Source organism: Pukyongiella litopenaei (assembly GCF_003008555.2).
Classification (GTDB): domain Bacteria; phylum Pseudomonadota; class Alphaproteobacteria; order Rhodobacterales; family Rhodobacteraceae; genus Pukyongiella; species Pukyongiella litopenaei.
In genome coordinates this window covers 1952395-2067737 of the sequence record NZ_CP027665.1, presented here as the reverse complement: position 1 = coordinate 2067737, position 115343 = coordinate 1952395, and the positions used below count along the sequence as shown (strand labels likewise).

Genomic DNA, 115343 nt, shown 5'->3' with positions numbered 1-115343 from the left:
GCTGGCTGCTGCCGATCTGCCTGCTGATGCCGCAGGTGATCGTCACCGCCGTGTTCTTCTTCTATCCGGCCGGACAGGCGGTCTGGCAATCGCTGTTCATTCCCGACCCGTTCGGGCTGTCGTCGCAATTCGTCGGGCTGGGCAATTTCGAGTTTCTGCTCAGCGACCCCTATTACCGCGCCTCGTTCTGGACCACGGCGGTCTTTTCCGGGCTGGTCACGCTGGTGTCGATGGGGGCGGCGCTGTTCCTCGCCGTGCTGGCGGACCGGTTGATCAGGGGCTCGGGCACCTACCGCACCCTGCTGATCTGGCCCTACGCGGTCGCCCCCGCGATCGCCGGGGTGCTGTGGATGTTCATGTTCAGCACCCGCGTCGGCGTGGTGTCGTGGTATCTGGGCCTGCTGGGCTATGACTGGAACCATGTGCTGAACGACACCCAGGCGATGGGGCTGGTGGTGGTCGCGTCGAGCTGGGGCCGGATCAGCTACAATTTCCTGTTCTTCCTCGCCGGGCTGCAGGCGATCCCGCGTTCGGTGATCGAGGCCGCCGCGATCGACGGCGCCCGGTTCTGGACCCGGTTCCGCACCATCGTCTTTCCGCTGCTGTCGCCGACCACCTTTTTCCTGCTGGTGGTCAATATCGTCTATGCCTTCTTCGAGACCTTCGGCGTAATCCACACCATCACCTCGGGCGGGCCGCAGCAGGCGACGACGATCCTGGTCTACAAGGTCTATTCCGACGGGTTCGTCGGCCAGGACCTGGGATCATCGGCGGCGCAATCGGTGATCCTGCTGGTGGTGGTCGGTCTGCTGACCATCATCCAGTTCCGGTTCATCGAACGCAGGGTGCATTACTGATGGCGGCGCGGGACGGCATGGTCGAACGGCGCGGCGCGGGGCACTTGCTGTCGCATCTGGGGCTGATCATCGGCGTGCTGGTGATCTTCTTTCCGATCTGGCTGGCCTTTGTCGCCTCGACCGTGACCCAGCCCGAGATCGTCCAGCCGCCGATGCCGCTGCTGCCCGGAGACCGGTTCTGGGAGAACTACTCGCGCGCGCTGCTGTCGGGCGTCAACGCGCCGGTGGCGCAGATGCTGCTCAATTCGCTGATCATGGCGCTGGGCATCGCGCTGGGCAAGATCGCGATTTCGCTGCTGTCGGCCTTTGCCATCGTCTATTTCCGCTTTCCGGGCCGCAAGCTGTTCTTCTGGCTGATCTTCCTGACGCTGATGCTGCCGGTCGAGGTGCGCATCGTACCCACCTACGAGGTGGTCGCCGGCTTCGGCATGCTGAACAGCTATTCCGGGCTGATCTTTCCGCTGATCGCTTCGGCCACCGCGACATTCCTGTTCCGGCAGTTCTTCATGACGGTGCCGGACGAACTGGCCGAGGCCGCCCGCGTCGACGGCGCCCGTCCGATGCGGTTCTTCGTCGACATCCTGCTGCCGATGAGCCGCACCAACATCGCGGCCCTATTCGTGATCCTGTTCATCTATGGCTGGAACCAGTATCTCTGGCCGCTGCTGATCACCACCGATCCCTCGATGAACACCATCGTGATGGGTATCAACCAGATGATCCCCACCGGCGACGATTTCGGCGAATGGCCGATCATCATGGCCACCGCGATCCTGGCGATGCTGCCGCCGGTGGTGGTGGTGATCTCGATGCAGAAACTTTTCATCCGCGGCCTCGTGGACAGCGAGAAATAGAAAATGGCGACCCTGACCCTCGACAAGATCAAGAAATCATTCGGCGGAACCCAGGTCATCCACGGCGTCAGCATCGACGTGGCGGATGGTGAATTCATCGTCATCGTCGGTCCGTCCGGCTGCGGGAAATCGACGCTGCTGCGGATGGTGGCCGGGCTGGAAACGGTGTCGGCGGGCGATATCCGCATCGGCGGCAACCGCGTGAACGAAACCGAGCCGATGGATCGCGACATCGCGATGGTGTTCCAGAACTACGCGCTCTACCCGCATATGAGCGTGTTCGACAACATGGCCTACGGGCTGAAGATCGCCCGCGTGCCCAAGGCCGAGATCGCCGACCGCGTGGCCACGGCGGCAAAAATGCTGCAACTGTCGGACTATCTCGACCGGAAACCGCGCGCGCTGTCCGGCGGGCAGCGGCAGCGGGTCGCGATGGGCCGCGCCATCGTGCGCAAGCCCAGCGTTTTCCTGTTCGACGAACCGCTGTCCAATCTCGACGCCAAGCTGCGGGTGCAGATGCGGGTCGAGATCCGCGAATTGCAGCGGCAACTGGGTGTGACCGCGCTCTATGTGACCCACGACCAGGTCGAAGCGATGACCATGGCCGACCGGATGATCGTGATGAACGCGGGCGTGGCCGACCAGATCGGCGCCCCGGTCGAGGTCTATTCACGGCCCCGGACACGGTTCGTGGCCGGGTTCATCGGATCACCGGCGATGAATTTCATCCCCGCGGGGGTGCTGGGCCAGGGCGGCGGCGCGGCCGACAGTATCGGCATCCGCCCCGAACATGCCCGGCTGACCGGCGACGGCGACAGCGCGATGCTGGACGGCACGCTGACGCTGGCCGAACAACTGGGCGCGGAAACGCTGCTCTACCTGCGCCTGCCAACGGGCGATCTGTTCACCCTGCGCCAGGACGGCACCCTGCCGATCCCGGCCGAAGGCACCGGCTGCGGCGTGACCTGGGACGCGGCCAAGGCCCATGCGTTCGACACCGCGGGCCAGCGGGTCGACCCGGCCTGATACCGCTCTGGCCCGAAATCGACCCGGGCCGGTCCCCGTGCCGTGGTCAGTCGCGGATCGCGACCGCCGGTGCAATCACGTCGATCCCCAGCGCCTTGCCGACCGCGTAGTAGGTCAGCTTGCCGGCATGGACGTTCAACCCGGCCAGCAGGTGTTCGTCATCGGCACAGGCCTGTTTCCAGCCCTTGTCGGCCAGGGCCAGCAGGAACGGAAGCGTGGCGTTGCCCAGCGCGATGGTCGAGGTGCGCGCCACCGCGCCCGGCATGTTCGCCACGCAGTAATGCATGATCCCGTCGACATCGTAGATCGGATCCTGGTGGGTGGTGGGCCGCGAGGTTTCGAAACAGCCCCCCTGGTCGATGGCGACATCGACGAGCACCGATCCCGGCTTCATCGTCGCAAGCTGCGCGCGGGAAACCAGTTTCGGCGCCGCGGCGCCGGGGATCAGCACCGCGCCGATCACCATGTCCATCCTCGGCAACAGGTCCTCGACCGCGCCCTTGTCGGAGTATTGCGTCGTCAGCCGGCCCATGAACACGTCGTCGAGATAGGACAGGCGTGGCACGGACCGGTCCAGCACGGTGACATTGGCGCCCATGCCCACGGCGACGCGCGCAGCGGCGGTGCCGACCACGCCGCCGCCGATGATCGCCACGTTGGCAGGGCGCACGCCGGGCACGCCGCCCAGCAGCACTCCGCTGCCGCCATTCGCCTTCTGCAGCGCCCATGCCCCGCTCTGCGGGGCCAGGCGGCCGGCGACCTCGGACATCGGCGCCAGCAGCGGCAGCGTGCCGTTGCGGTCGGTTACCGTTTCATAGGCGATCGCGGTGCAGCCCGAGGCGAGCAGGTCGCGGGTCTGCTCCGGGTCGGGGGCCAGGTGCAGGTAGGTGAACAGCACCTGCCCCTCGCGCAGCATCTTGCGTTCCGGGGCCTGCGGTTCCTTCACCTTCACAATCATATCGGCGGCGGCAAAGATCTCGGCCGCCGTGTCGAGAATGGTGGCGCCGGCGGCGACGTAATCGGCATCGGCAAAGCCCGAGCCTGCCCCCGCGCCCGTCTGGATCAGCACCTCGTGGCCGCGGGCGGCGGCTTCCTGCGCGGCGGCGGGCGTCATGCCGACCCGGAACTCCTGCGGCTTGACTTCTGTGGGGCATCCGATCTTCATTGGCAGTCCTCCGGCTGTCTGGTGTTTTTCTGCTTACGTCAGGTCAGGCGGGAAATCCGACAAATTTTTTCTCGCACGGCCATGGGCGTTTGCGATAATCATCGAAAAATCGGCGTTTTTACGCAAGGGATTACCAATCGTGGATCTGGATGCGACGGATCGCAGGATATTGGCCGCATTGCAGCGGTCGGGGCGGATGTCGAACGCGGACCTGTCGGACAAGGTGAACTTGTCGCCTTCGGCCTGCCACCGGCGGGTGCAGCGGCTGGAGAAGGACGGCTATATCCGCGACTATGTGGCGTTGCTGGATGCGCGCAAGCTGGGCGTCCCGACCACGGTGTTTGTCGAGATCACGTTGCAGGGGCAGACCGACGAGGTTCTCGACGCCTTTGAAAAGGCGGTGTCGCGGATCCCCGACGTGCTGGAATGCCACCTGATGGCGGGGTCCGCGGATTACATTCTCAAGGTGGTGGCCGAGAACACCGACGATTTCGCCCGTATCCATCGCCAGTATCTCGCACGGCTGCCGGGGGTGGCGCAGATGCAGTCGAGCTTTGCCCTGCGCACGGTGTTCAGGACGACGGCGCTGCCGGTCTGACCCGCGCCCGGTTGCGGGACGGATCGAAATGCGCGATCCCTGTGGCCGGGGCGGAGAGGACCGGGCATGGATTGGGATCACATCATCGTCGGGGCGGGCAGCGCGGGCTGCGTGCTGGCCAAGCGGCTGGCCGATGCGGGCCGCAGGGTGCTGCTGCTGGAGGCGGGCGGGCGCGACAATTACCACTGGGTGCATATCCCGATCGGGTATCTCTATTGCATCGGCAACCCGCGCACCGACTGGATGTTCCGCACCGCGCCCGAAGCCGGGCTGAACGGGCGGTCGCTGATCTATCCGCGGGGCAAGGTGCTGGGCGGCTGTTCGTCGATCAACGGGATGCTCTACCTGCGCGGACAGGCCGCCGATTATGACGGCTGGCGGCAGATGGGGCTGACCGGCTGGGGCTGGGACGACGTGCTGCCCTGTTTCAAACGCTCCGAGGATTATGTCGACGGCGCGTCGGAGCTGCATGGCGCGGGGGGCGAATGGCGGGTCGAGAACCAGCGGCTGCGCTGGGAGGTGCTGGACCGCTGGGCCGAGGCGGCGCAGGCCTGGGGGCTGCCCGCGACCACCGATTTCAACACCGGCGACAACGAAGGCGTGGGCTATTTCCGGGTCAATCAGCGGCGCGGATGGCGCATGAACACGGCCCGGGCGTTCCTGCGCACCGTCACCGGCAAGGGGCTGAAGGTCGAGACCCGGGCCCATACCCGCCGGGTGCTGATCGAGGCCGGGCGCGCGGTTGGCGTCGAATATGAACAGGGCGGCAGGGTGCGGACCGCGCGCGCGGCGGGTGACGTGATCCTGTCGGCGGGCGCGATCGGCAGCCCGCAGATCCTGCAACTGTCGGGGCTGGGGCCGGGGGCGCTGCTGCAACGCCACGGGATCGAGGTCTTGCGCGACATCCCCGGCGTGGGCGCGAACCTGCAGGACCACCTGCAGCTGCGCTGCGCCTGGCGCCTGACCGGGGCAAAAACGCTGAACACGCTGGCCGCGTCGATCTGGGGCAAGGCGCGGATCGGGCTGGAATACGCGGTGAACCGTTCCGGCCCGATGTCGATGGCGCCCAGCCAGATGGGGGCGTTTTCGAAATCGCGGCCCGATCTCGAAACCCCGGACCTGGAATACCATGTGCAGCCGCTGTCGCTGGAGGCCTTCGGCCAGCCGCTGCATGATTTCCCCGCGATCACCGCCAGCGTCTGCAACCTGCGCCCCGAAAGCCGCGGCGTGGTCGAGATCACCTCGCCCGATCCGGGCGCGGCGCCGCGGATCGCGCCGAACTACCTGTCGACGCCGGGCGACCGCGCGGTGGCGGTGGCGGCGATCCGGCAGGCGCGCGCGATCATGGCGCAGGCGCCGATGCAGGGTTACGCCCCCGAGGAGATCAAGCCCGGCCCCGAGGCCGATGACGCCGGGAGCCTCGCCCGCGCGGCGGGCGATATCGGCACCACCATCTTCCATCCCACCTGCACGGTGCGGATGGGACCGGGAGACGACGCGCCGCTGGACGCGGCGCTGCGGCTGCGCGGCGTCGCCGGGCTGCGGGTGGCGGATGCCAGCGCGATGCCCGCGATCACCAGCGGCAACACCAATTCCCCCACGATCATGATCGCCGAAAAGGCCGCCGGGATGATCCTGAGCGAAAGCCGTTGATTATGTGCTAGACTGGCCGCGCGTCTCTTCGAGGGAGGACGAGATGACCGAGATCGGGCAAAGCCATCCCAACGCGGCGCAGCGGGATTACTGGAACTCGGACGAGGGTCTGAAATGGGTCGAGTTCGAGGGCGAGCTCGACCAACTGCTGCAACGGGTCAATGACAGGCTGCTGCGCCTGTCCGACCCGGCGCCGGACGAACAGGTTCTCGATATCGGCTGCGGCACCGGCGCCACGGCGCGGGATCTTGCCGAGCGGCTGAACGGTGGCGGCGCGGTGCTGGCCGCGGATATCTCGGCGCAGCTGCTGAAACGGGCCCGCAAGCGCGGCGGCGGCGTGACCTATGTGCTGGCGGATGCCCAGTGCCATGATTTCGGGGCGGATCGTTTCGATCTGGCGGTGTCGCGATTCGGCACCATGTTCTTCAACGAACCGATCCTGGCGTTCCGCAACATCCATCGGTCGCTGAAGAGCGGCGGGCGGCTGCACATGGCCTGCTGGGGCGGGATGGCCGAAAACCCGTGGTTCGCGGTTCCGGGCAAGCAGGCGTCGAAGCTGCTCGGCGTGGCCCGGTCCGCCTGGGACGGGGCCGAACCGGGGCCGGTCGCCTTTGCCGATGCGGACCGGGTGGTGGCGATGCTCGAACAGGCCGGGTTCGACGATGTGTCGGCGACGCGCGAAACCGTGGGGCTGGTGCATCCCGGTCCGCCGCAGGCGCTGGCCCGGCTGGCGGCCCGGCTCGGCCCGGTGGACCGCATCCTGCGCATGGCCGGCGGCGGCGATGCCGAGCTGACGGTGATCGAGGCACGCATCGCCAATGCCTTCCGCCGCTATGCCACGCCGCACGGGGTGCACCTGCCGGCACGCCTGAATTTCTTTGCCGCGACCCGGCGCTGACGGGTCGGCGGGCGGTTTCATTCACGGTTTCATTCAGCGGGCGCCTTCGGCGCGCCGGATGTCTCGCCGCCCGGCCTGCGGCCGGGTGGCTCGGGATGCCTCCGGCGGGGATATTTGAAGCAAGAGGAAGGGGGGCCGAAAATGACAAACCCCCGAAGCGGGAGCCCGGGGGTCGTCGAACCTGTCGTGTCGCAATGACGACGGCCGTGGTGGAAGCGGAGGTTAAAGCAGACCTTCGCGCTGTGCCTTTTTCCGCGCCAGTTTGCGGGCACGGCGGATCGCCTCGGCCTTTTCACGCGCCTTTTTCTCGGACGGTTTCTCGAAATGTTGCCGGAGCTTCATCTCGCGGAACACGCCTTCGCGTTGCAGTTTCTTCTTCAACGCGCGCAGCGCCTGATCGACATTGTTGTCGCGAACACTCACCTGCATGTGGTTGTCACCACCTTTCTGGTCTAGAGTTGCAAGGAATTGCAGGAAATGGCCGTATAGCAAGCCGCTGCCGCCCTGTCCAGTGTTCCGTTCCACCGCGAGGAGGCCCCGAGAATGACCGCCGATCCGACCGATCCGAAGGAAAAGCTGCTGGATGCGGCGCTGTGTCATGTGCCGATCGACGGCTGGACCGAGGCCGCGTTCCGGGCCGCGATCGCCGATCTGGGCATGGAGCCGGGACTGGCCCGCGCGCTGTGCCCGCGCGGTGCGGTGGATCTCGCGTTGGCGGCCCATGCGCGCGGCGATGCGGCCATGCTGAAGCGGATCGGCGAGGCCGATCTGAAAGCGATGCGGTTTCGCGACCGGATCGCTGCCGCGGTGCGGTTCCGGCTGGAGGAGGCGGGCGACGTGGAGGTGGTGCGCCGGGCGGTCACGCTGTTCGCGTTGCCGCAACATGCCGCCGATGGCGCGCGGGCGATCTGGACCACCTGCGACGCGATCTGGACCGCGCTGGGCGATAGCTCGCAGGACGGCAACTGGTATTCCAAACGGGCGATCCTGTCCGGGGTCTATTCCTCGACCCTGCTCTACTGGCTGGGTGACGGGTCGCCCGGGCGCCAGGCGACCTGGGCGTTTCTCGACCGGCGGATCGACAACGTGATGCAGTTCGAGAAGCTCAAGGGGTTCATGCGCGGCAACCCGTTGCTGAAGCCGCTGGCGGCGGGACCGGACTGGATGATGGGCCAGATCAAGGCGCCATCGGCCCGGCGCGGACGGGGATTGCCGGGCACGACCATGCCGCGGCGCTGATCCGCGCGGCGCGGGGGCGGCGGCCGTGATCGACCAAATCGCCGCTCGGGTTGCGGAGGTCCTGCCGCGCTATGGCGCGACGCTCTGGGCGCTGGCCCGGCATCCCGTGATCGAGGTCGTGCCGCGCAGCCGCGCGGGCACCGGCGTCTGGGACGCGGTCCTGTTCTGGTCGGTGTCGGTGGCGATTTTCCTGATGACCCGCTACATCGCCTTCAGTTCCGGCAGCGATTTCGCCCTGTTCTTCGTCGCGCGCGGGATCGCCAGCATCGTGCAGCTCCTGTTGGTGTCGCTGGTCTTTTTCCAGGTCTGGCGGCTGTTTGGCACCCGTCGCCCGCTGGGCAGTTTCATCATCGCCACCGCCTGCATCCACGGGGTGGTGCTGCCGATCGAGGCGGTGGTGTCGCTGGGTTCGGTCGGGATCGCGCGGATCATCGACGAGGACCTGTTCCGGATGATGGTAAACTCGTTCAACGGCTGCGGACAGGTCATGTCTTTGGGCAAGATGCAGGGCAGCCTGCAGGCCGCGTTCGACGACGATATGTCCCGGCAGCTGTGGCTGAGCCTGGCCTACATGCTGGCGACCTTGCCGTTGCTGGCTGTGCTGGCCGTCTATGGCGTGGCCTATCTGCGGGTGCTGCTGCGGCTGGCGGCTGCCGGGTGGTGGCGGCGGGCGGCGATGATCCTGCTGGGATGCGCGGTAACGCTGGCCGGGCTGAGCTATGTCGCGATCATTGACCTGACGCTGTTTCACGATCAAAGCCTGTGCCTCGGCCCCGCTGACGACTGATCGCGTCCGGGCAATCGGGGGTGGCGGGCGGCGGCCATTCCGCTAGGGTGCGGCGCAGGTCAGGAACGCAGCGGGAGCATACCGGCGATGGGCAAGATGATGCGGGCGGTGGAAATATCGAAACCCGGCGGGCCGGAGGTGTTGACGCCGGTCGAGCGGCCGATGCCCGAGCCGGGTCACGGCCAGGTGGTGATCCGGGTGGCCTGGGCCGGGGTCAACCGTCCCGACGCGCTGCAACGGGCCGGCGCCTACGACCCGCCGCCCGGGGCCAGCGACCTGCCGGGGCTGGAGGCTTCGGGCGAGATCGCGGCGCTGGGCGACGGGGTCGAGGGGTTCGCAATCGGCGATCGGGTCTGCGCCCTGCTGCCCGGCGGCGGCTATGCGGAACATGTGGCGACCCCCGCCGCCCATTGCCTGCCGGTGCCGCGGGGAATGGGGCTGCGCGAGGCGGCCTGCCTGCCCGAGACATTTTTCACGGTCTGGTCCAACGTGTTCATGCGCGGCGGCCTGAAGGCCGGTGAACGGTTCCTGGTGCATGGCGGCTCGAGCGGGATCGGGACCACCGCGATCCAGCTGGCCAATGCCTTTGGCGCCCGGGTATTCGCCACCGCCGGATCGGCCGGGAAATGCGCCGCCTGCTCGCGGCTCGGGGCCGAACGGGCGATCAACTACCGCGACGAGGATTTCGTCGAGATCCTGCGCGCCGAGGGCGGGGCGGACCTGATCCTGGACATGGTCGGCGGCGATTACATCCCGCGCAACATCCGGGCGCTGGCCGATGACGGGCGGCTGGTGCAGATCGCGTTCCTGACCGGGCCCAAGGTCGAGTTGAACTTTGCCCAGATCATGGTGCGGCGGCTGACCGTGACCGGCAGCACCCTGCGGCCGCAGAGCGACCTGGCCAAGGCGCGTATCGCCGATGACCTGCGCGAGCGGGTCTGGCCGCTGCTCGAGGCCGGGCGGGTGGCGCCGGTGATGGACAGCGAATTTGACCTGGCCGATGCAGCGGCGGCCCATGCGCGCATGGAAGGGTCGGGCCATATCGGCAAGATCGTTCTCAGGGTCGCGGGCGGCTGACGCTCAGCTGATCGCGCGGCGGTAGAAATGCCAGCTGGCATGGCCCAGGACCGGCAGCGCCACGATCAGCCCCAGCAGCAGCGGCAACGTGCCGATCACCAGCGCGGCGGCGACGATCGCCCCCCAGGCCAGCACCTCGCGCGGGTTCTGCCGGGTGACCCGGATCGAGGTGATCACCGCCACGGGCACCCCCACATGGCGGTCCAGCAGCAGCGGGAAGGACACCACGCTCATCGCCAGCGCCACCAGCGCAAAGACGAACCCGACCGCCACGCCGAGGATGATCATCGTCCAGCCGGCGCCGGTGGTGAGCACGTCCGAGAGAAAGGCGGGCAGCGACACCGGCGGCTCCGGCCCCAGCGTGACCGCATAGACCGCGTTGGCGCAGAGCATCCAGCCGATGAACAGCGCGGCCAGGTATATGCCCAGAACCACGACCGCCCCGAAGGAGGGCGACCTGATCACGTCGAAGGCGGCCAGCCAGTTCACGTCTTCGCCGGCTTCGCGGCGGCGGCTGATCTCGTAGAGCCCCACCGCGGCCACGGGGCCGAGAATGGCAAAGCCCGCCATCAGCGGGAACAGCAGCGGCAGCAGGTTCATGTGCAGGCCGAAACCCATCAGCACCAGCCCGGCGATCGGATAGATCAGGATCGCGGTGACCGCGTCGGCGCGACAGGCCAGGAAATCGCTCCAGCCGGCACGCAGCGCGGCGCGGATATCCCCCATCGTCAGGTCGTTGATGACCGGATCGGCTGCGGTTCCGTCGCCGCCGATCTCGGCGGTGGTCGCCGCGATATGATCGCCGGTCGCGCCCAGTTGCTGCGCGGTCCAGGTCAGCGGGTTTCCGATTGTCTTGGCCATGTTCCCTTCTCCTCTGGCGTTGGCGCGCCACGGGGACAGGTCCGGCCCGCGCCGCCAGAGGGCCGGACCGGCCGGCAACGCAGGGGCAGTCTAGCAGAAAAAAACCCGCCTGTCCGTCACGGATTCGGGAGCCGCGCTATGGACTTGCGCCCGCAGCCGGGCATGATCGGCGCGACGGGCGGAAGGGCGGCCCAAAAGGAGATCGACGATGAAAACACTTGTCAATCTGGCGGCGGCGCTGGTCCTGGGGGCCGGCGCGGCGGGGGCGCAGGAACTGATCGACCGCGGCATGGTCCACGGCTGGAACGTGATGGTGGACCCGGCCTATGGCAATGGCTGCCTGATCCAGGCGCCGTTCGAGGAAAATGCCGTCGTCCGCATCGGCTATGACGTGACCGGCAATCGCGGATACCTGGTGATCTTCGATCCCGACTGGGGCGACATCAGGGAAGGCGAGACCCGGAACGTCACCTTCGAACTGGACGGTGACAGGTTCGACGCGGTGGCGACCGGATTGCGGCTGCACCATGTGCCCGGCGCGGGGCTGTTCTTCAACGACCGCAACTTCATCCACGATATCGCGGCGCGGTCCTCGATGGTGGTCTATGACGGCGCGGGCAAGCCTGTGATCGGGTTCAGCCTGGACGGCACCGCCAAGGCGCTGGATTATGCGCGCAAATGCCAGGATGAAATGGGCTGGGGCGGCTGATCCGCTCAGCGCACCGGCGGCAGCAGCGCATCCTTGCGGGTGCAGTCCCGCGCCACGTCGCGGCCGCAGGGAACCGGGTCGAGATCGCGTGACAGGCAGAGCCGCGCCTCGTGGATATAGCCATCGCGGCAGGTGATCGTGATCATGTCCGGCTCCCATCCGGGATTGGCCTGCAGGAACGCCTCTTCGACCACCGAGGCCGGCAGCCTGACGGTCCGGTCCAGCCTGCGCAGCACCTCGGGCCGGTTGACCTGTCCATAGGCCCGGCGCGCCAGCGCGTAATAGTCGGTGGCGGACAGCCCGGCACAGGTGCCGTGTTTCTTCCACTGGTGCCAGGCCAGCCCGGCGGTGCCCATGATATCGGCCATCGCGGCGGTCATGGCCCGCGACGGCGGCGCCTTGGCGGTCCGGCAGAAGGACGGGTAGCCGCGATGATATTGCGGCCACAGCCCGTGCAGAACCCAGCCGTGATCGTGGCGCGGGTCGCATTGATCCGACCGGCGCGCATCGCCTTCGCGGGCACACCAGCCGGGTGACCAGCTCAGCGACAGCACATAATAGTCGAATTCCCCGGCCCGTTCGCCATCGGCGAAAACCGGCGCGGCGGCGACCGCCAAGGCTGCAAACAGGGCTGCAAACAGGGCGGCAAGCAGGGCGGTGATATGCTGCATTGGCTCTTTCCTTATTCCGTGGCCGCGACTATATAGGCGCCAAGTTCCCCGACAACGGAAACCCGCCCGGAGACGTTTCCGGGCCGCCTGTCCCGGCAGGCGACGGGGAAGATACGCGCAAGGAGAAGACAAAATGGCCAAACTGCTCCATCCCAAGGCAACCGCCGTCTGGCTGGTGGACAACACCACGATCAGCTTCAAGCAGATCGCCGATTTCGTGGACATGCACGAGCTCGAGGTGCAGGGTATCGCGGATGGCGATGTGGCCCAGGGGGTCAAGGGGTTCGACCCGGTCGCCAACAACCAGCTGACGCAGGACGACATCGACGCCGCGCAGTCCGATCCGCTGTATCGGCTGAAGCTCAAGTTCAACCCCGCCGCGCGCGACGAGGAAAAACGCCGCGGACCGCGCTATACGCCGCTGTCGAAACGCCAGGACCGCCCGAATTCGATCCTGTGGCTGGTCAAGTTCCACCCGGAACTGGCGGATGCCCAGATCGCGCGGCTGGTCGGCACCACCAAGCCGACGATCCAGTCGATCCGCGAACGCACCCACTGGAACATCGCCAACATGCAGCCGATCGACCCGGTGGCGCTGGGCCTGTGCAAGCAGTCCGAACTGGATGCCGCCGTGCAGAAGGCCGCCGCCAAGAAGGCCGCCGAGGGCGAAGTGATGAGCGACGACGAACGCCGCAAGCTGGTCAGCACCGAACAGTCGCTGGACATGCCGGCCGAACCCAAGATCCCCACCGCGATCGAGGGGCTCGAGACCTTTTCGCTGTCCGACCCGCGGGGCGACGAGGATGATGACGACGGCGACAGCGATCCGATCGTCGATGCGGACAGTTTCTTCAACCTGCCGGCGGGCGGCGGCGACGATGAGGACGAGGACGACCAGCCCCGCGGCTGATCGCCTGTCCGGTTCCGTTGCAATGCCCGGCCCCGTGCCGGGCATGTCTTTTTCGGCCCCGGCGCTGCGCGGTGTTTCCCGCCGGGCCGTCAGTGGAAATCGCGGCTGGGAAACAGTTTCTTGGCCTGTTCGCGGGGGTGGCGGGCACGGGACGGAGTGCTGGACGGGGTGCTGGGCGGGCGCGGGGCATCGTCCGCCGCGGGCCGGGTGATGCCGACCATTTCGTCCATCGGGTGGCCAAGTTCGCCGAGGCGGTGGGACAGGTCCTCGACCCGCTCCGCGATCAGGTGGACGACGATGCCCTCGCGCTGCAACGGGCCGGTCACGCGCAAGAGCCGCCCGCCCATGACCGCGCGGCGAAAACGTTCATAGACCCCGCGCCAGACCACCACGTTGCTGACCCCGGTTTCATCCTCCAGCGTCAGAAAGATCACGCCCGAGGCGGTGCCGGGCCGCTGCCGGGTGATCACCAGCCCGCAGACGCTGGTGCGGCGCAGCGGCACGTCGGGCAGGTTCGCATGTGGCGTCAGCCCGGGGATCGCCGGGCGCAGCAGTTCCATCGGATGCGCGCGCAGGCTGAGCCGCATGGAGACATAATCCTCGACCACCTCTTCGCCGAGATGCATGGCCGGCAGTTGCGGTTCGGGTTCGCGGATGCTCTCGCCGTCGATCGGATCGCTGAACAGGGGCAACGGCATCTGCCCGCGGATCGCCTTGACCTGCCACAGCGCGTCCCGGCGGGTCAGCCCCATATCGGCAAACGCATCCGCCTCGGCCAGCCGTTCCAGGACCGGCGGCGCCACGCCGGCCCGATGCCACAGCGCCTCGGGGTCGCGATACCCGTTGCCGCGCGCCGCGGCGATCCACTCCGCATCCTCCTGTTTGAACCCCTTGATCTGGCGGAACCCGAGCCGCAGCGCCAGCGCCCCGTCGGCACGGCGCTCCAGCGTGTTGTCCCACAGGCTGTGATTGACACAGATCGGGCGCAGCTCGACCTGGTGTTCGCGGGCATCGCGGACAATCTGGGCCGGCGCATAGAACCCCATCGGCTGGGAATTCAGCAGCGCGCAGGCAAAGATCGCCGGGTGGTGGCATTTCAGCCAGGCCGAAACATAGGCCAGCATGGCAAAGGCGGCGGCGTGGCTTTCGGGGAAACCGTAATCGGCAAAGCCCGAGATCTGGGAAAAGCACCGCTCGGCGATGTCCCGGGAATAGCCGTTTTCCAACATGCCGGCGATGAACCGGTCGCGATGCGCGTCGATGGTGCCCATGCGGCGGAACGCGGTCAGCGACCGCCGCAACCGGTCCGCTTCCTCGGCGGTATAGCCCGCCCCGACCACGGCGATCTGCATCGCCTGTTCCTGGAACAGCGGCACGCCGAGGGTCTTGCGCGTCACCTCGGCGAGCGCGGGACCGAAGGGTTCGGGAGCCTCGAGTTTCTGCCGCCGCCGTATATAGGGTTTCACGATGCCGCCCTGGATCGGGCCGGGCCGGACGATGGCGACCTCGATCACCAGATCGTAGAATGTCTGCGGCTTCATCCGGGGCAGGAAATTCATCTGCGCCCGGCTTTCGACCTGGAACACCCCGATGGCGTCGGCGCGCTGGAGCATGGCATAGGTCGCCCGGTCTTCCTGCGGGACCGATGCGATCGTGAGAACCTGCCGTTCATGGTCGCGCAGCAGGTCAAAGGCCTTGCGGATGCAGGTCAGCATGCCCAGCCCCAGCACATCGACCTTCAGGATGCCCAGCGTGTCGATATCGTCCTTGTCCCATTCGATCACGGTGCGGTTTTCCATCGCCGCATTCTCGATCGGGCACAGTTCGTCGAGCCGCCCCCTGGTGATGACGAAGCCGCCCACATGCTGTGACAGGTGGCGCGGAAAGCCGATGATCTCGCCGATCAGGCGGATGGTCTGGGCCAGCCGCCTGTCGGCAGGGTCGAGCCCCAGTTCGCGGATACGGTCGGGATCGGCGCCGCCATCCGACATGCCCCAGATCTGCCCCGAGAGGCTCGCCGTCACATCCTGGGACAGCCCCATCACCTTGCCCACCTCACGGATCGCCGCGCGCGACCGGAAATGGATCACCGTGGCGCAGAGCCCCGCGCGGTGGCGGCCGTATGTCTCATAGATATGCTGGATCACCTCCTCGCGGCGTTCATGTTCGAAATCCACGTCTATGTCCGGCGGTTCGCCCCGGTATTCGGATACGAACCGTTCGAAAACCATCGTGATGGTTTCGGGGCCGACATCGGTGATGCCCAGAAGATAGCACAGGATCGAATTCGCGGCAGACCCCCGGCCCTGGCACAGGATTCCCCTGGATTTCGCGAATGTCACGATGTCGTGGACGGTCAGGAAATAGGCCGGGAAACCGAGCTTTTTCACCAGCGCCAGTTCCTTGTCGATGGTGGCCAGCACCGTGTCGGGCGGCCCGTCCGGATAGCGCCGTTTCAACCCTTCCCGGGCCAGCCGCTCCAGCCGGGCCTGCGGCGCCTCGCCATCGGCGATCTCGTCGGGATATTCGTAGCTGAGTTCGCTCAGGCAGAAGCTGCACCTGGCGGCGATCTCCAGGCTGCGGCGGATGGCGGCGGGATGGTCGCGGAACAGGCGGGCCATGTCCGCCGCCCCCTTCAGGCGGCGTTCGGCATTGGGCAGGGCGCGGGTGCCAATGTCGTCGATGGTGACATGGTCGCGGATGCAGGTCAGCACATCGGCCAGCTGGCGGCGGCTGCCGCGATGCATCAGCACGTCGCCCACCGCCACCAGCGGCGCGGCCACCCGCTGGGCCAGTAGCGCGGCGCGCCGGAGCCGGGCCTGATCCGCGCCGTCATATCGCGGCGCGGCGCCCAGGAACACATGGCCGGGAAACCGCTGCACCGCCTGCCGCAGATGCGCCGCGACCGCCTGCGCGGGCGCGGCCCGTTGCGGCAGGGCAATCAGGATCATGCCCGCGCAACCGTTCAGCATGTCGGCCAGGTCGAGATGGCAGTCGCCCTTTTCCGCCCGCCGCTTGCCACGCGTCAGCAGCCGGACGAGGCGGGCATAGGCAGGGCGGCCCCGCGGCAGCGCGACCCAGTCGAGCGGGCTGTCACGCAACGCCAGCCGGCAGCCCACGATCAGCCGCGGCAGCCGGACCGCATCGGGGCGCGCAGCCGGGTGCGGATGACCGGCCCGGTGCCGCGCGCCATTGCCCATGCCGTCCCCGGACCGGGGGCTGGCGGCATCCTGAACGGCCTCTCGGGCGGCGTCCTTGAGCGTCTGCAGGGCCTTGTAGGCCCGCACCACCCCGGCCAGCGAATTCCGGTCGGTGACCGCAATCGCGTCGAGCCCCAGTTCGGCCGCCCGCATCATCATCTCTTCGGGATGCGAGGCGCCGGTCAGGAAGGTGAAATTGGTCGTCACGCACAGTTCGGCATAGCCGGGATCAGCGGGGGAACCCGCCTGCCGCTCAGCGGGCAACGCATCGGCCTGCCGGTGATCCCGGCCGCCCCCGGTCATGCGAATTCCCCCTGCACGAACCAGCCCGGATCCTGCGGCGTGTGGAACAGCCACAGCCGCCGGCCCTGCCGGGTCTCGACCTGCCAATAGTCGCGCAGCCCCCTGCGCCAGTTCTCGTCCTCCAGCCACCATTCGGGCGCGATGCGCTCCGGCCCGGTGGCCGCGGCGGCGGTCAGCGCCATGCCCCGCCAGCGGAACCGGTCCGGCGGGCGCGGGCCGGTTCCGGCGATGGGTTCGGGCGGGAACAGGCGCAGGGGACGGGGATGCCGGCCCACCCATCCCGTTTCCGCGCTGGTCCACGCCGCCGGGGCGATCAGGAAACTGCGCTCGGGGATATGGCTGTCGGCGGGCAGGAAACGGATGACGTTTTCCAGCCCGATCCGGGTGCCGATCCGGGTGATCAGGTCATCGAGACCATCGCTGCGCGCGGCCCCGGCATGGGTGGCCTGCCGGGCCGGCAGCGGCTCGACCCGCGTTGCCTCGAGCCGCAGCTGGTCGATGCCGTATCCGGCATCGACCTCGGCCACGCCGCGTTCGAACAGCGGCAGGATGCGGTGCGCATCCCGCAACGGGCGGGCCAGCCGCAGCTCGACCTGCTGGCTGGCCTGATCGACCCGGCGCAGGGTCAGCAGCAATTCGCGTGCGCCCGCCTCGCGATCCTCGAGCCGGGCGCAGAGCCGGGCCAGCAGCCGTTCGGTCCCGGCCATCACATCGGCGCTGTGCCCGATCGGTTCCGGCAGCGTCATCCGCACCGCGTGGCGCGGCGGGTCGGACCGGGGCGAGACCTGTTCCGGCCGGGCCCCCAGCGCCTGGTCCAGCCGCAGCAGCACCTCCGGGCCGACCCGGCGGGCAAGGGGCGCGCGCGGCGCGGCGGCCAGATCGGCGATGCTGCGCAGGCCGAGCCGCCCGAGGGTGGTGCAGGCATTGTCGCCGAGCCGCAGGGCCGCCACGGGCAGGGCCCCGATCCGTGCCGCCGCATCGCCCGGCGCGGCGATACCCTCGCCGAACCGCGCCAGCGCCCAGGCCGCGCCGCGGGTGTCGGCCAGCCCGGCGCGCACGGTCAGCCCCGACCGCGTCAGCCGCGCGCGCATGTCACCCAGCATCTCTGGCTCGCCGCCGAACAGATGCGCCGACCCGGTGATGTCCAGCACCAGCCCATCGGCGCCTTCGGGGCCGACCCAGGGGCAATAGCGTGTCGCCCAGCGCCGCAGGATACGCAGGAACCGCCGGTCGCCGCGCGGGTCGGCCGGGCGGCTTTGCAGCTCGGGGCAGAAGGCCCGCGCATCGGCATAGCCCATTCCCCGATGCAGCCCCGCCGCCTCGGCGACCGGGTTCAGACAATACAGCCGCTCGGTGTTGTTGTCGCGCAGGGTCAGCGCAAAGGGCGCCTCGACGGGCCGACCGCGCAACGCCCGTTCGCTGGCCAGCCTGGGAAACCACAATGAAACGATGCGCCGCCGCATACCGGTATCGCCACCCCAAATGTTCGCTATTTGTTCATGATACGACCCCGCCCCGGCAGAGTCGAGTCGGGACGCGGGACGACACCGCAAAGCGACGCTGCGGACCGGGTGGAAAATCGCTTTGAGTTCGCCGGCATTCGCCACTAGAAACAGGGGCGCCGGGGTCGCCGACCCCTGCCAGCGCGGCCCCGTAGCTCAACTGGATAGAGCAATTGACTTCTAATCAATAGGTTGAGGGTTCAAGTCCTTCCGGGGTCGCCAGTGAAATCAAAGACTTAGACGTGAACCATGGGTTTCCCGTTGTTGCCGAAGCCAGACAGATCGCGCTCGTAGATTCGTCCAAACATGCCTGTTGATTCACACCGAAACGTCAGCGTAGCGTGTGACTGGCGCCTTGGTACGCGCTGATTTTCGATGATGTAGTCACCGAAGAAAAGGCAGACCTTGCATGCGGCTATCTCGATGTGTCGGATCGATTTATGGCACGCGTCGTCCACCGTGATTGCAAGGCACGCTGCAATATTCTTGTCGTCAACAACAAAATGCTTAACGAAGCGGATATCCAGTATAGCTGCTCACATCACGCGGGTAAGATTCGTGACTAAATTTAATTCAGATCGTGTTGACCAGATAGTGCGCTCAGATACTATTGCAGCACTGAACCTGTCGATGTTCACAAATCACGACATCATCAATACAGTCTTGCAACGATCAGAAGTACTATTTGACCTGCATCGGCCAGGCACTCTAATCCGAAAATGGTCAAATGGTGATCCCAGCGCACTGGAAGCCGAAGTGGATGCGCGCGGTCAACTGTTACTGAAGAGAGCAATCTCGGTGCTCTATCTCGAGTACCTCGCGCTGAAGCCGACGTTGGACCAAATATTACCGAAACGGGTTGCCGATATCGGGTGTGGCTACGGGTTCATCGATCTGTTTATTGCAAAAGAGTATGGCTGCGATATCACATTGATAGACATAGAAACGAATGACAAGGCACATTTTGGTTTTCAGGACGAAGGTGCCGCATACACCAGCCTGGAAACGGCAAAAAGATTTTTAACTCAAAACTCCGTAAGCGATGAAAAAGTTGTGACCAAAAATCCAGGTAAGGACGATCTAAATGGTATCAAAAAGGTTGATTTGGCTTTATCGCTTCTAAGTTGCGGCTTTCACTACCCGACCAGTAGATACGCCAACTTTTGGGAGAATAATGTTTCTGAAAATGGATCGATCATTCTGGATCTGCGAAACGCCAGGACTGAAACGCAGTTACTTGAATTAATCCAGATAGGGTCTATTCGTACACTCTGGAAAGAAAGTAAGTGGAATCGCATCTTGGTTCAGAAATCTTCTTAGTGGGTTCACCAATTCCCATACCAAAACCGCTTAGGCATCCAGAAAGGGGATCGATCACACTTCGCCCGCTATCGGAAGACGCTGATCGATGCAAAAAATCCGACTGACACCCGTCACCCCGATTCAGAAGATAGCGTGGCAGAAAAAGGACCTCTTGAGGCTGCCAACATAGATGGGAAGTCTCTTGCACTACACAAAGGCGTCCCCTTGACCAATTATGGTCTCCCCCTGGGGACTCTGAAAAGGGATTCGCAGCGCCTCTTGGAACGCGAGGCATTGGTGCCTGACCCCAATCAATATTGGCCACTTATGAAACGAAGTATGATCATCAATGGCTATTACACAGTTGGCTTTCAAATACCCGATAAAATTCAGCCTTGGGAATGGCCGGTCAGGGGGAAGGACGAACCCCGGCCAGCTGCCGATCATGCAACCGGGTCTCTCGGCAACAACATTCTGCTGATACCAGACAGGAACAGCCCGCGCGTCAACAAGTTAACCAAGCTCTTCCAAGATCGCCTGACCTAGGGTAAGCTGCCCCAAGTAGCGCCCGAATCCGGGCGTGTCGGTTACCATTTGCCATTTTGGAGGCACCCATGAAAAATGCTGTAAAGTCAGCAATAATAGCTTCGGTCATAGCAGTATCCACGGCAGTCGGCGCATCCGCGGCTGTCATCAGCTATGGCACCGGCCCTAGTTCCAAGATCGTAGACATCACCTGCACGGGATCTTGCGAGTTCTGGGATATCGGAACGTCGCTCGACGGCTTCAGCGCCACCGAGGGTGACTGGCTGAGCCGGGCCTATGGCGGTATCGGCAACGGCAATGGCAGCTCGAACCGTGTCGCATTCGTAAACAACGTTGTGGGCACCGGTTACACGTCGCAGTCGGAATCCTACGAGAGCATTTCGGGCGTGTCGCTGATCAGCGACTATACCGGAGGAGAAAATGCCTCGTGGACCGGTTCCTCGCAATATTATCTTGCCTGGTCCGGTTTCGATCCGCGGTATATCCTGATCAAGAACAACACCGCCGACAACGTGTTTTCCTGGACGGGCAAAGGGCTGAGCGGGGTCGATGGTTTCGGCATGGCGCCGGTTCCGTTGCCGGCAACGGGCCTGCTGTTGATGTCGGGCCTTGTCGGTCTGGTTGCCTTCCGGCGTCGCAGGGACGCCGGCGCGCCCCTCGCGTAAGAGACACCGGAACTCTCACATTCGCACGCAGCCGGTTTCCGGTGCGCCGCCCCTGATCCGGGCGGCGTGAAAGACCCGGCCGCCGATCGACCATGAAAAACCGCCACATCGCGCCGGGATCATTGCCCGCGCGGTGTGTCTGCACGTCCGGTTCGATCCGGGCACCGGCGGCGGCGAGGATATGCCGCCGGGTTGATCCGGCGGGACCATCCGTTGCGGACCGCGCACAACCCGCGCCACCCCCGGAACCGGCCGGAATCATCGGTGATCCGATAGTCCGGATGCCGGGATCGAAAGTCCCGAAATCAATAAACTTGCATCTGAAACTTTATTTTTAGCCCCCGTCATGTTATCAATTTGTTAACCTCTCGATGAGCTTTGGCTTCACGCGCATGTCTCGAAAGACCCCAGGACGCTCCTTCATGACGCTCCTTCATGATGTCGAGCCATACTGCATGGCGAGACCAGCGTCACCGGACTGCGCCCCGTATCCCGCTTACAACGCCACCCACCCGAACGGGCTGATGGAGAATTATAGAAATGCCGACAGGAACGGATTTCAGCGTCATCTATCTGGGTCAGCTCCCGATTATTGACCCGATTGAGCGCAACTCGCACGCCGAAGATGCCCAAAAACTGGTCGGGAAAACCTTTGATAGCTTTACCAAAAGTGACGGCCAAACCTTGCGTCCGAGTTCAACACGGCCAACTTACGACAGTCATAGAGATAGCGGCGGGCACTGGGATACTTACAATCAGGATGATGCGTTTGGCATTGAGTATTTTGAGATCGTGCACGCCGACGGCACGGTAACCACCCATCATTTCGATGCAATTGTCGGCTACCATGCCCGGATCACCTATCTGGACGATACGACGGGTCAGCCAGTCACCGAAAATGTCGTCATCGAAGTTGCTCAGGATGCGGATGGCAATACTTGGGTTGTTCCGCCTTCGGCCTATACACCGGACGCGGCTGCTCTTGATAACAGGATAACATCCATAACCATCACGGGTGTCAAAACCAGCGGAAGCTCCGGGATGGCCGCGGAGCGCGAGCAAATTCCGGATATTGAACCGGTGCCCTGTTTCGCGTCGGGCACCCGGATCGAAACGGAACGCGGGGCGGTGGCCATCGAAAACCTGTCTGCGGGCGATCTGGTGATGACCCGAGACAACGGCTTGCAGCCGGTGCGCTGGATCGGGATGCGCGCGCTTTCGGCCGATATCCTGGCCGGGCACGACAACCTGCGGCCGATCCGGATCCGGCGCCATGCGCTGGGCGTCAACATCCCGTCAACCGATCTGCTTGTCTCACCGCAACACCGCATTCTCGTGCGGTCGGCCATCGCGCAGAGAATGTTCGGCACCGACGAAGTTCTCGTCGCCGCCAAGCAGCTCTGTCAGATCGACGGCATCGACATTGCCGAGGACGTGGCGCGGGTCATCTATTTCCACATGCTGTTTGACCGCCACGAGGTGGTGATCGCGAACGGGGCGGAGACGGAATCGCTCTACACCGGCCCCGAGGCGCTGAAATCCGTGGGCCGGCAGGCGGCAACCGAGATTTTCACCCTCTTTCCCGAGTTGAAAGAGCGGGACCACACCCCGCTCGCGGCCCGCACCCTCGCCACCGGCTGCATGGCCCGAAAACTGGCAGGGCGCCATATGCAGAACGGCAAAGCCCTGGTCAGTTGACGGGGCAGAATATCCGCCATCGCACGGAGCTGCCATTCTTCCGGCGACGATCAGATGCCACGCCGGGCGCCGATTTGATCGAGTGTGAGTGGTGAGCCGTGCAGGACTGTGCGGGGTGAGGGAAAACAACGGCTTGCGTTGACGAACCCGAAAAACCCGCCCTTTGATTTGATTGGGCTTTTCGGGCCTCTGGCGAACCTTTCTGGTCAACCAAGAAACCGAAAGGCCGCTGACTGGGCTGGCACCCGCGTCAACGGCCAATTCGAAAAGTTTGCTCGGATTGGATACCAGATCGCGCCTGTGATCGCAATCGCGGGAGGGGCCGATGTCTGAGCTTCTCCCCTTCTGCAAGATCAAGCTGCAATACCTGCTGGAAATGGTCACCGACCATGATCTGGACGACAATGCTCTGCGCGTTGCGCTCTACCTGGCCCTTGCCCATGCCGACCATGAAACCGGCGAGAGCCGCCCGTCTTTCGAGACCATAGGCGCGGCCATCGGCAAGCATGCCAAGTCGGTCAAACGCGCGCTGAACAAGGTCGAGGCGGCGGGTTACATGACCGTGGAGCGCGGGACCAACAAGGGGAAATCCTCGCGCTACCGCCCGACCGAGGCGGCCATGAAACGGGCAACCGAGCGCCGCCGGGAGGGGGACAAGATTGTCCCGCTTGGCCGCGCCAAAGGGGGACAATCCTGTCCGCAAAGCGGGACAGACCTGTCCGGCAAAGGGGGACAGGATCGCCCCCCGAACAGAGAACAAGAACTTAGAAAAGAACAGCGGCGCGCGTCCGCGCCGGACCTGGTGTTTGTCCCGAGGGGCATCTGCTTTGTCCGGGACTGGGACGCGCGGCTTGCCCGGGAAGGGATGACGACGCTGGAGCGCAGCCTGCCTCTGTCACCGCATGAGCATCACCTGGGCTTCTGGCTACCCGCACGGACACCGGCCCCGGTGGACAGCGCGGAATGGCAGGCGCAGTTGCGTCATTTGCGGGATGTCATCCGTCAGGCGCAGGATGGCGCATGCGCCACGTCAGCCGCACCCCGTATCGCGTCCTTTGCACCACGTCAGATGCAGCGTGCATCGCGTCTTCGGCAGGATGTTGCCCCGACCGTGGGGGAGAACCGCCATGCGGTCTGAGGAAACAGCAAGGCGACCCATGTCATACGCTGGCGCGGATGACACGGGACCTTGCGAGGGGCGGCAAGCCTCCCCTTCGAACCCCACCGGCGCGGGAAAAGCCCGCGCAAAGGAGCCGCTGACGGAGACCTTCGTCTTCCGTTGCACGGCCACCGAGAAGGCCGAGCTGCGCGCCAAGGCCGAGGCTGCAGGCCTGCCCGCCGCAACGCTCCTACGCGAGGCGCTTGGCCTGACCGAGGCGCGCCGCCGCAAGCCCGTGCCACGCGTCGATCCGGCCCTGGTGCTGGCCGTGGGGCGCATTGGTGGCAACCTCAACCAGATCGCGCGCTGGCTGAACCGCGCGATGCTGGTGGGCCGCACCGACCTCGACAGCTTGACCGTCGCGCGCCGCCTGTTGGTGATCGAACGTCAGCTTGCCCAGATCGTTGAGGCGGCGCGGCGGTGCTGATCAAGTTCTTCCCCAACGGCAAGGGCGCGGGTGCGGGGCCGGTCGGCTATCTCGTGGCCGAGCGCGTGCTGGCCTATGACGGCAATCGTGACCTGATCCGCGACGCCGGTGGCCAGCCCTTGATGGTGACGCGCGAGCCCTTGCCCGAGGTGCTGCGCGGCGATCCGGCCCGCACCGAGGCGCTGATCAACGCCAGCCGCCACCAATGGACCTACCGCGCGGGCGTGATCAGCTTTGCCGCCGAGGACGCGCCCAGCGAGGCGCAGCAGGCCGAGGTGATGGTCGCCTTCGAGCAACTGGCCTTTGCCGGTCTGGACGGCGAGCAATACGACATGCTCTGGGTTCGTCACAGCCACGAAGGCCGCGTCGAGCTGCATTTCTGCAGCCCGCGCCTCGAGCTGACCACAGGGCGCAGCCTCAACATCGCGCCACCCGGCTATCAGGACGCCTTTGACAGCCTGCGCGACCTGATGAACCAGCGCCACGGCTGGGCCGATCCGATGGAGCTGGAGCGCGCCCAAGAGGTGCGCGACACCATCGAGGCCCCGACCCGCGCTCATGGCCGCGACGAGCTGCATGCGTGGATCCTCGATCAGATATCGATGGGTCTGATCGAGGATCGCGCCAGCATGGTCGATGCCCTGGCCGATGCGGGCTTCGACCTGCCCCGCGTCGGCAAGGCCTACCTCACAGCCCAGGACCCCGAGACCGGCGAACGCTGGCGCCTGAAAGGAGAGATTTTCCATGAAGACTGGCAAGCCGACCCGGCTGAGCGAGAAACTGAACGCGGAACTCGACACGATACGCCAGGACTACGCCGCCTCGATGGCATCCCAGCTAGAGAGCTTCAGGACCGATTTGACGGGTATTGCGAACGACGCGCGGCGTACCATCGAGAGCGATACGCGCCGCTTCCTGAACGAGAACAGGAGCTTGTTCGAGACGCGGACCGAGCAGATCAGGCGCTGGCTGACGATCTCGCCCTGGGTGATCTCGGGGCTGATCGTGACGGGGATCGCCTCGATGATGGCCGCGAGCTGGTTCTGGACGTCGCTGCTGATGAGCTCGGAGCTGACGGAACTGGGCCTGACACGGATCGACCAGGGAGAGCAGAGCTGGCTGACGCTGGACCCCGCCAGGACCGAATTGAAGACCTGCACACTGGCTGGGACGCCGGTCATCTGCATCAAGATAGAGGAGAAGTGAATGACGACGCCCCTGACAGCCTTGGAGCGCGACTTGCTCGCCTGCGTCGAGCGGTTGGTGACGGCCTGCGAAACCTCAGCGCAGGAATTGAGCGGGTTAGAAGCGCGCTCGACGAAGAGGCTGCAAGCCCAGTTGGATGGTATCGCGGGCTGCGCGACGCTGCTCATACGCTCGCAGATCGCGTCAATGCAGGCGTTGCGTGGCTTGCTGAGCGAAGAGGCCACCTACAACGCGCTGGACGCGAAGTTGAACGAGAGCTTGACCTTAGCGAGGGACGCCGAAGAGTGGCTGAGACAGAGCTAGAGGCGCGGGATCGGGACATGGATCGGGGGCTGACGCATTGAGTGTGTTGCCAAGTTTTGGGTTGGCAGTTGCGCGCCCTTTGCCATGCTGAGGTGTGGCAAACAGGTACTTTCCTGGCATTAGAAGTAAGGACCGATCGGTGGTCCATTACCTCGTAAACCGGGCCGAGCCGCTACAACCCTGATGTTGGAAACGATATGCCCCCAAACAAGAAAGGGGCCGTTACGGCCCCTCCTCAACATCATCGCGTACGATGCGCTACCGCTACCGCAGAGCTCACCCAGCTAGCGTTAGTGAATTCTGATAGCTGCTCCTGAGCTTGCCAAGAAGTTGTTCTTGGCCGCCATGAGCGGCTGCGGCGTCGGGATTAACGCGCAGCATATTTTGCATGGTTTGCTTGGCCATCCAATCAGCAGTACGCGTTAGAGCTTCAGCAGCTTCACGAGATGTCTCTTCGATCATCTCTTTCGAATAGAAGCTAGACATTTTCTTAGCCTTTTCATTTGGTCAACCGACTGTGGCAACTCGAGCCACGGTTAGTCAACCACAATCATTCACATCGGGTTCCATGTCAGTCTTGCAATCCAAGATTGACATGTGGTTACTGTTGCGCGCTGCTCTAGCGAGCTTTTGCGGCGTTTTCAAGGCGGAGTTTTAAGTGCAGGATATGGAATTCGAACTAGAACAAGCCATTCAGTACCGTTCTGTGTTCGACGAACTCCGCAACGTGATGCCGCACGGCACCTTTCCGCAGCCACAGCTTGGCGACAGTCCTCCCGCCCCACCTACATGGGAAGTCCTGCCTGCTTTGCCAACCGATGTGTTCGGCGCGGTCGCGCATTTGTTACGGGTAAGCGGCACAATCGGCTGGTTTGAGCCGTCTAGCACATGCCCCGAGCCCGAAGCCTCCATTTTCCTGTCTCAAGCGGAGCGGAGCGAACTCAAAGAACTGGCCAGAGCTTGGCGCACGGAGGGGAAATCGGCAGGAATTCAAGATATTTGGACCCGCCTTCTATCACAAAAAGACTCCTGTCTTCGACCTAGGCTGTTGTCTCAGGAAGAGAAAGGACCAGGAACTCTCGAGTGGTGCAAAACTGCGTTCCAGCTCCTTTTGATTGCAGACATGGCGGCGGAAGGTCTGGGGCGCCCGTTAGACGATAACGAGGAGGTAGCCAATGTAATGCGTGACCTCCTCGCCGCTAAGAACCAGCCTGACAAAGGTGCACAAGATGAAAAAACCATCGCTGGAAGCTCGCTGACGAGGCGGCACCGTCACCCGGCATCCATGACAGAAAGAATCGACACTGATGTTGTCTGCGTCTTGCCGAAAAGCAGGATTGCTCAGGTTGGGTGCACGCTTCGGAGTTTGTCGGCCAACCTAGCATTGTTGCCGCCACGGGCAGCGGTTCGATGTCAGTGGGCCGAACCAGTGGGAGCATTGCGCCATGACGACCGTGCGACGCTCGACATCCTTCTGATACCGTCACCGTTCGAGATACAAGGTATCGACTTTGAAGAGGTGCCGCCGCACGATGGAAAGCACGGACAACGCCCTTGGGGCAATTTTTCGCTCCGGCAAAGCTGGCTTGAAGACCCGTCCAAACTCGAAGGCATCACACGGGACTTGATCAAGCAGGCCAAGAAACAAACGAAATCCTTAAATGCGGTCATGTTCCCGGAATATGCCCTTAACTGGGATAGTTTTGACCGAATCTGCAAAGCCGCGTGGGAAGTTGAGCCCGAACTGGAATTCATAATCTCTGGGGCCTCCAAGAACTGCGACCAGCATGAGGGGAACCATGTTCTTACAGCCCTACGTCATGAGAAAAAGGGCGCCAATGGCAAACCTTGGATATCAGCTGTAAGTCGCCGAAAGCACCACAGATGGCGGCTGGATGCGCGTCAGGTGACAGACTACGCTTTGGCTAGTGCTCTGAATCCAGCCGTGGCCTGTTGGTGGGAAAGCCACAAGATCATGACACCCGAACTCTATTTTCACCGGTTTCGCCAGTCTTCGACATTTGTGACAATGATTTGTGAAGATTTGGCTAGAAGCGATCCTTGCCACGAAATCATCCGTTCTGTTGGTCCCAATCTAGTGTTCGCGCTGTTGATGGATGGTCCGCAGCTTCCTGGGCGTTGGGGTGCGCGTTATGCATCAAGCCTCGCTGATGACCCGGGATGTAGCGTAATGACCTTCACGTCATGGGGGTTGATCAGGAGAATGAACCAAAGCGGCAAGTATCCTCCCTCTCGTGCCATCGCTCTCTGGAAGGACGAAACCGGAAACGTGGAGCAAATAATGATGCCGTCTGGTGATGGACCGGCTGGCGTACTTGTTTCTTTAGCCGGAAAAGACACGACGGATTACACAATTGATGGGCGAAGCGTTTCGAATTGGTCTTGGCGGTTTCATGGGCAGCAACCCATATTAATGCCTTAGCACGGCGTTGCGCCTACAATTCGCTATAAGTCACCACCGGTGGGCCCTTTGCAATGTGTGCAGCACGAAGGAGCCAGCCCATCTGAACCCCATTCGGAAATAGCAAACTCGATTTGAACCAACAACAAATGCGACGGATATCGCATTTGTCAGTAGACAAAGTAGTCTTCGTCATCGTCTTCGTCGGCATCAAGCCCATCAAAATCAAGCCAGTTTTCTGTATCTTCGTGGGTCGGATAAAAGTCGTCTTCGCCAAGGCTCCAAGGGAACGCAGACACTCCGAACGCAGTTATGTCATAGAAGTGAACGTCATTTTTTTTCATCAGTTTGAAGAACTTCTTTGGATCCTCTGACTGACCGATTTTTGTGGTGCCAGCGGCTGCCTTCCATCCTCGCACCTCTGTTTCATAAAGGAACAACCATGCCGAGGAACCAAGACTTGCGTTCTGGTATCGACCCGGTGCCTCTGCGAATCCCCCTTTCACAAGCCCGTTGTGATCAGCGTGCGCCAAGACCAAGTCTACCAACACGGATTCAACCTCGAAACAAAGTTTCTTGAGCGCCTTAGACAGCTTTAGGTCAAATTGAAGGTGAAGGTACAAAAACCACAAGAGCGAAACGATATCATGCCTACGGGAACACTCTTCCACGCCCCAACGGAGCAACCGTTTTTGAGCGCGATCAAGGTCATCACCCCCTTTCAGACCAACAAACAAAGGCGCCACCCAGCTTACAAAGCGCGGAGAGGAATAAAGTAGAGTTTGAAGATGGCGAAGAGACAGCTCTTTGTCAGAGCAAGATGCTATCTTTTTCGCAAAGCGGCTCAATCCGTAGCCAACGATATTCGAGCCAGGGTAGGCGCCGCGCTCACTGGCCAACAGTGCAAAAAAACCATCCAGGAACTCCTCATCTTCAAGCCCTTTCAGTAGGTTGAATTTTGGTTCCCAACGTAGGTTCTCCGGCAGTTCACCGGAAATCACACCAGTCTTGCCGTCGTGGCTCCTCAACTCGAACTTTCTGATTTCCTTTTCAAATCTGGCGATCACCCGTTCTGCTTCCGTCGTGTTTTCGACGCCGATCTCGTAGTCATCGATGTTATGGAACACCTGCCGCTTTCGGAGGCCTGCCCCATTCTTCTTCAATTCATGATCGATACGCGACAATACGAGCTCAGAAACCACACGCGAGGTGTCAGGGCCAATAGGGATGCCAATCGTCTGATTTCGGTTGCAGGCCCTGATCAGACGATCAAGTTCCGCGCTCCAATGTGTGTCTAGGGTCTTGGCTTTGTGCTGCTTCAAAGCCTCGGGTTTCCCCAAGACAGCCCAAGGTATCGAGTGTGAGTAAATGGAACCATAAAACCTGTTGATGTCCAGATGCACCACAGATGGGTACGCGCTCGACAGATATGCTTGTTTCTTGAGCTTCCCTGAGAACGATGATCTCTGAAACGCTCGACCGCCTACCGCAATGTTGTCCGGAAACACGACCTTGAACGCGGAAAACTGGCTGATTGCCATAACCTTTTCAACATCGGGCCAATTCTCGGCCAAGAACTCAGAAAGCAGTGCGTAATTGATTGGATTAATGACGCCAAAGGTTCTGTGGTTGCCTTGGAAGGTTGCTCCATCCAAAAAAACAGTCTCACCAGAGAAGTCTTTTTGCGGTTTCAAATACGCCGGCTTCGAGGCAAGTAACGATCCGAAGTTGACGGTTCTGAAGGTAGGAGGCAGCTCGCGGGGATAAAATCCTCGCTCAAGAAGCCGTTGAAAAATCACACCTTTGCTTGCCACAACTCAACCATCCATCATATCGTCCGTATTCGAAATTGTTCTAGTCATTGCGCCGAACTATGTCTTCTATCTCGCTAGGATCAAAAGCTACGTCGCAAGACCATTGCCCAAACCCACCAACCTCGTTCACGGCCTTGACCCATTCGGCCAGCGCATCACGTTTCGCCTTGTTTTGAGGGCTATCAGTGCCCTTGATCTCCAAAGCTAGCATTTTTCCGTTTGTGTATTTCACCAGGAAATCAGGGATATAGCGCCTGCGAGAACCTGACCATAGATATTGAATCTGAAATCCTAAATGGTCGTTCTTGGCGTAGGCCAGTACATCGCTCGATCTCTCGAACACGTTGGCTGCATGTCCTTCCCAGGAGGAATCCCCCACCAAATGGCTGATATGTGACTTAACGGCAGGGAAATTGGGCTTGGTCGTGTACCAGGTGCGCATCTGTCCCGTGGAACCGATTGGGTTTTCTTCGTCGAAGATCGGCGTCAACTGGGTCCTGTTCTGCTCAAACACACTTTGCATAAGGTGCTGAACAACCAGATCGATGTTGAGAGCGATCAGAATGCGACGCCTTAGCGGATCGGAGTGAAAGAGCGACGGGATTTGCAACGCCCCAGAGTCGATGAATTCTTCGACGATCCGGACAAGCTGCGCTGCAAGCAGGTCTTCCGACCCTTTGAAGCTATGATTCAGGCCTGCGAACCCCTTTCGGGCTGCTTGAAACACGAGGCGTTGAAGCCTGAAGCCGTCCGGAAGCTTTTCCAAGTCAATCGAGGAAACTTTGCCCATGTCGGTTGCACCGCCCAGAGCAGGGGCTAGGTCCGCACTGATGGGCGTGGAGGCAGGATCAAGCGTAAGCGTCTCAACGTCCGACCATTCGACGGACAATTCGCGACGGACAACCGACTCGACACGAACCACGTTCGGCCATTTGATCTCCAAATTGGCGCGTTCAGGAATGACTTCAATCTGTGTTGTTGGCTTAGGCGGAGGTGGCGCTTCACCGGGTTCCCCAGCTTCGGAGATCGAAAGGGGAACGCCAAAGACATTCACGTATTCCGGCAAAAACAGACCATTCTCGTCGGTGTCATAGGAAACCCGCCGAAGGCCTCGCCCAACGACCTGTTCGCACAACAACTGCGACGTGAATGCGCGCAAGCCCATGATGTGGGTGACGTTCTTTGCATCCCACCCCTCGGATAGCATCGCCACGGAAATCACGTTCTGAAGGTCTTGCCCGGCCTGGCCTCGTTTGCCGACATTGTCGATGATCTCGCGGAGCAGCTCTTCCTTCTTCAGGCCGCCCAACTGCCGCTTTCGGGTTTCCGGTATATCAGATGCTTCGACGATATCCTGAAGCCGCTGATCATAAGCTTTGTCGGACGTCGCCGCCTCACCGATTTCCGCCTTGTCCAGAACCTTCGAGTCCACGCGTAAGGTCTTATTCGGGGCCTGCAATTCGGGCCAATGGGCATCGCCTTGGTTAAAGTAGTGCTCAATCCGGGCGGCAGTTTCTGTCCGATTGCAGACCGTTAGCATGACCGGCGGTGAATGATGCCCCGCTTCAGCCCAGTCCTTGGCCGTTTCACGCCAGTCTGCCCCAAGCAGCGTGTAGGCATCCTGCACAAGCTTGGGCAACGCTTCATGCGGTTCGGCCTTGGCCCGGTTCAGGTCCTCAGAAACCGACTTGTCACGATAAATGTGGTAAAGCTTCGATTGCAGCGTTCGGGAGTCCGGGAGCGCGTCATCCCGGACGACAACGCGCGGTGTCTTCACCAACCCGGCCTCAATCGCGTCGTTCAGGCCGAAATCCGAGATGATCCAGTCGAACAGCGCGGTGTCGGTGCTGGCCTTGCCGGTGGGCGCGAAAGGCGTGGCGGAGAGGTCGAAACAGCGCTGAATGCGGCGGGTCTTGTGGATGCGGTCCAGACCTTCGATCCAGCGTGTGGCCTCGTCGAGGTCGATGCCCTGTTCCTCGGCCCGCTTCTTCGAAATCTTGACTTCGGGCGGTTTGCGATAGGCGTGATGCGCCTCGTCGTTGATGACGATGATGTCCTTGTGCCCGGCCAGTTTGCCCAGGACACGGCGCGTGAAGGCCTCGTCGGATTCCTTGCCCTTCTGAACGACCGACCTCTGCACCTCTTTCAACGGCATCAGCGTATGCCAGTTCTCGATCAAAACCTCAGCTTGGTTCAGCTTCTGGCGCATCGACTCCGACGGGCATAGATTGAATTCGTCGTAATAGCTGCCCTCAGACGGCAGCAGCACCTGTAACCGGCCCTTCACCGTCAGGCCAGGGGCCACAATGAACACCGCGCGGCTGAAATCCTTGTTCCGCTTCGGATAGGTCAGCGCGTTCAGTACCTGCCAGGTGATGATCATAGCCATCACCGTCGTCTTGCCCGCGCCGGTGGCCATCTTGTTGCACAGCCGTTCCCAGGCACCGCCATCGCCGGGAACATGGATGCCCTGTTTGTAGGCCTCCGCGCCCTCGACCCGCCAGATCAGCGTCTCAATCGCTTCCAATTGGCAGAAATAGAATGGATGCTGGCGCGCATCCTCATCGTGCCAGTGCTCCAACAGCTTGCGCGTCACGATGGTCACCCCCGGATAGCCATCCTCACGCCATTGATCCACACGGTCGCGGATCGTGTTGACCATGGCCAGAACTTCGGTCCGCTTGGTGTTGTTGCGCGCGTCAAAGACCTCGTAACTGGCAGGCCGCCGCTCTGGCTTGATCTCCAGCGTACCGCCTTTGCCCTCAACCCAATGCTGCTCTGGCCGCTCCCACGGGCGGTTGATGATCAGGGACATGGCTTATCCCTCCAGCGCGACGATCTTGAGGCTTTCGATGCCCCGATCATCCACGATCTTCACCGCGATCCGCTTATTGTCCCCCGCCTCGAACGGCAACGACACCGTGCCGTGGAACTGCTCCAGCAGGTCCTCGTCCAGCTCTGCACGGATCGTCTTTTTCAGCCGGTTCCAACCGCCCTTGGCGTCGGCCATGGGAAAGAACACCTGATGCGGCATCAGCGACCGCTGATCGTAATCCGTATCCAGCGACCACATGGCAATCTGCTTGGTGCCGCCGCCCTCGATCTCGCCGGTCTTGGGGTTGAAGTAGTCAAAGCCATGCACCTCGACCTCCCACATCCCGTCGTCGCGCTTGCGCAGCTCGATCTCGGGCTGGCCCATGAGCCAGAAGGACTGGTTCGAGGATCGTGCCTTTTTCAGATCCTCGGTCAGCAGGTCCGTGTTCATCTGCACCTTGAGGAAGGTCATGCCCGGCACGTTCATCTCGTCAATGTCCTTGGCCGCTTCGGGGTCAAAGGTGAAGGCGCAGAACAGCAGGAACTTGGGCTTGGGCATCAACGTGTAGGCTTCGTTCATCGCCTCTTCGACCTGGCGCTGCTCAAGGGCGGCATGTTCGGGGCCGAAGCTGACCACCACACGCTCGCCCGTATCGGCGACCGAGCCGCTGGCATGCAGGAACTTCGTGCCGGGGATCACCTCGAACTCGGCAAAGCGCATCATGTTGCCGCCCTTGCCGCGCACGCCGGTTTTCAGCAGTTCATCACGCCAAAGCGATTGGCGCGAAGTCTCACCAGAGCGGGCGACGGTGCTGTCGGCCTCTTCGGCTGGCAGGCTTTCGTCCAGTGACAGAACGGTGGGCGCGGGCACGGCCTCGACGCTGAACGGGCCGGTGATGCGCAGCTTGTTCTTGTCGATGCGGGGCTTGTCGTAGAGCGTTTCCTGATCGGCGTGATCGGCGATGGATTGATCCATGCGGCGCTGCATGGACTGACGGGCTTTGTGGAAGGCCTCGAACGGGGCCTTGGCCGCCTGGGGCCAATCGTAGGGGAGGTCAAAGGGCACCTCCCATTCTTCCAGCACGTCGCCATCGCGGAAGGAGACCTGTTTGCCCTTGCGATAGCCTTGGGTGGGCTTGATCGGCAGCGGGGGCGCGGATGTGAGCGCGGCGTTCAGATCGTCCAGCGCTGCCGCGATCTTGGGATGATCCTCGTCATAGATCGTGTCGATGTCGGGGTTGTTGGCGATCTTTCCAAGCATGACACGCGGGGTGGTATCGTAGTCGAAGCCGCCCCTTAGCCCATCATGGGGATAGCGTAGGGCGTAATAGTCGAAACTGGCTGTCATCAGCCGCTGCTTGGCCAACGAGATTGACACGCGGGACGTGTCACAGGTGATCCAGCGCCGCCCCCATTTCTCCGCCACATAAGCAGAGGTTCCAGAGCCGCAAGTCGGATCGAGTACCAGATCGCCGGGATCGGTTGTCATAAGGAGGCAGCGTTCAATGATCTTGTTACTGGTTTGGACGACATAGACCTTTGGGTCTGCGCGATCTTGAACAGCCCCGGCAATGTCGAACCAGTTGTCAGTAATCGGAACTTGGTCGAAGTCCGTGAAAAACCGGACGTACCTAATCTTGCCCCGTGGTGTAATCAGAAAGCGATTCGCCCTTGTTAGGCGACGCATCCCATGCGGCACTGGGGCCTTCCAGTGGTTCCCGCTACCGGGGTGAAACGTCATCCCACACCATTCCCAGTCAACCGTGGCAGCACCTTCGCCCTGCGAGCTTGGGTTATCATCGGTGAATATCTTGGTCGTTTTCGGGATCGTTTCAGGCCTTTGCCGTTGGTCTTTTGGCAATGGCCCGCGACTGCCGTTTGCAAAAACAGCTTGGTCATAATCACCACGCGCCGCCTCGGCCCTGTCTTTAGGAAGATACAGCCGATTGAATTTGACCTTCTCCTTGTTCTTGGCAAACCAAAGGATGTAGTCGCCAGTCCGGCTCAAACCGGATGAGGCAAAGCCACCAGTCGTCGAATAGCTGATCAATGACATCGTGTTCTGAGAACCGAAGACCTCGGACAGCAATTGTCTAACATGGTGCAAATTCTCATCTGAAATCTGCACAAACACCGACCCGCTCTCGGTCAGCAGTTCCCGCGCCAGCATCAGCCGATCACGCAGATAGGTGAGGTAGGAATGGATGCCCAGTTCCCAGGTATCCCGGAACGCCTTGATCATCTCGGGCTCTTGCGTCAGGTCGGCGTCTGACCGATCCTTCACGTCGCGCTTGTTGGTAAAGGGCTGAAAGTTCGACCCATATTTGATGCCATAGGGCGGGTCGATATAGATCATCTGCACCTTGCCGCCCATGCTCTCTTTGGTCAGGAGCGAGTTCATGACCAGCAGGCTGTCGCCCGCCACCAGTCGGTTCGACCAGCCCTTTTCGTGGTGGTAGAAATCCAGCGCCTGGCGCAGCGGCAGGTTCTCGAACGGGGCCGCGAACAGGTCCGCCTGCCGCCACTGCGCGCTTGCGTCCTGCCCCTTCAGCCGCTTGGCCGCATTGGCCAGGATCGTCGCCGGGTCCACCCGTTCGTGGACATGAAGGCTGACGGTATCGACCTCGAACGATGTCTTCTCCGCCTTGCCCGTCCAGTTCAGGTAAGGCGCCTGCAAGCGTTTGAGTTCCGTCAGCGCGTCTTTCATCCGCTCCGGATCGTCACTGGCCAGCGCATCGTCGATCAGCGTCTCAATCGCCCCGCGTGCGCTGTCAAAGTTCAGCACCGGGTCCAGATGCGGGTCATATTGCCAGGCGGTCTTGTCCCCATCCGGGTCGGTGTCCGCATGCACCATCCCCACCTCGGGGTTGTTCACGCGTGTCTCGCCATGGCGATAGGACAGCACCTCGGTCGGTTCATCCGACTTGCGGCTGGCTTTTTTGCGCGTGCCGGTGGCGGCCTTGGGTTCCTTGGCCACGGGCGCGGTCAGCTCCAGATCAGCCACATCCGCCCGATAGATCGACCCACCACGCCCCTTGCCCCGGCCCAGCGTGCCATCGTCAATCAGCGCATCCCGCGCCGCGGCATAGGCTTCCTCAGTCAGCGTAGGGATATGGTCCCGCAGCCGCGCGAGCATTGCGCCGTTGCCGATGGAGGAGCCATCCTCAGGCGTCAGAGACAGGATCAGGTCAGAAAGATCGGATGACATGTGCGTCCCTTACCCTTGAAATCACTTATGTTCTTTTTGACGAACCATAGCGGGATCACCCACCGGTTGCATCATGGAAATGCGATGCACCGGCCCGCGATGCCCGGGCGATGCGACGTGAGAAATAGACCTCCACAGTCGCCGCCAAGGCGAAGGCCGGAGAGACCAGCACAAGCGCGACGGCGGAGAGGGCCAGCAGCACCATCATCGGGTCAAGCGCGCCGGGAGCAGAGAACAGCATCAGCTTGGCATAGCATGGCAGATAGATCGCCGCCGCGATGGTGACGAATTGAAAGACCGGCCCTGTAAAACGGGCGATGTCGTGGTGGACACGCTCAAGCGTGACCAAATTCTGACGATGCCACTGGGGCGACTGAGAAACCTGCACTTCTATTCCCTTAATAATTCGATCCACGTGTGGACATTTTCCATTTCGATCTCTTTGCCGTCGAGGAGCGACCGATACCAGCGCGCGACAATCGCCCCGCGCTTTTCGCTTTTGATCCGAATGCCCTGTTCTGTAAGAAACCGGTCCAGCGAGGTTTCAAACTCTTCCAAAGCGTCGATGTCATGTTCGACGCGGGCAGATTTGGTGCCGAGGAGAATCCAGTTCACATCCGACCCGAACTTGTCATGGATCGCGACCAGAGCCTCGATCGGCAGTCCGCGTTCGCCCTTTTCGTAGCTGTGATATGCTCGCAGCGAGACGCCGATTTCCTTGGCCATGTCGGTTTGCGAAAGCCCGATGTCACTGCGCGTAATCGCGAGCCTGGCCCCGACCCCAACAAACAAATCAGACGTTTCTCGCGCCATAGGCAGATTCCAATTGACGTTCGTGTCGTATTTAGCAAATATGCACAAAATGACACTTTTTCGCTTCTTTCGCCATCTGACCATGCCAGTTGGTGCAAAACAAGCGATTCCCTTCAACTGCATGCGAAGGAGGCGATTTTGGAACAAGAGCGATTGCTTTCACCCAAACAGCTTGGCGAGATCGTCGGGCTCAGCCCTGCGCAAATTCGCGCGCTCATGAACGACGGACGGCTGGAGTTTGTGGAGATTTCTTCAAAGACCAAGATGCTTACCATGAGCGGTTGGGAGCGGTTTCAGCGCAATGCAACCAAGGTAAAGCGCCCCGAAAGCGACCAGCCGCGCTTGCCCTTGGGCGAGCCACAGCACCACAGCCTCTGACGGAGAAGGACACACCATGGCCATGCCCCGCGCGACGCTGACGCAGACCGAGTTGACACGATACCTCAAGGCGTACCGGGACGCGGGCATTCCGGTCGTACGGTCCGAGATCAGCCGTGATGGCAAGGTCGTGATCTACAGCACCGAGAAGCAAACGGACGAGGTCAACAATCCGTGGGATCGCCTATGAAACGCCGCAAGCAGTTTCCCGGCGCGACGGCCTATTTCGACCGGCACGGGAAGCGGCGTTGGCGGTTTCGGAAGGGTGGGTTTTCGGCGGAGTTGGGGAGCGACTACGGTTCGGAGGAGTTCGTTCGACGGTATGAGGATGCGGTGAACGGGCACAAGACGCGCGGGCTGATTGGGGCGGACCGGACCAAGCCCTACAGTGTCAGCCAGCTTGTGGCGCTCTGGTATCGGTCGCCCGAATTCCTTGATCTCGCACCAAGTACGCAGAAGGTCTATCGCGGGATTGTCGAGAAGTTTCGAGAGGAGCATGGCGACAAGCCGGTGCGATTGATGCAACGGCGGCATGTGCAGACGATCCTGGCCGAAAAGGCCGATACCCCGACGGCAGCGAACAATCTGCGCAAACGGCTGATCCAGTTGATGGATTTCGCAATCACGCTGGACTGGCGCGGCGACAACCCCGCGCGAGCGACGAAGCCGTTTCGCGTGGGCGGAGACGGCTTCCATACCTGGGACGAGGACGAGCTGGCGCAGTTCTTCAAGGCCCACAAGCCCGGCACGCTGGCGCATACGGCGGTGACGCTGATGCTCTACACTGGCGCTGCGCGTGTCGATGCTGTGAAGCTGGGGCCGAAGAACGTTCGCAATGGCAAGATCGAGTACCGGCGGCAGAAGACGCAGCGCTCAGGCGGGGTGCTGGTTTCGGTGCCGATCCATCCGGACCTTGCCGAGGTCCTGGACAAGTTGCCGAAGGATCGCCCCTTCCTGGCCACCCAGAAAGGCACGATGCGCTCCGCCGGTGGCTTGGGCAATCTCATGCAGCGTTGGACCGAAGAGGCCAAACTACCTCAATGCTCCGCCCATGGCCTTCGCAAGGCCTGCGCGCGCCGTTTGGCCGAGGCCGGAGCCACGGCGCATGAGATCGGCGCAGTCACAGGGCACAAAACGCTCGCCCTCGTGCAGCGCTACACCGAGGCCGCAGGCCGCGAAGGCATGGCCGATTCCGCGATTGAGAAACTTGTCGCCCGCCCGAATGGCGAGCGCAATTTGGCGAACCTTCCCAAGAGGTTCGTCAAATCCGACACCAAACCCAAGCAGGGAAAGGATAATCTATGAGAAGTGGTGAGCCGTGCAGGATTCGAACCTGCGACCCACTGATTAAAAGTCAGTTGCTCTACCAACTGAGCTAACGGCCCACTCCTGCAGATCCGGCTGCACCGAATCCGTGACGCTCTCTAAGACAATTCGCCCGTGGGGATCAACCACTTTTCTTCCGCGAACATGGACTTGTGCGGCAGAGGATTGCTGCGGGTCGGGGCAGGGTGCGCAGGGTGGCCGGGATACCGATGTGCCGCGTGCGCTTGATCATTCGCCCGTTGCCGGTCAGGCTTGGAGCAACGCGGAACAGGCGGGACAGGACGACATGAACATTCTCTACATCATGTTCGATCAGCTCAGGTTCGACTATCTCGGTTGCGCCGGCCACCCGACGCTGAAAACCCCGCATCTCGACCGGCTCGCGGCGCGGAGCATCCGGTTCACCAATGCCTATACCCAGTCCCCGATCTGCGGGGCCGCCCGGATGAGCGCCTATACCGGCCGCTATGTCAGCAGCCACGGTGCGCATTGGAACGGGTTTCCGCTGCGGGTGGGAGAACTGACGCTGGGCGACCACCTGCGCGCGGGCGGCGTCGATTGCTGGCTCGTCGGCAAGACCCACATGAAGGCGGATGCAAAGGGCATGGCGCGGCTCGGCCTGTCCCCGGACAGTATCATCGGCGCGCGCCAGGCCGATTGCGGGTTCGATGTCTGGTGCCGTGACGACGGGCTGTGGGCCGAGGGCCCCGCCGGCCGCTATGACGAGAAACGCAGCCCCTACAACGAATACCTGAAACAGAAAGGCTATGCCGGCGACAACCCCTGGGCGGATTTCGCGAATGCCGGCCGCGATGGCGACGACATCGCAAGCGGCTGGTTCATGCGCCATGCGGACAAGCCCGCCAATATCGACGAGGCCGACAGCGAAACCCCGTGGCTGACCACGCAGGCGATCGAATTCATGACGGCCACGCAGGGGCCATGGTGCGCCCATGTCAGCTATATCAAGCCGCACTGGCCCTATATCGTTCCCGCCCCTTACAACGACATGTACGGCGTCGATGACATCATCCCGGTTAACCGGGACGACCGCGAACGGGACGATCCGCACCCGGTCCATGCCAGTTTCATGAATGGCAGGATCGGCACCACCTTTTCCCGCGACGAGGTGCGCGAAAAGGTGATCCCGGTCTATATGGGCCTGATCACCCAATGCGACGACCAGATGGGGCGGCTGTTCCGCCATCTCGACGAAACGGGCCAGGCGGAGGACACGATGATCATCGTGACCTCGGATCACGGCGACTACCTGGGCGATCACTGGATGGGCGAAAAGGACCTGTTCCACGATCCGTCGGTCAAGGTGCCGCTGCTCGTCCACGACCCCCGCGCCAGCGCCGACGCGACCCGGGGCACGACAAGCGACGCGCTGGTCGAGGCCATCGACGTGACCGCCACCATCATCGACGCCGCCGGTTGCGAGGTGCCATCGCATATCGTCGAGGGGCGGTCGCTGATGCCCTATGTCAACGGCGTGGATCACCCCGCGCCGCGGGATTACGCGATCAGCGAATACGACTATTCCAGCCATGGGGCCTGCCAGGGCCTCGGCGTCGCCCCCAGGGATGCGCGGCTGTTCATGGTGGCGACGCGGGACTGGAAGATGATCCATTGCGAAGGCGGGTTCCGGCCGATGCTGTTCGACCTGCGCAACGACCCGCGGGAACGGATCGACCTGGGCGCCGATCCCGCCCATGCCGATACCCGGCGGCGGCTCTACGGCATGCTGCATGACTGGTCGCTGCGGATGTCCCAGCGGGTGACGGTCTCGGACGCGGACATCGCCGCCAGGCTCGCGCGGGGCGGCGGCACCGGCGTGGTGCTGGGGATCTACGACGAAACCGAGATCGACGCCGCGCTGACGGCACGCTATCGGGGCAAGGTGCCGACCGCGCCCGGCGACTGATGCCCCACCGGGCGCGGCCATCCCGCATGCAGGCTGGATTCGCCGCCCGGCGCGGACTATATGCCCGCCATGAACACCCGGACCGATACCGCCCTGCCCTTCATGAAGATGCACGGGCTCGGCAACGACTTTGTCGTTGTCGATGCGCGCGCGCATCCGTTCGCGGTGACGCCGACCTTGGCGCGGGCGCTGGCCGACCGGCGGCGCGGGGTCGGCTTCGACCAGCTGGCGGTCATCCATGACGGCGCGGGCGACGCGGAGCTGCGGTTCTACAATGCCGACGGCTCCGAATCGGCGGCCTGCGGCAACGCGACCCGCTGCATCGCGCGCCACCTGATGGACGCAACCGGCCGGACCGACCTGACCCTGACCACCGCGCGCGGCCCGCTGCGGGCGCGTGACGCGGGCGGGGGGCTGACCGCGGTCAACATGGGGCCGCCGCAGCTGCGCTGGGACGAGATCCCGCTGGCCGGGGACATGGACACGCTGGAACTGCCGATCGAGGGCGGCCCGGTCGCAACCGGCATGGGCAATCCCCACTGCACCTTCTTTGTCGACGATGCCGAGGTGATCGCGCTGGCGGAATTCGGGGCGCGGCATGAACACCATCCGCTCTATCCCGAACGCACCAACGTGCAGGTGGCGCAGATCACCGGCCCCGACCGGATCAGGATGCGGGTCTGGGAACGCGGGGTCGGGATCACGCTGGCGTCGGGGTCGTCCTCCTGCGCGACGGCCGTGGCGGCGGCGCGGCGGGGGCTGACCGGGCGGCATGTCACCATCGACCTCGATGGCGGCACGCTGGTGATCGACTGGCGCGATGACGGCGTCTGGATGACCGGCCCGACCACGCATGTGTTCGACGGTGTCCTCACCTCCGCCTTCCTGGCGGCACCGGCATGAGCGCGCCGAAATTCACCACGCTGGGATGCCGGCTCAACGCCTATGAAACCGAGGCGATGAAGGAACTGACGGCGCGGGCCGGGCTGACCGATACGGTCGTGGTCAACACCTGCGCGGTCACCTCCGAAGCGGTGCGCAAGGCGCGGCAGGAAATCCGCCGGCTGCGGCGCGACAACCCGGATGCCCGGCTGATCGTGACCGGCTGCGCGGCCCAGACCGAACCCGAGACCTTTGCCGCGATGGCCGAGGTGGACGCGGTGATCGGCAATGCCGAAAAGATGCGCCCCGAAACCTGGACCGGCATCGCCGCCGATTTCATCGGCGACACCGAAGCCGTGCAGGTCGATGACATCATGTCGGTGACCGAAACGGCGGGGCATCTGATCGACGGGTTCGGCACCCGGTCGCGGGCCTATGTGCAGGTGCAGAACGGCTGCGACCATCGCTGCACCTTCTGCATCATCCCCTATGGCCGGGGCAATTCGCGCAGCGTGCCCGCCGGGGTGGTGGTCGAACAGGTCAGGCGGCTAGTGGATCGCGGCTACAACGAAGTGGTTCTGACCGGTGTCGACCTGACCAGCTGGGGCGCCGACCTGCCCGCGCAGCCACGCCTGGGCGATCTGGTGCTGCGCATCCTGAAACTGGTGCCGGACCTGCCGCGCCTGCGGATCAGTTCGATCGATTCGATCGAGGTGGACGAGGCGCTGATGCAGGCCATCGCCTCGGAACCCCGGCTGATGCCGCATCTGCATCTGAGCCTGCAGCATGGCGACGACCTGATCCTGAAACGGATGAAGCGGCGGCATCTGCGCGACGATGCCATCCGGTTCTCGGAAGAGGCCCGCAGGCTGCGCCCCGACATGACCTTCGGCGCCGACATCATCGCCGGTTTCCCGACCGAAACCGAGGCGCATTTCGAAAACTCGCTGAAACTGGTCGAGGAGTGCGGCCTGACCTGGCTGCATGTCTTTCCCTATTCGCCCCGCCCCGGCACCCCGGCGGCGCGGATGCCGCAGGTGGATGGCCGGGCGATCAGGGACCGCGCCGCGCGGCTGCGCGCGGCCGGCGCGGCGCGGGTGCGGGCCCATCTCGACGCCCAGGTCGGCAAGACCCACCAGGTCCTGATGGAAAACCCGCATATGGGGCGCACGGCGCAGTTTGCCGAAGTGCGGTTCGACGCGCCGCAGCCCGAGGGGCGGATCGTGACCGCGGCGATCACCGGCGCGTCGGACGACACGCTGATCGCCTGAGCGCCTGAGCGTCGATCAATCCGGGCCGGTCAGGACGGCCCGAGCGTTTCGCAGGAAATGTTGCGGGCCTGCAGGCGGCGACAGGCCAGATCGGCGGTTTCCTGCGTCATGCCCAGGAAGTTGGCGTTGAACCCGCGCTTGCCCTGCGTGACCTTGCGCAGGCTGCCATCCAGCGTGGTCATTTCCGCCAGCGCCGTGCGCAGCAGCACCTTTTCGGCCTCGAACCGGCTCGGGTAGCGGCCCACGGTGATCCCCCAGTTCAGCCCACCGGAGGTGGACAGGCGGGTAACGATCTCGGGTTCGTCCGGGCTGTCCTGAACGACGGCGGCGGTGTGCAGATCGTATTCCGGTGCCGGGCGGGCCACGGCCTGCTGCACAAGGGCGGCCTCGGCCACCGCGATATCCGGCTCCGGCGCGGCCGCCTCGGGCGTTTCGGCGATGCGGGCGGGTTCGGGCTCGGGAACGCTGAGCGGCGCGGAGACCGCATCAGCCGGTGCCGGTTCGGCATCGGCCAGCTCGACCGGACGCACCGCCGGCGGCGTGGCGGCGGCCACGGCAATCGTTTCGGCCGGTGCTTCGCCGGGTGTGGCCTCGACCGCCGCGGCATTGGCCGCATGGGGGCGGGCGACGGGGCGCGGGCTGGTGGCGGTGGCCTGTGCCGTCGCCTCTTGCAGCGCGTCGTCGATGCTCGCCTGCAGCAACGCCGCCTCGACGGCGTTTCCGGCCGGTTCGACCTGCGGCGGGTTCGTGGCGCCAGCCTGCGTGTCGGGTGCGACGGCTGCCACGGCAACCGGGGCTGCGCGGCGTGCCAGCGGGCGCAGGCTCGATGTCGGGGCGCGGGCCACCCGTTGCGATTGGGCGGCGGCAGGCGCGGCCTCGGCCCGGGTGGCGGTGGCATAATCGGGGCGCGCCGGCTTGCGGATCGGCGCCCGCGACGGCGCGCGGCGGAACCCCATGTCCAGCAGCTCGGCGACACGCGCGTTGCGCGCCGCGCCCGACGTGCCGCCGAACACGGTGGCGATGATCCGTTCGCGTCCGCGTTCCGCCGACGCGACGAGGTTGAAACCGGCCGCGCGGGTATAGCCGGTCTTGATCCCGTCGGCCCCGCGATAGGCGGCCAGCAGACGGCGGTTGGTATTGTTCACCGTGCGCACGCCCGCATTCGTCGACTGGCGCGAGAACAGGTTGTAATATTGCGGAAAATCATAGAGCAGATGCCGGCCCAGCGTGGTCATGTCGCGGGCGGTGGACAGGTGGCCGCTGGCGGTCAGCCCATGGGCGTTCTTGAACGTGGTCCTGGACATGCCCAGCGCGCGGGCGGTCCGGTTCATGCGCCGCGCGAACGCGGCCTCGGACCCGGAAATCGCCTCGCCGATCGCGGTGGCGGCATCATTGGCGGATTTCACCGCCGCGGCCCGGATCAGATAGCGGAACGCGATCCTCTGGCCCGCCTTCAGGCCCAGTTTCGACGGCGGTTCGGCGGCTGCGTTGCTCGAGATGCGGACCTTCGTGTCCAGCGAGATTTCGCCGTTTCGCACCGCTTCGAACGCGATGTAAAGCGTCATCATCTTAGTCAGCGATGCGGGGTGCAATCGCGTATCGGCGTTTCGCGAATGCAGAACCTCACCGGTTCTCGCATCTATCACCATCGCCGCGTAGGGTGCCGCAACCGCGGACGGCACCAGCGCTACGATCCATAGTGCGGAGAGAATCATCAAGCCCCAACGGGCCGGTCCCAATAGCCGAGCCTGCACGATACTTGCCTCTGTCTGCCTCGTGGCCGCCGGTTTTTCCGACTGACCCAATTCTGCCTGTCAAAAGGCTAACATATCGTGGATTCAAAAGAAACCCGCCGCATTCGTCGAAATTTCAGTGCTGTTGCCCAGCCGGCAACCAACATCTTGTGTTCCCGCGTCACGCGATCCCAACACCGGCGATGCGTGAAAAAATCGTGAATGCCGGCGGCTGGCTCAGCCGATCCGCGCGACCAGCCATGCAAGCCCGCCCAGATCGTCCAGCGCGTGGAATCGCGTCTCGCCCCGGGGTGGCGGCGCCTGTTCGATTTCCCATTCCAGCCCGTGCGGCACATGGACACCCCAGCCGCCGGCGCCGATCATCGCCACCACGTCCGAGCGCATCGAGTTGCCGACCATCATGCCACGCCCGGCCCCGTCTCCGTGACGCTCGAAGATCCCGGCATAGACCTCGGGCGTCTTCTCGGACACGATTTCGACCTGGTCGAACAGATCGCCCAGCCCCGACTGGGCCAGCTTGCGTTCCTGGTCCAGCAGATCGCCCTTGGTGATCAGCAACACCCGGTGGGTTTCCGCGATGGACTGCACCGTTTCGCGTGCATGGGGCAGCAATTCGATCGGATGCGCCAGCATGTCATGGCCTGCCTCGATCAGATCGGCGATCACCCCGGCCGGCACCTTGCGGTCGGTGACCTCGATCGCGGTTTCGATCATCGACAGCAGGAATCCCTTGATGCCATAGCCGTAGCGGCCGAGATTGCGCCGCTCGGCCTCGAGCAGCCGCGTGGCCAGATGGCCGGGTTCGGCATAATCGGCCAGCAGCGCGGCGAACCGGTCCTGCGTCAGGCGAAAGAAACGCTCGTTGTGCCACAGCGTGTCATCCGCATCGAACCCGACCGTGGTTAGCTGCATCCCCGACCTCCTCAACCTTTCCGGCCGCTTTCCCTTTCGCATTTTCCCCCGAAGGCTATATTAGCGGCAAGACCAACCGCCAACCCGGACCCGCAATGCTGCCAACGCCCCTCATGATGTCCGATCAGCGCCAGGACGACGACGGCGACACCTCGGTCGTCGTCGAAACCCGTCCCAGGACCAAGCGCCCGCCGCTCTACAAGGTCCTGCTGCTGAATGACGACTATACACCGATGGAATTCGTCGTGCATGTGCTGGAACGCTTCTTTGGCATGACCCATGCGCAGGCTTTTGAAATCATGCTGACCGTGCACAAGAAAGGCGTTGCGGTGGTCGGCGTGTTCAGCCATGAAATCGCCGAAACCAAGGTCGGGCAGGTCATGGATTTCGCCCGCCGCCATCAGCACCCGTTGCAGTGCACGATGGAAAAGGAAGACTAGGACAGATCCCGGTGTCCCGACGCCTGACTCTCGCGCTCGACCAGGGCGGGCTGACCCTGCCCGGTGATGGCCCTGTCGTCATCATGCGCCCCGCGCCCGATTTCGACCTGTCGGCGCTGCCCGACGACCGGGTCCGCATCGAACAGCCGTTCAAGCCCTATTTCGACCAGTTCGAGGCGCGGGGGCTGACCTGTGCCACCGGCGGCACGCAGGATTGCGCCGCCGCGATCGTCTGCCTGCCCCGGTCACGCACGCTGGCCCGCGCGATGGTCCTGCAGGCCTGCCAGCGCAGCGGCGGCGGGCCGGTCATCGTGGATGGCGCGCGCACCGATGGCGTCGACGGCCTGCTGCGCGAGATCCGCAGCCGGGCGCCGATCCTGGGCCAGATGTCCAAGGCGCATGGCCGCATCTTCTGGTTCGACGCCCTGCCCGGCCTCTTTGCCGACTGGCAGCCACCCGAAACGCTGAACGACAGCGGGTTTGTCACCACGCCCGGCGTGTTCTCGGCCGATGGCATCGATCCCGGGTCGAAACTGCTCGCCGACACGCTGCCGAACCTGTCCGGGCGCCATGTCGCCGACCTGGGGGCGGGCTGGGGCTATCTCGGCCACCGGTTGCTGGCGGACAAGGGGATCGAGACGCTCGACCTGGTCGAGGCCGGTTCCGATGCGCTGGACTGCGCCCGGCGCAATGTCACCGATCCGCGCGCCCGGTTCCACTGGGCCGATGCCACGGCCTGGAAACCGGATCACCGCATCGACGCGGTGGTGACGAACCCGCCCTTTCATACCGGCCGCGCCGCCGACCCCGCGCTGGGCCAGGCCTTCGTGGCCGCGGCGGCGCGCATTCTGGCCCCTTCCGGCCACCTGTGGCTGGTAGCCAATCGCCACCTGCCCTACGAGGCCACGCTTGCCGAACGGTTTACCATGGTGTCCGAAGTGGCCGGGGACAATCGCTTCAAGGTGTTGCAAGGCTCTCGCCCGCGGCGCTGATCCCGGTTAACCTGAGACCACAGCAGGAGGTCGCAATGTCCTTTTCCATCGCCGGCAAGACCGCCATCGTCACCGGCAGCGCCAGCGGCATCGGTCTCGCGGTCGGGCGGCAGTTCATCGAAAAGGGCGCAAGGGTGATGTTCGCCGATATCGACGAAAACCGCCTCAAGGCGGAGCTTGGCGACGAGGCCGACGGCGACAACCTGCGCTATTTCGCCGGTGACCTGCGCCACAAGCTGACCATCGCCAACCTGATCTCGGCCACGCTGGACGAATTTGACCGGATCGACGTGCTGGTGAACGGCGCGCGGCAGGTGATGACCTCGGACCCGCTCGACCCCGATGACCAGTCGGTCACCGCGCTGCTGGAACAGAACCTGATGCCGTCGCTGCGCCTGTCGCAGCATGTGGCCCGCCGCATGATCAAACAGGGCAAGGACAACAGCGACGACGAGGCGCCGACCGGGTCGATCATCAATCTCAGCTCGATCGCCGCGCGCCGCACCCACCCCGAACTGATGGCCTATTCGGTGGCCTCGGCGGCACTGGACCAGATGACGCGGTCGCTGGCGGTGGCGCTGGCGCCGCAGCGGATCCGGGTCAACGCCATCGCCTTCGGATCGGTCATGAGCCGGTCGCTGCAGACCACCCTGCGCGACAACCGCGAATACCGGCAGGACATCGAGGAACACACGCCGCTGGCGCGCATCGCCGCCCCCGGCGAACTGGCGGACACGGTGCAGTTCCTGGCCTCGGACGCATCCGGGTTCATGACCGGGCAGATCCTGACCGTCGATGGCGGGCGCACGCTGCTCGACCCGGTCGCGGCCCCGGCCCACTGACCGGCAACAGACTGACCGGCAAAATCAGGACAGATCATGACCGACACCCTTGTCACCGAAAAGGCCACCGCGGCCGCGTGGTTCAAACAGCTGCGCGACGAGATCGTGGCCGCCTTCGAGACCCTCGAGGACACCCATGACACCGGGCCGCTGGCGGATGCCGGGCCGGGCCGGTTCGAGGTCCGGGAAACCCGGCGCAGCGCACCCGATGGCGGTGATGCCGGCGGCGGGCTGATGAGCGTCATGCGCGGCGGCCGGGTGTTCGAAAAGGTGGGCGTGAACGTCTCTACCGTCCATGGCGAACTGGGCGAACAGGCGCAGGCCGCAATGGCGGCGCGCAAGGGCATTCCCGGCATGGCGGAAGACCCCCGGTTCTGGGCCTCGGGCATTTCGCTGGTGGCGCATATGCAGAACCCGCATGTGCCCGCCGTGCACATGAACACGCGCATGTTCTGGACCCCGCACGCCTGGTGGTTCGGCGGCGGGTCCGACCTGAACCCCTGTATCGAGTATGACGCGGATACCGAACATTTCCACGCCACCCAGAAAAGCCATCTCGACCCGCATGGCACCGCCCATTACCCGCGGCTCAGAGACTGGGCGGACGACTATTTCCACATCCCGCACCGGGGCCGCGCACGGGGCGTCGGCGGTATCTTCATGGACGATTATTGCACCGGCGACTGGCAGGCGGATTTCGCGCTGACGCGCGATATCGGCCGCGCCTTCCTGCCCGCCTTCGTCCCGCTGGTCGAGCGCCGCCGGACGCAGCCCTGGACCGACGCGGACAAGGACACGCAGCTAATCCACCGCGGGCTCTATGCCGAATACAACCTGGTCTATGACCGCGGGACGAAGTTCGGGCTGGCGACGGGCCACGACCCCGACGCCGTGCTGATGAGCCTGCCGCCGATGGCCAAGTGGCGCTGAACGCCCCGGCCTAGCCCAGCGCGTAGCCCGCGCCGCGCACCGTGCGCAGCGGATCGTCGCCGCCATGGCGGCACAACGCCTTGCGCAGCCGCCCCACATGCACGTCCACGGTGCGGGTATCCACATAGATGTCGCGGCCCCAGACCCGATCCAGCAGCTGGTCGCGGCTGAACACCCGGCCCGGTTTCTCCATCAGCGTGGACAGCAGGCGGAACTCGGTCGGCCCGAGCTTGATCTCGTTGCCGTCCCGGCTGACCCGGTGGGTTTCCGAATCGAGCACGATATCGCCGAATTCGAGCCGAACCCCCACCGATGACGGTCGGCTGCGGCGCAGCTGGGTGCGGACCCGCGCGATCAGTTCGGCAACCGAATAGGGTTTGACCACATAATCGTCGGCGCCGGTTTCCAGCCCGCGCACGCGGTCGGCCTCTTCCGAACGGGCCGACAGCATGATGACCGGTATCCCGCGCATCTCGGGGCGGATCTTCAGCCGCCGGCAGATCTCGATCCCCGAAACCCCCGGCAGCATCCAGTCCAGCACGATCACGTCGGGCGGCGATTCCTCGACCTGCAGCAACGCCTCGTCGCCATCGGCGGCACGGTTGACCGCGAAGCCTTCGGCCTCGAGGTTGTAGGCCAGCACCTCGCGCTGCGCCGGTTCGTCCTCGACCACCAGAACTGTCGGACGGCCCGCCGCCATCAGCCGTCCGCCTGTGCTGTGCCGGCCTCGGTCAGGTCCCGCTTGGGCCGGTCCTCGTCGGGCAGGTTGCCGGTGACCAGATACATTGTCTGTTCGGCGATCGCGGTGGCGTGGTCGCCGATGCGCTCGATGTTCTTGGCGATGAAATGCAGGTGCATCCCGGCGGTGATGTTGCGCGGATCCTCCATCATGTGGGTCAGCAGCGACCGGAAGATCACGTTGTACATGTGATCGGCATCCTCGTCGCGCAGCACGATGTCATTGGCGCGGTCCACGTCGCGGTGGATGTAGGAATCGAGCGAATCCGACAGCATTTCCCCCACATGCCGCGCCATCCGGCGCAACGAGGAGCGATTGTCCTCGACCATGCCCGAATCGACCAGGATCGGAACCCGCTTGGCGATGTTCTTGGCCAGGTCGCCGCAGCGTTCGAGGCTGTTGGAGATGCTGATGACCGTCAGCACCGTGCGCAGGTCGGTCGCCGAGGGCGAACGCAGCGCCAGCACCTTGGCGGTGTCGGTCTTGACCAGCTCGTCCAGCTCGTCGATGGCGTGATCGCCCTGCCGGACCCGTTCGGCGAGCTCGGCATCGCGGGTTTCCAGCGCCATGCTGGCATCGCGCAGCGCCTCTTCGACCAGCCCGCCCATGCGCATGACCAGCGCCTGGATCGTTTCCAGGTCGTTGTCGAAGGAGGACACGATATGTTTGGTTTCGATCATGGCTCTCTCCCTTACCCGATGCGGCCGGTGATGTAGGATTCGGTGCGCGGATCATCGGGATTGGTGAAAATCGCCGATGTATTGCCGTATTCCACCAGGGTTCCGAGGTGGAAGAAGGCGGTTCGCTGGCTCACCCGCGCAGCCTGCTGCATCGAGTGGGTGACGATCACCACCGAGAAATTCTCGCGCAGCTCGTCGATCAGTTCCTCGACCTGCGCGGTGGCGATCGGATCGAGCGCGGAACAGGGTTCGTCCATCAGCAGCACCTCGGGTTCCGTGGCGATCGCGCGCGCGATGCACAGCCGCTGCTGCTGGCCGCCCGACAGGCCGGTGCCCGGTTCGTCGAGCCGGTCCTTGACCTCGTCCCAGATCGCGCCGCGGCGCAGGCTCTTCTCGACGATCTCGTCGAGATCGGCCTTGCCGCGCGCCAGCCCGTGGATGCGCGGGCCATAGGCGATATTGTCATAGATCGACTTGGGGAACGGGTTCGGTTTCTGGAACACCATGCCGACGCGGGCGCGCAGCTGCACCGGGTCGATGTTCGGATCATAGATGTCCTGGCCATCGAGCCGGATCTCGCCGGAGACCCGGCAGATGTCGATGGTATCGTTCATCCGGTTCAGGCAGCGCAGGAAGGTGGATTTGCCGCAGCCCGACGGGCCGATGAAGCTGGTCACGGTGCGGTCGCGGATTTCGATGTCCACGCCCTTGATGGCTTCGGTTTCGCCGTAGAAGACCCGGACCCCCCTGGCCGAGATCTTGGTTTCCCTGGCATCCGCCTTGGTGTCGATCGTGCGCATGTCGTTCATGTTACTGATCCTTGTCCGGGCTTACCACTTCCGCTCGAAGCGGTTGCGCAGGAAGATGGCGATTGCGTTCATGGTGACGAGAAAGGTGAGCAGCACCAGAATGGCTGCCGAGGTGCGCGAAACGAACCCGCGTTCGGGGCTGTCCGCCCAGATGAAGATCTGCGTCGGCAACGCGGTGGCGCTGTCCAGCGGTGTCGAGGGCGCCGAGGTGATGAAGGCGTTCATCCCGATCAGCAGCAGCGGCGCGGTTTCCCCCAGCGCCTGCGCCAGGCCGATGATGGTGCCGGTCATGATGCCCGGCATCGCCAGCGGCAGGACATGGCCGAACACCACCTGCTGCTGCGACGCGCCGATGCCCAGCGCCGCCTCGCGAATCGAGGGCGGCACCGATTTCAGCGCCGCGCGGGTGGCGATGATGATCGTCGGCATCGTCATCAGCGCCAGCGTCATGCCGCCGACCAGCGGCGCCGACCGGGGCAGGCCGAACCAGCCGATGAACACCGCCAGCGCCAGCAGGCCGAACACCACCGACGGCACCGCGGCCAGGTTGTTGATGTTCACCTCGATGAAATCGCTGATCCTGTTCCTGGGCGCGAATTCCTCGAGATAGATCGCCGCGCCGATGCCCAGCGGAAACGAGATCAGGAAACAGACCAGCAGCGCCCAGGCCGACCCGATCAGCGCGCCGCGCAGGCCGGCCAGTTCGGGGAACCGGCTGTCGGCATTGGTGATCAGCCCGGTATTCAGCGGCGTCGAGATCAGCCCCTCGACCTCGAGCGTGTCGAACCACGAGATCTCGTCGTTCTTCAGCCGCCGGTTGGCCTCGTCGGTGTCGCGGTCGATCAGATCCTTGTTGAGCTGGTCATAGGGGTCCGACAGGGGCACCGTCATGATGACGGTCTGCCCGATCAGGCCGGGATCGGCGACCACCATGTCGCGCAGCTGGAACTGGGCGCCTTTCGACAGGATGCCCTCGGCCTTGCGCCGGGTCGCGCGGTCACTGGCGTCGACCTCGGGCAGGTGCACCAGCAGCGCCGCGGTCAACACGTCGTCGAACCCGCCGCGGGGCAGCTTTTCGGCGCTGATCTCTTCGGAATCCACGAACACGTCGAGCGTGATATGGGTCTGGGTGAAGGCCTTGTATCCGCTGCTGGCAAGCGAGATCACGAGGATCGACAGCATCAGGAAGGCAAAGCTGATCGCCCCGAGGCCCAGCGCCTTGACATAGACCTGTTTGCGGTGACGCCGGCCGATCGAGGCACGGACGGCCTCGGTGGTGGCGTGGCGCCGGGGCGCGCCGGTCATCTCGGTCGTCGAATCGGTCATCTCGGGGCCTCAGTCATATGCTTCGCGGTATTTGCGCACGATGCGCAGCGCAAAGACGTTGATCGCCAGCGTCACCAGGAACAGCATCATGCCCAGCGCGAAGGCGGCCAGCGTCTTGGGGTTGTCAAAGGACGTGTCGCCGATCAGCAGGGTGACGATCTGCACCGTCACCGTGGTCACGCTATCGAGCGGGTTGACGGTCATCTTGGCGATCAGGCCCGCCGCCATCACCACGATCATGGTCTCGCCGATCGCGCGGCTCACCGCCAGCAGCACCCCGCCGACGATCCCCGGCAGCGCAGCCGGAAACAGCACGTTCAGGACCGTTTCCGCCCGCGTCGCGCCCAGCGCCAGCGCCCCGTCACGCAGCGACCGCGGCACCGCCGACAGCGCATCGTCGGAAAAGGACGAGATGAACGGGATCAGCATCACCCCCATCACGCTGCCCGCGGCAAGCGCGGTATTGGGAGACACCGGAAGGCCGATCGCGGCGCCGAAGTCGCGGATCGCCGGGGCGACGACGAGGATGGCGAAGAAGCCATAGACCACGGTCGGCACGCCGGCCAGGATTTCCAGCACCGGCTTGGCCACGGCCCGCAGGCGCGCAGGCGCGAATTCATGCAGGTAGATCGCCGACAGAAGCCCGACCGGCACCGCCAGCAACAGCGCCACGACGGTGATCACCAGCGTCCCCAGGATCACCGGCAGCCAGCCGAACGCGCCCTCGGCGGCGACCTGGCCTTCGCGGATCGGGATCTGCGGTTCCCAGTTGGTGCCGAACAGGAACTCGGTCAGCGGCACCATTTCAAGGAACCGCAGGGTTTCGAACAGCAGCGCCGCGACGATGCCCACGGTGGTGAAGATCGCCGCAACCGAACAGAAGATCATCAGGCCCGACACGATCCCTTCGACCCGCTGGCGGGCACGGAACCCGGCGCCGACGCGGCTGCGGGCGAAAAACAGGATGATCGCCGAGAGCCCCGCGACGACCGCCAGCAGCATCTGGCCCGACAGCAGCCGCAACGATGCGTATCTTTCGGCGGCAACCTGTTTCCACGGCTCCGGATCGCCAAAGACGCGGCCGCCGGCCAGCGACTTGATCTCGGCCAGCACCAGCTGGGCACCGCCGCCGTCAAGCGCCTCCAGCGTGCCCTCGGGCAGCCCGGCCATGGTCAGCCGGTCGATGACCGGCCCCTGCAGCGCCAGCCAGGCCAGGATCAGCACCAGAACCGGCACCAGGACCAGCAGCAGGGCATAGAGCCCGTGGTGGTTGGACAGGGAATGCAACCGGGTCCCGCCTGCATGGATCGCGGATGCCGCCTGCCGGTTCAGCGCGTATCCCAGCAGGGATGCGCCGAGCAGGACGGCAAAGGCCAGTGTCGTCATCTCGGGTTCCACCTCGAATGGATGTGCCCGGACCCCGTGCAGGGACCGGGCGGGTATTTGCGTCGCGCGGGCGCGATCAGTTCAGCGCGTCCATCGACTTGCCGTTCAGGACGGTGTCCTGAAGCGTGGTGCGGGCATCGTCGGACAGCGCCACCAGACCGCGTTCGGCCAGGTAGCCATCAACAGCCAGCGCGTCATCGGACATGTATTCGGCGATGAACTCTTCAAGGTTCGGGATCACGCCGCGATGGGTGTTCTTGACGTAGAAATAGAGCGGACGCGACACCGGGTAGGATTTGTCGGCAATGGTGTCGGTGGTCGGCTCGACGCCCTCGATCTTCACGCCCTTCAGCTTGTCCAGGTTCTCATACAGGAACGAATAGCCGAAGATGCCCATGCTGTTGGCGTCGGCCTCGAGCCGCTGGACGATCAGGTTGTCGTTTTCACCGGCTTCGACGAAGGGGCCGTCCTGGCGCATGCGCGAGCAGTTTTCGGCAACCCATGCCTTGTCGAAACCGCCGTTCTTGACAAAATCGAGTTCCTTGCAGCCCTCATGCATCGCCAGTTCGACGAACGCGTCGCGGGTCCCCGAGGTCGGCGGGGGGCCATAGGCCAGGATCTCGACCTCCGGCAGGTCGGCATTGATCTCGTTCCAGGTCTTGTATGGGTTGTCGGCCCATTCGCCGTCAACCGGCACCTGCGCGGCCAGCGCCAGGAAGATTTCGCCCAGGCTCAGGTCCCAGTCGGTTTCGTTGCTGCGCGAGATCGCGATCGACAGGCCGTCGAAACCGATCAGGGCCTCGGTGACATCGGTGACGCCGTTTTCCTGGCACAGCTTGTATTCCGACGCCTTCATCGCGCGCGACGCGCCGGTGATGTCGGGATGGGCTTCGCCGATGCCGCCACAGAAGATCTTCATGCCGCCGCCGGTGCCGGTGGATTCGACGATGGGTGACGGTGCGCCGGTCATGTTGGCGAACTGTTCAGCCACGGCCTGGGTATAGGGGAACACGGTGGACGATCCGACGATGCGGATTTCGTCACGGGCGGCGGCGGTGGTTGCCATCAGGGCGGAAAGCGCAACGCCAGATGCGGCCAGTTTCAGGTAGGACATGATCACTCCGAATAGTTCTGCGGCCGCAGAAGCACGGCCATGGACCAGCGGGTAAGAGGATTCCGTGTCGTGTTTGTAACGGCAACGTAACAGTTTCATGAAACCCGGCGAATTTACGTTGCGAAAGGCCGTCGATCTGCGCGGCGCCGATCATGTTGCCCCGGCAATTCTCTGATCGCGACCGAAACCGGCCCATGGCCGCCGGGGGACCGGCACGGGGCCGAAACAGGTGGCGCGGGGCTGATCAGCGCCAGTCGAAGAAGCCTTTGCCGGCGCGGGCCAGCAGCCCGGCCCCCATCGCGCGGCCCATCTCGGCACCGTCTTCGACCGCGCCGGTGACATCGTCCGACAGGGCTTCGGACCCGTCCGGGCGCAGCACCTGGCCCCGCAGGCGCAGCGCCCCGCCATCGAGCTCCGCGAGCGCGGCAATCGGGGTTTCGCACGACCCGTCCAGCGCCGCGAGGAAACTCCGCTCGGCGGCCAGCCGCCGCGCGGTTCCGGTGTCGTGGATCGCCTCCAGCAGCATCGCCGCGGCACGGTCATCGGCGCGCCGTTCGATCCCGATTGCCCCCTGCGCGACCGCCGGCAGCATGTCGTCGGGTTCGATCGGCGTGGCCGGTACGTCGCGTCGGCCCAGCCGGCTCAGGCCCGCCATCGCCAGAAAGGTGCAATCCGCCACGCCGTCGTCCAGCTTGCGCAGCCGTGTCTGCACGTTGCCGCGGAACTCGACCACTTTGAGGTCGGGGCGGCGGTTCAGCAGCTGGGCCCGGCGGCGCAGGCTGGACGTGCCCACCACGGCGCCCGGCGGCAGATCGGCCAGCCCGGTTTTCGTGGGCGATATGAACGCGTCGCGCACGTCCTCGCGCGGCAGGAACGTGCCCAGGACCAGCCCGCCGGGCTGTTCGACCGGCATGTCCTTGGTGCTGTGAACGGCGATGTCGATGCCGCCGCTCAGCAGCGCCTCTTCGATTTCCTTGGTGAACAGCCCCTTGTTGCCGATCTCTTTCAGCGGCCGGTCGGCATCGATCAGGCTGCGATTGTCGCCGGTCGTGTGGATCACGACGATGTCGAACGCCTCTGGCGGCAGGTCATGCGCCGCGGACAGGCGGTCGCGGGTCTCATGCGCCTGCGCGAGCGCCAGCGGCGAACCGCGCGTGCCGATCTTGAGCGGTCGGTCGGGGGATGGAAACGGAACGGTCATGTATCCTCCTTAGTCGCGTCACTTTGCCCTGACAACCAGCCGCGCCCTTGACAAATTGCCGCTTTGGCCCGACCGGTTCCGGAACGGAAACGGAGGCGGCCATGACCGGGCAGTTCGGGCAGAACAGGCAGAAAACCATCCTGCGGGCGCTGGCGGGCGAAACCCTTGCGACACCGCCGGTCTGGATGATGCGGCAGGCCGGGCGATACCTGCCCGAATATCGCGCCACGCGGGCGCAGGCGGGCGACTTCCTGCGGCTGTGTTATACGCCCGACCTGGCCGCCGAGGTGACGCTGCAACCGATCCGCCGCTACGGCTTTGACGCCGCGATCCTGTTTGCAGACATCCTGCTGGTGCCGCAGGCGCTGGGGGCGGATCTGTGGTTTGTCACCGGCGAGGGGCCGCGCCTGTCCACCGTGACCGCGCAACGCGATTTCGACGTGCTGAAACCGGCCGACGCGATCCACGACACGCTGGCCCCCGTCTATGAAACCCTGCGCATCCTGACCCGCGAACTGCCGCGCGACACCACGTTGATCGGCTTTGCCGGGGCGCCCTGGACCGTGGCCACCTACATGATCGCCGGGCGCGGCACCCCGGACCAGGCTCCGGCGCATGTGCTGCGCGAGACCGATCCGGCCCTGTTCGACGCGCTGATCGACCGCATCACGCAGGCCACCATCGACTACCTGTCCGCCCAGATCGACGCCGGTGCCGAGGTCGTCAAGCTTTTCGACAGCTGGGCCGGGTCGCTGAAGGGCGCGGCCTTTGACCGCTATGCGGTGGCCCCCTGCCGCACCATCACCGCTGCGCTCAAGGCGAAATACCCGCATATCCCGGTGATCGGCTTCCCGCGCGAAGCCGGCCCCGCCTATGAGGGCTTCGCCCGCGCCACCGGGGTTGATTGCGTGGCGCTCGACAACTCGGTCGATCCGCTCTGGGCGGCGGCCCATGTGCAGGTCGACGGCTGCGTTCAGGGCAACCTGGCCGCGTCGCATATGGTGACCGGCGGACCGGCACTGGTCGAGGAAACCCGCGCCATCCTGCGGGCCTTTTCGGGCGGGCCGCATATCTTCAACCTGGGCCACGGCATCACCCCCGACGCCGATCCGGACAACGTCCGGCTGATGATCGAAACGGTGCGCGAAACCGCCCAAGATTCCGCTTGACGCACCGCCCGCGCTGGCCTAGGACGCGCGAACCTGTGGCGGAGTAGCTCAGTTGGTTAGAGCAGCGGAATCATAATCCGCGTGTCGGGGGTTCAAGTCCCTCCTCCGCTACCAGGATTTCTCCATATTTTTCAATGCGTCGGGCGAAGTTATCTCCTAATTTCAGTAACAACGCAAAATCTTCGCCGCTTCTGCTGCGTCTCAGTCATATCGAGGCGCCGGCGGTCAGGCACAGGTAGCTGGCCGGAGATGTCGTCGCCACCTTCGCCATTGGCAGGTAGGGATAGACATCGAGATCGAGCCTCGGAGGTCGACGTTCGATCCGGCACAGCACCCGGTGTTTCACGGCGTCGAAGCTGATCGTGCCCATCTGAAGGGCGGCCCGGATTGCCGCATGGACTTCTTCCATCTCGTAGCTTTCGAACAGCCGAAGGACCTGGACGTGTTCATGCCGGCCGTGCTCCCGCAGATAGTCCTTAATGATGGTGTATCCGCCCGCCAAACCGAGCTCGCCGCGCAGCCGTTCGAAGATCCGTTTGGCTGTATGTCGCTGCTTGCGTGGTTGCTCCCGATCCTCAGACAGCCATTGATCGATGTTCCCGGTGAACCCAACCAGCTTCGGACGCCGGATCGGCGCCGACCGCTGGTAATCGGGTGGAATCGAAATCGCCAAGACCATCCGTACGCTGTCACGAGATATCCCGAAATGCCGGGCCGCTTCTCGCTGGCTCATACCCTCGGCACAGGCCAGATGAACCTTGCGATACAAATCCACGGTGAAGATCCTCCCGCCTTCCCTCCTTTAAACCAGCAAGGGCAAAGGTGGACGACTTTTACGCCGCCTGCAGCAGGCTCATCCCGCCGCTACCGTGGCCGACTTTCTCACCGCCGCTCTCAACAAATCGTTCCTTGAGTATGACAAGCGGGGGCTGGACAACCAGTGGGACTATACATCGGTGGGGCGTCCGGAAACCGGCGGCATCGAGGACCGCGACGAGGGTGACACGTTCTTTACGCTGGATGGCGAAGGGCTGTTCGGCAACGACCCCGACACGATCTACAAGGTCGGTGGAGACAAGATCGGAAATTACGAAGGCCATTTTCTGGATGACGAGGGCAATTACTATGTGATCGTTCGTGACGGGGGTGAGCTTTTCATCTTTTCGACCGCGCCCTATGAAAAGTCTTCGGCCTATCTGTCCGAACATGTGTCAACGGTCGATTTCAACAGGGGCGAACCCGAACTTGAAGGCACGGACCCTCCGCCACTGGGTGGGGATCTGGACACCTCTCTGGTCTGTTTTGCCGCCGGTACGCTGATCGCGACCCCCGCCGGAGAAGTTCCCGTCGAGACGCTTGCAGTTGGTGACATGGTCCTGACCAAGGATCACGGCGCAAAGCCCATTCTCTGGATCGGTTCGAAACGGGTGACGGCGGCAATGCTCGCGCGCAATCCGAAACTGCGCCCGATCCGCATTCGTGCCGGCGCTTTGGGCAAGGGGACCCCGACCCGCGATCTGCTGGTCTCGCCGCAGCATCGCATCCTGGTGCGGTCAAAGATCGCGCGAAACATGTTCGGCACGATCGAGGTTCTGGTCGCCGCCAGGCAGTTGCTTGCAATGGGCGGCATCGACCCCGCCACCGATGTCACCGAAATCGAGTATTTCCACTTCCTGCTCAACCAGCATGAGATTGTCGTCTCGGACGGTGCGGAAACCGAATCCCTGTTCACCGGCCCCGAAGCAATGAAGGCCGTCGGCCCCGCGGCGCGTGCGGAAATCCTGACGCTGTTCCCCGACCTCGCTGAGCAGGGCAAAGTCCTCGAAGCGGCGCGATCGTTGCAAAAGGGCAGGATGGGCCGGAAACTGGCCGAACAGCACCATCTGCATGGCCGCGCTCTGGTGGGCTAGGTCTGCCGAGGGCAAGGGGACGCCCGCTCAGCCCCCGATTTGCGCAATCGAGCCGGATCAATGCCGTGGCCGGCCCGCGGGCGTCATTGGGCAGGGCGTTGGCCTTGTCGTCAGAGTGCGCCGTTCCCGCTCTGGCGTTTGGCGACACGGGTCTCCGGTCGGTTCGGGATCGGGACCGATCCGCTCTGTATCCGCGGGTCCGCAAATGATCCCCGAGGCTCATTGCGCTGCCTCCGGGGCGGTCAACCCGCGCAGGATCGCCGCGATCTCCGAGCGGCAGGACCCGCAATTCGTGCCCGCGCCCAAGGCCTCGCCGATGGCTTCGACCGATACCAGGCCCCGGGTTTCCACGGCCTCGACAATGGTGTTCACCCCCACCCCCAGGCAGGAACACAGAACCGGGCCGGGGTTCGGCACGTCCGCCGCCGGGCGGCCCAGCAGGATGCCCTCTGCCGCCTGCCCCGGCAAGGTCACCAGATAGTCGCGCATCACCGCAACGGGACGGGGGGCGACGAACAGCGCGCCGATCAACGCTCGCCCCATGTAGAGCGCCACCCGGGCCACGCCGCGCCCGGCATCGCTGATCGACACGGCGCTGGAACCGGGGGACCGGAACAGGCGCCGGGCCTCGGCCTCCCAGTCCGCGCGGGGATCCCGGCCTGCCAGCTCGGCCCGATACCCATGTTCGGTGCGTGCCATGGCCCAGTAATCCGCGTTCGGCAACATCGCGTCGCGTGATACGGCAAAGCCATACCAGGCCGCGTCAAAACGGGTCAGCGCCACCACGCTGGCCTTGCTTTCCGGCTGGCCCGAGACCGGGTCGGTCATGGCCGCCACCAGCGCATCGATCCGGGCCGAGGGGGCGGTTTCGCCGGTCCAGTGCATCGGCGCAAAGACCTGGCCGGGCTGGACCGCATCGGTGATCCGGGCGCGCAGGATGGCCTGGCCATGCCGGTTTTGCACCTGCACGAGATCGGCCGCATGGATACCCAGGGATTGGGCGTCGTCGGGATGCAGGTCGATGAAGGGCTCGGGCAGATGGGCCGACAGGCGGGGGCTGAGCGCCGTGCGTGTCATCGTATGCCACTGGTCGCGCAGCCGCCCGGTATTGAGACGAAACGGGTAGCGCGGCCCGGTCTTCGCCGCCGGCGGACGGCAGGTGACCGGGACGATACGGGCGTTTCCGCCTGCATGGAAGAACCGGCCGTCGGCAAAGAAACGCCCGCCCGCGCGCGTTCGGGTCACGGGCCAGCGGACCGGGGCCAGCCCGGCATAGGCGCGGTCGTCCAGATCGGCGAACCCCGAGATGTCGAAATCCCGTCCGAACTGACCCGCGATGCGCGACAGCGCCGCGTGTTCGCGAAAGATCTCGGCGGGGCTGTCATAGTCGAACGCCCGGTCATGGCCCATGCGCCGCCCGACCTCGGCCAGGATCGCCCAATCGGGACGGGCGGCGCCGGGGGCGGCGAGAACAGCGCGCTGGCGGCTGATCGTGCGGTCGGAATTGGTGACGGTGCCGTCCTTTTCGCCCCAGGCGGTGGCGGGCAGCAGCACATCGGCCAGCCGCGCGGTGTCGGTCGTGGCGCTGATGTCGCTGACCACGGTGAACTCGCACCCCGCGATGGCATCTCGCACCGCGTCCGCCTCGGGCATCGTGACAGCCGGGTTCGTGTGGATGATCCAGAGCGCCTTGATCCGGCCGTCGCCAACCGCGCGGAACATGTCCACCGCCTTCAGGCCCGGCGCATCGGGCATCCGCGGCGCATCCCAGAAGGTGCGCACCGCGCCGCGATGATCGGGATTTTCCAGGTCGAGGTGACAGGCCAGCGTATTGGCCAGCCCGCCGACCTCGCGCCCGCCCATGGCGTTGGGCTGGCCGGTGACCGACAGCGGCCCCATTCCCGGCCTGCCGATCCGGCCGGTGGCAAGGTGGCAATTGAGAATGGCGTTGACCTTGTCGGTGCCGGATGTGGACTGGTTCACGCCCTGCGAATAGATCGTCACCACCTTTTCGGTTCGTATCCACAGGGCGCAGAACGCCTCGATCTGCCGGCTGGACAGGCCGGTGACCGCGGCATCGTCGGCCAGCGCCGCCGCGACCGCATCGTCATAGCCGTCCGTGTGGGACAGGAAACCGGCGTCAGCGGCGCCGCGTTCATGGATGGTCCCGAGCAGCCGGTTGAACAGCGCCACATCGCTGCCCGGCTGCAAGGCCAGGTGCATGTCCGCCCCGTCACAGCTTGCCGTGCGGCGCGGGTCGATCACGACGATCCGCGTGCCGCGGGATTTCCGCGCCGACAGAAGGCGCTGATACAGCACCGGGTGGCACCACGCGAGATTGGAGCCGACCAGCACCACCAGATCGGCCTCGTCGATATCCTCATAGGTGCCGGGCACGGTGTCGGCGCCAAAGGCGCGTTTGTGCCCCGCCACGCTGGAGGCCATGCAAAGCCGGGAATTCGTGTCGATATTGGCCGAACCGATGAAGCCTTTCATCAGCTTGTTGGCGACATAATAGTCCTCGGTCAGCAGCTGGCCAGAAACGTAGAAGGCCACGCTGTCGGGGCCGTGCCGGCCGATGGTGGCGGAAAACCGGTCCGCCACCTGTTGCAGCGCCGTGTCCCAATCGGTCTGCCTGCCGTCAACCCGCGGCGCCAGAAGACGGTGCGCCTGCCCGACGGTTTCGGCCAGTGCCGCACCCTTGGAACAGAGCCGTCCGAAATTCGCCGGATGGTCGGGATCGCCGCGCACGTCCAGCCCGCCGCGGCCATCGGGGCGCAACAGGACCCCGCACCCGACGCCGCAATAGGGGCAGGTCGACCGTGTTTCCGGCAGGCCCGAACCGTCCATCATGCGGCGCATCTCTTGCCGACCGCGTCGCCATCCAGCAGGATGCGGCCGCCGGTCAATCGCAGCGGATAGGTTGCGATGCGGCCATCCTCGCCCCGTGCCGCGCCGGTATTGAGATCAAAGACCCAGTTGTGCAGCGGGCAGGTCACCGATTGCCCATGCACGATCCCGTCGGCCAGCGGCCCGCCCTTGTGCGGGCAGGTGTTGGACGCGGCAAAGATCTCGGTCTCCGCCGTGCGGAACAGCGCCACGCAGCCGACCGGAGTCTTGACCACCCGTGCGCCGCGCAGGGGGATGTCGTCGATGTGGCCGATGTCGATCCAGCTCATTCTGCTGCCTCCAGTGTCAGGTCCGCCAGCGGTGCATAGCTTGCCGCGCGGGTTTGGGCCTGCTCGGCCCAGGGATCCTTGCGATAGATGGATTGCGACAGCTCGAAGGCCCCGATCAGCCGGGCGCGTTCATCCGCATTCATGATGCGCTCTTTCACCCAGTCCAGCCCCACCTTGCCCAGCCATTTGTAGGGCCGGTCGAGATACCTGGCGTTTTCGCGGTAGAGCTGGACAAAGGCCACGGTGACCTCGATGGCCTCGGCTTCGGTGGCAACGTCGATCAGGCGTTCGGTCTCCTTCACGTCCATGCCCGCCGCGCCACCGACGCCGACCTGATAGCCGCTGTCGACGCAGATGATGCCGATATCCTTGCAGGTCGCTTCGGCGCAGTTGCGCGGGCAGCCCGAAACGCCCAGCTTGACCTTGTGCGGGGTCCAGGACCCCCAGAGCAGCTGTTCCAGCCTGATGCCGAGGCCGGTGGAATCCTGCGTGCCGAACCTGCAGTGATCGGTGCCGACACAGGTTTTCACCGTGCGCAGACCCTTGGAATAGGCATGGCCGGAAACCAGCCCGGCCTTGTTCAGATCGGCCCAGATATGGGGCAGATCCTCGCCCCTGACCCCCAGCAGGTCGATGCGCTGCCCGCCGGTGACCTTGACCGTTGGCACGTTGTATTTGTCGGCGGCATCCGCGATCGCGCGCAGTTCGCCGGCGTTGGTGATGCCGCCCCACATGCGCGGCACCACCGAAAACGTGCCGTCCTTCTGGATGTTGGCGTGTTTGCGTTCGTTGACGAAACGGCTCTGCGGGTCGTCGCGGTAATCCAGCGGCCAATCGGCCAGCAGGTAGAAATTCACCGCCGGACGGCAGACATGGCAGCCGTTGGGAGTCTTCCAGCCCAGTTCCTGCCAGACGGCGGCCTGCGATTTCAGTTTCTGCGCCTTGATCAGCCGGCGCACGTCCTCGTGGGTGAGGTCGCAACAGCCGCAGATGGGCTGCGCCGCGGGCATTTCGAAACCCTCGCCCATCGTCATCTGCAGCAGCTGTTCCACCAGGCCGGTGCAGGTGCCGCAGGAGGCGCTGGCCCTGGTCTGCGCCCGGATCGCCCCCAGGTCAGTGGCGCCGCCCTCGATCGCGTCCACGATGGTGCCCTTGCAGATGCCGTTGCAGCCGCAGATTTCCGCGTCACGCGGCAAGGCTGCAACGGCTGAGAGAGGGTCCGCCCGGGTCCCCCCCTGATATGCGGGGCCAAAGATCAGCGTGTCGCGCATCTCGTCGATCTCGGTGCCGTCCTTGATCAGGCCAAAGAACCAGTTGCCGTCGGCGGTGTCGCCATACATCACCGCGCCGACCAGCCGGTCGCCTTCGATGACCAGCCGCTTGTAGATGCCCCGGGCCGGGTCGCGAAACACGATGTCCTCCCGGCCGGGCCCGTCGGCGAAATCCCCGGCGGAAAACAGATCGCATCCGGTGACCTTGAGCTTGGTGGCGATATCCCTGACGACAAAGGCATCGGGCGCGCCGGTCAGCGTCCGGGCCAGCACCCCGGCCTGATCATATAGCGGCGCGACGAGGCCAAAGAGATGGCCGTCATATTCGACGCATTCGCCCACGGCGTAGATGTCCGGGTCCGAGGTCTGCATATGCGCATCCACCTCGATCCCCCGCGCCACGGCCAGCCCCGCATCGGTGGCGAGGCGGGTTTCGGGCCGGATGCCCACCGCCATGACGACAAGATCTGCGCCCAGCGTCACGCCGTCCTCCAGCAGCACCGCCTCGGCCCTGTCCTCGCCGAGGATCGCCTTGGTCGAGGCGCCTGTGCGGATGGTGATGCCGCGCCGTTCCAGATCGCCGCGCAAGAGATAGCCCGCGGCTTCGTCCAGCTGGCGTTCCATGAGATGGCCCATCAGGTGAACCACCGTCACCTTAATCCCGCGTTCGGCCAGACCGGCGGCGGCCTCGAGCCCCAGGAGCCCGCCGCCGATGACAACCGCCTTTCCCCCCTGCCGCGCGGCGTCGATCATCGCGTTGGTATCGTCCAGATCGCGATAGGTGATGACGCCGGGCAGATCCCGGCCCGGAACAGGGATGATGAACGGGGCCGAACCGGTCGCGACGATCAGCTTGTCATAGGGCGCTTCGCCGTTCTGACCGACAACCACCTTGCGGCCCCGGTCGATGCCGATCACATGCTCGCCGAACCGGCAGGTCACGTCATGCCGTGCATACCAGTCATCGTCATGGGTGACGATTTCCTCATAGGTCTTTTCCCCGGACAGCACCGGCGACAGCATGATGCGGTTGTAGTTGCCGCGCGGTTCCGCGTTGAACAACGTGATGTCATAGGCGCCGGGGTCGGTATCGACGAGCGTTTCGATCACCCGGCCCGAGGCCATGCCCGCCCCGATGATCACAAGTTTCTGGGTCATGGGGTCACTCCGCTGCAATGGGTTTGGGGGCCGGGGCCGGCGTCGGTTTTCCGGGCGCGTTGCCGTGTTCGTATTCCTCGAGGAAATCGAGCACCTCTTGCCGGTAGGCGTAATAGTCCGGATGCTGCGCCAGCGCCTTGCGCGTGCGCGGGCGGGGCAGGTCGACGCTCGTGATCCTGCCGATCGTGGCCCGCGGGCCGTTGGTCATCATCACCACCCGGTCGGCCAGGAGGATCGCCTCGTCCACGTCATGGGTGACGCAGATTGCGGTCACCTTGGTGCGCGACCAGACCTCCATCAGAACTTCCTGCAATTCCCAGCGCGTCAGGCTGTCGAGCATGCCAAAGGGTTCATCGAGCAACAGCAGCTTGGGCGACAGCGCAAAGGCGCGGGCGATGCCAACCCGCTGCTGCATGCCGTTCGACATCTCGCAGGCGGGCTTGTCCATCGCATCGGCCAGTCCGACGCGCTCCAGGTAGTATTCCACCACGTCCTGACGCTCGGACCGCAACGCGTTGGGATAGACCTTGTCGACCCCGATGGCGCAGTTTTCCCGCGCGCTCAGCCACGGGAACAGGTTCGGCGACTGGAACACCACGGCGCGTTCGGGATCGGCACCTTCCACATGGCGGCCGTCCAGCTTGATCGCGCCCCGCGAGATCGGGTTCAGGCCGGCGGCCATGGTCAGCACGGTCGATTTGCCACATCCGGAATGGCCGATCAGCGAGATGAATTCGCCCCTGTCGATCCTGAGGTCGAAATCCTCGACCACGGTCAGCGGGCCTTCGGGTGTCGGGTAGATCTTGTGCAGTTGCGAGAAATCGAGGAACCGGTTGTCGATCAGCCCTTTCCGGGCCTCCCTGACCGCCGCGGGCAGGTTGTGGACCGGCGTCACGTCCGGCAGACGCCGTGTGCCTTCGACCCTGGCCTCGATGCCTACATCCATCAGGTATCCGGTGACATCGGCCCGGAGCGCCTTGAACCGGTCGCTGGCGTTCATTTCGATCCGGTCGCGCGGGCGCGGGATGTCGACCTCGAATTCATCTCCCAGCGTGCCATCCGGGTTCAGCGCGATGATCCGGTCGGCAAGGATGATGGCCTCGTCCACGTCATTGGTGATCAGGACGCAGGTCTTCCGGTCCGCCTCCCAGATGCGTTCGATCTCGTCGGCCAGGTTGGCCCGCGTCAGCGCGTCCAGCGCCGAAAGCGGCTCGTCCAGCAGCAGCATTTCCGGGTTCATCGCCAGCGCGCGCGCCACGTTCACCCGTTGGCGCATCCCACCCGAGAGCTCTCCCGGGCGACGGGTGGCGGCGTGGCTCAGCCCCACCATCCGCACATACCGGGCGACTTTCGCGGCCCGTTCCGCCCTGCTCAGGCCGGGAAAGACGGTGTCGACGGCCAGCCCGACATTTCCGTTGACCGTCAGCCAGGGCATCAGTGAATAGTTCTGAAAGATCACCCCGCGTTCGGGGCCGGGTTCGGTAACCGGCCGGCCCCGATAGGTCACGGTGCCGCTGGTGGGGTGTTCCAGCCCCGCCATCAGATTGATCAGCGTCGTCTTGCCAGAGCCCGAGAACCCCAGAAGGACGAGGAACTCACCCTCCCGAACATCGAGGTTGATGTCCCTGAGAACATGGGTGGCGTCGGTGCCGGCGCCGTAGCTCTGCGAGACGTTTTCAAGCGTGAGAATGGCCATGTCGTTCACCGGTTGTTCGTGAAGGTGAAGAGCGATTGCAGCGCGTACATCACCCGGTCCAGCAGAAAGCCGATAATGCCGATGGTCAGCACCGCGACCATGATCCGGGCGAGGCTGGACGAAGAACCGTTCTGGAACTCGTCCCAGACGAATTTGCCCAGACCGGGGTTCTGCGCCAGCATTTCCGCCGCGATCAGCACCATCCAGCCGACACCCAGCGACAGGCGCAGCCCGGTGAAGATCAACGGCAGGGCCGAGGGCAGGACCAGCTTGGTGATCTTGGTCCGGGTGTTCATTTTCAGCACCTTGGAGACATTGACGAGATCCTTGTCGATGCTCGCCACGCCGAGCGCCGTATTGATCAGCGTCGGCCAGAGCGAACAGAGCGTCACGGTCACGGCCGAGATGATGAAACTCTTGGGGAACAGCCCGTCCCCGGTGGCGGCGAGCGCCGAGACGATCATGGTGACGATGGGCAGCCAGGCCAGGGGCGAGACCGGCTTGAAGATCTGGATCAAGGGGTTCAGCGCGGCATTCGCGGTGGGCGAGAGGCCGGCCAGAATGCCCAGCGGCACGGCGACCGCGGTGGCCAGCAGGAACCCGAAGAACACGGTCTGGATCGAGGTCCAGATCTGTTCGTAATAGGTGGGGGCGCCTGTATAGGCCCGCTCTTTCGGCGCGCGTCCTTGTGCGACCAGGCGCTCGTTGATCTGTGCGACCTTGGCGTCGAACTCGGCTTTCTTGGCGAACTTGGCCCGTGCGTCCTGATGCAGGTTCACCGCCTCGTCCCAGACCTGGGCAGGGCCCGGCACGGCGCCCAGCGATGTCTGCACCCTGGGGGCCAGAACGCCCCAGAGCATGAGAAAGGCGGCGATCGCCAGCAGCGGCACGACCAGCAGGCGCCAGATATCCCTGACCTGCGCGCGCGGATTGTCACCCGCGGCAGCCCTGAGCATCGGGGTGAGCCAGCTCAGCCCCAGAACCCGGAACCACCTGTCGGCGGCGTTGATGCGGGTGAAGAGCCGCGCGCGCCGTGCCTCGCGGTCGGCGGTGGCGGCGAAATTCGGATCGGCGGTGGTCATGGGAAAAGGTCCTCGTCAGCATGGGAGCGGGCGCGCGAAGGCCGCGCAGCCAGAAGCCGGGGTGCGGGCTGTGCCCTTGCGGTGCGCCGGGACATCAGCTTTCGACATCGGTGCCGACGACGCGCTGCCCCGCCTTCAACCCGATCGGCAGGCTTTCGAGATAGGCGTTGGGCGTGCGGCCGTCATAGGGGATGGCGTCGATGACATCGGCGGCGGGTGTCGGCGCCTTGTAGCCATCGCTGTCCCAGGGGAAATCGGCCGCATCGGCCAACCCGTCCTCGACCAGCAGGCGCGCCGCCTCGAGATAGATCTCGGGCTTGTAGACGGACCGGGCCACCGCGTCATACCAGCTGTCGGGTTTGGCCTCGTCGATCTGGCCCCAGCGGCGCATCTGGGTCAGGTACCAGATCGCATCGGAATAGAACGGGTAGGTGGCATTGTAGCGGAAGAACACGTTGAAATCGGGAATGTCGCGCCTGTCGCCCTTTTCGAATTCAAAGAATCCGGTCATCGAGTTGGCGATCACATCGTAATCCGCGCCGACATATTCGGGCCGCGACAGGATCTCCACGGCCTCGGTGCGGTTGGCGTTCCCGTTCTCGTCCAGCCACATGGCCGCGCGGATCAACGCCTTGGTCACGGCCAGCGTGGTGTTGGGATTTTCGCCGGCAAACTCGGCGGTGATGCCAAAGACCTTCTCGGGGTTGTTCTTCCACAGCTGGTGGTCGGTGATGACCGGCACGCCGATGCCCTTGAACACCGCCTGCTGGTTCCACGGCTCGCCGACGCAATAGCCGTGGATCGTGCCGGCCTCCAGCGTCGCGGGCATCTGCGGTGGCGGGGTCACCGAGAGCAGCACATCCGCGCCGATCTGGCCCAGCGTGTTTTCGGGACTGTAATAGCCCGGATGCAGGCCACCGGCGGCCAGCCAGTAGCGCAGTTCGTAATTATGGGTCGACACCGGAAAGACCATGCCCATGTTGAAGGCCCTGCCCTCAGCCCTGAACTCATCGACCACCGGCGCCAGCGCCGATGCGCTGATCGGGTGTTGCGGGCGGCCATCGTCCATCCGGGCGATATGCGGCTGCATCCTTTCCCAGACCTCGTTCGACACGGTGATGCCGTTGCCGTTCAGGTCCATGGAAAACGGCGTGACGATATGTGCCTCGGTGCCGAAACCGATGGTCGCGGCCAGCGGCTGGCCGGCCAGCATATGGGCGCCGTCCAGCTGCCCGTCGATCAACCCGTCGAGCAGCACCTTCCAGTTGGCCTGCGCTTCCAGCGTGACGAACAGCCCCTCGTCGAGGAAATAGCCATTTTCATAGGCTACGGCGAGCGGGGCCATATCCGTCAGCTTGATGAAGCCAAGGGTCAGTTCATCCTTTTCCAGATCGAGCATTTCCGCAGATGCGGGGCTCGCCAGCGCGGTCAGCGCGGTCGAGGCGGCGAGGCCGAGAAGAAACTCTTTCATCGTCTATCCTTCTGATGAGCCCGGCGGAGGGACCGGGCAAACGCACGAAAGGCCACTGCACAGACCGCTGAGAAATCAGCGGTGCGCGAGCGGCCTTGCTCGGAAATTCCCGGTCGGTGGGAGAATTCGGTTCAACGCACCCCGTTGTGCGTCGATGGGTCAATCATGCGGCAGTGCAGCATAAAGGCAAAGGGCAAATCCGGATCGGAGGGCCGAACGGCACGATATTGACCGGTGGGCCGCCGGGGATTGCCCAAGAAAGCATCACTCGACACCGGATGGGTCAAAAATGCGCCCATCGAAAAACCTGTCCGGCAGCAGGATGGTCCCGCCGTTCAGCGACGCGACGGCGGTCGGATGACGAATCGAACCTTCGAGTTTCTCCGACGCGCCGGGCAGATCGGCGCCGGAAGCCGCGAGGTGGCGGCGGTAGAGATCGCTGCGAAAGACCGCGGCGGCGGCGTCGAGCGAGACCCCGCCGGCCGGTTCGTGGCTTTGCCGAAGCCGGTTGGCGATCCACCTGGCCTGGCTGCGCCATGGGAAACTGGCGGCACCTGCGTGAAACTCCACGAAATGGTCGACGCGGCGCTGGTCGCCGCTGGCCGACACGGTCAGGTCACCGGAAAGCGCCCTGTCGATCAGTTCGGCCGGCACGTCCAGATAGGTTTTGCGGGACAGGATGTTGCTGGCGGCGCCGACGCTGTCGGGATTGCCTAGCCATCGCCCGGCCCGCCAGACCGCCCGCATCAGGCGGCCGAGGAGATCCGGTTCCGTTTCGGCCCAATCGGTTCGGACCGCCAGCACCTTTTCCGGCGCAAATTCCCAGATGGACCTACCCGGCAGAATGAGCGCGCCGACGCCCTGATCCACCGCCACGGACCCCCAGGGCTCGCCGACACAGAAGGCGTCGATGTCACCCGCGGCCAGGGCATCGGCCATGAGCGGCGGGGGAACGGTGCGAATCTCGATGCCGGTTTCGCCCAGATCCGTTCCGGCGCACCAATAGCGCAGCAGCTCGACATGCATCGAAAAGGGAAACGGGACGCCAAAGATGATCGGCCCGTTCCTGTCCCTGTCCCTGTCCCCGTTCCCGGCCACGGCCAGCGCGGTGGCGGCCTTGACGGGATCGGCGAAGTCGAACCCGTATCCCGCATCGCGCAACCGCCGTTCCAGACCGCGCCCGACCCCCAGCACGTTGCCGTTCGCGGACAGGACCGATACCGCCGAGATCGGCGTCGAGACCCCGCCCAGCCCCAGGGCCATGGCCACCGGCAGCGGCGAGAGGAGATGCGCCGCATCCACCCGCCCGAAGGCCAGCATGTCGCGCAGCGACGACCATGACGGCGCGGCGACGAGGTCGAGCGAAACGCCTTCGGTTTCGGCAAACCCCAGCTCCTGCGCGACGATCAGGGGCGCCGCATCCACGAGCGGCATGAAGGCGACGGAGATTTCCACGGTCCTCATCCCAGCAGCCCCGACGCGGTGACGACGGCCCCGGCCACATCCGCCACGCGCCGACCCTGGTTCATCGCCGTCTTGCGCAATAGCGCATATGCGGCATCCTCATCGATGCTTTTGGCCTTCATCAGGAGCCCCTTGGCCCGGTCGATCACCTTGCGCTCCTCCAGCGCGCGCCGCGTTTCTGCCAGTTCGCTGCGCATCTGGCGCACCATGCGGAACCGTGCGATGGCGGTGTCCATCACCGGCCTGATGCGCGCGGGCGACAGGCCGTCCACCACATAGGCCGACACGCCCGCTTCAATCGCGGCCTGCGCCAACCCGCCCGCCGCGCCCGACACGAACATCGCCACCGGCCGCTCCAGCGGACCCGAGGCGAGCGTCAGTTCCTCGAGCATGTCGCGCGTCGGGTTGTCGACATCGATCAGGACGATATCGGGCGCATGCACCGCGATCTTGCGCCCGAGGCCACTGGCCTCGGAGATCACGAATACATCGCAATCGACGCTGTCCTTCAGGGCATCGACAATCGCGATGGCGCGATCCCGATCCTCTTCGACCACCACCACTGTGAGTTTCGTATCCATCCCGGACTGGATTCAGGTTTCAGGGACACGGCGCAAGGGATCGGCACCGGATGCCACCGGCCACGTCATCGGTTTGGCGCATCATTCAGCGGGATGATCAGGAAATGGGCAAAACAATTTCCCGTTGCGCATGATCCCGCAGCCCTCGGTCAGGCGAGGACGCCCGCGTCGCGCAAGGCGGCGATTTCTGCGGCGCCATAGCCGGTTTCCGAAAGGATCGCTTCACCGTCGCCGCCGGGGGCGGCGGGGGTCTTGGGTGTTTCGGGCTGGCTGCGGCTGAAACGCGGCGCGGGGGCGGACTGGGTAACGCCTTCGGTTGAGATGAAGGTGCCGCGCGCGGCCAGATGCGGGTGACGAGGCGCCTCGGACCAGCTGAGAACCGGTGTGGCGCAGGCATCCGTGCCATCGAAGATCGCCGCCCATTCGTCGCGCGTCTTCCGGCTGAAGACCCGCGCATAGTCATCGCGGCGTTCAGGCCACCGGCCCGTGTCCATCTGCGTGGTGACGTGGTCCCCGGGCAGGTCGGCGAGGCGCACAAGCTCGGCAAAGAACTGCGGCTCGAGCGGACCCACGGCGATGAACCTGCCATCGGCGCATTCATAGGTCCGGTAGAAAGGGGCGCCGCCATCGAGCAGGTTTGCTTCGCGCTGTTCCGACCATTGGCCGCGGGCGATGAACGAATGGACAAGCCCCATCAGCGCCGCCGCGCCATCGACCATGGCGGCATCGACCACCTGCCCCTCGCCCGAGTTCTGGCGTTCGTAGAGAGCGGCAAGGATACCGAACAGCAGGAACATGGTGCCGCCACCATAATCGGCGGCGATATTGATCGGAGGGGTCGGGACGTCACCGGCGCGGCCGGTGGCGTTCAGGAACCCCGTCAGTCCCAGGTAATTGATGTCATGTCCGGCGGTTTGCGACAGCGGCCCCTCCTGTCCCCAGCCGGTCATGCGGGCATAGACCAGGCTGCGGGGGCAATCATCCGGCCCCAGTCCCAGCCGCTCCATCACACCCGGGCGAAACCCCTCCATCAGCACGTCCGCCCGCGTGATCAGCGTCCTTGCGACCTCGATACCGCCCGGGGCCTTGAGGTTCAGCGCGATCGAACGCTTGCCTCGGTTGTTGATGTCGGTGGGGTCGGCCGGGCCGGAGGCACGCGTGATCAGAACCACATCGGCCCCGAGATCCGCAAGGAGCTGGCCGGCCAGGGGAACCGGGCCAATTCCCTGCATTTCGATGACTTTCAGCCCGGCAAGCGGTCCGCTCATGCCGCTTGCGCCTTATCGTCGCGCAATCGGTCATAGATGCTGTCGGGCACGGCGAAACGGTCGCCATACTCCGCGGCCAGTTCGCGGGCGCGCGCGGCGAATGCCTCGATCCCCTCGCCCCGGATGAACTGGATCGCGCCGCCGGTATGGGCGGGGAATCCGATGGCGAAGATGCCGCCCAGATTGGCCTCGACCTCGGTATTCAACACGCCTTCATCCATGCAGCGCAGCGTTTCGATGGCCTGCCGATAGAGGATGCGGTCGATCGCATCCCGCAGCGAGACCTCGGAATTGCCCCGCGCAAACTGGCCAAGCCCGTCCCAGAGCGTGCGCCCGCCTTCTGCGTCATAGTCATAGAACCCGCCGCCATATTGCCGTCCACCGCGGCCCATGTCGATCATCGCGTCGGTGATCCTGGACGTTGCGGTATTGTGGGCGCCGAACTTGCTGTCGACCCCGAGCCGCTGGTCCAGCGCCTCATGGGTCTTGCGCACCTTCTGGCTGAGGATCAGCGAAACCTCGTCAAAGACCTGAAGCGGCCCGACCGGCATACCCGCCAGCCAGGCGGCGCGTTCGATGGCAGCGGGTGCCATGCCATCCGACAGCAACTGGCAACCCTCGTCCATGAAGGTGCCAAAGACGCGGCTGGTAAAGAACCCCCGGGCGTCATTCACGACGATGGGCATGTAGCCGATCTGCTGGACGTAGTCATAGGCCTTGCGCAGGGTTTCCTCGCTGGTCTTGTCGCCGACGATGATCTCGACCACCTTCATCCGGTCGACCGGCGAAAAGAAGTGAAGCCCGATGAACCGGGTCGGGTCAGGGCAGGCCTCCGCCAGGATCGAGATCGGCAGGGTCGATGTGTTCGAGCCATAGATCCCGTCCTGGGCCAGCATCGGCCAGGTGTCGGCGATGACCTTTTCCTTCAACCCGATATCTTCGAACACCGCCTCGATGACGATGTCGATGCTCCCGGCCGCCGCGTTCCCGGTTGTAGGGGTGATCCGGTCCAGAAGCGCGGCCTTGCCCGCCTCGTCCAGCCTCCCCCGCGACAGCGCCTTGTCGCAGAGCCTCTCCGAATAGCCCTTACCGCGCTCGGCATTGGCCATGTCGGTGTCCTTGAGCTGGGTCGGAAGGCCGCGTTTTGCATGGGCATAGGCGATACCCGAGCCCATCATGCCGGCGCCGAGCACCGCGGCCGACCCGGCCTGCCAGCGGTCACCTTCGGGGCGGACCTTGCCGGATTTCACGGCCTGCGTGCCGAAGAAGAAGGTCGAGATCGCGGCCTTGGCCTCTTTCGAGGCCATGAGCCCGATGAAACGGCGCGTTTCCATCCGCAGGGCCGCGTCGAAATTCATCTTCATCGAGGTCACGGCGATATCGAGGATCTTTTCCGGCGCGGGCAAGAGGCCCCGTGTCTTCTTGTAGAGCATCGCCGGGGCCATGATGGCGGTCTGCCGAATCCGCGGATGCACCGCGTCGCCGCCGGGATAGCGGAAACCCTTTTGATCCCAGGGCTGGGTGTGGCTGTCGGGGTTGGCCCTGATCCATGCCTTCGCCGCCGGGACAAGCTGGTCGCGATCCGCGACGATCTCATCCACGAGCCCGGCCGCAAGCGCTGCATCCGGGCGAACCTGTTTGCCCTCCAGGAGAAACGGCAGCGCCTTTTCCAACCCCAGTTTCGCCGTCAGCCGCACGACACCGCCGGCGCCGGGCAGCAGGCCCAGCGTCACTTCGGGCAGGCCGACCACCGCCCTGGGATCGGTCACGACGATACGGTGATTGCAGGCAAGGCACAGTTCATATCCGCCGCCCAGCGCCGCGCCATTGATGGCCGAAACCACGGGAACCGGCAGTTTCTCGAGCCGCCGGTAGACGGCCTTGTTCGCTTCGACATGCGCAAACGTGGCTTCGTCGGCGGTTTCGGTCGCGAGAATGTCGTTCAGGTCACCGCCCGCAAAGAAAGTGGGCTTGGCCGAGGCGAAGATCACGCCCGCCAGCCCCTCTTCGGCCTCCAGCCGGTCGCAGATCGCGCGCATGCCCGGCTCGAACCGCGCGTTCATGGTGTTTGCGTTCTGCCCCTGCATGTCCATCGTGACGGTCACGATGCCATTGGCGTCCTTTTCGTAGATAAAATCTTCCATCCTGCTCTTTCTCACAAACGTTCGATGATAGAGGCAATACCCATGCCGCCGCCGACGCACATGCAGATCAATGCGCGGTTCAGCTGCCGGCGCTCCAATTCGTCCAGCATGGTCGAGACCAGGCAGCCGCCGGTGGCGCCGAGCGGGTGGCCCATGGCAATCGCGCCGCCCACCACGTTCAGTTTCTCGTCCGGCACGCGCAGGTCCTTCTGCAGGCGCAGGGCGACACTGGCGAAGGCTTCGTTGATTTCCACGAGGTCGATGTCGTCGATGGTCAGCCCGGCCTTGGCGAGCGCCTTTTCAGACGCCGGGCCGGGACCGGTGAGCATGATCGTCGGGTCGGTGGCGGTCAGGGCCACCGAGACGACCCGGCCGCGCGGATCGAGGCCGAGATCCCTGCCAACACGTTCATTGCCCACCATCACCAGCGAGGCCCCGTCGACGATGCCGCTGGAATTGCCCGGCGTGTGGACATGGTTGATCCGTTCGATCTGCGGGTATCTGGCACATGCCACCGCGTCGAAACCGAGCGCGCCGGGGGATGCAAAGCTGGGTTTCAGCGCGCCCAGCTTCTGCATGTCCGTGTCCGGCTTGATGAAATCGTCCCTGTCCAGAACGACAAGGCCGTTCTCGTCTGTGACCGGGACAACCGAGCGATCGAACCAGCCCGAATCGCGGGCATGTGCGGCGCGCTTCTGGCTTTCCAGCGCAAACGCATCCACGTCATCGCGCGACCAGCCTTCGATCGTGGCGATCAGGTCGGCGCCGATCCCCTGCGGCACGAACCCGGTGTCGAATGCGGTTTCGGGGTCTTCGCCCATCGGGCCGCCATCGGCGCCCATCGGCACGCGGGACATCGATTCGTAGCCGCCCGCGCAGACCAGATCCTCCCAGCCCGACGCCACCTTGGCCGCGGCGGTGTTGAACGTGTCGAGACCGCTGGCGCAGAACCGGTTGACCTGTGCGCCGGCCACGCTTTCGTCCCAGCCGGCCTTCTGAAGCGCGATCTTGGGCAGCACGGCGCCCTGTTCCATCACCGGCATCACGCAGCCCAGCATCACGTCATCGACACGCGACGTATCCAGATCGTGCCGTGCCTGCATCTCGTTCAGCAGGGTCGTCACGAGATGGATGGGTTTCACCTCGTGCAATGCCCCATCCGCCTTGCCCTTCGATCGCGGCGTGCGAATGGCGTCGTAGATATAGGCCGTTTCAGCCATTGTCGTTCCTTTCCTTGTTCCGTCCGGTTCCTTGCTCTGCCCGGTGTCAGGCCGCGTTGAATGCGGTCATACGGGGCAGGGGCTCCAGTTCGTTCTGGGTGATCGCGCGGGCTTCGGCGGGTTCGATCCCGATGCCGCGCAGGATGATTTCCGCGGCATCGTCACCGGCCTGCCGCCATGTTCGATGGCCGTTGAGAACCAGCGTCATCGCACCGAAGGTTCCCCCGCCCGCCGTGGCCGTGATCGACGCGACCTGATCGGGCTGAAACCGAAACCGTCCCGAGGCGAGCCCCCGGCGGAGTTCGACGGCGGGCATCTCGGCCCAGAAGCTCCCGAGCTTCGGCTCCAGCATGGCATAGCGCGCGATGAAGCGCCCCCAGTGCGGTTCATCGTGGACGCGCCGGATGCTGAGCCGGATCGATGCGGAGATCTTTTCCGCCGGGTCGTCCATATGGGCGCAGGCGAGGCCCATCGACTCGCGAAACTCGGCCGCGACCATGTCGCAGACCGGAACGAACAGGTCGGATGGGTCCGGGATGTTGTTGTAGATGGTGCCGCGCGCCACGCCCGCTTCGCGCGCCAGGTCGCTGACGCCAATGACCGTGCCGCCGCGTTCGGCAAAAATGCGCATGGCGGTCTGGTGAATTCGAAGAGTGGCCGCATTCATGACAAAAACACCGAATTGCAAGAGCAGTATTGACTAAGATTGAACACCCATGTTTAAAACTTGTCAACAGCGATCAACGCTGAGCGGGAGGGATTCGATGACCGATTCACTGGCGGGCGCCGCGGCGCAGAGGTTTCCATGACGGAAATCCTGCAGCTTCTGATCGGTGGGGTGGCCAGCGGCTGCGTCTATGGCCTGGTCGCGCTGGGCTTCGTGCTGATCTACAAGGCGAGCGAGGGCGTAAACTTCGCGCAGGGCGACATGATGATGCTGGGGGCGTTCGTGGCGCTCACGCTGGGCAACTCCGGTCAGCTGGGGTTGCCCTTTGTCGTCGCGGTCCCGATGGCCATGATCATCATGTTCATGCTGGGCTGGGGCGTCGAGCGCATCGTGGTCCGTCGCCTCTTTGGCCAGCCTCAATTCGCGCTGGTCATCCTGACCATCGCCCTGGGGTTCGTGTTCCGTTTCGTTGCGGGGCTGATCTGGGGCTACACGCCGCTGGTGCTCGAAACCCCCTTTGCCGGAAAAAACCTTTCGGCGGGCGGCGTGGTCGTCGGGCTGGCCGATCTGACGGCCATTGTCGTGACCATCATTCTCACGCTCCTGCTGTGGGCCTTCTTTGCCTTCACGCGGTATGGGCTTGCCGCGCAGGCCGCCAGCCAGAACCAGATGGCCGCCTATATCGTCGGGGTGCCGGTCATGCGGGTCAATTCCATGATCTGGGGCCTGTCGGGCGCCGTCGCGACCGTTGCCGGAATTCTCTACGCCACCCGGGGCGCAATCGATCCCAATATCGGGCTGTTGGGCATCAAGGCCTTTGCCGCCGCCGTGATCGGCGGGCTGGGGTCCCTGCCGGGCGCCTTGCTGGGCGGGCTGATCATCGGCGTGGTCGAGGCCTATGCCGGGCGCTATGCCCCCGGCGAATTCGCCCAGATGTCCCCCTACATGATCATGCTGATCGTTCTGGTGGCCCGTCCGGGCGGGCTGTTCGGCCAGATCCAGATGAAGAAGGTCTAGCCCATGCGCGTTGTTTTCAAGACCAGCTATGACAGCGACATCGACCTGCACGAACACGGGCGGGACCGGGTATTGATGGGGCTGCTTCTGCTCGCCATGGCGGCGCTGCCCTTCCTGGTCGGCGACTATTATCTCTCCGAGGTCACGAACACCCTGATCTGGGCGCTTGCCGGTATGGGTCTGATGATTGCCGTGGGACATACCGGGCAGGTCAGCCTGGGCCATGCGGCATTCCTGGCCATCGGCGCCTATTCCGATGCCGCGCTGATGAACGCGGGACTGCCCTTCGCGATCAGTTTTCTTCTCGCCGGGCTGCTGACCGGGCTGTTCGGGGCGCTGATCGCGGTTCCCGCGGTGCGGATGTCGGGCATCTACCTGGCGATTGCCACGCTGGCGATGTTCGTCATCGTCGAAGAGCTTGTGATCCTGTTCGAGCCGCTGACCGGCGGCATCGGCGGGATACTGGCGCCGTCGATCGAGATCCTCGGCATCAGTTTCGATCGATACGCGGCCCTGAGCAATTTCTATTGGCTGGTGCTGGGGGTCGTCGCACTTGTCACCTGGGGCTATGCCAACCTCATGCGCAGCCCGACCGGGCGTTCATTCCTGGCCGTTCGCGACAGCGAGGTATCGGCGCGGGCGCTGGGCATCAACGTCACCCAGACAAAATCGCTGGCCTTTGGCCTGTCCGCCGGGGTGACCGGGCTGGCCGGGGCTTTGCTGGGTCACTATATCGGCTTCTTCAACTACGAGCTGTTCTCGATCTTCATCTCCATCAACCTGCTGCTCGTGGTGACGATCGGTGGCCTCGGCTCGATCCAGGGCGCGTTCCTGGGGGCGATCCTGATCTCGGCGGTGCCCCAGCTCATCGCCATTCTGCGCGATGGTCTCAACGAGAACCTGGGCATCAACCTAGCGGGCATTCCGGGGCTCGACACCATGCTGTTTTCGCTGATCCTGATCGGGTTCATCATCTACGAGCCGACCGGGATCTACGGGCGCAGCCTCAAGATCAAATACTGGTTCGAGGTGTTCCCGCTGGCCCGCCGCGACGTGTTCCGCCGCCAGAAAAGCTATCTGAAAACGGAACGCATGAAATGAACCTGCTCGAGATACGCGACCTGACCGTTCATTTCGGCGGCGTCAAGGCGGTGGACGGCGTGTCATTCGACGTCGCGCCGGGCGAGATTTTCGCGATCATCGGGCCCAACGGGGCCGGGAAATCGACGATCTTCAACCTGATCAGCCGGATCTACAAACCCACAAGGGGCACGATCTGGTTCGATGGTCAGGACATCACCGGCCTGAAGGCGCAGGATATCGCCCCGCTGGGCATCGCGCGGACGTTCCAGAACATCGAACTGTTCGATCATTCCACCGTGCTCGACAACCTCCTGATGGGGCGGCACACGCACCGGAAAACCAGTTTCGTTCAGGACGCATTGTTTCTGCCGAAGGTCCGGCGCGAGGAACGGCTGCATCGCGAAAAGGTCGAAGAGGTGATCGAGTTCCTCGAACTGGAGGCGCATCGCACCAAGATGATCGCGGGGCTGCCCTATGGTGTGCGCAAAGTGGTCGAAATCGGCCGCGCGCTGGCGATCGGGCCGCGCCTGATCCTGCTCGATGAACCGGCCTCGGGCCTGTCGGTCGAAGAAACGCAGGACGTGGCGTTCTGGATCGAGGACATGCGCCGCGACATGGGGCTGACCGTGCTGATGGTCGAACATGACATGTCGCTGGTCACCCAGGTCTGCGACCGGGTTCTTGCCGTGGCAAATGGCAGGCCGCTGGCGCTCGGGACGCCGGCCGAGGTGCAGGCGCATCCCGATGTGCAGGCCGCCTATCTGGGCACGGAGGTGACGGCATGAACATCCTGTCGGTGCGCAACCTCGAAACCTATTACGGCGCGATCATGGCGCTGCGCGGCGTCTCGATCGACGTGAACGAGGGCGAGATCGTCGCCATTCTCGGCGCCAATGGGGCGGGCAAGACGACCTTGATGAAAACCGTCGCCGGTCTGATGGACCCGGAAAAGGGCGCGGTTGACTTCATGGGCGAGCCGATCGCCCGGCTGGAGCCGGACCGGATCGTCACGAAAGGCATATCGCTGGTGCCCGAGGGGCGCGAGGTGTTTCCATACCTGACCGTCGAAGAGAACCTGAAACTGGGGGCGTTTACGCGCAGGGCGGTGCCGGCCGGGGACCTGGACCTGGTCTACAGCTACTTTCCGGTTCTCCGGGAACGGCGCCGGCAGGCGGCGGGGTTCCTGTCGGGCGGGCAACAGCAGATGCTGGCCATCGGGCGCGGGCTCATGGCGCGTCCCAGGCTGATGATGCTGGATGAACCGTCGCTGGGCCTGTCGCCCCTGCTGACGCAGGAGATCTTTGACATCATCGCGCGGCTCAATGCCGAACAGGGCGTGACCATGCTGCTTGTCGAACAGAACGCCCATATCGCGCTGGAAACGGCGACGACCGGCTATGTGCTGGAAATGGGGCGGATCGTGATGTCGGGGCCGACGGAACGGCTCAAGGCATCCGACGACATCCAGGAATTCTATCTCGGGCGCACGCAGGAAACCGAACGCGGCCAGAAACGCTGGAAAAGGCGCAAGACATGGAGATGAATGCAGCTTTGTCCGGGGACCGGATCACCGTTGACAGCCACGCCACCGTCGTGTCGCTGTGGAAGGACCGGTGCGACCGCTTTGGCGACCGCGTCTGCCACCGCGAAAAGAAGCTGGGCATCTGGCAGGCCTATTCCTGGCGCGACTATTACGAAAACGCCCGCAAGATCGGCCTGGCGCTGATGGCCTTGGGGGTCAGGCCGGGCGAGCCGGTCCTGATCCTGTCCGAAGACCGCCGCGAATGGCTCTATTGCGATCTCGGCGCGGCGTCGATCGGGGCGATCCCGTCGGGCGTCTATACCACCGACAGCGCGAGCCAGCTTGCCTATCTGGCGCAGGACAGCGGCGCCAGCGTGCTGTTTGTCGAGAACGACGAACAGCTGGACAAATGGCTGGATGCCCGCGACCGGATGCCGGAGATCAGGTATGTGGTGGTGTTTGATCGCGACGGGCTGGCCGAGTTCTCTGACCCGCAGGTGACATTCCTGGACGCGCTCTTGCTGCAGGGCGCGCGCGAGGCCGAGGCCCATCCCGGCCGGTTCGAAACGGCGCTGGCCGCGGTGCGCCCCGAGGATCCGCGGATGCTGATCTATACCTCGGGCACCACGGGCCCGTCCAAAGGCGCGATCATCACCCATCGCAATGTGATGTTCCAGCTCGCGGCCTGGCCGCATGTCTATGATTTCGACGCGGCGGACGAATTGCTGTGTTTCCTGCCCCTGTGCCACGCGCTGGAACGGCTCGTGTCGGTTGAAAACCCGATCGCGGCCGGGTGCACGGTGAACTTTGCCGAAAGCCCCGAAACGGTGTTCGACAACCTGCGCGAAGTCAGCCCGCATTCCTTTGCCGGTGTGCCGCGGATCTGGGAGAAACTGTATTCCGGGGTGACGATCATGCGCTCGGAAGCGGGCGGTTTCGCGGGCCGCGTGTTCGATTGGGCGCTGCGGGTCGGGGCGGCCCGCGCGGCGGTGCTGGAACAGGGTGGCCGGCCGGGGATCGGGTTGCGGCTGAAACATGCGCTGGCCGAAATCCTGGTTCTGGCCAACCTGCGGCGGATGCTGGGGCTGGGGCGGGCGCGGCGATGCACCACCGGCGCGGCACCGATTTCGCCCGATCTGATACGCTGGTTCAACGCCATCGGCGTGCCCCTGATCGAAGGCTGGGGGCTGACCGAATGTTCGGGTGTCGGCACCAGCAACAAGGTGGGCGACAGCCGCATCGGCACGGTCGGCCCGGCCCTGCCCGGTGTCGGTCTGCGTCTGTCCGACGAGGGCGAGATCCAGATCGGCGGGCCGACGGTGTTCGCAGGCTACTGGAACAAGCCCGACAAGACCGCCGAAACCCTGACCGCGGACGGGTGGCTGAGAACCGGCGATGTCGGGCGCATCGACGATCACGGCTGCCTGACGATCACGGGCCGGATCAAGGACATCATCATCACCGCGGGCGGCAAGAACATCACTCCGGCCGAAATCGAAAGCCGGTTGAAATTCTCGCCCTATGTCTCGGATGCCGTGGTGATCGGCGACAAACGCAAGTTCCTCACCTGCCTGGTCATGATCGACCAGGAGAATGTCGAGAAATTCGCCCGCGACAGGCAGGTTCCGTTTTCGGATTACGCGTCGCTGACCCGCGCCGACGAGGTGCGCCAGCTGATCGGGTCGATCGTGGCCGACACCAACAAGGAATTCGCGCAGGTCGAACAGATCAAGGATTTCCGGCTCATCGACATCCTGCTGACCCCGGAAGACGACGAATTGACGCCAACGATGAAGCTCAAGCGGAGCTTCGTCAGCGAACGGCACTCGGAGCTGATCGACACCATGTACTGACACGGACCGGGACACCGGATGCTTCAAAGGGAGGAAAGCAAAAATGAAGATGAAATCAGTGGTGGCCGCATTTGCCCTCGCGCTTGCCGCGCCGGCAAACGCGCAGACGCCCGGGGTTACGGACACCGAGATCAAGATTGGCAGCGCGCAGGACCTTTCGGGTCTGTTTGCCGCGTTTTCGGTGCCCGCGGTCACCGCGGTGCAGATGCATTTCGACAAGATCAACGCCGCCGGTGGCATCCACGGGCGCAAGCTGACCTATATCGTGGAGGACCACGGCTACCAGGTGCCCAAGGCCGTTCAGGCGGCGAACAAGCTGGTCAACCGCGACCAGGTTTTCGCGATGCTGAACAACCTCGGCACCCCGCACAATATCGCGATGTTCCAGTTGATGGGGCCCCAGGGCATTCCGAACGTTGCGCCCATTACCGCGGCCCGCCAGATGGTCGAACCTTTCGAGTCGTGGAAATTCATCCCGACCGCGACCTATTATGCCGCGATCAAGGAAGGCGCCAGCTATCTGATCGACGAACAGGGCACGCAGAAATTCTGCACCATGTTGCTGCCGACCGATTTCGGCAAGGAAATCGAGGAAGCGATTCACGAGATCGCCAAGGCACGCGGGCAGGAACTTGGCGCGGAACTGGCGCATAAACCCGACGAGACCGACTTCACCGGCGCGTTCGGCAAGATCAAGGCCTCGGGCTGTGACACCGTCGCGGTCGGGCTGGGCATCAGCCAGATGATCAATGCCATCGCCACGGCACGCAAGCTGGGCATGACTGATGTCAAGTTCCTGCTGTCGGGCGCCGGGTTCCACACGGTCGTGGCCCAGGGGCTCGCGGCGCAGGGCGTGAATGACGGGGTCTATGCCGTTTCGGGTTGGCAGGACTTGGCCTCGCGCATGGATGTGCCCGAGGTCGCGGCCTGGGTCGGCGAATTCAAGGCGGCCAGCGGTGACAAGTTCCCGGGCAGCGGCGCGGTTCTGGGCTATTCGGGTGCCGTGATGGTGACCGAGGCGCTGGAAGCCGCGGGCCGCGACCTGACCCGCGAGGGGTTCATCAAGGCGATGGAAACGCTCGACTACGAGGACGTGATCGCCGGGAACACCATCGCGATGAGCGCCGATGACCATGCCAGCGCCGAGGAGATCTTTGTCTCCGTCGTCGACAATGGCGGCTGGAAGCTGATCGAAACGATCAAATAGCGCAATCGGGGCGGTGCCATTGCGGGACCGCCCCCCACGACCGGAGGCTCGAATGCTGAAACGCACGATCTACGACGAAGAACACGAAATCTTCCGCCGCACGGTGCGGGCCTGGGCCGAGAAAGAGGTTTTTCCCCGCGCCGGGGAATGGCGCGAGAACGGTTGCGTCAGCCGCGAGCTCTGGAAAAGCGCGGGGCGCGAAGGGTTCCTGTGCATGTATGCCGATGAAAAACACGGCGGGCTGGGGCTCGACGATTTTCGCTATGACATGATCCTGTGCGAAGAGCTCGGCCCGCGCGAACCGGGCTTTTTCATCGGGTTGCAGAACCGGATCATCGGGCCGTATCTGCAGAAATTCGCCTCGGATGCGCAACGTGACCGGTTCATGCCCGGCGCGGTTTCTGGCGACACGGTTCTGGCCATCGCGATGACGGAACCGGGGACCGGTTCAGACCTGGCCGGCATCCGGACGCGGGCAGTCGAGGCCGACGATCACTGGGTGCTGAACGGGTCCAAGACCTATATTTCAAACGGGTTTCTTGCCGGGCTGGTATTGGTCGCCGCCCGCACCAATCCCGATGCCAGCCACGAGATCGGCCTGTTCTGGGTCGAGGACGGAACGCCCGGTTTCGAACGTGGCCGGAACCTCAGGAAGGTCGGGCTGGAAAGCCAGGACACGGCCGAGCTGTTCTTTGACGACGTGAAGGTGCCCAAGGAAAACGTGCTGGGTGACCCGCGCGCGGGGTTCAAGACGATGATGATGAACCTCGCGGAAGAGCGCCTGATCGGGGCGGCCGGTTTCATCGCGCGGGCCGAACATGCGTTCAACATCACCATGGAATACATCATGGATCGCCGCGCGTTCGGGCGTCCGATCGGCACGTTTCAGAACTCGCGTTTCAAGATGGCCTCGCTCCGCACCGAACTGGATGCCGCCTGGGCGCTGACCGACCATTGCGTGCGCGAACACCTGAACGGCGAGCTTGGCGCGGAAATGGCGGCGGAGGTCAAGCTGTTCACCTCCGAGGTGGAGGGCCGGGTGGTCGATGAATGCCTGCAACTGCATGGTGGCGCGGGATACATGGATGAATACGAGATCAGCCATCTCTACCGGGATGCCCGGATCAGCCGGATCTACGCGGGGACATCCGAGATCATGCGCGAGATCATCGGGCGCGGCCTCGGGCTGGACGACCGGAACCGCAACTGATGCCGGGCCTCAGCCTGACACAGCCGCTTGAAAAGGCACGCGACGAAAACCCCGGCGGCCTCTTCACGATATTCGGGCAGAGACGGAAAACGAATGCCGATTTCGTCGATCGCGTGTCGCGGCTCGCCGCGGCGCTGGTGGCCATCGGGGTCAGGCAAGGCGACCGGGTGGCGATGCTGGCGCATAATTCGGACCGGTATGTGGAATATGTCTTTGCCACGCTGTGGGCGGGGGCGGTCATAAACCCGGTGAATAACCGTTGGTCGACGGCGGAAATGGCGTTCTCGCTCAAAGACAGCGGCACGGAAGTTCTGATCGTGGGCGACGATTTCACGGATCTTCTGCCCGATCTGCGACGTCTTGCGCCGGTATTGAAAACCGTGATCCACGCGGGGGAAAACCCGGCGCCCGAGGGGTGCGAGAGCTTTGAGCATCTCATCGCCGCGCATGATCCCGTGCCGGATGCGGGCGCCGGCGGCGACGACATGGCGGCACTTCTCTATACCGGGGGGACAACCGGGCGGCCCAAGGGGGTGATGCTCTCGCATGCCGGGATCGCGACCTGCTCGTTGTCGCTCACCGCGGCCGCCCCCAACGGAGGCGCGGCCCCGGGGCTGCATGTGGCGCCGTTTTTCCACATCGGTGGGGTCGGGGTGATCTTCCAGTTCGCCTATCGCCGCGCCCCGCAGGTGATCATGCCGGCCTTTGATCCGGGCGAGGCGCTTCGGCTGATCGAGGCGGAGCGTATCGGCGACATTTTCGTCGTGCCGACCATGCTGCGCTGGTTGCTCGATCATCCGGACATGGGCGCGCGTGAACTCTCGTCGCTGATCTCGATACGCTATGGCGCGGCTCCGATCGACACGACCCTTCTGTCCCGCGCCATGACGGCGATCCCGACCGCGGGGTTCATGCAGGTCTATGGGCAGACCGAATTCTCGCCCGTCGTCACCTGCCTGGCCCCCGCCGAACACCTGGGCGACGGTGCGGAAAGACGCCTCGCCTCGGCCGGGCGCCCGCTGCCGACGGCTACGGTTCGGATCGTGGACGGCAACCGCGCGCCGCTGCCCGTCGGCCATGTCGGCGAGATTTCCGTGAAAGGGGCGCAGACCATGCTTGGCTACTGGAACCGGCCCGAGGAAACGGCACAGGCGCTGTCGGACGATGGCTGGCTCCATACCGGTGATGCCGGTTTCATGGACGAGAACGGGTTTCTGCATGTCGTCGACCGCGTCAAGGACATGATCATCTCGGGCGGCGAAAACGTCTATTCCGCAGAGGTCGAGAACGCGCTGGCCACCATGCCGGGCATCGCCGCCAGTGCGGTGGTCGCGGTGCCGGACCCGGACTGGGGCGAACGGGTTCACGCGGTGATCGTTCCCGACGACGGGTCCGACATCACGCTCGCGGCCGTTCGCGCCCATTGCAGCGCATTGATCGCCGGCTACAAGGCGCCGCGCTCGATATCCCTCGTCGACGCCTTGCCGCTTTCGCCGGCCGGCAAAGTGCTGAAACACGTTCTGCGCGACAGGTTCAGCAAGGAGTGACCATGCCGTTTCCACGCACCCATTTCGAACCGGAACACGAGATCTTCCGTGACCAGGTCCGGCGCTGGCTCAGGGACAACCTTGCCGAAAAGGTCGGCAAATGGCGCGAACAGGGCCATGTCGATCGCGATGATTTCCGCGCGTTCGGCGACCGCGGCTGGCTGTGCCTCTGGGCCGATGAGGAATATGGCGGCCCGGGTATTCGCGACATTCGCTATGACCAGGTGTTGCAGGAGGAAACGATCCGCTGGACCGATATCGGCTTTTTCCACAACGCGCACTCGATGCTTGTCGGCCCCTATCTCGACCGTTTTGCCAATGCCGAACAGAAATCCCGGTTCCTGCCCGGCGCGGTGTCGGGCGACGTGATCATGGCCATCGCCATGACCGAACCCGGTACCGGATCAGACCTGGCCGCGATCCGGACCAGGGCCGAGGACAAGGGGGATCACTATCTGCTCAACGGGTCGAAGACCTTCATCTCGAACGGCATCATCGGCGATCTGTTCGTCGTGGCCGCCAGAACCGGCGAAAAGCGCGGGCAGATCGGGCTCTTTGTGGTGACTGCGGACATGGAGGGGTTTTCGCGGGGCCGGCACCTGAAGAAAATGGGCCTGCCAGTGCAGGACACGGCCGAGATACGTTTTGACGATGTCCGCGTCCCCAGGGAAAACCTGCTTGGCGATCCGGTGCAGGGTTTTGCCTACATGGCCGAATGCCTCGCAGTCGAACGCACGATGAGCGCGATCTCGTCGCTGGCGCACGCCCAGGCGGCCTTCGACATCACGCTCGATTTCGTAAAGGAACGCCGTGCCTTCGACCGCCCCATCGGCGCATTCCAGAACACCCGTTTCGTCATGGCCGATCTGCGGGCACGCCTGGACGCGGCCCAGGCCTATCTGGATCAATGCGTGGTCTTGGCCAATGACGACAGGCTGACGTCGGAAGACGCGGCCGCCGCCAAGCTGATCTGTTCCGAGCTTCAGGGCGACGTGGTCGATGCCGGGCTGCAATTCCACGGCGGCGCGGGCTATATGGACGAATACGAAATCAGCCATATGTTCCGCGACGCCCGAATAGCGCGGATCTACGCCGGCACCAGCGAGATCATGAAGGAAATAATCGGCCGCGGCCTGGGGCTCGGAGAGCGCGCGCTACGATAATCTTCGCCAAACGGGCCTGAAAGCCGCACGATACCGGGGCTTTCGGCGACATGACCGCACGCCGATTTCGTGGCGGCGCTGCATCGCGCCGGGCAAGCGATGCGCTACGCAGTCGGCGAGGGTTGCAACGGTGGTTTCCGCGACGTGCCCGTTGGCGACATCCTGTTTTCATCCCCGGGCAATCTCGCGCCGCAAAAGGCCAAAACGCACCTGAGACCACGATGGATGCAACCGTCCTGACCTTGGGCGATAGTGGGTGCCATTGACACGGGCCGGGGCGCTGCGCAGGAAGGTAGCTGCCTTGCGGAGAGGGGGTGCGCGGAATGACGATCGGGATCGCGGCATATGGGCCTGATGCGGGGCAGGCGGTCCGCCGGGGGATGCTGGCGGCCGAGATCCTCGGGCGCGGCGCGATCGGTGGTTTCGCGGTCTTTTCGGTGCTCGACGGGCGCGGGCGGCATCGCCAGGTCTGCTGCCAGGACGGCGGCGTCGCGTCGCTGGCGCTGGACGCGGGATTTCTCGCCGCCCGCTGCGCGGCGGTCATCTCGAGCGGACCGAACCGGCCCGAGCCGCTGGGGCAGTTCCTGTCCGGTGCGGCGGGGATCGGCCTGGTCTCGGGGCACCGGTTGCCCAACCGCGTCAGCGCGGCGGGCGACCCGGTCAACCGCGATGCGCTGGCGCGGATGGCGGCAGGGCTGCCGGCGGCCGAGGCCGTGGCGGCGGTGGCGCGGGAAAACCCCGAACAGGATTTCGGACTGGTCGCGGTATCGGCGTCCGGCGGGATCGGGCTCGCCAACACCGAACGGGTCGCCGGGCGGGCCGATCTGGGCGCGGATCTGCGGCGCGGCGACGGCTTCGGCCATGCGCTGCTGTTCAACTCGATCCACGCGATCCCCGGTCTGCCGCTGGCCGGGATGATCGGCGATATCATCGGCGCGGCGCTGGCGGGCACCGCACCCGCCCATCGCATCGGGCAGTTGGCCGGACCTGCCGCCATCGAGACCGGAAACGAGGACCGGATCGAGCTTGGCCCCGGTGACCGGGTTCTGTTTGTGGTGAGCGCCGACCCCGCCGTCACCGAAGATGGCGCACGCAACACCGTGATCTATTCCCGCTGCCCGGTCTGGAGGGGCGGGCGGCGGCTGGGCCACGCGATCTCGGAGGTTTCCGCACCGGTCCGGGGCGGGCGGATCCTGCCCGATCCGGCGATGCAGAACCGGTTCGTGATCGCGCCGGATTAGCCGCCAGATGGGCGCCAGACGAGCGCCTGAGGGCGCGGATGCGGCTTCTCGGGACAGCCGGGACCGGCTAGACAGGGGCGCGTGGGATGGGAACAGCGACAGGAGCATTGCCATGACGGACCCGTTCGACCTGCTGATCCGCGGGGGCATGGTGATCGACGGCACCGGGGCGCCGCGCCGGGCTGCCGATCTGGGCGTGCGGGGGGCGCGTATCGCCGCCATCGGCGATCTGGGCGCCTCCCGGGCGGGGCACGAGATCGACGCGCGCGGCCTGATCGTCGCGCCGGGCTTCATCGATGCGCATACCCATGACGACCGGGCGCTGCTGGCCGATCCCGGCATGGCGGCCAAGGTCAGCCAGGGGGTGACCACCGTGGTCGCCGGCAATTGCGGCATCTCGCTGGCACCGATGCCGCAACCCATCGCCGGGCCGGTGACGCCGCCGCTGGACCTGCTGGATGCAACCGGGGACTGGTATCGTTTCCGCCGTTTCGCCGATTATCTCGACGCCCTGCGGGACAGCCCGGCGGCGGTGAACATGGCCGCCTATGTCGGGCACACGACGCTGCGTGCCATCGCCATGGATGATCTGGACCGCGCGGCGAGCGGCGCCGAGATCGCGGCGATGCAGGAGCTGGTCGCCGAGGCGATGGCGGCGGGCGCCATCGGCGTGTCCACCGGGCTGGCCTATCCGCCGGCACGCGCGGCGACCACCGAGGAGGTGATCGAGATCTGCCGGCCGATGGTGGCGCAGGGCGGGCTCTATGCGACCCATATGCGCGACGAGAGCGAAGGCACGATGGCGTCGCTGGACGAGACCTTTGCCATCGGCCGCGCCTTGGGGGTGCAGGTGCTGATTTCGCATCACAAGCTGACCGGGACAGCCTGCCACGGGCAATCGGTCCAGACGCTGCAGGTGATCGCCGCGCGGCGCGGCGAACAGCGGGTCAGCCTCGATTGCTACCCCTATGCCGCCTCGTCGACGATCCTGATGCTGGATCACGTCGAGACTTCGGACCGCACGCTGGTCACCTGGTCGCGGGGGATGCCCGAACAGGCCGGGCGCGACATGGCCGAGATCGCCGCCGACCTGGGCTGTGGCCTGGCCGAGGCGGTGGCGCGGCTGCAGCCCGCCGGCGCGGTCTATTTCCGCATGGACGAGGCGGACGTGCAGCGGATCCTGGCCTTTGACCCGACGATGATCGGCTCGGACGGGCTGCCGCATGACGAATTTCCGCATCCCCGGCTCTGGGGCACCTTCCCGCGCGTGCTGGGGCATTATGCGCGCGACCTGGGCCTGTTCAGCCTCGAGACAGCGGTGCACAAGATGACCGGCCTCGCGGCGGCGGAGTTCGGCTTTGCCGATCGCGGGGTGCTGCGGACCGGCGCCTTTGCCGACCTGGTGCTGTTCGATGCCGGAACGATCGAGGATCGCGCCACCTTCGAGGCGCCGACGCGCCCGGCGCGGGGCATCTCGGCCGTGATCGTGAACGGTGCGCCGGTCTGGCAGGACGGTGCCGAAACCGGGGCGCGGCCAGGCAGAGTGCTGCACCGTAACGGCGGCCCGGCCACGGCCTGAGACCAGCCCTATGCGGCGCGGGCGCGGATGAGGTGGCCGGGGGCGATCTCGATCAGTTCGGACGGCTCCGGCGCGGCATAGACATCGGGCCGCCCGGTGGTCTCGGGGTGAAAGCGGTAGCCCGCGGGCGGTTCCGGCGCGGCCCGCGCATCGCGGTCCCGACCCGGGTGCAGCACCGTGTCGGGGTCGGGAATGGTCTGGATCAGCTTGCGGGTGTAGGGATGCGTCGGGTTGGAAAAGATCGCGTCCCAGGGGCCAATCTCAACGATCTGCCCGAAATACATCACCGCGACGCGGTCGCTCATGTGTTCGACGACGCCGAGATCGTGGCTGATCATCACGAAGGACAGCGACAGCGCCTCCTGTAGGTCGAGCAGCAGGTTGATGATCTGGGCCCGCACCGACACGTCGAGCGCCGAGACCGGTTCGTCCAGCATCAGGATGCGTGGCTCAAGGATCAGCGCGCGAGCGATGCCGATGCGCTGGCGCTGGCCGCCCGAAAACTCGTGCGGCAGCCGCGCGCCATGTTCCGGCAGCAGCCCGACCTTGCGCAGGATGTCCTCGATCCGGTCGTCGATCTCCGAACGCGCCCGCACCCCGTGCAGCCGCAGCGGCGCCGCGAGCGAACCGCGCACCGTCTGGCGCGGGTTGAGCGAGGCGTAGGGATCCTGGAACACCATCTGCGCGATCCGCGCGCGCGCCATCCGGTCCGGCGCGTTCTCGCCCGTGATCGAGGCACCGTCGATCAGGATATCGCCGTCGGAAGGTTCTTGCAGGCCCATCACCGCCAGCGCCGTGGTGGATTTGCCGCAACCGGATTCGCCCACGATGGACAGGCATTCGCCCTTCTGCAGCGACAGGTCGACACCGCTCACCGCATGCAGGATGCGTTTGTTGCGCGCGAAAAACTGCGCGCCCACCGGGAAACGCACATGCAGGTCGCGGATCTCGAGAAGCGGCGGGGTCATGGCGTGCCCTCGGCCATGGCGCGGTCGCGCGGGTCGCGGACCGGGTTGCGCGGCTGGTGGCAGAATTCCTGCAGCAGGCTGGTCTTGTCGGCGATCAGCCCGTCGATATCGACCAGCCGCCGCCGCCCGCCGTCGAAACGCGAACCGAGCCGGGGCAGCGCGCCCAGCAGCCCCTTGGTATAGGGGTGGCGCGGATCGGCAAACAGGTCGTAGGTGTCGCGTTCCTCGACCAGCCGGCCGGCATACATCACGCCGACGCGCTGGCACATGTTGGCGATCACGCCGAGGTCGTGCGAGATCAGCAGCACCGCGGTGCCGCGCGCCGAACACAGCTCGGCGATCAGTTTCAGCACCTCGTCCTGCACCGTCACATCCAGCGCGGTGGTCGGTTCGTCCGCGATCAGCAGGTCGGGATCGCAGGCCAGCGCGATGGCGATCATCACCCGCTGGCGCATCCCCCCCGACATCTGGAACGGATAGGCGCGCACCCGTTCCTCGGGGGCCGGCACCTTGACGCTGGCCAGCGCCTCGATCGCCAGCTTGCCGGCCTCGTCCCAGGACTTGCCCTGGTGCAGCACGAACATCTCGGCGATCTGGCGGCCCACGGTCTTGAGCGGGTTGAGCGCGGTCATCGGCTCCTGGAAGATCATCGCGATGCGGTCGCCGCGCAGATCGCGCATGGCGCGGTCTGGCAGGGCGCGCAGGTCGCTGCCCTTGAACAGGATCTGCCCGTCGGTCACCTTGAGCGGCTTTTTCAGCAGCCGGATCAGCGACAGCGCGGTCAGGCTCTTGCCCGAGCCGCTTTCGCCGACCAGCCCGAAGGCCTCGCCCGGCAGGATCGAGAAACTGACATCGCGCACGATCGTGCCGTCATCGCGCCGGGTCGGGATGCCGACATGCAGGTTCTTCAACTCCAGCAGCGGGGTTTCGTTGCTCATGACCGGCGCGTCCTCATATGCGGGTCCAGCATGTCGCGCAGCCCGTCGCCCAGCAGGTTGAAGCCCAGCACGGTCAGGAAGATGGCGAGGCCCGGAAACACCGCCGCCCAGGGGGCGATCACGATCAGTTCGCGCGCGTCGGTCAGCATGCTGCCCCAGCTGGGAAAGGGGGGCCGGATGCCCAGGCCGAGGAAGGACAGCGCCGCCTCGGCCAGCACCGCGGCGCCGATGCCGAGCGTCGAGATCACCAGGATCGGGCCGACCATGTTGGGCAGCAGCTGGGTGAACATGATCCGCACGTCGCCATAGCCCAGCGTCTGCGCCGCCTGCACATAGCCCTGCCCCTTGAGCGAGAGCGTCGAGGAACGGGCGATGCGGCAGGTCCAGGACCAGTTGGTCAGCCCCAGCGCGATCAGCAGGCTGGGCAGGCCGGGGCCGAGGATGGCCATGATCGCCAGCGCGAAGATCAGCGACGGGATCGCCAGCATCACGTTGGTCAGCCCGTTCACCAGGTCATCCCACCAGCCGCCCCAATAGGCCGCCGAGATGCCCAGGGACAGCCCGATCACCGAGTTGATGATCTGGCTGACCACGCCCACGGTCAGCGAGATGCGCGCGCCGTAGAGCACCCGGGAAAAGATGTCGCGGCCCTGGGCATCGGTGCCGAACCAGAATTCGGCCCCCGGCGGCATCTCGGCGCTCATCAGGTCGGCGTCGAACACCGGATCGAAAGGGGCGATCAGGGGGGCGAAAACCGCGCCGAGGATCACCGCTAGCGTGATCAGCCCGCCGATCCAGAGGTTGAGATTCAGCCCCCTCATGTCTGCTTGATCCTCGGGTCGATGGCGGCATAGACGATATCGACGAAGGTGTTGATCAGCAGGAACCACAGCACGATCACCAGGATCGTGCCCTGCACCACCGGGATGTCGCGGATCGCCACCGAATCGACCAGAAGCGAGCCGATGCCGGGCCAGGAAAACAGTTTCTCGATCACCACCGCCTGTCCCATCATCGACCCGAACTGAAGCCCGATGGTGGTCACCACCAGCACCATGACGTTGCGGGTCAGGTGCCAGCGGATCACGCGGCCGTTGCTCATGCCCTTGGAATGGGCGGTGCGAATGAAATCCTCGTTCATGATCTCGAGCACCCCGGCCCGCGTGGTCCGCGCCAGCAGTGCCAGCGGCGTAACCCCCAGCGTGATCGCCGGCAGCACCAGGTATTTCAGGTCGCCCCCGCCATAGCCGAAGCTGGGCAGCCAGCCGAGGATCAGGGCGAAGGAATACATCAGCAGCAGGCCCAGCCAGAACTGCGGCATGGACAGGCCCGACACCGCGCCGACCATGGTCAGCGAATCGAGCGGGCTGCCGGGGCGCAGCGCGGCGATGAAGCCCAGCGGAATGCCGATCACCATGGCAAAGACCATCGCCGCGATCGACAGTTTCAACGAGGCCCAGATCCGCGCGTTGATGACCTCGGTCACCGGCTCGCGGGTGCGGAAAGATTCGCCCAGATCGAGCCGCGCGAGCCCGCTCACATAATCGAAGAAGCGCAAATAGAGCGGCTTGTCGAGGCCGAACTCGGCGTTCAGCCGGGCGATCATCTCGGGGTCGGCATTGGTGCGCCCGTCGGCCATCAGGCTGGAGGCGAAGCTGCCGGGAATGACGCTGAAGATCACGAAGATCAGCAGCGCCACGGCGAGCAGCGTCGGGATCACCTGCAACAATCGGCGGATGGTGAAGCGCAGCATGGATCGTCCTTTGCCGTCTCCGGCGACGTTCCCGCCGCCGGAGAAAAGGGTCAGTTGGGCGTCACTTGCGCGAGTCGGGCGCGGTGTCGTCGATCCAGAGTTCTTCGTAGTTCTGGATCGCCAGTTCGGTCGCGTTGGCCTGCAGCCCGTGCAGCCAGGGCTGATAGGCCATCACCGCCTTGTTGTAGTTGAAGAACCAGTGCGGCGCCTCTTCCTGGACGATGTTGTTGGCCTGGCGCAGCAGGTCGGTCTTTTTCGCGGCATCGGCTTCGTCGCCCGCCGCCTCGAACAGCTTGTCGAATTCGGCATTGTTGAACTCGGTATAGTTGCAGCTGCTCTGCGGGGTTTTCGAATAGTAGCATTTCATGATGCCATAATCGTCCGGACCGGACAGGTTCGACCACATGAAGGCCTGGAAATCGCCCTGCGGCACGATCTCGGCCAGCACCGAGGACTCGACCGGCTTGGCGGTGGCGCGGATGCCCACCTCGCGCAGCATCGGGATGATCGCCTCGACGATGGTCAGCCCCCAGCTTTCGTTCTGGGTCGCGGTGATTTCAAAGTCGAACCCGTCGGGATAGCCGGCATCGGCCAGCAGTTTCTTGGCCTTTTCCGGGTCATAGGCATAGGGCGCCATGTCCTTGTCGAAGGCCGGCGACGAGATCGGCAGCCAGCCCGAGGCGCGATAGGCCTTGTTCTTGACCAGCTTCTCGATGATCAGGTCAGCATTGATCGCGTGGTTGAAGGCCTGGCGCACTTCCTTCTTCGAGAAGGGTTCGAAATCGGGATCGAACCCGATATGGCGGGTATAGACCTCGGCCACTTCCAGCAGGTTGTCCTTGAGTTCCGGATCGGCCTGGTAGGCGACATATTGCGACGGACCGAGCACCGACACGTCGATTTCCTTGTTGCGGAACGCCACGTCGCGGGCCGAGGCATCACCCAGCAGCACGATGTTGATCTTGTCCAGGTAGGGCTGCCCGTCCTTGTAGAAATCGTCGAATTTCTCGACCACGACCCGGCTGCCGGGGACATTCTCGACGAATTTGAACGGGCCCAGCCCGATCGGGTGCGAGATGAAACCGGGATCATCCGCCAGCCCGGCGGGATAGATCGCGGCGTTGGTCTTCATCAGGTCATAGCCCGGTTCGGTCGGGTTGTTGTAATGCAGCGCGATCGTGTGATCGTCGATCTTCTCGATCCCCTCGATATGCTCGGCCTCGCCCTTCACGAAGGCGTCGAACCCGACCAGGTCCGAGAAATACCGCGCGCCGGGAAAGGCGTTGGCGGGGTTGGCCACACGTTCGTAGGAATAGACCACGTCATCGGCGGTCAGCGGCGTGCCGTTGTGGAACACCGCGTTCTCGCGCAGCTTGTAGGTGTGCACGGTGCGGTCGTCCGACGCCTCGACCTCGGTCGCCAGTTCCAGCTCCGGGCGGCTTTCCTCGGAATTCCACTGGTAGAGGCTGCGGTGGATCGCCTTGGCGGGAAACTCGTCCTGGGTCGAAGGCGATGTGTGGATGTCGAGCGTACCGAAGCTCGACCCGTAGGGCGCCACGAAATTCAGCGTGCCGCCGGATTGCGGATCGGCGGCCCATGCCGCGCAGGCGGTGCCGGCCGCCAGCGCGGCCGCGAGGGTGATCTGTCTGAACATCTTTGTGGTTTCCTCCCTGTGATGTTGTGCCCGTTCAGGCGTGTTCATGCACGATCTCTCCCCCCAGGATGGTCATCGTGCAATGGGTGTCGTTCAGGATTTCTTCGGGTGTCGCGGTCAGCATGTTGCGCGAAAACACCGCGATATCCGCGAGCTGGCCGGGGATCAGCCGGCCCTTGACCTGCTCGGCCTTCTGGGAAAAGGCGCTGTTCTCGGTATAGGCGCGCAGGGCGTCCTCGATGGTGACACATTCGGTGTCGTCCATCACCGTGCCCTTCCAGGTCTTGCGGGTGATCATGCTGTAGAGGTTCGGCCAGGGGTCGGGCTTGCAGACCGGCGCATCGCTGCCGGTGGCGGGGCGGAACCCCATGTCCTGCCAGGTCTTCAGCGGATAGCTGGGCTTGGATCGCGCCTCGCCCAGCACCGAGATGTAGCTGTCGCCGAAATCGTAGAGGAACACCTGCTGCGGCACCGGGTAGATGCCGGCGGCCTTCATGCGGCGGTTGTCGTCCGCGGTGGCAAAGCCGCAATGCTCGATCCGGTGGCGGCGGTCGGGATCGGGTGTGTCGGCCAGCGCCGCCTCATAGGCGCCGATCAGCTGCCCGATGGCGGCATCGCCGATGGCGTGGCAGGCCAACTGATAGCCCATCGAATGATAGCGCAGCACCAGGTCGTGCAGCTGGTTGTCCTGCAGGATCTGCACCCCGGTTTCGCCGTCATCGCCCAGGTAGGGCTGGCGCATCCAGGCGGTGCGGCCGCCGGCCGAACCGTCGAGGAAAATCTTGACCGCGCCGACGCGCAGCATGTCGTCGCCCACCCCCGACACCAGCCCGGCCTCGAAGCAGCGGTCGACGACGTTCTGCCCGGGATCGCCCAGCAGCACCTGCCAGACCCGCACCGGCAGGCGCCCGTCGCGCTTGGCCAGGTGATAGGCGCGGATCTCGTCGAACCCCGCGGCCATGCCCACCGCGGCATCCATGCACGAGGTGATGCCCTGGCTCAGCAGGTATTTTCCGGCGCGTTCGGCGGCCTCGACAAGCTCGTCCACGGTCGGTGCGCCCGGCGCGCCCCGCAGCAGCTCCTGCGCGGTCTCGGCGACCAGGCCGGTCAGCCGGCCGTTGACCTTCTCGATCACCCCGCCGGCGGGCACTGGCGTGTCTTCGTCGATCCCGGCCAGGTCCAGCGCCATGGAATTGCCCAGCGACACATGCCCGCAGGCGCGGATCAGCACCACCGGGTGGTCGGGTGCGGCCTGGTCCAGTTCGCTGCGGTCCGGGTGCCGGCCGATGTCGAGCTTCACCTGGTCGTAGCCGCGCGCCATGATCCACTCGCCCTTGGGCGTGTCGGCGGCGCGGGCGCGGATCGCCTCCTGCAGCGCCGCGAGCGTCGGCGCGGCCTCGGGGCTGGCGTCGATCCAGCCCATCGAGATGCCGAGCGGCATGAGATGCAGGTGGTCGTCGTTCAGCCCCGGCGTGGCAAAGCGCCCGCCAAGGTCGATCATCCGCGTTCCGGGGCCTTGCAGCGCCTGCATCGCGTCGTCGTCGCCGGTGGCCAGGATGCGCCCCTGCCAGATCGCCAGCGCCGAGCAGGTGCCCTCGGCATGGCCGCGCCAGATCGTGCCATTGTGCAGGATGGTGTCGGCGGCGTAGGCGGTCATCGCGGTCTTTCCCTTTCAGTCCGGCGCCACGTTGGGATAGTTAACGTGGGAATGTCAATCACCGGTAGGGGATTACAATTGTTTACATTCCGTCGCAGTGCGGCGTGCCCGGCATGAGCGGCCGGGCCCGCGACCTGGGCATCCGGATCGGCACCCTGCAGCCGGGTCCGCTGAATGCCATCACCGACGTGGCGGGCGTGCGCGTCGGCCACGCGACCCTGATCGAAGGCGCGCGCACCCGCACCGGCGCGACCGCGATCCTACCGCATGGCGGCAATCTCTTTCGCGACCGGGTGCCGGCGGGGCTGGCGGTGCTGAACGGGTTCGGCAAATTCGCCGGCGCGACCCAGATCACCGAACTGGGCGAGATCGAGACGCCGATCCTGCTGACCAACACGCTGGCGACGGGGCGCGCGATCGACGCGCTGATCGCCCATACCCTGGCGCAACCCGGCAACGAACGGGCGGTGTCGGTGAACCCGGTGGTGGGCGAGACCAACGATTCGCGGCTCAACGACATCCGGGCCGCCCGCCCCACCGTGGCCGAGATGGGTGCGGCCATCGCGGCGGCCCGACCGGGCGCCGTGGCCGAGGGCGCCGTCGGCGCGGGCACCGGCACCGTCGCCTTCGGACTGAAGGGCGGCATCGGCACCGCGTCGCGCCGGGTGAGCGTTGAGGACGGCGTGTTTACGGTCGGGGTGCTGGTGCAGAGCAATTTCGGCGGCGATCTGCGTATCGACGGGCGCGCGGCGGGACGGGGGGCCATGGCGGCGACCGACGGCTCGATCGTCATCGTGCTGGCCTGTGACGCGCCGCTTGGCGCGCGCAACCTGACCCGTCTGGCGCGGCGGTGTTTCGGCGGGCTGGCGCGCACCGGCGCGGCGCTGTCGAACGGCTCGGGCGACTATGCGCTGGCCTTTTCCACCGCGCGCGGCGGGGTCGAGCGGCTGGCCAATGACGCGATGTCGCCGCTGTTTCAGGCGGCGAACGACGCCACCGAGGAGGCGATCCTGAATTCGTTGCTGATGGCCGTGCCGATGCAGGGATTCGACGCCGCCACCGGGCAGGCTTCGCAGGTGGCGGCGCTGCGTCTCGATCCGCCCTCCGGGTGACGCGGCCGCTGGCAACCGGGCCCCTTCACGAAACCATCGCGCGGGTCGGCGCGTTTCCGGGAACCGGCGCTGATGTTCACGATCCCGGTCTCGGGGGATGTGGGGGAGAACGATCACCTATGTCCAGCAGTTCGACCGGGGCGAGCTCGAAAGGGGACTGTTGCATTACTTTCGCTCGTTCTCAGTAGCTGGGCAGGATCCAGGGGTCAGGCAGCGACATCGAACGGTCCGCGGATGAATTCGATCTCGCCTTTGACGCCCGGCAGCTTGTGATGGATGTGTCCGCGCTTGATGGTTCGGATGGTCTCGATGAGGTTGTTGCACCACTTTCGGTCGATGTGCCGGATGCTGTCAAAGTGTGGATCGCACCGGTGATTGCTCTCGCGGATCACGCACCGATACGCATGGGCTTTGTCCGTGCAGATCGTCGCCGGCCGGTAGAGCCGTACACGCTCGATCGCTTTTTGGAGAAAGACTTTCGCGGCCTTGGCATTCCGCCGCGCGGTGAGGCGGAAATCAACCATTTGGCCGTTCGCATCGACTGCGCGCCATAGATAACGCCACTTGCCGCCGACGCGGATATACGTCTCGTCAACGTGCCAATCGAGGCTCGCCCGGCGCAGATGCTTCTCGGTTCGTTTCGTCAGTTCCGGCGCAAACTTCTGAACCCAGCGATAGACGGACGATCGGTCAACCGTGATGCCACGCTCCGCAAGAAGATCGACGACATCCTGGTACGAGAGCGGAAACCTCAGGTACCAGCGCACTGCGCAAAGGATGATATCGCGCGGAAAGCGGTGGTGCTTGAACAATGATTTACGCGGTATGATGGACCTCCAGAGCCACAGCCTCGCGACGAACCGTGATTAACGCAACAGTCCCCCCGCGCGTGACCGTTTGGATCGTCTCGATTCCGCTCAAGGCCGCATTGGCCGATCGCAATGAACGAAAGCTCTGCCGGTGATCAGTCCCATTTGAGTGGTCCAGTTTGAGAACTGTAAGGCCGGGGTGATCAACGAAATCACCTTCATCTCCTGCGAGCGGTTCTCGACCGCGCGGCCGGGAAAATCCGGTCTGGGGTTTGCCGCACGGAGGATGGCGATCGACCCAAACTGGACAAGGCTCTGAAGCTCGCGCGCCTCGCGGGTGCCACACTGGTGATCGCCAAGCCCGACCGCCTCAGCCGTAACGCCGCCTTCCTGCAGACCCTGCGTGACAGCGGCGCGACAGCGGCGTGAAGTTCCTGGCCTGCGCCATGCCCGAAGCCATCGGCATCATGGCGTTGGTGGCCCGGCCGGACCGCGATTTGCGCCCCGTCGCCACGTTCGTTATCGCGACGATCTGACATAGGGCTAATACCCGAGTATTTTTGTCATAAGTCAAGGAGCCAGAACCCGGCGATGCTATTGCGTGCACAGTGAAGCCGGAACAACCTGCGAGTCGCCATCGGCGGCAAAGGCAAAAATGTTCAGCCAAATCAACGAATCGTCGAATTTCTGGAGAAACCAATGACGGATCGCTTCAATCGTCGGACGGCGCTGGGTCTGTTCGGAGCCGCCGCCGCCATGCCTGTTTTGACCGGTGCGGCCGCCGCGGCAACTGCTGAACTCGCGCTCTATGGCCCGCCTGCAGGCCCTTCGGTCACCCTGGCCCATGCGGTGGCATCGGGACGCTTCGACGGCATCGCCACCGCCGCCAGCTTCACCGCCTGGCGGACCCCGGACGAACTGCGTGCGGGGCTGACGTCGGGGTCGATCCAGCTGTCGGTCGTGCCGGTTCAGGCGGCGGCGAACCTCTACAATCGCGGCTTTCCAATCCGGCTGGCCAACGTGATGACCAATGGTCTTCTATATGTCATCAGCAATGACACGGGCATTTCCTCTGTCGCGGATCTGAAGGGCAAGACCGTTGCCGTCCCGTTCCGGGGCGACACGCCCGAGATCATCCTGACCCAGTTGCTCGAACACGCCGGTCTGGCGTTGGACAGCGATCTCGACATTTCCTACGCCGGCACCCCGATCGAAGCGATGCAGCTGCTGCTGGCCGGCCGCGTCGATGCCGCGCTGGCTGCGGAACCTTCCTCTACCGCCGCGATCCTCAAGGCTAGGACGGCCGGCAAGACCATCTCCCGTGTCATCGACATCCAGCAGGCCTGGGGCGCCATGTCCGGCGCTGCGCCGGTGGTGCCACAGGCCGGGCTGGCCCTGACCGGCACGTTCATCGACGCGCATGGCGATATGATCCCGGCGTTGCTGGACGCGATTGCGCAGGCAACCCGCGACACGCTGGCGGACCCGCAGGCCGCCGCCGACAATGCAGCTGCGCCGCTTGGTATGCCTGCGCCCTTGCTGGCGGCCTCGGTGCCACATTGCAACCTGGTGGCGCGACCCGCGGCCGAGGCGCGCGGCGATGTCGAAAGGATGCTCACGGCGATGGCCGGGGCCGACATGGCCAGGATCGGGGGCAAGCTGCCCGATGATGCCTTCTACCTTTCCTGAAAACGGCGGGCGGCCAATAGCCGCCCGCACCGCACGGGTCGCATGATGCCACGCCACCGAATCCGCGCCATTCTCGCCGACAGGCTTGGCCGCGCCCTTCACTATCTCTGGTCGGGCTGGGCCGGGCTGGCGGCGCTGGCCGTATTGGCCGCTATCTGGCAGGCCGGGCACGAAGCCTACGGCCCTTTCATCCTGACCGCGCCGCTCGACACGCTGGCCGAGATGGGTCGTCTGATGCGCGATCCGGACGCGCAATCGCTGGCGTTTCTGACGCTGCAGCGCGCGCTCAGCGGTTTCCTTTTGGTGACCGCGATCGGCACCATCGCGGGCATCGCGGCGGGCTATTCGCCGGCGACGATGCGGCTGGCCCGGCCCCTGGTGACCGTGCTGCTGGGGGTGCCGCCGATTGCCTGGATCGTCCTGGCGATGATCTGGTTCGGTGGCTCGGACGCCACCGTGCGCACGGTGATCCTCGTCGCCGCCTTGCCGGTTGTCTTCGTCGGCGCCGCGCAGGGGGTGGTCACCCGCGACCCGCTTCTTGATCGTATGGCCGAGGCATTCGGCGCCGGCCCGGTGAAACGGTTCCTGCGCATCGCCCTGCCGCAGATTTCGACGTCGTTGTTCCCGGCCTGCAGTCTCGCGCTCGGGACCTCGGTCAAGGTGGCCGTGATGGCAGAGCTTCTGGCCAATGCCGGTGGGATCGGCGGCGCCCTGGCGGACGCGCGGATCAACCTCGACATCGCGCAGGCGCTGGCCTGGGTGCTCGCGGCGGTGGCGCTGCTGATCGCAGTCGAATACGGGCTGGTGCAGCCCGTGCGCGGCGAGGTGGAAACATGGCGAAGGGCCGACCGACCGTGGGGGATCAAGCGATGAGCGTCCTCAGTCTCGACAAGGTCGGGCACGCCTTTTTCGGGCGCACCATCCTCGACGGGATCGACCTGCAGGTGAATGCCTGCGAGATCGTTGCGCTGGTCGGCCCCTCGGGCTGCGGAAAATCGACCCTTGCCCATATCGCCGCCGGACTGATCGAGGCCCGCGCCGGGCGCATCCATCGTGGCTATGCGCGCCACGCGATGATCTTTCAGGATCCGGCGCTGATGCCATGGGCCACGGCCGAGGCAAATATCCGTTTCGCCCTGAAAATGGCAGGTGTTCCGCGCCGGCTTCATCGCGACCGACTGCGCCGGGTTGCAGGGCAGGTGGCGCTGCAACCCGACGACATGGTGAAATACCCATCCGAATTGTCGGGGGGCATGAAACAGCGGGTGTCGATTGCCCGTGCCCTGGTCACGGCACCGGATTTCATCTTTTTTGACGAACCATTCACCGCGCTCGATGTGGCGCTGAAGCGGCGGATGCAGGATATCGTCATTGCGGCTTGTGCCAGCGGCGATCTGTCGGGCCTGTTCATTACCCATGACCTGATGGAAGCCGCGCGTGTCGCCCACCGCGTTGCAGTGCTCGATACCCGTGGCAACGGAATCCTTGGCGACCGGGAACTGGTGCTGCCGATCTCTGACCGTTCGGACCGCTGGCTGCACGACTGGACCCAGGATGTCAGGCGCAATGACCCGGCGTTCCTGCATATCCACGACGTGGACGAAAGGCAGATCGCATGAGCTGTGGACCGGTTCACGAAGGGCCGTCCGGCCCGGTGCCGCGAACACCGCTGGGCTGGCTCGGGCATGAAGGGTTCCGGCTGTTCTTTCCGCTCGGTGCGATCCATGCGGCGCTCTGGCCGCTGATCTGGGTGCTGGTGCAGGGGCTCGACCTGCCAATGGCGCGCATGGTGCCGGCGAGCATCTGGCATGGCTACGAACTCCTGGTCGGGGCCTATGGCGCGGCGCTGATCGGCTTTCTGACCACCGCCGCGCCAGAGTGGACCGATACGGCACCGTTGCGCGGTCGCCCGCTGTGGTGGCTCGCCGCGCTCTGGGGCATCGCGCGCCTCGTCGGATTCCTCGGCTGGGACGGCATCGGGATGCTGGGCGGGGCCGCCGATCTGCTCTGGATGGGCGCGTTGATCCTCTACCTGCTGCAATTGTCGTGGCGTCGAAAAACCGACATCCTGCTGGCCTTTGTCTTTTGGCTGATGCTGCTGTTTGGCGCCATGGCCACCAGCCGGCTGGCATTTGCCCTTGGCGACATCGACCTGGCGCAGCAATCAACCTACATGTTCGGTTTCGGCTTTCTCGGCGTCCTGGGCCTGGCGCTGGCACGGATCGCCGTGCCGGTCACCAATCTCGTGCTCGACCCGACAGAACGCAGTTCGCCCTTCCGTCCGCATCCCGGCCGGCTGAACCTGGCGCCCGGCCTGATCCTGCTGGCCATGGCGGGCACACTGGCGGGGCTGAACGAGACGGTCACCGGATTTCTCTGGATCGCCGCCGGGGCCGGGTTCATGGACCGCGTTGCCGAAGGTTTCGTCGGGCGGCAATCGTTCCGGGCGGAAATCCTGCTGCTGACCGGCAGTTCGGCGCTGGCGGGAAGCGGGTTGATGATGATCGGAACTGCCGCGCTCGGCGCCGGCTGGAGCCTCTATGACGGGCTGCATGTGGCGCTGATGGGCGGGCTCGGGCTCGGTGTGCTGGCGGTCTATTCGGTCGCGGGGCTCCTGCATGCCAACCATAGCCTGCCGGTGCCCTGGCAGACCCGGCTGGCGGGTGTCCTGCTGCTGGCATCCCTGGTGTTCCGCATCGGCATCGACGGCGTCACGGGATTGGCCTGGCTGGAACGCAGCCTGCCGCTGGCCTCCGTGCTCTGGGCGGGCGCGTTCCTGACCTGGCTCGCCGCTTACCTGCCGGTCTTCCTGCGGCCGCCTTTGGGCGATCCGGCGCCGCTGCCAGGCGATGCCGGATTCGCCACCGCCGACATCGCGGTCGGTGAATGACAGCGCCGCGGGCACAGCGCCGATCCACCACATGAAACGCAGCGCCTTGCCAACGGCATTGCTGTTGTAACATCCTGCCAGGACGGTGAAAAAACCACATGAGCGATTCTTAGTTTTTTTGTCGGATTTGACGTAAGTCAAGGTTTCGGCCCAGCCCGAAGCGCTACACCTGTCGCGTCATTGTCCAAGCCGCCGCACCATTGCGGCACATGCCAGGTCGACACAGAAAACACCGACCGGCGAGGCAGTTTCCCTACCTTCAGGCATTCCGGTACGCGACGGTCCGCGCCGCTCCCTCGGGCGCGGATCGTCGGTCCTCGCCCGGTGCCGTGCCCGTCCGGGTGCAAAGCCAAATCGGGCGCAATTCGGCCCGGAGATGAATGAAGTGGACGAGACGATGCTGTTTCGAAAATCACCTAATCGACATGTCGCATGGGGGCCGACCCTGTGCCTGCCCATCGCGGGTTTGCTCATGGCGACAACTGCGATGGGGCAATCGGCCCAACCGGGCGCGCTGATCGAACTGGAATCGATCACCGTAACCGGCAACGACGCCAGCACCGCCGGGGCCCTGCGCGACCGGATGCGCGAAACCCCCGGCGCGGCGGCGGTTGTCGGCGCCGAAGAGATCGAGGAAATCCCGAACCCGACCTTTTCCGATGCCATGGCCGGGGTGCCCGGTGTCGTCGTGCAGGAGTTCTTTGGCGGTAACGACCAGCCGCGATTCCAGATCCGCGGCTCCGGGATGCAGCAGAACCCCACCGAACGCGGTCTGATGGTTCTCTACAACGGCATGCAGGTGAACCGCGCCGATGGTTCCTACATCGCCGGCCTGAGCGCGCCCGGACTGGCCGACGCGATCGAGGTCTGGCGCGGCGCCTCCGCCAACCGGCTCGGCGCCACGGTGCTTGGCGGTGCCATCAACTTCATCTCTCCCACCGCCATCACATCGCCCGGCACCAGACTCGGCTTCGGTCTTGGCAGCGATGGCCGCGTATCGGCCTCGGGGCAGACCGCGATCCAGGGCGAAAGAGCCTCGGGCATGCTGCAGTTCGAATACGACAAGGCGGACGGCTATCGCGATCTCAACAACGGTTCCCGGCGCACCGTTCTGTCCGGCAATGTCGAGATCCCGCACGCCAATGGCGCCACCCAACTGTTCCTGAACTACACCGACCTTTCCTTCGGTGTGCCCGGTCCCCTGACATGGTCCGAGCTCGATGCCGATCCACGGCAGGTCCATGCCGGTCCGGTGATCACCGGCGGCGTGGTGTCGAACCCTGGCCCCAATGTGCCGCGCGATCTGCCCCGGCGCGAAACCAGACAGCTGCTGCTTGGCGCCCGGACCGCCTTCGATCTGGGCGATCACCTGTTCGACATCGGCGTCAGCGCCGCGAAAACCGATGACAGCTTCCGCTTTCCGATCTCCTCGGGAGAACGGGTAACCGACGGCTATGATGGCAACCTGTCGTTTCGCTATTCCTACCTGCCGGATCACGTCGCGGGCCTGCCGCTGTTCGAGGCAAACCTGCTGGTCTCGGCGGGGCATTCGGATCGCTCCTACTATCACAACATCAGCGGTTCGCGCGGCCCGCAATTCGGCCTGAACAAGCTAAAGGCCACGACCTCCTCGCTTTATGTCGGTGCCAATATCCCGCTGGGCGGCGCCGCCTTCCTGTCGCCGTCGATCTCCTACAGCTACGCCACCCGCGACAACGACGATCGCTGGGCCGGTGCCACCCGGCCGACGGTCGGCTACAACCCCGGCAACCCGACGATGCGGCTGCCGGACGGCACCGTGCCGACCGTGTCGAACAGCTATTCGCGCTCCTACAGCGGCTGGAGCCCGCGTCTGGCGCTGACCTGGAACCCGGCCGAGAACCAGACCGCCTGGGTCGCGCTGTCGCACAGTTTCGAACCGCCGACCCACGGTGATCTTCTGAGCACTTCGGGCGGAACGCCGAACTCCGGCTCAGGCCGGCCGATGCCCCCGGTGCCCAGCTCAACGGCGGCGGCTTTCTCGACACCGAACCTCAAGGCGCAGACCGCCAATACCATCGAGGTCGGCTGGCGTGGACACACCGGCAGCCTCGCCTGGGACATCACCGCATATTATTCGGAGTTGAAGAACGAGATCCTGTCGTTGCGCGATGTTTCCGGTTCGCCGGTGTCCTCGATGAACGCCGATCGGACCCGCCACAGCGGGCTGGAGGCGGGGCTGTCCTTTGATCTCGCATCCGATGTCTTCGGCCGGGTCGCCTGGACCTGGCAGGACTTCCGCTTTGTCAATGACCCGGTGCGTGGCAACAACCGGCTGGGCGGAGCGCCAAGCCATATCCTCACCGCTTCGATCGGTTGGCGGACTACCGATCGCCTGTCGCTTTATGCGCTGGCCAAATGGGTGCCCGAAGAAACACCCGTCGACAACATGAACACCCTCTTCAACCAGCCCTATTTCGTCGCCGACCTGCGCGCCAATTACCAACTGTCGGATACCGTCGCCATCGTGGCCGAGGTCGGCAACGTCTTTGACGAAACCTATGCCGGTTCCACCCTCGTGGTGGACCGGGCCCGCCCCGACCAGGCCGCCTTCATCCCGGGGGAAGGCCGCACATTCTATATCGGGACCGAACTGACGTTCTGACCCTCAACCAGCGACGGGACCACGAAAGAAAGGGACTGCCCGGCTGACAGGTGGTCCCTTTCTGACATCAGCGCCCAGCGGACTGGTCCAGAGGGTTGGGCGAGGGCTCCGATGGCGTGGGCCGTTCGGTGAGGCCCCAACGCCTTTCTCATCAACACCCGATACATTCCGGGTTGCGCGGTCGTCGCAAAAGATCAACCAAAAGATCCTTTCCGATTTCCTCACCAGCCTCCAATCCTGCCGCAACGCCAGCGCGGTTCGCCGCCGACCGGGTCTGCTCCAGCTTGGATATTCCTTTCAGGGCAGTCAGGTGGATGCGGAACCCGATGATCCGGGGCATCATCCGGGCAATATCAGCGTCCGGGATCCGAGACAGCTGCCAAGCGCCGCCGATACGGCTTTCCGACAAGGCGATGATACGTTCCATCAGAGCTCGCATGCCGGAGCTGTCGACCGGCTCTATCTCACCACGCAGATGCACCGACCGGTAAATCCAGGTGGGCACATCCTCATCCTCAACATACCAGCTGGGCGACACATATGCCGAAGGGCCGTTGAAGACCGCCAGCACCGGACCCGGGGCCATCAGTTCTCCGGCCTGCGGGTTGATGCGGGCTATGTGGCCGATCAGGGTCCGGCAACCGGGGTCTTCGGTCTCGAAGAACAGCGGCGTCTGGGTCGCCTCCGGCGTGTCCTGCCCGCAGGTGATCACGGTGGCAAACGGGTAGGCGCGGATCATCTGGCGCGCCTCGTCCTCGCTGGCGGCATAGGGCCGCGGCACATAGGGCCGCTCTTGGCCTTGGTCCATGGGATACCCCTTTTCAGGCCGCGCCGCGAAGGGCGACGAAATGGCCGGGCGCGGTTTCGGCCAGCCGGTAGAGCGCCTCGCCGCCACTCGTTTCGTCATAGAATTGCAGATCGCCGTCCTGCACGGCTGGCGCCGGCATGCTGTGCGTCAGCTGCAACCCGCCGGGCCCCGGCTCGAGCCGCGGCGAAGCCGACATCAACCGACGCGTATAGGGATGACGCGGCGCTGCAAACAGCGTGCCGGTTTCGCCTTGCTCCATGATCCGCCCCTTGTGCAGCACATAGAGCCTCGCGCAGAGCTGCTCGACGATATGCAGGTCATGGCTGATGAACAGGCAGGCAAAGCCATACTCGCGCTGCAGCGATTTCAACAGCGCAAGGATCTGTGCCTGGATGGTGACATCCAGCGCCGAGACGGGTTCATCCGCGATGATCAGGTCGGGCCGGCTGATCAAGGCGCGGGCGATTGCCACGCGCTGGCGCTGGCCGCCCGACAGCGCATGGGGAAAGCGCCCGGCCATGACGCGGGGCAGGCCGACCGCCTCCAGCATCTCGTCCACCCGCGCGCGCCGGTCGTCCGTGGACAGGCTGCGGTCGTGGCGCAATCCCTCTGCGACGATGCGGCCGATCCGCATACGCGGGTTCAGGGAAGAGAACGGATCCTGAAAGACGAAGCGGATGCGCTGGCGCAGCCTGTTCGCCTCTGCCCCCGTGCAACTGCCGAGGTCGCGCCCCTCAAAGACGATACGGCCCGCGGCCATGGGGGCCAGCTGGCCGATGGCACGGCCGATCGTGCTCTTGCCGCTGCCGCTTTCACCGGCAAGGCCGACGAATTCACCCGGTTGCACGGTCAGCGAGACATCCTGCACCGCCCGGGTTCTGTTTTCCCCGAACAGGCCGAAGAAACGCTTTTCGGAGAACTCCACCCGCAGCCCCTTCACGCTTAGCAGCGGCGCGCCCGCGGCCCCCTTGACCGGCTCCGGGGTGCCCAGTTGTGCGGCCGCCAGCAGCTTGCGGGTATATTCGTGCCGGGGGTTGCCCAACACGTCGCGGGCACTGCCGGTCTCCACCAGAACCCCCTTCTCCATCACCGCGATCCGGGACGCATAGGCGGCCACGACGGCCAGATCATGCGAGATCAGGATCACTGCGGTGTTATTGGCGCGGGCGACCTCGGCCATGATGTCCAGAACCTCTTTCTGGACCACCGCATCCAGCGCCGTGGTCGGCTCGTCCGCGATCAGAAGCGCAGGTTTCAACATCATCACCGAGGCGATCATGATCCGCTGCCGCATGCCGCCGGAGAACTCGTGCGGATAGCGGTTCATGAGTTGCTCGGGATTGTCGAGCCGCACCTGGCGCAGCATTTCCAGCGCCCGCTCCCGGATCTGGGGTTCGCTCAGCTCCGTATGCTCGCGCATCGCTTCGCACATCTGCTCTCTGATCCGCATATTGGGGTTGAGCGAGGACAGCGGCTCCTGAAAGATCAACCCGATCTTCCTACCGCGCAGGCGACGTCTTTCCTCGGCGGACCCGGCATTGGCCATGTCGAAGCCACCAAACCGGACACTTCCGCGGCGGACCTGACCGCCGCCGGGCAACAACCCCATGATCGCGCGACCGATCATGCTCTTGCCGCTGCCGCTTTCGCCCACCAGCGCCAGGATCTCGCCCGGCGCCACCGAGAGGTTCACCTCCTGGACCACCGCGGCGGCGCCGAAGGCAATTTCGAGATCCTCGATTTTCAGGATCGGATCCGTTTCTGTGCGGCATTCCATGTCAGATCACCTCCCGCGAGGGTGTGGATTTCGGGTCAAGCTCGTCGCGCAGCGCATCGCCAAGCAGGTTCACCCCCAACAGCGCGACAGAGATGCAAAGACCGGGCAGCAGCCCCAGCATGGGGTAGCGCATCAGATGTGCCTTGGCCTCGGCCAGGATATTGCCCCAGCTGGGTTCCGGCGGCGGCACGCCCAGCCCCAGGAAGCTGAGCGCGCTTTCGGCCAGCAGCACCCAGCCGAACATCATCGTGGTCAGCACGATCAGCGGTGCCAGGCAGTTGGGCAGGACATGCACGATCAGCGTATAGAGGCGCGAATTGCCCATGGTGGCCGAGGCCTCGACGAATTCGGACTGGCTGACCGACAGGACCGAGCCGCGCACCACGCGGGTGACTGCAGGCAGATAGGCGACCGAGAGCGCAAGGATCACACCATACCGGTTCGCCCCGATCACCGCCATCAGGCCCAGTGCGATCAACAGGCCGGGAAAGGCCATCAGCGCGTCCAGAACCATGATCAGCAGCCGGTCGAACCAGCCCCGGAAATAGCCGGCCGCCGCCCCCAGGAGCGTACCCAGCAGCACCGGGGCCACCAGCGTGCCCAGCCCGATCGAGACGGAAACCCAGGCACCGCGCATCAGCCGGGACAGGATGTCCCGCCCGAACATGTCGGTGCCCAGAGGATGTGCCGCCGAGGCATCGGCAAAACGGTTCAGCAGATCGGATTTCAGCGGATCATGCGGCGTGTAGACACTGCCAACCAGCGCGACCAGGAAAACAAGCCCCAGGAGCAGAGCTCCGGTCAGCCCGTTGACCTTGCCCAGAAGGCGTTTGGAAAAAGTCATGTCAGGCGCACCTTGGGATCAAAGACGGAATAGGCGAGGTCGATGGCAAGATTTGTCATCACATAGATCGCGGCGATGAACAGGAGCGCCCCCTGCAGCACGGGGTAGTCGCGGGCATAGATGGAATCGACCAGCAGCTTGCCCAGACCCGGCAGGGTAAAAACCGTTTCGGTCACCGCGGCCCCCGCCAGCAGCCCCGCCAGCATGATGCCGACCATCGTCAGCGTAGGCGCAAAGGCATTTGGAAAGACATGGCGCCACAGGACCTTGCGCTCGGGCAACCCCTTGGCGCGGGCATGGGTGATGTAATCCTTGCCCATCACTTCCAGACTGCCCGCGCGCATCATCCGGGTCAGGACCGCGATTTCCGAAAGCGCCAGCGACGTCACCGGCAGGATCAGATACATCATACCCCGCCCCAGATCGTCGCTCACCGAGACGAAGCCCACGGTCGGCAGCCAGCCCAGGATGGCGCCGAACAGCACCAGAAGCATCAGCCCGACCCAGAAACTCGGCATCGACAGTTTCAGAATGGTCAGCAGCACGATTGCATAGTCCGTTCGGCTGTTGTGCCGGTGCGCGGCCAGAAGGCCGAGGGGAACCGACACCAGAAGCGCCGTGGTCATGGCGAGGAGAACCACGGTTGCCGTCACGCTGAAGCGCTGCACCAGCAGGGACGAAACCTCCTGTCCGGTCATGATCGAGGTGCCAAGATTGCCCGAGAACACCTCGCGCAACCATGCCAGGAACTGCACGGGCACCGGCTGATCGAGCCCCAGTTGCGCCCGCATCTGTTCGAGCGTCGCTTCGTCATCGATATTGCCGCCAAGCATCATCAGCGCCGGGTCACCGGGCAGCGCCCGCACCAGCGCAAAGATGATCACCGCCACGATGGCAAAGGTGGGGATCGACATCAGCACTCGTTTCAGCACGAAAGTCAGCATGGTTGCCTTCTCCTGCGGCCGGTCAGCCGTTCACTGTCAGCATCCATCCGCGCAGCAGGCCCGCACCCCAGTTCTCGAACCCGCCGATCTTGTCGGACATGCCGGTGAACAGGGTCCGGTGGCCAAGGCCGATGGCCGGGATCTCGTCGATGAAGCCTTGATGCAGCTTGTCGATCACAGCCTGCAACGCTTCGGGGTCGCCCACGCGCAGGGATTCATTGACCAGCGCAACCGCCTCTGGATTTTTCCATGCCTTGCGCTGCGCATCGCCGGTGAACATCTCGAAGCTGAGCCCCGCGTGCAGGCGCGGCGAAAAGGTGAAGCTCTGCATGTGATAGCCGGTGCCGTTGCGGTAGGCCTCCAGCTGGGTGCCCCATTCGACCACCTCCAGCTTGGCGTTCAGACCCGCCTCCATCATCATCGCCTGCGCCATCAGCGCGCGCTCGTAATAGGCGCCATTGCGGCGAGTGGCGAGAATGATGATCTCCTCGCCATCATACCCCGCCTCCTGCAGCAGGGCCTTGGCCCGTTCCACGTCATATTCGGGGTATTGCGCCTGCACATCGGTGAAATTGACCGACATCGGCGGCACCGGAGAGGGTGACGCCGCGCCAAACCCTTCGGTGATCGCCGCCATGATGCGCTGCGGGTCGATGGCATGGGCGATGGCGCGGCGGATACGCACGTCCGACAGCAGCGGATCGTCCGAGTTCAGCAGATAGGTGTCCCAAACCGCGGATTCGGTGGCATCCACCGTAAATCCGGGCTGGTCCCGCAGTTCCGAAGCGGTCATCGCATCGATGGTCACCAGGTCCAGATCGCCGGCCTGCAACGCGGTTTTCGATACCGCGCCCTCACCGACGATTTCCCAGCGCAGGGTGTCGACGCTGGCATGTTTGCCACCGCCATAGCCATTGGGGGCCTCATCGCGGCTTGCATAATCCGCGAACCGTTTCAGCTCCACATAGCGGCCCGGCGCGTGATCGCCCATCTTGTAGGGGCCGGTGCCGATCGGTGTGTTCCAGCTGCCATCGGCATTGACGGATTCCGGGTGCAGCACGGCCATCGACCCGCAGTCGAACCGCGCCATGGTGGCCAGGAACACCGCATAGGGTTCTTCAAGCGTTATGACAAAGGTGTGGTCATCCACGGCCTTGGCCGAGGTCACATTGATATTGTTCTGACCATTGAAGAAGTTCTTGCAATGGGATTCGGAAGCCTCTCCTGCCAGCCGGTTCCAGGACCATTCCACGTCCTGCGCCGTCATCTCTGCGCCGTTGTGGAATTTCACGCCCTGGCGCAGCGTGAAGGTATGGGTGCGGCCACCATCCGAGACCTCGTAGCTTTCGGCCAGCATCGGAATGATGCTGAAATCGCTGGCATAGGTCACCAGACCCTCAACGATATGACCGTGCACCTGGTCCGTGTTGCCGTCGCGGGTGACACCGGGATTGGTGCCGCGAATGTCTGCGTTCAGCGCCATGCGAACGACGCTTTCGGCCATGGCTGGCAGAGCATTTCCCAATGCCAGCCCGGCCGACAGAACCGCGGTGCTCAATAGTCTGTGTCTATACATCATGGTTGTTTCCCCTGTTGTCCAAAGTGGGCCTTCTCGCCCGTCAGTGCAGGCGGTAGTTCTGGGTCTTGCTGTTGGCATAGGGCAGCTGGCGCACCCGCATCTCGCCCGCGCCAGCATCCATCAGGACCATTGCCACGGTGGCCGAGAGATAGGCATTGGTTTCGTCTTCATTGTCCTGCGGCGTCCGGATGATGCCGCGGGGCGAGCCGAACCGGTCATCCAGCGCATCCGCCAGGCTCGACAGCCCGTGCTTGTGTCCTGCGCTTTCGATCAGGCGGCGCAGACGACGATCCCGGAACAGGGTATCGGCGCCCCGCGCTATGCCCATGTCCCGCTCACGGGCACGGGCACCGGCGGTGACAAAATGGTTGGAATGGGTCAGGCAGTCACCATCGGGTGCCTGCCAGTAGATCTCGTCCGGCGTGGTTTCGAAATTCAGGCAGTCGCCGCTTTGCGCACAGCTGATCGTCATGTTGTTCGAAACCGTCCGTGGCAGGCGGTAAAGTTCGGTCAGGGCCTGCGAATAGCCACCAGCCTCGAGCACCCGGCGCCGGATCACCGAAAGCGGCACCCCAAAGGGCCGGTTGCCATCCTGTCCGCTGACCAGATTGTTGCCGGTGATGGCAACGCCCTGATCGTTGAAACCCGCCCGCGCCAGCCCGCCGGCCTCCACATAGGTCAGAATATCGGGATGGCGCTCCGATCGGATCCGCAGAACCACGGTGCTGTCGGCACAATCGGGTAGCCAGTCCCAGTTCTGCACATGCAGCAGGCGGCCACTCTCGCTCAGCCCAGGCAGGACCACCGCCGCCGTGCAGCCATCATCCAGCGAACCGGTATCCTTTGGCCGCTGGGCATGCAGGTTGATGATCTCGCTGCGCCCGTTGATCACAAGCACTTCTTCAAGCTGCACACCAGCGCCCTCGGCAATCCCGCGCAGCTCCTCTATCGCCTCGGGCACCTGCGGTTCCAGGGCTTCACGCAGCCGCACCGCATAGGTCAGTACGCTGTCCCAGCTCAACCCGTGCTGGCGGAACAGGTCGCGGTAGACGCCAAGCCCATGGCGCAACTGCACATCCGCCTGGCGACCGTAGGACAGCCCGCGTTCATGGGCCGGGCCCTCGATCTCGACCAGCCTGGGAGCCGCAACCATCACCGCACCCCCGGTGCCGGCAGGCGGTTTTTCAGCGTATCGGTGAAGAAGCGTTCGACATAAGGAAACACGCCGCGCATGTCATGCGGCACACCGGGGGCCGTGTCGTGCCAGACCTCGACGCCGCGCGCCTGAAGGGTTTCGCGCAGGGCGTGCAGCCGGTCATTGCGGTTCTTGCCTGCGCTATTGGCGCCGGCAATGTATTTTGGCGAATCCTCGGGGAATGTGATCTCCCATTCCTCGGTGTCGAGCGCGCCGACGGACATGTGGACCCTGACCTGTTTCAACGCCTCGAAATCGATGTCGCGTCCGAAGATGTTCCTGAAGTTCCTGATCCCCGGCCACCAGTCCATGGTATCGTCCAAGAGCGTGACCGAACCCGGCGCGCCGATCGAAACCGCCTTTAGCCGGTCCGGGTGCAGATAGAGGAAACGGTGGGTGAAATGGCCGCCGCCTGAGAATCCAAACAGCATGAACTTTCCGAATGTGCGGTTGATCAGGTCCCCTGCCTGCGCGACCATCGCCAACAGAACCTCGTCATAGCGGATTTCGTGCTCCACCATGTACTTGTAGCCGCCAGCCTCCATGTCACCGCGCACCCCCACCGGGAAAAGCGGCGCCAGGATGACGCAGTTGTTGAAGCGGCCAAAACCCGAAAAGGCATCGCGGTAAAGCGACTGCAACCGCATGGTTCCATGCACCGAAATCAGCAGGTCCAACTCGCGCTCCGGCTCATCCCATGCACTTTCGGGGATGTAGAGCATGAAGGAAAACCGCGGATCATGGCGACAGGCAATGATCGTCGTCTCTCCGGTCAGATACAGCGCACGCGCGCGCTCCTGCGGGCTGTCCTGCAATCGTGGCAGCATGTCTCGGGGTCTCCTGAACTGTCTTTGAGCGGACGTTAGCGGGCAGATTTTTGAGAGTCAAAATAATTTTATATATTGGCGCCAATATTGATATCGATATTGATCTGCCCATGCTTCCTGCCTATTCTCTGCCGAAACGGAACAGGGGACTTGTCCGAAAAGATGCCAGCAAAGCGAAACAAGGCGGGTGCGGCGCCCGGGCCGGACGCATTGTCGCAACGCGTGATGGCGGATATCAATGCCGGCATCCTGCGGCGCGGAGAATGGCTGAAACAGATCGATCTGGAACGGCGCTACGACTGCACGCGAATCAAGGTGCGTGATGCGCTGACCTATCTTCACTCCAAGCGACTGGTGGAACACATTCCCAACCGTGGCTACCGGGTGCCCGACCCCAATCCGGCACGCGAACGCCAGATCGGCGAGGTCCGCGCCCTGCTGGAGGCTCATGCCGCCGCGGATGTTCTGGACCAGGCCACCGATGAAGACATTGCCCGCCTGCGGCAGCTGGCCGAGACCTTTCGAGAGGCCGCCTACAACGGCACCGCGTTCTCGCAGATCGAGGCAAACTATGCCTTCCACGCGGTGCTCTACGGTTTCTGCCGCAACGAGGTGCTGCGCGAACTGATGCTGGACCTGCGCCAGCAGGGACCGGCCGCACCGGTGGGGCAATGGCAAACCGTGGCCCAGTTGCAGCGCGCCACGCAGGACCATTTCGATATCGTTGAGGCCATTGAGAATCGCAATCTGGCGCAGCTACGCGCGCGCATCACCGCCCATATCGCGGGCGAAAGGGCCCAACCGGAGACACCGGATGACACTTGACCCCGACCTGCACCGCATGTTGGAGCGTTCCCGCGCTGCCGGTGGCCCGCCGCTTCAGGCCATGGCCGTCGAGGAGGCCCGCGCCGCCATGCGAGAGATGTTCCTGAGCAATGGCTACCCAATCCACCACGCCGCCGAGGTGACCAGCGTCCCGGCACAGGATTGTGGCGGCTTCGCACTTCATCTCTATCGCCCCAAGGGCGTGGAAGGGCCCCTGCCTGCACTTGTCTACTTCCACGGCGGAGGTTTTGTCCTGGGCGATGCGGCAGCCTATGACACCCATTCGCGCGCTCTGGCGCATCTGTTGGGGGTCACGGTCGTTTTCGTTGAATACAGACTGGCGCCAGAGCATCGCTTTCCCGCCGCGCTTGAGGATGCACAGGGGGCAATGGACTGGCTGGCGGATAAGGCGCCGGATCTCGGCATCGACACCGCCCGCATGGTGCTGATGGGCGAGAGCGCCGGGGGCAACCTTGCGGTAAACGCGGCGCTGCATGCCCGCGCGAAGGGTCGGATCTCGTTTCGCGGCCTCACCTTGATCTACCCGGTGACCGACATGCGCCCCTTCACCGGCAGCGACGTGCCGGACGGGTCGCTAAAAGACTATGCCAGCGGCGTAAACCTCGACATGGCCGAGATGCAATGGTTCTGCGAAACATACCTGAACACCCCGGCCGAGGGCGGGCTGCCGGAAAACACCCTGTTCGGCCATCCCGGTCTGGCGGGGCTGCCACCCACCCGGATCTACACCGCGGAATGCGACCCGCTGCGGGACATGGGAATGAATTTCGCCCTGCGGCTCACCGAACAAGGCGTCCGCGCCCATGCTGAATGCCTGCCGGGCATGCTGCACAGTTTCATGTGTCACGGCAGCGTATCGCCCCGGGCCCTGCGACACTTCTTTCGAATCGTGGAGGATATCTCCGCCCAATTCGCGTATCCATAGGCGGCGTCTGCAACCACCTGATCCAGGCCATGGCGGGTGCCATTGCGACATCGGTCCTTCACACCCACTTGCTAACCTTACTAAAATAGTTAACTTTAGGAATTTGAGCGCCGGCGGGCGTTCAAACCGCCGCTAGCCTCTTGAGCGCCAGCCGAATTTTCCAAATTCCAGCCTCAAGAGAGCTAC

At 64.5% G+C, this 115343-nt stretch carries 100 protein-coding genes, 3 tRNA genes and 1 pseudogene (1 of these 104 running past the window's edge); 54 read left to right on the top strand and 50 right to left on the bottom strand.

The window, feature by feature from the left end; genetic code table 11:
• The 3 genes in view from ugpA to ugpC are tightly spaced (at most 17 nt apart) and all read left to right on the top strand, a layout consistent with a single transcriptional unit that may run on beyond the window.
• Positions 1–857, top strand: the 3' portion of a protein-coding gene (gene ugpA, locus C6Y53_RS10285) for a sn-glycerol-3-phosphate ABC transporter permease UgpA (RefSeq protein ID WP_106472351.1). Its footprint begins 25 nt before the window's first position; only the last 857 of its 882 coding nucleotides appear in the window; the start codon falls outside the window, past its left edge; it ends in the stop codon at positions 855–857.
• Between the two features lie 17 nt (positions 858–874).
• On the top strand, positions 875–1711 hold the full coding sequence (gene ugpE, locus C6Y53_RS10280; protein WP_106474042.1) for a sn-glycerol-3-phosphate ABC transporter permease UgpE: 837 nt from the start codon (positions 875–877) through the stop codon (positions 1709–1711).
• 3 nt (positions 1712–1714) lie between these two features.
• Positions 1715–2737, top strand: a complete 1023-nt coding sequence (gene ugpC / locus C6Y53_RS10275) for a sn-glycerol-3-phosphate ABC transporter ATP-binding protein UgpC (protein WP_106472350.1) — start codon at positions 1715–1717, stop codon at positions 2735–2737.
• A 46-nt stretch (positions 2738–2783) separates the two neighbouring features.
• Here the strand turns inward: ugpC and ald are convergent, their stop codons facing one another.
• Entirely contained in the window at positions 2784–3902 is a 1119-nt protein-coding gene (ald, locus tag C6Y53_RS10270) for an alanine dehydrogenase (RefSeq protein WP_106472349.1), read from the bottom strand.
• Positions 3903–4041: 139 nt separating this feature from the next.
• On the opposite strand from ald, the gene C6Y53_RS10265 reads away from it, so the two are divergent.
• From C6Y53_RS10265 to C6Y53_RS10255, 3 genes are all read left to right on the top strand, one after another.
• Complete coding sequence (locus C6Y53_RS10265) at positions 4042–4500, top strand: Lrp/AsnC family transcriptional regulator (protein WP_106472348.1); 459 nt, start codon at positions 4042–4044, stop codon at positions 4498–4500.
• 66 nt (positions 4501–4566) lie between these two features.
• Complete coding sequence (locus tag C6Y53_RS10260; protein ID WP_106472347.1) at positions 4567–6153, top strand: GMC family oxidoreductase; 1587 nt, start codon at positions 4567–4569, stop codon at positions 6151–6153.
• A gap of 43 nt (positions 6154–6196) precedes the next feature.
• Positions 6197–7051 (top strand): class I SAM-dependent methyltransferase, encoded by an 855-nt coding sequence (locus C6Y53_RS10255; RefSeq protein ID WP_106472346.1) that lies wholly within the window; start codon positions 6197–6199, stop codon positions 7049–7051.
• A gap of 222 nt (positions 7052–7273) precedes the next feature.
• Here C6Y53_RS10255 and rpsU read toward each other — a convergent pair whose 3' ends face one another.
• Positions 7274–7480 carry a 30S ribosomal protein S21 gene (gene rpsU, locus C6Y53_RS10250; RefSeq protein ID WP_007818122.1) on the bottom strand — a complete coding sequence of 69 codons (207 nt, stop codon included), beginning with the start codon at positions 7478–7480 and terminating at the stop codon, positions 7274–7276.
• A gap of 114 nt (positions 7481–7594) precedes the next feature.
• Between rpsU and C6Y53_RS10245 the strand changes: the two genes are divergently transcribed.
• The 3 genes from C6Y53_RS10245 (at position 7595) to C6Y53_RS10235 (ending at position 10154) form a co-directional block, all read left to right on the top strand.
• Complete coding sequence (locus tag C6Y53_RS10245; protein WP_106472345.1) at positions 7595–8290, top strand: COQ9 family protein; 696 nt, start codon at positions 7595–7597, stop codon at positions 8288–8290.
• A 25-nt stretch (positions 8291–8315) separates the two neighbouring features.
• Positions 8316–9077 (top strand): hypothetical protein, encoded by a 762-nt coding sequence (locus C6Y53_RS10240; protein ID WP_106472344.1) that lies wholly within the window; start codon positions 8316–8318, stop codon positions 9075–9077.
• An 87-nt stretch (positions 9078–9164) separates the two neighbouring features.
• A complete protein-coding gene (locus C6Y53_RS10235) occupies positions 9165–10154 on the top strand; it encodes an NAD(P)H-quinone oxidoreductase (RefSeq protein ID WP_106472343.1) in 990 nt (329 codons plus the stop codon).
• A gap of 3 nt (positions 10155–10157) precedes the next feature.
• On the opposite strand, the gene C6Y53_RS10230 is transcribed toward C6Y53_RS10235, so the two are convergent.
• Positions 10158–11015 (bottom strand): DUF2189 domain-containing protein, encoded by an 858-nt coding sequence (locus C6Y53_RS10230; protein WP_106472342.1) that lies wholly within the window; start codon positions 11013–11015, stop codon positions 10158–10160.
• Between the two features lie 208 nt (positions 11016–11223).
• Here C6Y53_RS10230 and C6Y53_RS10225 point away from each other — a divergent pair, with 208 nt between their 5' ends.
• Positions 11224–11724, top strand: a complete 501-nt coding sequence (locus C6Y53_RS10225; RefSeq protein WP_106472341.1) for a hypothetical protein — start codon at positions 11224–11226, stop codon at positions 11722–11724.
• 5 nt (positions 11725–11729) lie between these two features.
• Here the strand turns inward: C6Y53_RS10225 and C6Y53_RS10220 are convergent, their stop codons facing one another.
• Entirely contained in the window at positions 11730–12395 is a 666-nt protein-coding gene (locus tag C6Y53_RS10220) for a ribonuclease T2 family protein (RefSeq protein ID WP_106472340.1), read from the bottom strand.
• A 133-nt stretch (positions 12396–12528) separates the two neighbouring features.
• Here C6Y53_RS10220 and C6Y53_RS10215 point away from each other — a divergent pair, with 133 nt between their 5' ends.
• Positions 12529–13305, top strand: coding sequence for a DUF1013 domain-containing protein (locus C6Y53_RS10215; RefSeq protein WP_106472339.1), 777 nt, complete (start codon positions 12529–12531; stop codon positions 13303–13305).
• A gap of 89 nt (positions 13306–13394) precedes the next feature.
• Here the strand turns inward: C6Y53_RS10215 and C6Y53_RS10210 are convergent, their stop codons facing one another.
• Together C6Y53_RS10210 and C6Y53_RS10205 are read right to left on the bottom strand one after the other, a co-directional pair.
• A complete protein-coding gene (locus C6Y53_RS10210) occupies positions 13395–16808 on the bottom strand; it encodes an error-prone DNA polymerase (protein ID WP_106472338.1) in 3414 nt (1137 codons plus the stop codon).
• Complete coding sequence (locus tag C6Y53_RS10205) at positions 16805–18271, bottom strand: Y-family DNA polymerase (protein ID WP_106472337.1); 1467 nt, start codon at positions 18269–18271, stop codon at positions 16805–16807. The genes C6Y53_RS10210 and C6Y53_RS10205 overlap by 4 nt, the downstream gene beginning before the upstream one ends.
• A 184-nt stretch (positions 18272–18455) precedes the next feature.
• On the opposite strand from C6Y53_RS10205, the gene C6Y53_RS10200 reads away from it, so the two are divergent.
• The 7 genes from C6Y53_RS10200 (at position 18456) to C6Y53_RS10170 (ending at position 24107) form a co-directional block, all read left to right on the top strand.
• Positions 18456–18532, top strand: a tRNA-Arg gene (locus tag C6Y53_RS10200).
• 336 nt (positions 18533–18868) lie between these two features.
• Positions 18869–19630: a class I SAM-dependent methyltransferase gene (locus C6Y53_RS10195; protein ID WP_106472336.1), complete on the top strand. Its 762-nt coding sequence runs from the start codon at positions 18869–18871 to the stop codon at positions 19628–19630.
• Positions 19631–19765: 135 nt separating this feature from the next.
• Entirely contained in the window at positions 19766–20158 is a 393-nt protein-coding gene (locus C6Y53_RS10190) for a hypothetical protein (RefSeq protein ID WP_149615513.1), read from the top strand.
• 68 nt (positions 20159–20226) lie between these two features.
• Complete coding sequence (locus C6Y53_RS10185) at positions 20227–20823, top strand: VPLPA-CTERM sorting domain-containing protein (RefSeq protein WP_106472335.1); 597 nt, start codon at positions 20227–20229, stop codon at positions 20821–20823.
• A 540-nt stretch (positions 20824–21363) separates the two neighbouring features.
• Positions 21364–22521, top strand: coding sequence for a Hint domain-containing protein (locus C6Y53_RS10180; RefSeq protein ID WP_106472334.1), 1158 nt, complete (start codon positions 21364–21366; stop codon positions 22519–22521).
• A 325-nt stretch (positions 22522–22846) separates the two neighbouring features.
• Positions 22847–23659: a helix-turn-helix domain-containing protein gene (locus tag C6Y53_RS10175; protein ID WP_106472333.1), complete on the top strand. Its 813-nt coding sequence runs from the start codon at positions 22847–22849 to the stop codon at positions 23657–23659.
• Positions 23660–23678: 19 nt separating this feature from the next.
• Positions 23679–24107: a plasmid mobilization protein gene (locus C6Y53_RS10170; RefSeq protein WP_244614802.1), complete on the top strand. Its 429-nt coding sequence runs from the start codon at positions 23679–23681 to the stop codon at positions 24105–24107.
• On the opposite strand, the gene C6Y53_RS21445 is transcribed toward C6Y53_RS10170, so the two are convergent.
• Positions 24068–24853 (bottom strand): hypothetical protein, encoded by a 786-nt coding sequence (locus tag C6Y53_RS21445; RefSeq protein WP_425300252.1) that lies wholly within the window; start codon positions 24851–24853, stop codon positions 24068–24070. The two genes, C6Y53_RS10170 and C6Y53_RS21445, sit on opposite strands and share 40 nt — an antisense overlap.
• On the opposite strand from C6Y53_RS21445, the gene C6Y53_RS21240 reads away from it, so the two are divergent.
• On the top strand, positions 24852–25313 hold the full coding sequence (locus C6Y53_RS21240; protein WP_244615027.1) for a hypothetical protein: 462 nt from the start codon (positions 24852–24854) through the stop codon (positions 25311–25313). The two genes, C6Y53_RS21445 and C6Y53_RS21240, sit on opposite strands and share 2 nt — an antisense overlap.
• Positions 25314–25616 (top strand): hypothetical protein, encoded by a 303-nt coding sequence (locus C6Y53_RS21235; protein WP_244615026.1) that lies wholly within the window; start codon positions 25314–25316, stop codon positions 25614–25616. It begins immediately after the preceding gene.
• A gap of 276 nt (positions 25617–25892) precedes the next feature.
• On the opposite strand, the gene C6Y53_RS10160 is transcribed toward C6Y53_RS21235, so the two are convergent.
• Positions 25893–26102: a hypothetical protein gene (locus C6Y53_RS10160; RefSeq protein ID WP_147276371.1), complete on the bottom strand. Its 210-nt coding sequence runs from the start codon at positions 26100–26102 to the stop codon at positions 25893–25895.
• A 172-nt stretch (positions 26103–26274) separates the two neighbouring features.
• On the opposite strand from C6Y53_RS10160, the gene C6Y53_RS10155 reads away from it, so the two are divergent.
• Positions 26275–28059: a hypothetical protein gene (locus C6Y53_RS10155; RefSeq protein WP_149615512.1), complete on the top strand. Its 1785-nt coding sequence runs from the start codon at positions 26275–26277 to the stop codon at positions 28057–28059.
• Between the two features lie 149 nt (positions 28060–28208).
• Here the strand turns inward: C6Y53_RS10155 and C6Y53_RS10150 are convergent, their stop codons facing one another.
• From C6Y53_RS10150 to C6Y53_RS10130, 5 genes are read right to left on the bottom strand one after another with little or no spacing between them, the layout of a single operon-like run.
• Positions 28209–29852, bottom strand: a complete 1644-nt coding sequence (locus tag C6Y53_RS10150; RefSeq protein ID WP_149615511.1) for an RNA-directed DNA polymerase — start codon at positions 29850–29852, stop codon at positions 28209–28211.
• A gap of 40 nt (positions 29853–29892) precedes the next feature.
• Entirely contained in the window at positions 29893–32667 is a 2775-nt protein-coding gene (locus C6Y53_RS10145) for a BPTD_3080 family restriction endonuclease (protein ID WP_106472330.1), read from the bottom strand.
• Between the two features lie 3 nt (positions 32668–32670).
• Positions 32671–35874 carry a site-specific DNA-methyltransferase gene (locus C6Y53_RS10140; RefSeq protein WP_106472329.1) on the bottom strand — a complete coding sequence of 1068 codons (3204 nt, stop codon included), beginning with the start codon at positions 35872–35874 and terminating at the stop codon, positions 32671–32673.
• A 55-nt stretch (positions 35875–35929) separates the two neighbouring features.
• Positions 35930–36289 carry a hypothetical protein gene (locus C6Y53_RS10135; protein ID WP_149615510.1) on the bottom strand — a complete coding sequence of 120 codons (360 nt, stop codon included), beginning with the start codon at positions 36287–36289 and terminating at the stop codon, positions 35930–35932.
• Positions 36265–36600 (bottom strand): helix-turn-helix domain-containing protein, encoded by a 336-nt coding sequence (locus tag C6Y53_RS10130; RefSeq protein ID WP_244614801.1) that lies wholly within the window; start codon positions 36598–36600, stop codon positions 36265–36267. Before C6Y53_RS10130 ends, C6Y53_RS10135 begins: the two co-directional genes overlap by 25 nt.
• A 6-nt stretch (positions 36601–36606) precedes the next feature.
• On the opposite strand from C6Y53_RS10130, the gene C6Y53_RS21015 reads away from it, so the two are divergent.
• The 3 genes from C6Y53_RS21015 to C6Y53_RS10120 are packed head-to-tail and all read left to right on the top strand — an operon-like array spanning position 36607 to position 38370.
• Positions 36607–37065, top strand: coding sequence for a hypothetical protein (locus C6Y53_RS21015; protein ID WP_211299542.1), 459 nt, complete (start codon positions 36607–36609; stop codon positions 37063–37065).
• Positions 37066–37081: 16 nt separating this feature from the next.
• Positions 37082–37255 (top strand): hypothetical protein, encoded by a 174-nt coding sequence (locus C6Y53_RS21010; RefSeq protein ID WP_211299353.1) that lies wholly within the window; start codon positions 37082–37084, stop codon positions 37253–37255.
• Entirely contained in the window at positions 37252–38370 is a 1119-nt protein-coding gene (locus tag C6Y53_RS10120) for a site-specific integrase (protein ID WP_106472325.1), read from the top strand. Before C6Y53_RS21010 ends, C6Y53_RS10120 begins: the two co-directional genes overlap by 4 nt.
• A 4-nt stretch (positions 38371–38374) precedes the next feature.
• On the opposite strand, the gene C6Y53_RS10115 is transcribed toward C6Y53_RS10120, so the two are convergent.
• A tRNA-Lys gene (locus C6Y53_RS10115) sits at positions 38375–38450 on the bottom strand.
• Between the two features lie 227 nt (positions 38451–38677).
• On the opposite strand from C6Y53_RS10115, the gene C6Y53_RS10110 reads away from it, so the two are divergent.
• The 3 genes from C6Y53_RS10110 to mtaB are packed head-to-tail and all read left to right on the top strand — an operon-like array spanning position 38678 to position 42471.
• Complete coding sequence (locus tag C6Y53_RS10110) at positions 38678–40318, top strand: sulfatase-like hydrolase/transferase (protein WP_106472324.1); 1641 nt, start codon at positions 38678–38680, stop codon at positions 40316–40318.
• Between the two features lie 60 nt (positions 40319–40378).
• Positions 40379–41221, top strand: a complete 843-nt coding sequence (gene dapF / locus C6Y53_RS10105) for a diaminopimelate epimerase (RefSeq protein WP_106472323.1) — start codon at positions 40379–40381, stop codon at positions 41219–41221.
• Positions 41218–42471, top strand: coding sequence for a tRNA (N(6)-L-threonylcarbamoyladenosine(37)-C(2))-methylthiotransferase MtaB (mtaB, locus tag C6Y53_RS10100; protein WP_106472322.1), 1254 nt, complete (start codon positions 41218–41220; stop codon positions 42469–42471). Before dapF ends, mtaB begins: the two co-directional genes overlap by 4 nt.
• A gap of 29 nt (positions 42472–42500) precedes the next feature.
• Here mtaB and C6Y53_RS10095 read toward each other — a convergent pair whose 3' ends face one another.
• Together C6Y53_RS10095 and C6Y53_RS10090 are read right to left on the bottom strand one after the other, a co-directional pair.
• Positions 42501–44186 (bottom strand): D-alanyl-D-alanine carboxypeptidase family protein, encoded by a 1686-nt coding sequence (locus tag C6Y53_RS10095; protein WP_106472321.1) that lies wholly within the window; start codon positions 44184–44186, stop codon positions 42501–42503.
• A 255-nt stretch (positions 44187–44441) separates the two neighbouring features.
• Positions 44442–45137: an HAD family hydrolase gene (locus C6Y53_RS10090; protein WP_106472320.1), complete on the bottom strand. Its 696-nt coding sequence runs from the start codon at positions 45135–45137 to the stop codon at positions 44442–44444.
• 95 nt (positions 45138–45232) lie between these two features.
• Here C6Y53_RS10090 and clpS point away from each other — a divergent pair, with 95 nt between their 5' ends.
• From clpS to hemF, 4 genes are read left to right on the top strand one after another with little or no spacing between them, the layout of a single operon-like run.
• Positions 45233–45577 (top strand): ATP-dependent Clp protease adapter ClpS, encoded by a 345-nt coding sequence (gene clpS / locus C6Y53_RS10085; protein WP_106472319.1) that lies wholly within the window; start codon positions 45233–45235, stop codon positions 45575–45577.
• 11 nt (positions 45578–45588) lie between these two features.
• On the top strand, positions 45589–46569 hold the full coding sequence (locus C6Y53_RS10080; protein WP_106472318.1) for a class I SAM-dependent methyltransferase: 981 nt from the start codon (positions 45589–45591) through the stop codon (positions 46567–46569).
• Between the two features lie 35 nt (positions 46570–46604).
• Entirely contained in the window at positions 46605–47411 is an 807-nt protein-coding gene (locus C6Y53_RS10075; RefSeq protein WP_106472317.1) for an SDR family NAD(P)-dependent oxidoreductase, read from the top strand.
• Positions 47412–47447: 36 nt separating this feature from the next.
• Positions 47448–48341, top strand: coding sequence for an oxygen-dependent coproporphyrinogen oxidase (gene hemF, locus C6Y53_RS10070; protein ID WP_106472316.1), 894 nt, complete (start codon positions 47448–47450; stop codon positions 48339–48341).
• Between the two features lie 10 nt (positions 48342–48351).
• Here the strand turns inward: hemF and phoB are convergent, their stop codons facing one another.
• From phoB to hemC, 7 genes are all read right to left on the bottom strand, one after another.
• The gene (phoB, locus tag C6Y53_RS10065; protein WP_106472315.1) at positions 48352–49041 is read right to left on the bottom strand and encodes a phosphate regulon transcriptional regulator PhoB; all 690 of its coding nucleotides are present in this window, start codon (positions 49039–49041) and stop codon (positions 48352–48354) included.
• Positions 49041–49760, bottom strand: coding sequence for a phosphate signaling complex protein PhoU (phoU, locus tag C6Y53_RS10060; protein ID WP_106472314.1), 720 nt, complete (start codon positions 49758–49760; stop codon positions 49041–49043). The genes phoB and phoU overlap by 1 nt, the downstream gene beginning before the upstream one ends.
• Before the next feature lie 11 nt (positions 49761–49771).
• Positions 49772–50569, bottom strand: coding sequence for a phosphate ABC transporter ATP-binding protein PstB (gene pstB / locus C6Y53_RS10055; protein WP_106472313.1), 798 nt, complete (start codon positions 50567–50569; stop codon positions 49772–49774).
• Positions 50570–50590: 21 nt separating this feature from the next.
• Positions 50591–51895, bottom strand: coding sequence for a phosphate ABC transporter permease PstA (gene pstA, locus C6Y53_RS10050; protein WP_106472312.1), 1305 nt, complete (start codon positions 51893–51895; stop codon positions 50591–50593).
• A gap of 9 nt (positions 51896–51904) precedes the next feature.
• Positions 51905–53281 (bottom strand): phosphate ABC transporter permease subunit PstC, encoded by a 1377-nt coding sequence (pstC, locus tag C6Y53_RS10045; protein ID WP_106474040.1) that lies wholly within the window; start codon positions 53279–53281, stop codon positions 51905–51907.
• Between the two features lie 76 nt (positions 53282–53357).
• Complete coding sequence (locus C6Y53_RS10040) at positions 53358–54395, bottom strand: substrate-binding domain-containing protein (RefSeq protein ID WP_106474039.1); 1038 nt, start codon at positions 54393–54395, stop codon at positions 53358–53360.
• 244 nt (positions 54396–54639) lie between these two features.
• A complete protein-coding gene (hemC, locus tag C6Y53_RS10035) occupies positions 54640–55596 on the bottom strand; it encodes a hydroxymethylbilane synthase (protein WP_106472311.1) in 957 nt (318 codons plus the stop codon).
• Between the two features lie 101 nt (positions 55597–55697).
• Here hemC and hemE point away from each other — a divergent pair, with 101 nt between their 5' ends.
• Positions 55698–56765 (top strand): uroporphyrinogen decarboxylase, encoded by a 1068-nt coding sequence (gene hemE, locus C6Y53_RS10030; protein WP_106472310.1) that lies wholly within the window; start codon positions 55698–55700, stop codon positions 56763–56765.
• Positions 56766–56802: 37 nt separating this feature from the next.
• Positions 56803–56879 (top strand) — tRNA-Met (locus tag C6Y53_RS10025).
• Between the two features lie 346 nt (positions 56880–57225).
• On the opposite strand, the pseudogene C6Y53_RS21230 reads toward C6Y53_RS10025, so the two are convergent.
• Positions 57226–57540, bottom strand: a pseudogene (locus tag C6Y53_RS21230) (helix-turn-helix domain-containing protein); the annotation flags it as partial.
• Between the two features lie 94 nt (positions 57541–57634).
• Between C6Y53_RS21230 and C6Y53_RS21225 the strand changes: the two are divergent.
• Positions 57635–58675, top strand: a complete 1041-nt coding sequence (locus C6Y53_RS21225; RefSeq protein WP_244614800.1) for a Hint domain-containing protein — start codon at positions 57635–57637, stop codon at positions 58673–58675.
• Positions 58676–58894: 219 nt separating this feature from the next.
• On the opposite strand, the gene C6Y53_RS10010 is transcribed toward C6Y53_RS21225, so the two are convergent.
• The 12 genes from C6Y53_RS10010 to C6Y53_RS09955 all read right to left on the bottom strand — a co-directional run bounded on the left by C6Y53_RS10010 (position 58895) and on the right by C6Y53_RS09955 (position 75840).
• Complete coding sequence (locus C6Y53_RS10010) at positions 58895–61525, bottom strand: nitrate reductase (protein ID WP_106474037.1); 2631 nt, start codon at positions 61523–61525, stop codon at positions 58895–58897.
• Positions 61525–61854 (bottom strand): nitrite reductase small subunit NirD, encoded by a 330-nt coding sequence (gene nirD, locus C6Y53_RS10005; RefSeq protein ID WP_106472308.1) that lies wholly within the window; start codon positions 61852–61854, stop codon positions 61525–61527. The genes C6Y53_RS10010 and nirD overlap by 1 nt, the downstream gene beginning before the upstream one ends.
• Positions 61851–64283 carry a nitrite reductase large subunit NirB gene (gene nirB, locus C6Y53_RS10000; RefSeq protein WP_106472307.1) on the bottom strand — a complete coding sequence of 811 codons (2433 nt, stop codon included), beginning with the start codon at positions 64281–64283 and terminating at the stop codon, positions 61851–61853. Before nirB ends, nirD begins: the two co-directional genes overlap by 4 nt.
• 4 nt (positions 64284–64287) lie before the next feature.
• Complete coding sequence (locus tag C6Y53_RS09995; protein WP_211299351.1) at positions 64288–65979, bottom strand: ABC transporter ATP-binding protein; 1692 nt, start codon at positions 65977–65979, stop codon at positions 64288–64290.
• 5 nt (positions 65980–65984) lie between these two features.
• On the bottom strand, positions 65985–67061 hold the full coding sequence (locus C6Y53_RS09990) for an ABC transporter permease (RefSeq protein WP_106472305.1): 1077 nt from the start codon (positions 67059–67061) through the stop codon (positions 65985–65987).
• Between the two features lie 94 nt (positions 67062–67155).
• Positions 67156–68532, bottom strand: a complete 1377-nt coding sequence (locus C6Y53_RS09985) for a CmpA/NrtA family ABC transporter substrate-binding protein (RefSeq protein WP_106472304.1) — start codon at positions 68530–68532, stop codon at positions 67156–67158.
• A 264-nt stretch (positions 68533–68796) separates the two neighbouring features.
• Complete coding sequence (locus tag C6Y53_RS09980) at positions 68797–69996, bottom strand: ABC transporter substrate-binding protein (RefSeq protein WP_106472303.1); 1200 nt, start codon at positions 69994–69996, stop codon at positions 68797–68799.
• Complete coding sequence (locus tag C6Y53_RS09975; RefSeq protein ID WP_106472302.1) at positions 69993–70577, bottom strand: ANTAR domain-containing response regulator; 585 nt, start codon at positions 70575–70577, stop codon at positions 69993–69995. The genes C6Y53_RS09980 and C6Y53_RS09975 overlap by 4 nt, the downstream gene beginning before the upstream one ends.
• Positions 70578–70726: 149 nt before the next feature.
• Positions 70727–71845 (bottom strand): CaiB/BaiF CoA transferase family protein, encoded by a 1119-nt coding sequence (locus C6Y53_RS09970; RefSeq protein WP_106472301.1) that lies wholly within the window; start codon positions 71843–71845, stop codon positions 70727–70729.
• Complete coding sequence (locus C6Y53_RS09965; RefSeq protein ID WP_106472300.1) at positions 71842–73989, bottom strand: 3-hydroxyacyl-CoA dehydrogenase NAD-binding domain-containing protein; 2148 nt, start codon at positions 73987–73989, stop codon at positions 71842–71844. Before C6Y53_RS09965 ends, C6Y53_RS09970 begins: the two co-directional genes overlap by 4 nt.
• Positions 73990–74000: 11 nt before the next feature.
• The gene (locus C6Y53_RS09960; RefSeq protein ID WP_106472299.1) at positions 74001–75209 is read right to left on the bottom strand and encodes an acetyl-CoA C-acetyltransferase; all 1209 of its coding nucleotides are present in this window, start codon (positions 75207–75209) and stop codon (positions 74001–74003) included.
• A gap of 46 nt (positions 75210–75255) precedes the next feature.
• On the bottom strand, positions 75256–75840 hold the full coding sequence (locus C6Y53_RS09955) for a TetR/AcrR family transcriptional regulator (RefSeq protein WP_244614799.1): 585 nt from the start codon (positions 75838–75840) through the stop codon (positions 75256–75258).
• Positions 75841–76014: 174 nt separating this feature from the next.
• On the opposite strand from C6Y53_RS09955, the gene C6Y53_RS09950 reads away from it, so the two are divergent.
• The 11 genes from C6Y53_RS09950 (at position 76015) to C6Y53_RS09900 (ending at position 89298) form a co-directional block, all read left to right on the top strand.
• A complete protein-coding gene (locus C6Y53_RS09950; protein ID WP_106472297.1) occupies positions 76015–76893 on the top strand; it encodes a branched-chain amino acid ABC transporter permease in 879 nt (292 codons plus the stop codon).
• Between the two features lie 3 nt (positions 76894–76896).
• A complete protein-coding gene (locus C6Y53_RS09945) occupies positions 76897–77994 on the top strand; it encodes a branched-chain amino acid ABC transporter permease (RefSeq protein ID WP_106472296.1) in 1098 nt (365 codons plus the stop codon).
• On the top strand, positions 77991–78761 hold the full coding sequence (locus C6Y53_RS09940) for an ABC transporter ATP-binding protein (RefSeq protein ID WP_106472295.1): 771 nt from the start codon (positions 77991–77993) through the stop codon (positions 78759–78761). Before C6Y53_RS09945 ends, C6Y53_RS09940 begins: the two co-directional genes overlap by 4 nt.
• Positions 78758–79519, top strand: a complete 762-nt coding sequence (locus C6Y53_RS09935; protein ID WP_106472294.1) for an ABC transporter ATP-binding protein — start codon at positions 78758–78760, stop codon at positions 79517–79519. The genes C6Y53_RS09940 and C6Y53_RS09935 overlap by 4 nt, the downstream gene beginning before the upstream one ends.
• Positions 79516–81351 carry an AMP-dependent synthetase/ligase gene (locus tag C6Y53_RS09930; RefSeq protein WP_425300361.1) on the top strand — a complete coding sequence of 612 codons (1836 nt, stop codon included), beginning with the start codon at positions 79516–79518 and terminating at the stop codon, positions 81349–81351. The genes C6Y53_RS09935 and C6Y53_RS09930 overlap by 4 nt, the downstream gene beginning before the upstream one ends.
• A gap of 43 nt (positions 81352–81394) precedes the next feature.
• Entirely contained in the window at positions 81395–82558 is a 1164-nt protein-coding gene (locus C6Y53_RS09925; RefSeq protein WP_106472292.1) for an ABC transporter substrate-binding protein, read from the top strand.
• Between the two features lie 52 nt (positions 82559–82610).
• The gene (locus C6Y53_RS09920) at positions 82611–83768 is read left to right on the top strand and encodes an acyl-CoA dehydrogenase family protein (RefSeq protein ID WP_211299350.1); all 1158 of its coding nucleotides are present in this window, start codon (positions 82611–82613) and stop codon (positions 83766–83768) included.
• Complete coding sequence (locus C6Y53_RS09915; protein ID WP_106472291.1) at positions 83768–85315, top strand: long-chain-fatty-acid--CoA ligase; 1548 nt, start codon at positions 83768–83770, stop codon at positions 85313–85315. Before C6Y53_RS09920 ends, C6Y53_RS09915 begins: the two co-directional genes overlap by 1 nt.
• Before the next feature lie 2 nt (positions 85316–85317).
• Positions 85318–86478 carry an acyl-CoA dehydrogenase family protein gene (locus tag C6Y53_RS09910; RefSeq protein ID WP_106472290.1) on the top strand — a complete coding sequence of 387 codons (1161 nt, stop codon included), beginning with the start codon at positions 85318–85320 and terminating at the stop codon, positions 86476–86478.
• A gap of 323 nt (positions 86479–86801) precedes the next feature.
• The gene (locus C6Y53_RS09905) at positions 86802–87719 is read left to right on the top strand and encodes a DUF6963 family protein (RefSeq protein WP_106472289.1); all 918 of its coding nucleotides are present in this window, start codon (positions 86802–86804) and stop codon (positions 87717–87719) included.
• Between the two features lie 112 nt (positions 87720–87831).
• Complete coding sequence (locus tag C6Y53_RS09900; protein ID WP_106472288.1) at positions 87832–89298, top strand: N-acyl-D-amino-acid deacylase family protein; 1467 nt, start codon at positions 87832–87834, stop codon at positions 89296–89298.
• Between the two features lie 8 nt (positions 89299–89306).
• On the opposite strand, the gene C6Y53_RS09895 is transcribed toward C6Y53_RS09900, so the two are convergent.
• The 6 genes from C6Y53_RS09895 to C6Y53_RS09870 all read right to left on the bottom strand — a co-directional run bounded on the left by C6Y53_RS09895 (position 89307) and on the right by C6Y53_RS09870 (position 96268).
• On the bottom strand, positions 89307–90266 hold the full coding sequence (locus tag C6Y53_RS09895; protein ID WP_106472287.1) for an ABC transporter ATP-binding protein: 960 nt from the start codon (positions 90264–90266) through the stop codon (positions 89307–89309).
• Positions 90263–91204: an ABC transporter ATP-binding protein gene (locus tag C6Y53_RS09890; RefSeq protein WP_106472286.1), complete on the bottom strand. Its 942-nt coding sequence runs from the start codon at positions 91202–91204 to the stop codon at positions 90263–90265. Before C6Y53_RS09890 ends, C6Y53_RS09895 begins: the two co-directional genes overlap by 4 nt.
• Positions 91201–92025 (bottom strand): ABC transporter permease, encoded by an 825-nt coding sequence (locus C6Y53_RS09885; protein ID WP_106472285.1) that lies wholly within the window; start codon positions 92023–92025, stop codon positions 91201–91203. The genes C6Y53_RS09890 and C6Y53_RS09885 overlap by 4 nt, the downstream gene beginning before the upstream one ends.
• On the bottom strand, positions 92022–92957 hold the full coding sequence (locus C6Y53_RS09880; RefSeq protein WP_106472284.1) for an ABC transporter permease: 936 nt from the start codon (positions 92955–92957) through the stop codon (positions 92022–92024). The genes C6Y53_RS09885 and C6Y53_RS09880 overlap by 4 nt, the downstream gene beginning before the upstream one ends.
• A gap of 61 nt (positions 92958–93018) precedes the next feature.
• Complete coding sequence (locus C6Y53_RS09875) at positions 93019–94611, bottom strand: ABC transporter substrate-binding protein (protein WP_106472283.1); 1593 nt, start codon at positions 94609–94611, stop codon at positions 93019–93021.
• 34 nt (positions 94612–94645) lie between these two features.
• A complete protein-coding gene (locus C6Y53_RS09870; protein WP_106472282.1) occupies positions 94646–96268 on the bottom strand; it encodes an amidohydrolase in 1623 nt (540 codons plus the stop codon).
• Between the two features lie 113 nt (positions 96269–96381).
• Here C6Y53_RS09870 and C6Y53_RS09865 point away from each other — a divergent pair, with 113 nt between their 5' ends.
• The gene (locus C6Y53_RS09865) at positions 96382–97380 is read left to right on the top strand and encodes a P1 family peptidase (RefSeq protein ID WP_106472281.1); all 999 of its coding nucleotides are present in this window, start codon (positions 96382–96384) and stop codon (positions 97378–97380) included.
• Between the two features lie 206 nt (positions 97381–97586).
• Here C6Y53_RS09865 and C6Y53_RS09860 read toward each other — a convergent pair whose 3' ends face one another.
• Entirely contained in the window at positions 97587–98207 is a 621-nt protein-coding gene (locus C6Y53_RS09860) for an IS6 family transposase (RefSeq protein WP_106472280.1), read from the bottom strand.
• A gap of 207 nt (positions 98208–98414) precedes the next feature.
• Here C6Y53_RS09860 and C6Y53_RS21400 point away from each other — a divergent pair, with 207 nt between their 5' ends.
• The 6 genes from C6Y53_RS21400 to C6Y53_RS09825 all read left to right on the top strand — a co-directional run bounded on the left by C6Y53_RS21400 (position 98415) and on the right by C6Y53_RS09825 (position 105412).
• Positions 98415–98618, top strand: coding sequence for a recombinase family protein (locus C6Y53_RS21400; protein ID WP_342212779.1), 204 nt, complete (start codon positions 98415–98417; stop codon positions 98616–98618).
• Between the two features lie 270 nt (positions 98619–98888).
• Positions 98889–99878: an ABC transporter substrate-binding protein gene (locus C6Y53_RS09845; protein WP_106472279.1), complete on the top strand. Its 990-nt coding sequence runs from the start codon at positions 98889–98891 to the stop codon at positions 99876–99878.
• Between the two features lie 45 nt (positions 99879–99923).
• Positions 99924–100751 (top strand): ABC transporter permease, encoded by an 828-nt coding sequence (locus tag C6Y53_RS09840; protein WP_106474035.1) that lies wholly within the window; start codon positions 99924–99926, stop codon positions 100749–100751.
• A complete protein-coding gene (locus tag C6Y53_RS09835; protein ID WP_106472278.1) occupies positions 100748–101497 on the top strand; it encodes an ABC transporter ATP-binding protein in 750 nt (249 codons plus the stop codon). Before C6Y53_RS09840 ends, C6Y53_RS09835 begins: the two co-directional genes overlap by 4 nt.
• Positions 101494–102768 carry an NnrS family protein gene (locus C6Y53_RS09830; RefSeq protein WP_106472277.1) on the top strand — a complete coding sequence of 425 codons (1275 nt, stop codon included), beginning with the start codon at positions 101494–101496 and terminating at the stop codon, positions 102766–102768. Before C6Y53_RS09835 ends, C6Y53_RS09830 begins: the two co-directional genes overlap by 4 nt.
• 472 nt (positions 102769–103240) lie before the next feature.
• The gene (locus C6Y53_RS09825) at positions 103241–105412 is read left to right on the top strand and encodes a TonB-dependent receptor family protein (protein WP_244614797.1); all 2172 of its coding nucleotides are present in this window, start codon (positions 103241–103243) and stop codon (positions 105410–105412) included.
• A 151-nt stretch (positions 105413–105563) separates the two neighbouring features.
• On the opposite strand, the gene C6Y53_RS09820 is transcribed toward C6Y53_RS09825, so the two are convergent.
• The 7 genes from C6Y53_RS09820 to C6Y53_RS09790 all read right to left on the bottom strand — a co-directional run bounded on the left by C6Y53_RS09820 (position 105564) and on the right by C6Y53_RS09790 (position 113386).
• Positions 105564–106151: an FMN-binding negative transcriptional regulator gene (locus tag C6Y53_RS09820; protein WP_244614796.1), complete on the bottom strand. Its 588-nt coding sequence runs from the start codon at positions 106149–106151 to the stop codon at positions 105564–105566.
• Positions 106152–106233: 82 nt separating this feature from the next.
• The gene (locus C6Y53_RS09815; RefSeq protein ID WP_106472275.1) at positions 106234–107997 is read right to left on the bottom strand and encodes a dipeptide ABC transporter ATP-binding protein; all 1764 of its coding nucleotides are present in this window, start codon (positions 107995–107997) and stop codon (positions 106234–106236) included.
• A 1-nt stretch (position 107998) separates the two neighbouring features.
• Complete coding sequence (locus tag C6Y53_RS09810; RefSeq protein ID WP_106472274.1) at positions 107999–108841, bottom strand: ABC transporter permease; 843 nt, start codon at positions 108839–108841, stop codon at positions 107999–108001.
• Complete coding sequence (locus tag C6Y53_RS09805; protein ID WP_106472273.1) at positions 108838–109785, bottom strand: ABC transporter permease; 948 nt, start codon at positions 109783–109785, stop codon at positions 108838–108840. The genes C6Y53_RS09810 and C6Y53_RS09805 overlap by 4 nt, the downstream gene beginning before the upstream one ends.
• Positions 109786–109807: 22 nt before the next feature.
• Entirely contained in the window at positions 109808–111364 is a 1557-nt protein-coding gene (locus C6Y53_RS09800) for an ABC transporter substrate-binding protein (RefSeq protein ID WP_211299348.1), read from the bottom strand.
• Positions 111365–111404: 40 nt separating this feature from the next.
• Positions 111405–112517 (bottom strand): C45 family autoproteolytic acyltransferase/hydrolase, encoded by a 1113-nt coding sequence (locus C6Y53_RS09795; RefSeq protein ID WP_149615509.1) that lies wholly within the window; start codon positions 112515–112517, stop codon positions 111405–111407.
• The gene (locus C6Y53_RS09790) at positions 112517–113386 is read right to left on the bottom strand and encodes a hydrolase (RefSeq protein ID WP_106472270.1); all 870 of its coding nucleotides are present in this window, start codon (positions 113384–113386) and stop codon (positions 112517–112519) included. Before C6Y53_RS09790 ends, C6Y53_RS09795 begins: the two co-directional genes overlap by 1 nt.
• Positions 113387–113611: 225 nt before the next feature.
• Here C6Y53_RS09790 and C6Y53_RS09785 point away from each other — a divergent pair, with 225 nt between their 5' ends.
• The gene (locus tag C6Y53_RS09785; RefSeq protein ID WP_211299347.1) at positions 113612–114211 is read left to right on the top strand and encodes a GntR family transcriptional regulator; all 600 of its coding nucleotides are present in this window, start codon (positions 113612–113614) and stop codon (positions 114209–114211) included.
• A complete protein-coding gene (locus C6Y53_RS09780) occupies positions 114201–115157 on the top strand; it encodes an alpha/beta hydrolase (RefSeq protein ID WP_106472268.1) in 957 nt (318 codons plus the stop codon). The genes C6Y53_RS09785 and C6Y53_RS09780 overlap by 11 nt, the downstream gene beginning before the upstream one ends.
• Positions 115158–115343: the final 186 nt, after the last annotated feature.

Coding starts and splice junctions, on each gene's coding strand:
- ugpE (WP_106474042.1), top strand. CDS start 875: ATGGTCGAACGGCGCGGCGCGGGGCACTTGCTGTCGCATCTGGGGCTG.
- ugpC (WP_106472350.1), top strand. CDS start 1,715: ATGGCGACCCTGACCCTCGACAAGATCAAGAAATCATTCGGCGGAACC.
- ald (WP_106472349.1), bottom strand. CDS start 3,902: ATGAAGATCGGATGCCCCACAGAAGTCAAGCCGCAGGAGTTCCGGGTC.
- C6Y53_RS10260 (WP_106472347.1), top strand. CDS start 4,567: ATGGATTGGGATCACATCATCGTCGGGGCGGGCAGCGCGGGCTGCGTG.
- C6Y53_RS10255 (WP_106472346.1), top strand. CDS start 6,197: ATGACCGAGATCGGGCAAAGCCATCCCAACGCGGCGCAGCGGGATTAC.
- rpsU (WP_007818122.1), bottom strand. CDS start 7,480: ATGCAGGTGAGTGTTCGCGACAACAATGTCGATCAGGCGCTGCGCGCG.
- C6Y53_RS10245 (WP_106472345.1), top strand. CDS start 7,595: ATGACCGCCGATCCGACCGATCCGAAGGAAAAGCTGCTGGATGCGGCG.
- C6Y53_RS10235 (WP_106472343.1), top strand. CDS start 9,165: ATGGGCAAGATGATGCGGGCGGTGGAAATATCGAAACCCGGCGGGCCG.
- C6Y53_RS10230 (WP_106472342.1), bottom strand. CDS start 11,015: ATGGCCAAGACAATCGGAAACCCGCTGACCTGGACCGCGCAGCAACTG.
- C6Y53_RS10225 (WP_106472341.1), top strand. CDS start 11,224: ATGAAAACACTTGTCAATCTGGCGGCGGCGCTGGTCCTGGGGGCCGGC.
- C6Y53_RS10220 (WP_106472340.1), bottom strand. CDS start 12,395: ATGCAGCATATCACCGCCCTGCTTGCCGCCCTGTTTGCAGCCCTGTTT.
- C6Y53_RS10215 (WP_106472339.1), top strand. CDS start 12,529: ATGGCCAAACTGCTCCATCCCAAGGCAACCGCCGTCTGGCTGGTGGAC.
- C6Y53_RS10210 (WP_106472338.1), bottom strand. CDS start 16,808: ATGACCGGGGGCGGCCGGGATCACCGGCAGGCCGATGCGTTGCCCGCT.
- C6Y53_RS10205 (WP_106472337.1), bottom strand. CDS start 18,271: ATGCGGCGGCGCATCGTTTCATTGTGGTTTCCCAGGCTGGCCAGCGAA.
- C6Y53_RS10185 (WP_106472335.1), top strand. CDS start 20,227: ATGAAAAATGCTGTAAAGTCAGCAATAATAGCTTCGGTCATAGCAGTA.
- C6Y53_RS10180 (WP_106472334.1), top strand. CDS start 21,364: ATGCCGACAGGAACGGATTTCAGCGTCATCTATCTGGGTCAGCTCCCG.
- C6Y53_RS10175 (WP_106472333.1), top strand. CDS start 22,847: ATGTCTGAGCTTCTCCCCTTCTGCAAGATCAAGCTGCAATACCTGCTG.
- C6Y53_RS10170 (WP_244614802.1), top strand. CDS start 23,679: ATGTCATACGCTGGCGCGGATGACACGGGACCTTGCGAGGGGCGGCAA.
- C6Y53_RS21240 (WP_244615027.1), top strand. CDS start 24,852: ATGAAGACTGGCAAGCCGACCCGGCTGAGCGAGAAACTGAACGCGGAA.
- C6Y53_RS21445 (WP_425300252.1), bottom strand. CDS start 24,853: ATGGAAAATCTCTCCTTTCAGGCGCCAGCGTTCGCCGGTCTCGGGGTC.
- C6Y53_RS21235 (WP_244615026.1), top strand. CDS start 25,314: ATGACGACGCCCCTGACAGCCTTGGAGCGCGACTTGCTCGCCTGCGTC.
- C6Y53_RS10160 (WP_147276371.1), bottom strand. CDS start 26,102: ATGTCTAGCTTCTATTCGAAAGAGATGATCGAAGAGACATCTCGTGAA.
- C6Y53_RS10145 (WP_106472330.1), bottom strand. CDS start 32,667: ATGTCCCTGATCATCAACCGCCCGTGGGAGCGGCCAGAGCAGCATTGG.
- C6Y53_RS10140 (WP_106472329.1), bottom strand. CDS start 35,874: ATGTCATCCGATCTTTCTGACCTGATCCTGTCTCTGACGCCTGAGGAT.
- C6Y53_RS10130 (WP_244614801.1), bottom strand. CDS start 36,600: ATGGCCAAGGAAATCGGCGTCTCGCTGCGAGCATATCACAGCTACGAA.
- C6Y53_RS21010 (WP_211299353.1), top strand. CDS start 37,082: ATGGCCATGCCCCGCGCGACGCTGACGCAGACCGAGTTGACACGATAC.
- C6Y53_RS10120 (WP_106472325.1), top strand. CDS start 37,252: ATGAAACGCCGCAAGCAGTTTCCCGGCGCGACGGCCTATTTCGACCGG.
- C6Y53_RS10110 (WP_106472324.1), top strand. CDS start 38,678: ATGAACATTCTCTACATCATGTTCGATCAGCTCAGGTTCGACTATCTC.
- dapF (WP_106472323.1), top strand. CDS start 40,379: ATGCCCGCCATGAACACCCGGACCGATACCGCCCTGCCCTTCATGAAG.
- mtaB (WP_106472322.1), top strand. CDS start 41,218: ATGAGCGCGCCGAAATTCACCACGCTGGGATGCCGGCTCAACGCCTAT.
- C6Y53_RS10095 (WP_106472321.1), bottom strand. CDS start 44,186: ATGATTCTCTCCGCACTATGGATCGTAGCGCTGGTGCCGTCCGCGGTT.
- C6Y53_RS10090 (WP_106472320.1), bottom strand. CDS start 45,137: ATGCAGCTAACCACGGTCGGGTTCGATGCGGATGACACGCTGTGGCAC.
- clpS (WP_106472319.1), top strand. CDS start 45,233: ATGCTGCCAACGCCCCTCATGATGTCCGATCAGCGCCAGGACGACGAC.
- C6Y53_RS10075 (WP_106472317.1), top strand. CDS start 46,605: ATGTCCTTTTCCATCGCCGGCAAGACCGCCATCGTCACCGGCAGCGCC.
- hemF (WP_106472316.1), top strand. CDS start 47,448: ATGACCGACACCCTTGTCACCGAAAAGGCCACCGCGGCCGCGTGGTTC.
- phoB (WP_106472315.1), bottom strand. CDS start 49,041: ATGGCGGCGGGCCGTCCGACAGTTCTGGTGGTCGAGGACGAACCGGCG.
- phoU (WP_106472314.1), bottom strand. CDS start 49,760: ATGATCGAAACCAAACATATCGTGTCCTCCTTCGACAACGACCTGGAA.
- pstB (WP_106472313.1), bottom strand. CDS start 50,569: ATGAACGACATGCGCACGATCGACACCAAGGCGGATGCCAGGGAAACC.
- pstA (WP_106472312.1), bottom strand. CDS start 51,895: ATGACCGATTCGACGACCGAGATGACCGGCGCGCCCCGGCGCCACGCC.
- pstC (WP_106474040.1), bottom strand. CDS start 53,281: ATGACGACACTGGCCTTTGCCGTCCTGCTCGGCGCATCCCTGCTGGGA.
- C6Y53_RS10040 (WP_106474039.1), bottom strand. CDS start 54,395: ATGTCCTACCTGAAACTGGCCGCATCTGGCGTTGCGCTTTCCGCCCTG.
- hemC (WP_106472311.1), bottom strand. CDS start 55,596: ATGACCGTTCCGTTTCCATCCCCCGACCGACCGCTCAAGATCGGCACG.
- hemE (WP_106472310.1), top strand. CDS start 55,698: ATGACCGGGCAGTTCGGGCAGAACAGGCAGAAAACCATCCTGCGGGCG.
- C6Y53_RS10010 (WP_106474037.1), bottom strand. CDS start 61,525: ATGGACGGTTCGGGCCTGCCGGAAACACGGTCGACCTGCCCCTATTGC.
- nirD (WP_106472308.1), bottom strand. CDS start 61,854: ATGAGCTGGATCGACATCGGCCACATCGACGACATCCCCCTGCGCGGC.
- nirB (WP_106472307.1), bottom strand. CDS start 64,283: ATGACCCAGAAACTTGTGATCATCGGGGCGGGCATGGCCTCGGGCCGG.
- C6Y53_RS09995 (WP_211299351.1), bottom strand. CDS start 65,979: ATGGCCATTCTCACGCTTGAAAACGTCTCGCAGAGCTACGGCGCCGGC.
- C6Y53_RS09990 (WP_106472305.1), bottom strand. CDS start 67,061: ATGACCACCGCCGATCCGAATTTCGCCGCCACCGCCGACCGCGAGGCA.
- C6Y53_RS09985 (WP_106472304.1), bottom strand. CDS start 68,532: ATGAAAGAGTTTCTTCTCGGCCTCGCCGCCTCGACCGCGCTGACCGCG.
- C6Y53_RS09980 (WP_106472303.1), bottom strand. CDS start 69,996: ATGAGGACCGTGGAAATCTCCGTCGCCTTCATGCCGCTCGTGGATGCG.
- C6Y53_RS09975 (WP_106472302.1), bottom strand. CDS start 70,577: ATGGATACGAAACTCACAGTGGTGGTGGTCGAAGAGGATCGGGATCGC.
- C6Y53_RS09970 (WP_106472301.1), bottom strand. CDS start 71,845: ATGAGCGGACCGCTTGCCGGGCTGAAAGTCATCGAAATGCAGGGAATT.
- C6Y53_RS09965 (WP_106472300.1), bottom strand. CDS start 73,989: ATGGAAGATTTTATCTACGAAAAGGACGCCAATGGCATCGTGACCGTC.
- C6Y53_RS09960 (WP_106472299.1), bottom strand. CDS start 75,209: ATGGCTGAAACGGCCTATATCTACGACGCCATTCGCACGCCGCGATCG.
- C6Y53_RS09955 (WP_244614799.1), bottom strand. CDS start 75,840: ATGCGCATTTTTGCCGAACGCGGCGGCACGGTCATTGGCGTCAGCGAC.
- C6Y53_RS09950 (WP_106472297.1), top strand. CDS start 76,015: ATGACGGAAATCCTGCAGCTTCTGATCGGTGGGGTGGCCAGCGGCTGC.
- C6Y53_RS09945 (WP_106472296.1), top strand. CDS start 76,897: ATGCGCGTTGTTTTCAAGACCAGCTATGACAGCGACATCGACCTGCAC.
- C6Y53_RS09940 (WP_106472295.1), top strand. CDS start 77,991: ATGAACCTGCTCGAGATACGCGACCTGACCGTTCATTTCGGCGGCGTC.
- C6Y53_RS09935 (WP_106472294.1), top strand. CDS start 78,758: ATGAACATCCTGTCGGTGCGCAACCTCGAAACCTATTACGGCGCGATC.
- C6Y53_RS09930 (WP_425300361.1), top strand. CDS start 79,516: ATGAATGCAGCTTTGTCCGGGGACCGGATCACCGTTGACAGCCACGCC.
- C6Y53_RS09925 (WP_106472292.1), top strand. CDS start 81,395: ATGAAGATGAAATCAGTGGTGGCCGCATTTGCCCTCGCGCTTGCCGCG.
- C6Y53_RS09920 (WP_211299350.1), top strand. CDS start 82,611: ATGCTGAAACGCACGATCTACGACGAAGAACACGAAATCTTCCGCCGC.
- C6Y53_RS09915 (WP_106472291.1), top strand. CDS start 83,768: ATGCCGGGCCTCAGCCTGACACAGCCGCTTGAAAAGGCACGCGACGAA.
- C6Y53_RS09910 (WP_106472290.1), top strand. CDS start 85,318: ATGCCGTTTCCACGCACCCATTTCGAACCGGAACACGAGATCTTCCGT.
- C6Y53_RS09905 (WP_106472289.1), top strand. CDS start 86,802: ATGACGATCGGGATCGCGGCATATGGGCCTGATGCGGGGCAGGCGGTC.
- C6Y53_RS09900 (WP_106472288.1), top strand. CDS start 87,832: ATGACGGACCCGTTCGACCTGCTGATCCGCGGGGGCATGGTGATCGAC.
- C6Y53_RS09895 (WP_106472287.1), bottom strand. CDS start 90,266: ATGACCCCGCCGCTTCTCGAGATCCGCGACCTGCATGTGCGTTTCCCG.
- C6Y53_RS09890 (WP_106472286.1), bottom strand. CDS start 91,204: ATGAGCAACGAAACCCCGCTGCTGGAGTTGAAGAACCTGCATGTCGGC.
- C6Y53_RS09885 (WP_106472285.1), bottom strand. CDS start 92,025: ATGAGGGGGCTGAATCTCAACCTCTGGATCGGCGGGCTGATCACGCTA.
- C6Y53_RS09880 (WP_106472284.1), bottom strand. CDS start 92,957: ATGCTGCGCTTCACCATCCGCCGATTGTTGCAGGTGATCCCGACGCTG.
- C6Y53_RS09875 (WP_106472283.1), bottom strand. CDS start 94,611: ATGTTCAGACAGATCACCCTCGCGGCCGCGCTGGCGGCCGGCACCGCC.
- C6Y53_RS09870 (WP_106472282.1), bottom strand. CDS start 96,268: ATGACCGCCTACGCCGCCGACACCATCCTGCACAATGGCACGATCTGG.
- C6Y53_RS09865 (WP_106472281.1), top strand. CDS start 96,382: ATGAGCGGCCGGGCCCGCGACCTGGGCATCCGGATCGGCACCCTGCAG.
- C6Y53_RS09845 (WP_106472279.1), top strand. CDS start 98,889: ATGACGGATCGCTTCAATCGTCGGACGGCGCTGGGTCTGTTCGGAGCC.
- C6Y53_RS09840 (WP_106474035.1), top strand. CDS start 99,924: ATGCCACGCCACCGAATCCGCGCCATTCTCGCCGACAGGCTTGGCCGC.
- C6Y53_RS09835 (WP_106472278.1), top strand. CDS start 100,748: ATGAGCGTCCTCAGTCTCGACAAGGTCGGGCACGCCTTTTTCGGGCGC.
- C6Y53_RS09830 (WP_106472277.1), top strand. CDS start 101,494: ATGAGCTGTGGACCGGTTCACGAAGGGCCGTCCGGCCCGGTGCCGCGA.
- C6Y53_RS09825 (WP_244614797.1), top strand. CDS start 103,241: ATGGCGACAACTGCGATGGGGCAATCGGCCCAACCGGGCGCGCTGATC.
- C6Y53_RS09820 (WP_244614796.1), bottom strand. CDS start 106,151: ATGATCCGCGCCTACCCGTTTGCCACCGTGATCACCTGCGGGCAGGAC.
- C6Y53_RS09815 (WP_106472275.1), bottom strand. CDS start 107,997: ATGGAATGCCGCACAGAAACGGATCCGATCCTGAAAATCGAGGATCTC.
- C6Y53_RS09810 (WP_106472274.1), bottom strand. CDS start 108,841: ATGACTTTTTCCAAACGCCTTCTGGGCAAGGTCAACGGGCTGACCGGA.
- C6Y53_RS09805 (WP_106472273.1), bottom strand. CDS start 109,785: ATGCTGACTTTCGTGCTGAAACGAGTGCTGATGTCGATCCCCACCTTT.
- C6Y53_RS09800 (WP_211299348.1), bottom strand. CDS start 111,364: ATGATGTATAGACACAGACTATTGAGCACCGCGGTTCTGTCGGCCGGG.
- C6Y53_RS09795 (WP_149615509.1), bottom strand. CDS start 112,517: ATGGTTGCGGCTCCCAGGCTGGTCGAGATCGAGGGCCCGGCCCATGAA.
- C6Y53_RS09790 (WP_106472270.1), bottom strand. CDS start 113,386: ATGCTGCCACGATTGCAGGACAGCCCGCAGGAGCGCGCGCGTGCGCTG.
- C6Y53_RS09785 (WP_211299347.1), top strand. CDS start 113,612: ATGGCGGATATCAATGCCGGCATCCTGCGGCGCGGAGAATGGCTGAAA.
- C6Y53_RS09780 (WP_106472268.1), top strand. CDS start 114,201: ATGACACTTGACCCCGACCTGCACCGCATGTTGGAGCGTTCCCGCGCT.